Source organism: Halomonas sp. MMSF_3323, from assembly GCF_030733595.1.
GTDB classification, from domain to species: domain Bacteria; phylum Pseudomonadota; class Gammaproteobacteria; order Pseudomonadales; family Halomonadaceae; genus Halomonas; species Halomonas litopenaei.
This window is the reverse complement of sequence record NZ_JASHIT010000004.1, coordinates 55,342-163,639: the sequence shown is the minus strand read 5'-3', so window position 1 is coordinate 163,639 and position 108,298 is coordinate 55,342. Positions and strand designations below refer to the sequence as shown.

At 63.2% G+C, this 108,298-nt stretch carries 90 protein-coding genes, 3 tRNA genes and 1 pseudogene (1 of these 94 cut by a window edge); 48 read left to right on the top strand and 46 right to left on the bottom strand.

What is annotated here, in order from left to right:
* Positions 1-340 (bottom strand): hypothetical protein (locus tag RBB39_RS03290; protein WP_306168785.1); only part of this gene is annotated, 340 nt, incomplete at its 3' end.
* Here RBB39_RS03290 and RBB39_RS03285 point away from each other — a divergent pair.
* Entirely contained in the window at positions 329-922 is a 594-nt protein-coding gene (locus tag RBB39_RS03285) for a hypothetical protein (protein WP_052704527.1), read from the top strand. The genes RBB39_RS03290 and RBB39_RS03285 overlap by 12 nt on opposite strands.
* 168 nt (positions 923-1,090) lie before the next feature.
* Here the strand turns inward: RBB39_RS03285 and RBB39_RS03280 are convergent, their stop codons facing one another.
* The 5 genes from RBB39_RS03280 to RBB39_RS03260 form a co-directional block, all read right to left on the bottom strand.
* Positions 1,091-2,482 carry a BCCT family transporter gene (locus RBB39_RS03280; RefSeq protein ID WP_045994800.1) on the bottom strand — a complete coding sequence of 464 codons (1,392 nt, stop codon included), beginning with the start codon at positions 2,480-2,482 and terminating at the stop codon, positions 1,091-1,093.
* Between the two features lie 130 nt (positions 2,483-2,612).
* Positions 2,613-3,431 carry an alpha/beta hydrolase fold domain-containing protein gene (locus tag RBB39_RS03275; protein WP_045994799.1) on the bottom strand — a complete coding sequence of 273 codons (819 nt, stop codon included), beginning with the start codon at positions 3,429-3,431 and terminating at the stop codon, positions 2,613-2,615.
* Positions 3,432-3,471: 40 nt separating this feature from the next.
* Positions 3,472-3,924, bottom strand: a complete 453-nt coding sequence (locus RBB39_RS03270; protein WP_045994798.1) for a thioesterase family protein — start codon at positions 3,922-3,924, stop codon at positions 3,472-3,474.
* A complete protein-coding gene (locus RBB39_RS03265; protein ID WP_045994797.1) occupies positions 3,924-4,877 on the bottom strand; it encodes an L-carnitine dehydrogenase in 954 nt (317 codons plus the stop codon). Before RBB39_RS03265 ends, RBB39_RS03270 begins: the two co-directional genes overlap by 1 nt.
* On the bottom strand, positions 4,874-5,794 hold the full coding sequence (locus RBB39_RS03260; RefSeq protein WP_108133355.1) for a 3-keto-5-aminohexanoate cleavage protein: 921 nt from the start codon (positions 5,792-5,794) through the stop codon (positions 4,874-4,876). Before RBB39_RS03260 ends, RBB39_RS03265 begins: the two co-directional genes overlap by 4 nt.
* A gap of 234 nt (positions 5,795-6,028) precedes the next feature.
* Between RBB39_RS03260 and RBB39_RS03255 the strand changes: the two genes are divergently transcribed.
* A complete protein-coding gene (locus tag RBB39_RS03255) occupies positions 6,029-6,604 on the top strand; it encodes a carboxymuconolactone decarboxylase family protein (RefSeq protein ID WP_045994795.1) in 576 nt (191 codons plus the stop codon).
* A gap of 313 nt (positions 6,605-6,917) precedes the next feature.
* On the opposite strand, the gene RBB39_RS03250 is transcribed toward RBB39_RS03255, so the two are convergent.
* Positions 6,918-7,220 (bottom strand): hypothetical protein, encoded by a 303-nt coding sequence (locus tag RBB39_RS03250; RefSeq protein WP_045994794.1) that lies wholly within the window; start codon positions 7,218-7,220, stop codon positions 6,918-6,920.
* A gap of 84 nt (positions 7,221-7,304) precedes the next feature.
* Positions 7,305-8,225, bottom strand: coding sequence for an ornithine carbamoyltransferase (argF, locus tag RBB39_RS03245; protein WP_045994793.1), 921 nt, complete (start codon positions 8,223-8,225; stop codon positions 7,305-7,307).
* Positions 8,226-8,462: 237 nt separating this feature from the next.
* On the opposite strand from argF, the gene grxD reads away from it, so the two are divergent.
* Positions 8,463-8,813, top strand: a complete 351-nt coding sequence (grxD, locus tag RBB39_RS03240; RefSeq protein WP_045994792.1) for a Grx4 family monothiol glutaredoxin — start codon at positions 8,463-8,465, stop codon at positions 8,811-8,813.
* 172 nt (positions 8,814-8,985) lie between these two features.
* On the opposite strand, the gene rnt is transcribed toward grxD, so the two are convergent.
* A complete protein-coding gene (gene rnt, locus RBB39_RS03235; protein ID WP_045994791.1) occupies positions 8,986-9,651 on the bottom strand; it encodes a ribonuclease T in 666 nt (221 codons plus the stop codon).
* Between the two features lie 207 nt (positions 9,652-9,858).
* On the opposite strand from rnt, the gene RBB39_RS03230 reads away from it, so the two are divergent.
* The 6 genes from RBB39_RS03230 (at position 9,859) to RBB39_RS03205 (ending at position 15,242) form a co-directional block, all read left to right on the top strand.
* Entirely contained in the window at positions 9,859-11,076 is a 1,218-nt protein-coding gene (locus tag RBB39_RS03230) for an argininosuccinate synthase (protein ID WP_045994790.1), read from the top strand.
* Positions 11,077-11,111: 35 nt separating this feature from the next.
* Positions 11,112-11,414: an HlyU family transcriptional regulator gene (locus tag RBB39_RS03225; RefSeq protein WP_045994789.1), complete on the top strand. Its 303-nt coding sequence runs from the start codon at positions 11,112-11,114 to the stop codon at positions 11,412-11,414.
* 194 nt (positions 11,415-11,608) lie between these two features.
* The gene (locus tag RBB39_RS03220; protein ID WP_045994788.1) at positions 11,609-12,283 is read left to right on the top strand and encodes a glutathione S-transferase family protein; all 675 of its coding nucleotides are present in this window, start codon (positions 11,609-11,611) and stop codon (positions 12,281-12,283) included.
* Positions 12,284-12,624: 341 nt separating this feature from the next.
* Positions 12,625-13,590, top strand: a complete 966-nt coding sequence (locus RBB39_RS03215; RefSeq protein ID WP_306168784.1) for a sulfurtransferase — start codon at positions 12,625-12,627, stop codon at positions 13,588-13,590.
* Between the two features lie 210 nt (positions 13,591-13,800).
* Positions 13,801-15,009: a YeeE/YedE family protein gene (locus RBB39_RS03210; RefSeq protein ID WP_045994786.1), complete on the top strand. Its 1,209-nt coding sequence runs from the start codon at positions 13,801-13,803 to the stop codon at positions 15,007-15,009.
* Between the two features lie 38 nt (positions 15,010-15,047).
* Positions 15,048-15,242 carry a hypothetical protein gene (locus tag RBB39_RS03205; protein WP_045994785.1) on the top strand — a complete coding sequence of 65 codons (195 nt, stop codon included), beginning with the start codon at positions 15,048-15,050 and terminating at the stop codon, positions 15,240-15,242.
* 177 nt (positions 15,243-15,419) lie between these two features.
* On the opposite strand, the gene RBB39_RS03200 is transcribed toward RBB39_RS03205, so the two are convergent.
* The 11 genes from RBB39_RS03200 to RBB39_RS03150 form a co-directional block, all read right to left on the bottom strand.
* Positions 15,420-15,713, bottom strand: a complete 294-nt coding sequence (locus tag RBB39_RS03200; protein WP_306168783.1) for a hypothetical protein — start codon at positions 15,711-15,713, stop codon at positions 15,420-15,422.
* Between the two features lie 231 nt (positions 15,714-15,944).
* The gene (gene nth, locus RBB39_RS03195; protein WP_306168782.1) at positions 15,945-16,580 is read right to left on the bottom strand and encodes an endonuclease III; all 636 of its coding nucleotides are present in this window, start codon (positions 16,578-16,580) and stop codon (positions 15,945-15,947) included.
* A gap of 62 nt (positions 16,581-16,642) precedes the next feature.
* Complete coding sequence (locus tag RBB39_RS03190) at positions 16,643-17,350, bottom strand: electron transport complex subunit E (protein WP_306168781.1); 708 nt, start codon at positions 17,348-17,350, stop codon at positions 16,643-16,645.
* Entirely contained in the window at positions 17,347-17,889 is a 543-nt protein-coding gene (locus RBB39_RS03185) for an RnfABCDGE type electron transport complex subunit G (RefSeq protein ID WP_306168780.1), read from the bottom strand. Before RBB39_RS03185 ends, RBB39_RS03190 begins: the two co-directional genes overlap by 4 nt.
* A 118-nt stretch (positions 17,890-18,007) precedes the next feature.
* Positions 18,008-19,030, bottom strand: a complete 1,023-nt coding sequence (locus tag RBB39_RS03180; RefSeq protein ID WP_124804798.1) for an RnfABCDGE type electron transport complex subunit D — start codon at positions 19,028-19,030, stop codon at positions 18,008-18,010.
* Positions 19,027-20,781 carry an electron transport complex subunit RsxC gene (gene rsxC / locus RBB39_RS03175; protein WP_306168779.1) on the bottom strand — a complete coding sequence of 585 codons (1,755 nt, stop codon included), beginning with the start codon at positions 20,779-20,781 and terminating at the stop codon, positions 19,027-19,029. Before rsxC ends, RBB39_RS03180 begins: the two co-directional genes overlap by 4 nt.
* A complete protein-coding gene (gene rsxB / locus RBB39_RS03170) occupies positions 20,768-21,334 on the bottom strand; it encodes an electron transport complex subunit RsxB (protein ID WP_045994779.1) in 567 nt (188 codons plus the stop codon). The genes rsxC and rsxB overlap by 14 nt, the downstream gene beginning before the upstream one ends.
* Entirely contained in the window at positions 21,331-21,921 is a 591-nt protein-coding gene (gene rsxA / locus RBB39_RS03165; protein WP_045994778.1) for an electron transport complex subunit RsxA, read from the bottom strand. Before rsxA ends, rsxB begins: the two co-directional genes overlap by 4 nt.
* Before the next feature lie 63 nt (positions 21,922-21,984).
* Positions 21,985-24,027, bottom strand: a complete 2,043-nt coding sequence (gene metG, locus RBB39_RS03160) for a methionine--tRNA ligase (RefSeq protein WP_045994777.1) — start codon at positions 24,025-24,027, stop codon at positions 21,985-21,987.
* Positions 24,028-24,147: 120 nt separating this feature from the next.
* The gene (gene thiI, locus RBB39_RS03155) at positions 24,148-25,635 is read right to left on the bottom strand and encodes a tRNA uracil 4-sulfurtransferase ThiI (protein ID WP_045994776.1); all 1,488 of its coding nucleotides are present in this window, start codon (positions 25,633-25,635) and stop codon (positions 24,148-24,150) included.
* A 132-nt stretch (positions 25,636-25,767) separates the two neighbouring features.
* On the bottom strand, positions 25,768-26,049 hold the full coding sequence (locus tag RBB39_RS03150; protein WP_045994775.1) for a hypothetical protein: 282 nt from the start codon (positions 26,047-26,049) through the stop codon (positions 25,768-25,770).
* Positions 26,050-26,447: 398 nt separating this feature from the next.
* Here RBB39_RS03150 and RBB39_RS03145 point away from each other — a divergent pair, with 398 nt between their 5' ends.
* The 6 genes from RBB39_RS03145 (at position 26,448) to RBB39_RS03120 (ending at position 40,512) form a co-directional block, all read left to right on the top strand.
* Entirely contained in the window at positions 26,448-28,391 is a 1,944-nt protein-coding gene (locus RBB39_RS03145) for a TolC family outer membrane protein (protein ID WP_239452624.1), read from the top strand.
* A 271-nt stretch (positions 28,392-28,662) separates the two neighbouring features.
* Entirely contained in the window at positions 28,663-30,768 is a 2,106-nt protein-coding gene (locus tag RBB39_RS03140) for a type I secretion system permease/ATPase (RefSeq protein WP_108133366.1), read from the top strand.
* Positions 30,768-32,186 (top strand): HlyD family type I secretion periplasmic adaptor subunit, encoded by a 1,419-nt coding sequence (locus RBB39_RS03135; protein WP_045993760.1) that lies wholly within the window; start codon positions 30,768-30,770, stop codon positions 32,184-32,186. Before RBB39_RS03140 ends, RBB39_RS03135 begins: the two co-directional genes overlap by 1 nt.
* Entirely contained in the window at positions 32,186-32,785 is a 600-nt protein-coding gene (locus tag RBB39_RS03130) for a response regulator transcription factor (RefSeq protein ID WP_045993759.1), read from the top strand. The genes RBB39_RS03135 and RBB39_RS03130 overlap by 1 nt, the downstream gene beginning before the upstream one ends.
* A 349-nt stretch (positions 32,786-33,134) precedes the next feature.
* On the top strand, positions 33,135-39,203 hold the full coding sequence (locus tag RBB39_RS03125) for a retention module-containing protein (RefSeq protein ID WP_306168778.1): 6,069 nt from the start codon (positions 33,135-33,137) through the stop codon (positions 39,201-39,203).
* Between the two features lie 301 nt (positions 39,204-39,504).
* Entirely contained in the window at positions 39,505-40,512 is a 1,008-nt protein-coding gene (locus RBB39_RS03120) for a DUF5801 repeats-in-toxin domain-containing protein (RefSeq protein WP_124804794.1), read from the top strand.
* 76 nt (positions 40,513-40,588) lie between these two features.
* On the opposite strand, the gene mtnN is transcribed toward RBB39_RS03120, so the two are convergent.
* The 3 genes from mtnN to folD all read right to left on the bottom strand — a co-directional run bounded on the left by mtnN (position 40,589) and on the right by folD (position 42,784).
* Complete coding sequence (gene mtnN / locus RBB39_RS03115) at positions 40,589-41,326, bottom strand: 5'-methylthioadenosine/S-adenosylhomocysteine nucleosidase (RefSeq protein ID WP_045993756.1); 738 nt, start codon at positions 41,324-41,326, stop codon at positions 40,589-40,591.
* Positions 41,327-41,354: 28 nt separating this feature from the next.
* Entirely contained in the window at positions 41,355-41,822 is a 468-nt protein-coding gene (locus tag RBB39_RS03110; RefSeq protein WP_045993755.1) for an S-ribosylhomocysteine lyase, read from the bottom strand.
* A gap of 83 nt (positions 41,823-41,905) precedes the next feature.
* Positions 41,906-42,784, bottom strand: a complete 879-nt coding sequence (folD, locus tag RBB39_RS03105) for a bifunctional methylenetetrahydrofolate dehydrogenase/methenyltetrahydrofolate cyclohydrolase FolD (RefSeq protein ID WP_045993754.1) — start codon at positions 42,782-42,784, stop codon at positions 41,906-41,908.
* Positions 42,785-42,987: 203 nt separating this feature from the next.
* Here folD and RBB39_RS03100 point away from each other — a divergent pair.
* The 10 genes from RBB39_RS03100 to RBB39_RS03055 all read left to right on the top strand — a co-directional run bounded on the left by RBB39_RS03100 (position 42,988) and on the right by RBB39_RS03055 (position 53,462).
* Positions 42,988-43,064 (top strand) — tRNA-Pro (locus RBB39_RS03100).
* Positions 43,065-43,133: 69 nt separating this feature from the next.
* A tRNA-Arg gene (locus RBB39_RS03095) sits at positions 43,134-43,210 on the top strand.
* A 67-nt stretch (positions 43,211-43,277) separates the two neighbouring features.
* Positions 43,278-43,352: transfer RNA gene (locus tag RBB39_RS03090), tRNA-His, on the top strand.
* 286 nt (positions 43,353-43,638) lie between these two features.
* The gene (tig, locus tag RBB39_RS03085; protein WP_045993753.1) at positions 43,639-44,979 is read left to right on the top strand and encodes a trigger factor; all 1,341 of its coding nucleotides are present in this window, start codon (positions 43,639-43,641) and stop codon (positions 44,977-44,979) included.
* 73 nt (positions 44,980-45,052) lie between these two features.
* On the top strand, positions 45,053-45,673 hold the full coding sequence (gene clpP / locus RBB39_RS03080) for an ATP-dependent Clp endopeptidase proteolytic subunit ClpP (protein ID WP_045993752.1): 621 nt from the start codon (positions 45,053-45,055) through the stop codon (positions 45,671-45,673).
* 75 nt (positions 45,674-45,748) lie between these two features.
* Positions 45,749-47,038 carry an ATP-dependent Clp protease ATP-binding subunit ClpX gene (gene clpX / locus RBB39_RS03075; protein ID WP_045993751.1) on the top strand — a complete coding sequence of 430 codons (1,290 nt, stop codon included), beginning with the start codon at positions 45,749-45,751 and terminating at the stop codon, positions 47,036-47,038.
* Positions 47,039-47,201: 163 nt separating this feature from the next.
* Positions 47,202-49,610, top strand: coding sequence for an endopeptidase La (gene lon / locus RBB39_RS03070; RefSeq protein WP_045993750.1), 2,409 nt, complete (start codon positions 47,202-47,204; stop codon positions 49,608-49,610).
* A 177-nt stretch (positions 49,611-49,787) separates the two neighbouring features.
* Positions 49,788-50,060, top strand: coding sequence for a nucleoid-associated protein HU-beta (gene hupB / locus RBB39_RS03065; RefSeq protein WP_045993749.1), 273 nt, complete (start codon positions 49,788-49,790; stop codon positions 50,058-50,060).
* Positions 50,061-50,253: 193 nt separating this feature from the next.
* Complete coding sequence (locus RBB39_RS03060; RefSeq protein ID WP_045993748.1) at positions 50,254-52,074, top strand: SurA N-terminal domain-containing protein; 1,821 nt, start codon at positions 50,254-50,256, stop codon at positions 52,072-52,074.
* Positions 52,075-52,400: 326 nt separating this feature from the next.
* Positions 52,401-53,462 carry a GTP-binding protein gene (locus RBB39_RS03055; protein ID WP_306168777.1) on the top strand — a complete coding sequence of 354 codons (1,062 nt, stop codon included), beginning with the start codon at positions 52,401-52,403 and terminating at the stop codon, positions 53,460-53,462.
* Positions 53,463-53,524: 62 nt separating this feature from the next.
* Here the strand turns inward: RBB39_RS03055 and RBB39_RS03050 are convergent, their stop codons facing one another.
* Together RBB39_RS03050 and RBB39_RS03045 are read right to left on the bottom strand one after the other, a co-directional pair.
* Positions 53,525-54,307, bottom strand: coding sequence for a UDP-2,3-diacylglucosamine diphosphatase (locus tag RBB39_RS03050; RefSeq protein ID WP_371931854.1), 783 nt, complete (start codon positions 54,305-54,307; stop codon positions 53,525-53,527).
* Positions 54,308-54,365: 58 nt separating this feature from the next.
* Positions 54,366-54,866, bottom strand: coding sequence for a peptidylprolyl isomerase (locus RBB39_RS03045; protein ID WP_045993746.1), 501 nt, complete (start codon positions 54,864-54,866; stop codon positions 54,366-54,368).
* 172 nt (positions 54,867-55,038) lie between these two features.
* Here RBB39_RS03045 and RBB39_RS03040 point away from each other — a divergent pair, with 172 nt between their 5' ends.
* Entirely contained in the window at positions 55,039-56,718 is a 1,680-nt protein-coding gene (locus RBB39_RS03040; protein WP_108449400.1) for a glutamine--tRNA ligase/YqeY domain fusion protein, read from the top strand.
* Between the two features lies 1 nt (position 56,719).
* The gene (cysS, locus tag RBB39_RS03035; RefSeq protein WP_306168776.1) at positions 56,720-58,105 is read left to right on the top strand and encodes a cysteine--tRNA ligase; all 1,386 of its coding nucleotides are present in this window, start codon (positions 56,720-56,722) and stop codon (positions 58,103-58,105) included.
* Positions 58,106-58,107: 2 nt separating this feature from the next.
* Here the strand turns inward: cysS and RBB39_RS03030 are convergent, their stop codons facing one another.
* Positions 58,108-59,247 carry a DUF1853 family protein gene (locus tag RBB39_RS03030; RefSeq protein ID WP_306168775.1) on the bottom strand — a complete coding sequence of 380 codons (1,140 nt, stop codon included), beginning with the start codon at positions 59,245-59,247 and terminating at the stop codon, positions 58,108-58,110.
* A gap of 87 nt (positions 59,248-59,334) precedes the next feature.
* On the opposite strand from RBB39_RS03030, the gene RBB39_RS03025 reads away from it, so the two are divergent.
* From RBB39_RS03025 to RBB39_RS02990, 9 genes and pseudogenes are all read left to right on the top strand, one after another.
* Positions 59,335-60,237, top strand: coding sequence for an ABC transporter substrate-binding protein (locus RBB39_RS03025; RefSeq protein WP_045993742.1), 903 nt, complete (start codon positions 59,335-59,337; stop codon positions 60,235-60,237).
* Between the two features lie 21 nt (positions 60,238-60,258).
* Positions 60,259-61,413 carry an ABC transporter permease gene (locus tag RBB39_RS03020; RefSeq protein WP_342586445.1) on the top strand — a complete coding sequence of 385 codons (1,155 nt, stop codon included), beginning with the start codon at positions 60,259-60,261 and terminating at the stop codon, positions 61,411-61,413.
* Complete coding sequence (locus tag RBB39_RS03015) at positions 61,410-62,354, top strand: ABC transporter ATP-binding protein (protein WP_253551499.1); 945 nt, start codon at positions 61,410-61,412, stop codon at positions 62,352-62,354. Before RBB39_RS03020 ends, RBB39_RS03015 begins: the two co-directional genes overlap by 4 nt.
* A complete protein-coding gene (locus tag RBB39_RS03010) occupies positions 62,347-63,081 on the top strand; it encodes an ABC transporter permease (RefSeq protein ID WP_306168774.1) in 735 nt (244 codons plus the stop codon). The genes RBB39_RS03015 and RBB39_RS03010 overlap by 8 nt, the downstream gene beginning before the upstream one ends.
* A gap of 343 nt (positions 63,082-63,424) precedes the next feature.
* Complete coding sequence (locus RBB39_RS03005) at positions 63,425-64,633, top strand: thiamine pyrophosphate-dependent dehydrogenase E1 component subunit alpha (protein ID WP_045993738.1); 1,209 nt, start codon at positions 63,425-63,427, stop codon at positions 64,631-64,633.
* A gap of 1 nt (position 64,634) precedes the next feature.
* Entirely contained in the window at positions 64,635-65,612 is a 978-nt protein-coding gene (locus RBB39_RS03000) for an alpha-ketoacid dehydrogenase subunit beta (protein ID WP_045993737.1), read from the top strand.
* A gap of 21 nt (positions 65,613-65,633) precedes the next feature.
* A pseudogene (locus tag RBB39_RS22725) lies at positions 65,634-65,840 on the top strand (biotin/lipoyl-containing protein); the annotation flags it as partial.
* A 195-nt stretch (positions 65,841-66,035) separates the two neighbouring features.
* On the top strand, positions 66,036-67,316 hold the full coding sequence (locus tag RBB39_RS02995) for a 2-oxo acid dehydrogenase subunit E2 (RefSeq protein WP_371931856.1): 1,281 nt from the start codon (positions 66,036-66,038) through the stop codon (positions 67,314-67,316).
* Between the two features lie 64 nt (positions 67,317-67,380).
* On the top strand, positions 67,381-69,285 hold the full coding sequence (locus RBB39_RS02990) for a protein kinase (RefSeq protein ID WP_108449395.1): 1,905 nt from the start codon (positions 67,381-67,383) through the stop codon (positions 69,283-69,285).
* 83 nt (positions 69,286-69,368) lie between these two features.
* On the opposite strand, the gene RBB39_RS02985 is transcribed toward RBB39_RS02990, so the two are convergent.
* From RBB39_RS02985 to RBB39_RS02970, 4 genes are all read right to left on the bottom strand, one after another.
* Complete coding sequence (locus RBB39_RS02985; RefSeq protein WP_108449394.1) at positions 69,369-69,581, bottom strand: ribbon-helix-helix protein, CopG family; 213 nt, start codon at positions 69,579-69,581, stop codon at positions 69,369-69,371.
* A 287-nt stretch (positions 69,582-69,868) separates the two neighbouring features.
* Positions 69,869-70,555: a DNA-binding transcriptional regulator CsiR gene (csiR, locus tag RBB39_RS02980; RefSeq protein WP_108449393.1), complete on the bottom strand. Its 687-nt coding sequence runs from the start codon at positions 70,553-70,555 to the stop codon at positions 69,869-69,871.
* 242 nt (positions 70,556-70,797) lie between these two features.
* The gene (locus RBB39_RS02975; RefSeq protein WP_306168772.1) at positions 70,798-72,510 is read right to left on the bottom strand and encodes a SulP family inorganic anion transporter; all 1,713 of its coding nucleotides are present in this window, start codon (positions 72,508-72,510) and stop codon (positions 70,798-70,800) included.
* A 100-nt stretch (positions 72,511-72,610) separates the two neighbouring features.
* Entirely contained in the window at positions 72,611-73,768 is a 1,158-nt protein-coding gene (locus RBB39_RS02970; RefSeq protein ID WP_306168771.1) for an NAD(P)/FAD-dependent oxidoreductase, read from the bottom strand.
* Positions 73,769-74,080: 312 nt separating this feature from the next.
* Between RBB39_RS02970 and RBB39_RS02965 the strand changes: the two genes are divergently transcribed.
* Complete coding sequence (locus RBB39_RS02965) at positions 74,081-76,483, top strand: EAL domain-containing protein (protein WP_306168770.1); 2,403 nt, start codon at positions 74,081-74,083, stop codon at positions 76,481-76,483.
* On the opposite strand, the gene rarD is transcribed toward RBB39_RS02965, so the two are convergent.
* Positions 76,459-77,358: an EamA family transporter RarD gene (rarD, locus tag RBB39_RS02960; RefSeq protein ID WP_045993729.1), complete on the bottom strand. Its 900-nt coding sequence runs from the start codon at positions 77,356-77,358 to the stop codon at positions 76,459-76,461. The two genes, RBB39_RS02965 and rarD, sit on opposite strands and share 25 nt — an antisense overlap.
* 209 nt (positions 77,359-77,567) lie before the next feature.
* Here rarD and RBB39_RS02955 point away from each other — a divergent pair, with 209 nt between their 5' ends.
* Complete coding sequence (locus RBB39_RS02955) at positions 77,568-78,383, top strand: amidohydrolase (RefSeq protein ID WP_045993728.1); 816 nt, start codon at positions 77,568-77,570, stop codon at positions 78,381-78,383.
* The gene (locus RBB39_RS02950; protein WP_045993727.1) at positions 78,383-79,078 is read left to right on the top strand and encodes a pseudouridine synthase; all 696 of its coding nucleotides are present in this window, start codon (positions 78,383-78,385) and stop codon (positions 79,076-79,078) included. Before RBB39_RS02955 ends, RBB39_RS02950 begins: the two co-directional genes overlap by 1 nt.
* A gap of 65 nt (positions 79,079-79,143) precedes the next feature.
* On the opposite strand, the gene RBB39_RS02945 is transcribed toward RBB39_RS02950, so the two are convergent.
* The 7 genes from RBB39_RS02945 to gloB form a co-directional block, all read right to left on the bottom strand.
* The gene (locus RBB39_RS02945) at positions 79,144-81,438 is read right to left on the bottom strand and encodes a diguanylate cyclase (RefSeq protein ID WP_306168769.1); all 2,295 of its coding nucleotides are present in this window, start codon (positions 81,436-81,438) and stop codon (positions 79,144-79,146) included.
* Positions 81,439-81,653: 215 nt separating this feature from the next.
* Entirely contained in the window at positions 81,654-83,243 is a 1,590-nt protein-coding gene (locus RBB39_RS02940; RefSeq protein WP_306168768.1) for an ABC transporter ATP-binding protein, read from the bottom strand.
* Positions 83,233-84,306, bottom strand: a complete 1,074-nt coding sequence (locus RBB39_RS02935; RefSeq protein WP_231498690.1) for an ABC transporter permease — start codon at positions 84,304-84,306, stop codon at positions 83,233-83,235. Before RBB39_RS02935 ends, RBB39_RS02940 begins: the two co-directional genes overlap by 11 nt.
* Before the next feature lie 2 nt (positions 84,307-84,308).
* Entirely contained in the window at positions 84,309-85,382 is a 1,074-nt protein-coding gene (locus RBB39_RS02930; protein ID WP_306168767.1) for a microcin C ABC transporter permease YejB, read from the bottom strand.
* Between the two features lie 190 nt (positions 85,383-85,572).
* Positions 85,573-87,399 carry an extracellular solute-binding protein gene (locus RBB39_RS02925; RefSeq protein WP_045993724.1) on the bottom strand — a complete coding sequence of 609 codons (1,827 nt, stop codon included), beginning with the start codon at positions 87,397-87,399 and terminating at the stop codon, positions 85,573-85,575.
* 45 nt (positions 87,400-87,444) lie between these two features.
* The gene (locus RBB39_RS02920; RefSeq protein ID WP_045993723.1) at positions 87,445-88,638 is read right to left on the bottom strand and encodes a transglycosylase SLT domain-containing protein; all 1,194 of its coding nucleotides are present in this window, start codon (positions 88,636-88,638) and stop codon (positions 87,445-87,447) included.
* Positions 88,639-88,712: 74 nt separating this feature from the next.
* A complete protein-coding gene (gloB, locus tag RBB39_RS02915; RefSeq protein WP_045993722.1) occupies positions 88,713-89,480 on the bottom strand; it encodes a hydroxyacylglutathione hydrolase in 768 nt (255 codons plus the stop codon).
* Between the two features lie 208 nt (positions 89,481-89,688).
* Between gloB and RBB39_RS02910 the strand changes: the two genes are divergently transcribed.
* Genes RBB39_RS02910 through nudC form a run of 4 tightly spaced genes read left to right on the top strand, consistent with a single transcriptional unit; the run spans position 89,689 to position 92,448 of the window.
* On the top strand, positions 89,689-90,390 hold the full coding sequence (locus tag RBB39_RS02910; RefSeq protein WP_231498691.1) for a class I SAM-dependent methyltransferase: 702 nt from the start codon (positions 89,689-89,691) through the stop codon (positions 90,388-90,390).
* Positions 90,387-90,848 (top strand): ribonuclease HI, encoded by a 462-nt coding sequence (gene rnhA, locus RBB39_RS02905; RefSeq protein WP_045993720.1) that lies wholly within the window; start codon positions 90,387-90,389, stop codon positions 90,846-90,848. The genes RBB39_RS02910 and rnhA overlap by 4 nt, the downstream gene beginning before the upstream one ends.
* Before the next feature lie 47 nt (positions 90,849-90,895).
* Complete coding sequence (gene dnaQ, locus RBB39_RS02900; protein WP_306168766.1) at positions 90,896-91,672, top strand: DNA polymerase III subunit epsilon; 777 nt, start codon at positions 90,896-90,898, stop codon at positions 91,670-91,672.
* Positions 91,672-92,448 carry an NAD(+) diphosphatase gene (nudC, locus tag RBB39_RS02895; protein WP_222516780.1) on the top strand — a complete coding sequence of 259 codons (777 nt, stop codon included), beginning with the start codon at positions 91,672-91,674 and terminating at the stop codon, positions 92,446-92,448. Before dnaQ ends, nudC begins: the two co-directional genes overlap by 1 nt.
* Before the next feature lie 41 nt (positions 92,449-92,489).
* Here nudC and RBB39_RS02890 read toward each other — a convergent pair whose 3' ends face one another.
* Positions 92,490-92,798: an SCP2 sterol-binding domain-containing protein gene (locus tag RBB39_RS02890; RefSeq protein WP_306168765.1), complete on the bottom strand. Its 309-nt coding sequence runs from the start codon at positions 92,796-92,798 to the stop codon at positions 92,490-92,492.
* A 143-nt stretch (positions 92,799-92,941) separates the two neighbouring features.
* Here RBB39_RS02890 and sohB point away from each other — a divergent pair, with 143 nt between their 5' ends.
* Positions 92,942-93,973 carry a protease SohB gene (sohB, locus tag RBB39_RS02885; protein ID WP_306168764.1) on the top strand — a complete coding sequence of 344 codons (1,032 nt, stop codon included), beginning with the start codon at positions 92,942-92,944 and terminating at the stop codon, positions 93,971-93,973.
* A gap of 175 nt (positions 93,974-94,148) precedes the next feature.
* Here the strand turns inward: sohB and RBB39_RS02880 are convergent, their stop codons facing one another.
* On the bottom strand, positions 94,149-94,478 hold the full coding sequence (locus RBB39_RS02880) for a metalloregulator ArsR/SmtB family transcription factor (protein WP_045993715.1): 330 nt from the start codon (positions 94,476-94,478) through the stop codon (positions 94,149-94,151).
* 851 nt (positions 94,479-95,329) lie between these two features.
* Between RBB39_RS02880 and RBB39_RS02875 the strand changes: the two genes are divergently transcribed.
* Positions 95,330-96,019, top strand: coding sequence for a 7-cyano-7-deazaguanine/7-aminomethyl-7-deazaguanine transporter (locus RBB39_RS02875; RefSeq protein ID WP_108133390.1), 690 nt, complete (start codon positions 95,330-95,332; stop codon positions 96,017-96,019).
* Between the two features lie 214 nt (positions 96,020-96,233).
* The gene (locus RBB39_RS02870) at positions 96,234-97,013 is read left to right on the top strand and encodes an alpha/beta fold hydrolase (RefSeq protein WP_306168763.1); all 780 of its coding nucleotides are present in this window, start codon (positions 96,234-96,236) and stop codon (positions 97,011-97,013) included.
* A 213-nt stretch (positions 97,014-97,226) separates the two neighbouring features.
* On the opposite strand, the gene RBB39_RS02865 is transcribed toward RBB39_RS02870, so the two are convergent.
* Complete coding sequence (locus RBB39_RS02865) at positions 97,227-98,447, bottom strand: ABC transporter substrate-binding protein (RefSeq protein ID WP_306168762.1); 1,221 nt, start codon at positions 98,445-98,447, stop codon at positions 97,227-97,229.
* A 188-nt stretch (positions 98,448-98,635) separates the two neighbouring features.
* On the opposite strand from RBB39_RS02865, the gene RBB39_RS02860 reads away from it, so the two are divergent.
* On the top strand, positions 98,636-100,342 hold the full coding sequence (locus tag RBB39_RS02860) for a potassium/proton antiporter (RefSeq protein WP_306168761.1): 1,707 nt from the start codon (positions 98,636-98,638) through the stop codon (positions 100,340-100,342).
* Positions 100,343-100,464: 122 nt separating this feature from the next.
* Here RBB39_RS02860 and RBB39_RS02855 read toward each other — a convergent pair whose 3' ends face one another.
* Both RBB39_RS02855 and gdhA read right to left on the bottom strand, forming a co-directional pair.
* Positions 100,465-101,301 carry a hypothetical protein gene (locus tag RBB39_RS02855; RefSeq protein WP_108133393.1) on the bottom strand — a complete coding sequence of 279 codons (837 nt, stop codon included), beginning with the start codon at positions 101,299-101,301 and terminating at the stop codon, positions 100,465-100,467.
* Positions 101,302-101,472: 171 nt separating this feature from the next.
* Entirely contained in the window at positions 101,473-102,825 is a 1,353-nt protein-coding gene (gene gdhA, locus RBB39_RS02850; protein ID WP_306168760.1) for an NADP-specific glutamate dehydrogenase, read from the bottom strand.
* Between the two features lie 215 nt (positions 102,826-103,040).
* Between gdhA and RBB39_RS02845 the strand changes: the two genes are divergently transcribed.
* A complete protein-coding gene (locus RBB39_RS02845) occupies positions 103,041-103,838 on the top strand; it encodes a M48 family metallopeptidase (RefSeq protein WP_306168759.1) in 798 nt (265 codons plus the stop codon).
* 205 nt (positions 103,839-104,043) lie between these two features.
* Here RBB39_RS02845 and RBB39_RS02840 read toward each other — a convergent pair whose 3' ends face one another.
* The 3 genes from RBB39_RS02840 to RBB39_RS02830 all read right to left on the bottom strand — a co-directional run.
* Positions 104,044-104,241, bottom strand: a complete 198-nt coding sequence (locus RBB39_RS02840) for a hypothetical protein (RefSeq protein ID WP_124804775.1) — start codon at positions 104,239-104,241, stop codon at positions 104,044-104,046.
* Positions 104,242-104,311: 70 nt separating this feature from the next.
* Positions 104,312-106,696 (bottom strand): arylsulfatase, encoded by a 2,385-nt coding sequence (locus RBB39_RS02835; protein ID WP_306168758.1) that lies wholly within the window; start codon positions 106,694-106,696, stop codon positions 104,312-104,314.
* 295 nt (positions 106,697-106,991) lie between these two features.
* Positions 106,992-108,298, bottom strand: partial view of an MFS transporter gene (locus RBB39_RS02830; RefSeq protein ID WP_306168757.1) — the 3' portion only. Its footprint extends 19 nt past the window's final position; only the last 1,307 of its 1,326 coding nucleotides appear in the window; the start codon falls outside the window, past its right edge — the gene reads right to left on this strand; it ends in the stop codon at positions 106,992-106,994.

Sequence of the window (108,298 nt, the reverse complement as noted above, 5' to 3'; positions counted from 1 at the left end):
GAAGGGCCACGGCGGCGAAGGCGGTGAAGGTGGCGAGCACGGCCACGGCGGCGAAGGCGGCGAAGGCGGTGAAAGTGCCTCCCTCGCCAGCGATCCCTATGCGGTCTTTGCCTATCTGACGGCGTCTTCCGGTGGTGAAGGTGGCGAAGGCGGTGAAGGCGGTGAAGGCGGCGAAGGTGGTGAAGGCGGCGAAGGCGGTGAAGGCGGTGAAGGCGGTGAAGGCGGTGAAGGCGGTGAAGGTGGCGAAGGCGGCGAAGGTGGCGAAGGCGGCGAAGGTGGCCACGTCGACGCGGCCAACCCTGGCGTCTACACCACTGAGCTCGCGCTGATGCTCGGCCACCTTGAGGTCGCCAAGGAGCTCTACACCGAGGGGGCCAAGACCGCGTCCTACCCCCACTTTGGTCATCCCTACCACGAGGTGTACCCCGGCATCGCGCCTGCGCTGGAAAGCCGTGGCATTGACGCTTTCGATACTGAGCTGGAAGCCTTCTCCGGTAAGGTGCAGCAGGGCGGTGACTGGAGCGAGGTCGAACAGGATTACGCATCGCTTCGCGAGACCATCCTCTCGGCCATGGCCGACGTCGACGATGGCCTCGAGCAGGATGCGGGCTTTCAGGCCAAGGTCCAGCTGGCGCTGTTGAAGACCGCGCTGCACGAGTACGAAGAAGCCGTGGATGACGGCGAGTTCAAGAACGTGGTCGAGTATCAGGACGGTCGTGGCTTTGTGCTGACCGCCCGGGAGTCGCTGGAGCGCCACGCCGACATGTTCCGTCAGGCGGGTGCCTACGATGCCCTGGTCGAGGGCTACGACGGGCTGCTCGAGGCCTGGCCGACGGCCAAGGCGCCGGAGTCTCCGGTGATGACGGTAGGCGAGCTGTCGGCGGCGATGTTCCCGCTGGAGGCCGAATTGGGCAAGTTCTGATGGAACTGCCCTTGAGCTAGCATCCCAGAGCTAGCGTGAAGGGGCCGGCGTCTGCCGACGCTGGCCCCTGGACGTAAGTCCGCCAACCACACCTGGTCATGACGCAGACAGGGCCTGTTTACAGGCCCTGTCTGCGTTGGTCGTTGGGGTGGCACTCGACAATGCGGCTCAGGAGTCCTGGCCCTGCCTGTCGCTCAGATCATCGTGTCTGCCTCGGATGCGCACCAGGAAGGCGGCGACCAGGGCGAAGATTCCGAAGGCGACAGGCACGGCGGCGACCGAGATCAGGGTCAGAATGACCTTGAAGATGTCGCCTTCCAGCCAGTTGATCACCACCGCCAGGGCGGCCATGGCAACGATCCAGAAGGCTCGTGAGCGGCGCACCGTCAGCATCTCGCAGACCAGTCCCGCCGAGTCGGCGCTGGTGACGAAGAACAGCAGGATGTTGAGCGCCAGGACGGCCGACAGCACGCCATGGCTGTCGAGGGTCGCCATCAGGGCGAAGACGTCCTCGGAGCCGGTCTCGAGTCCGCCGAGGCCGAAGGTGGTAAACCACAGGCAGGAGAACAGACTCGGCACCAGCATCACCCCCAGTACCAGCTGGCGCAGGGTGCGGCCCTTCGAGATACGCGCGATGAATACGCCGGTGAACACAAACCAGCCGTACCAGGCGGCTTCGAAGGCGTACAGCCAGTCCGCCAGCCAGGCCTTGTGCTCGGGATCGCCGAGGCCGATATCGGTCGCCATCGCCGGGTACTTCACCAGGTATTCCGGCAACAGTCGGGTGAAGGTGCCGAGGATGTCCAGCGGTGAGGTCAGCACGAAGACGCTGACCATCAGAAACAGGGCGAACAGCGTGTTGTAGTTGCTCAGCCACTTGATGCCACGCTGGAGCCCCGAGGCGCTGGAGGCGATCGCGAACAGCGACAGCACCAGTATGATCAGGGTGGGGCTGGCGTCGATGCCGAAGAACTGCTCGAGGCTCTGTTTGAGCGGATCGGTGGCGTAGGAGAAGGTCAGCGACAGGCCGATGACGGTAGACACCACCAGGCTGACCAGGTTGAGCTTGCTGAGAAAGCCGCCACCAAGCAGCGTCTCGGCGGGCTTGTCGATGTTCAGGTTGTACATGGCGTGAGCGAAGATCACGCCGATCGCCAGATAGCCGGCCCAGGCCAGCAGGCCCCAGTGGTTGAAGGCGTACAGCAGGGCCTGGTCGGTGCTGTGGCCGGCATCGACGTGGTAGCGCGGTTCCAGCACGCCCCAGGTCACCAGGCCGATGCCCATGCCGGTGGCGAACAGCATGCCGAGCCAGGCCAGGGTGGAGAATTCGGGATCTCCCTGGCCGAACCGGAGCCGCCCCAGGGGGGTGAACATCAGCACGGTAAAGACGATGGAGGCGGCGAAGGCCGGGTAGGTGAAGATGAAACCGAAGTTGCCGATGACGTTGACCTTGATGGCGTCAAGCAGCGTCTGGAAGGGGCCTGGGGCGAGGGCGGCAAAGGAGATCAGGGCGATGACGGTGGCCACGGTGGCGACCGAAGTGGTGATGTTCTGGTTCATTGGCGTCTCGTTGTCGTTTTGGAGGGGCGGGCGGTCGGCGGTGTCCTCGGTTGGGCAGGGTAAAGACGACGAAAATGTGCCGGTTAGTCGATTCAAGCACTTGAAAAACAAGGCGTTTAGAGAAAAGACTCTAGTCAAGATGTGCGGCAAGCGCACGGCAGAATGCTCGCCAGGCAGCCTCCATGGCAGGCAGTGACGAGCGCGCGTGCAGGGCGCCGTGCAACATGCCCTCGGCCATATGCACACCGATCTGGTGGTGGCAGCGGCGCCATTCATCCAGTGTTGCCAGCAAGGGGGGCGTCAGCGGGTCATGCTCCACGGCCAGGCACTCGATGGCCCGGCTGGCGGGCAGGTCGTCGCCGATCCGGCGAGCCTGTTCGGCGATCATTGACCAGGCTGCCAACACGTCCTGACGGCTGAGCAGCGGCGCGTCCGGTCCGAGGCTTGTGTCGCTTGGCGTGCCGAGCAGCGGGTAGACCAGGCCCAGGGGGCTGTCGTCGGCAGCACGCCTGGCGGCGTCCAGCACCAGCCGGGCACCGGCGCTGTCGCCGACCAGGGCAACCGGCGCAAGCCGCCGACGGACCACCTCGACGTCGTTGAGCAGCGCGAGATAGCACGCCTCGGGCATCAGCCGGTAGTTCAGGCTGACGACCTCTCGCCCGAGGGCCTGGGCAAGACCGGCGGCGACACCCTGGTGGCTCTCTATCGAACCGATGGTGAAGCCGCCACCGTGGGCGTAGAGCACCACGCCTTCGGCGCCGAGGTGCGGCCGATAGCGGCGCACGCCGACGCCGTCGATGACCTCGTCGGTGACGGCGATCGTGGCCGGTACGGGGCCGGCGAAGCTGGCGCAGAGCTCGTCGTAGTGGCGCCTCGCCTGGTTCATCGGCATCGTCGCCATGGCGTCGAGCCCGGCCTGGAAACGTTCGGCGAAGTCATCGATGGTCATGGTCTGGTGTTCCCTGGCCGAATCTGCGCTGATGGCGCCGTCAGCGTCGGACGATGCCGATACGCCGCCCGAGTCCCTCGGGAGCGGGCGATGAGATGACCGGCAGCGCAGCGATGGCGGTGTCCACCGCCTCGGGGAAAGGTCCCGGTCGACCGCTGTCGAGGTCGATGCCCATCAACATCTGTTCGCTGGTGGCCAGCAGCTGTTCGCCGCTGTGCAGCTCGAACCACAGATGCAGGCGCTTGGCGTCACGATCGACCAGCGTGACCTCGACCTGAAGGGGCTGCCCCTGGTGGGCCTCGCGCAGGTAGCGCAGGTGGGTCTCCAGGGTGTAGAGGGTGTAGCCGTGCCGGTGGCGCCCGGCCTCGTCGAGGCCGATGCGCTCCATCAGGGTGTCGACCGCCAGGGAAAACACCCTGGCGTACTCGGCGTCGTTCATATGGCCGTTGTAGTCGACCCAGTCAGGCTTGACGTCGGTGTCGAGCAGCGCCATCAGATGCGCCCCTCGAGGCCTTCCGCCTCCGGCCAGTACTTCTGGACCAGCCCGAGCAGCTCGACCAGAAAGTCGTCACGACGGCGATCCAGCTCGGACACGCTGCGACCCGCGGCCTGGTGCTCGCAGCCCTCGACCACCCGATCGATCAGCTCGTCGGTCAGCTCCGGGGCCTCGAGCTTGGTCCAGGGCAGCTTCAGGGCGGGGCCGAACTGTTCCAGCATGTGGCGCATGCCCTGATCGCCGCCGGCCAGATGGAAGGTCAGGAAGGTGCCCATCAGTGACCAGCGCAGGCCGCAGCCGTAGACCACGGCGGCGTCGATCTCTTCGGTGGTGGCGACACCGTCGTTGACCAGGTGCAGGGCCTCCCGCCACAGCGCCTCCATCAGGCGATCGGCGATATGCCCTTCGATCTCGCGATGCACCACCAGCGGGCGCATGTCGAGTGCCTGGTACAGCGCCTGGGCCCGCTCGGTGTGCTCGGCCTGGGTGGCCTCGCCGCCGACCAGCTCGACCAGCGGCAGCAGATACACCGGATTGAAGGGATGGGCGACGATGACCCGGCCGGGCGCGTGCTGACAGCCCTGTTGCAGGTCGCTGGGCTTGAAGCCCGAGGTCGAGGAGCCGATCAGCACCTCAGGCGGCGCCGCGGCGTCGATCTGGGCCAGGATGCTGCGCTTGAGCTCGAGGCGCTCGGGCACGTTTTCCTGGATCAGGTCGGCGCCGTCCACCGCGGCTTCCAGCGACGTCGCAAAGCGCAGGTTGTCGGGGCTTGCGCCCTCGGCCAGGCCGCGTTTTTCCAGTGACGGCCAGGCATTGTCGACGAAGGCACGGGTGCGTGCCTCGGCCTTGGGGTCGGGGTCAAAGGCGGCAACACGCCAGCCGTTGGCCAGGGCTCGAGCGATCCAGCCGTTGCCGATGACGCCGGTACCGATGACGGATAGCTGTTTCATGCATCACCTCCAGCGCTGTCGCCGGCGATCTGACCGGTGGACGGGTCGCGCAGCTTGAGGAACTTGCGGGTTTCGGCCGGGGTCATCACGTTGGCGCCAAGGTGGTTGATCATCCGACCGGCTTTCTCGACCAGCTGGGCGTTGGAGGCCAGTACTCCCTTTTCCAGGTAGAGGTTGTCCTCGAGGCCGACGCGGGCGTGGCCGCCGAGCAGTACCGCCTGGGCGGCCATGGGCATCTGGTGGCGACCGATGCCGAAGGCCGCCCAGTTGGCGTTGGTCGGCAGCTTGTTGCGCATGGCCAGCATGGTCTCGGTGTCGGCCTCGGCGCCCCAGGGGATGCCCAGGCACAGCTGGTAGAGCGGGTCACCGTCGATCAGGCCTTCGGCCTGGAGCTGGCGGGCGAACCATACATGGCCCAGGTCGAAGCACTCGAGCTCAGGCTTGACCCCGGCGGCCTGCACCAGGCGGGCGTGTTCACGCAGCCAGTCGGCGGAGTTGACGTAGATCATGTCGCCAAAGTTGAGGCTGCCGCAGTCCAGGGTGCACAGCTCAGGCAGCAGCTCGCCCACCGGCTCATGGCGCTGGGCCGGGGTCTGGATGTCGGTGCCGGGGCCGCCACGGGTCGGATCCTGGCTGTCCGGAATCCAGTCCCCTCCACCGCCGGCGGTGATGTTCATGACGATGTCGGTGTCGGCCTCGCGCACCCGCTCCATCACCTCGCGGAAGTGATCCAGCGAGTGGCTGACGCCACCGGTCTCGGGGTCGCGCACGTGGATGTGGGCGATGCTGGCGCCGGCCTTGGCGGCCTCGATGCAGTCGTTGGCGATCTGCTCGGGGGTGACCGGAACCTTGTCGCTCTTGGCGGTGGTGTCGCCGGCGCCGGTCACGGCGCAGGTCAGAATGACGTTGCGGTTCATGATGCTCTCCTCGTCGTGAATGGGCGCAGTGTGGCGAAGATGACGGCCTGTCACTTGGCACCAACCGTCGTTTTGTTGACGTCATGCGACATCCTTGGTGTCGCTGCCAATCTGTGCCAGAACAGGCGTGATGAGGAGGGTAGGGAGAGTGCGAGGAAAGGATTCGGCAACGAGCGCCACCAAGTAGCACGTTCATCGACGTATCCCTTCACCTCTGTATTGGAATAGAGACCCATGACCGACTTTACTCAGCACGATCTGTCCAGCGCCCCCGAAAAAAGCCGCCCCCTGCTCGAGAAGGCGCAGAAGGAGATGGGCATGATCCCGGCCCTGTATAGCGTGATGGCCGAAGCGCCGGGCGTGCTGGAGGCCTACCAGCGACTGCATGAGCTGTTTCTCGCCTCGAGTTTCGATGCCGCCGAGAAGACGGTGGTTTGGCAGGCGATCAACGTCGAGCATGATTGCGAGTACTGTGTGGCCGTGCACACGGCGGTGGCCGGCATGATGAAGGTGGACCCCGCCATCACCCAGGCGCTGCGCGACCAGCAGCCGCTGGAAGATGATCGTCTGGAACTGCTGCGCCAGACCACGCTGGCCATCGTGCGTGATCGCGGACGTCCGGATCCGGCCGTGGTGGAGCACTTCCTCGAGGCGGGCTTCAGCCGGCAGCAGCTGCTGGATATCGTGCTGGGGGTGAGCCAGAAGATTCTGTCGAACTACGTGAATCACCTGGCGGACACGCCCATCGACGACGCCTTCAAGCGCCACGCCTGGACGAAGGGGGCTGCAGATACCGACGCGGCGGCCTGATCGAGGGGGCCTTCACCGGCGACGCAGTGGCGGGCTGCCAAGTTGCAGACTGCCGTTTGCATAGGCCGTAGGTAACAACGACCGCCGCTGGAAAAGGCCAGGGGTCACAACGGATATTGGCAAGAGCCGCTAATGGTAAAAACGAAGAGTGGCAACAATCGATAGCAGAAGCACCAAGGGCGCCCGCTGGGCGCCCTTGGCATATCTGGCTGGTGTCAGGAGACCGCCGGGCTATTTACCGCCTGGCTGTTGATGGCTGGCGACACCCAGACAGCAGCGTCGGTCGCTCGCTCGCTTTAGACCTCAGGAGACCTCAGGCGCTGGCGTGAAGGTCGGCGGCGCCGACACCATATAGATCAAAGGCCAGTTCACGTCCGGTGGTGGTGAGCACCAGCCGCCCCTGGCTATTGTGGGCCACCAGCGCCTGGCGCAATAGGCGGCGCAGACGCGAGGCCTGGGACCGTGAGCGGGTCAGAGAATCGAGCCGCTCGGCGCTGAGCCCGCGACTGGGCTGGGTGATCGCCTCCAGCACCTCGCCATCGCGGTAGAGATCCTCGATGAAGGCGGTGAGGTCGATGCGCTGGGCGGTGTCGTTGTGATCAGCGGTGAGGGCCATGGTCCCATCCCGAAAAAGAAGATGGGACCAGTATACGACAATCGTCGAATTAGACCAAAGTCTATAAGTGCGTCGACCAGGATCTCAGCCGTTGACCTGACCCAGCATCAAGAACTCCAGCAGCGCCTTCTGGGCGTGCAGGCGGTTGCCGGCTTCCTGCCAGACGACCGCGCGGGGATCGTCGAGCAGGGTCTCGCTGATTTCCTCCCCACGGTGGGCCGGCAGGCAATGCAGGAACAGCACGTCCTTGGCGGCGGCGTCGAGCATCGCTTCGGTGACCTGGAAACCGGCAAAGTCCGCCTCGCGACGAGCCTGCTCTTCCTCCTGGCCCATGGAGGCCCAGACGTCGGTGGTGACGAGGTCGGCGCCGGCCACGGCGGTCATCGGGTCGCGCTCGATCACCACCCGATCACCGGCGGCGGCCAGGATATCCTCGCGGGGGTCGTAGCCCTCGGGGCAGCAGATACGCAGCTTGAAGTCGAACTGGCGTGCGGCGTTGATCCAGGAGTGGCACATGTTGTTGCCGTCGCCGATCCACACCGCGGTGCGGCCCTTGACGCTGCCGCGAAGCTCGGTCCAGGTCATGACATCGGCCAGCAGCTGGCACGGATGGTAGTCGTCGGTCAGGGCGTTGATCACCGGCACGTCACTGGCGGCGGCGAATTCCTCGAGACCCTGGTGGGAAAAGGTCCGGATCATCACCGCATCGACCATCTCCGAGAGCACCCGTGCGGTGTCACCGATGGGCTCGCCGCGCCCCAGCTGGGTGTCGCGCGGTGACAGAAACAGCGCGTGCCCGCCAAACTGGGCCATGGCGGTCTCGAAGGACACCCGGGTACGGGTCGAGGATTTCTCGAAGATCATCGCCAGGGTGCGGTTGGTGAACGGCGTGTAGGTCGGGCCGTGGGCCTTGAGGCCGTTCTTGATGGTGATGGCGCGCTGGATGAGGTAGCGCAGTTCATCCTGGCTCAGGTCCAGTAGGGTCAGGAAGTGGCGGGTGGCCATGGCATCTCTCCAACGAGGTAAAAAACGACCATCCTAGCCAGCCCCGAGGGGATGCGCAACGCGCCGCCGGGCCGTACAATGCGGCCATGCAAAGGCCGAGTGTGGCCATCGGGTATTGCCTCCTGCGAGGTAGTCCGCCGGGGCCGCATTGAAAATGGGGCGGAATGCCCCCATTGTCCCGGTCTGCGTCACTTAGCAAGGGCGAGCAAGCCAAGCCCGTTTCAACGAGGAGCCGTGATGAGTACCACCGTCGAGAATATTCAGCGCCAGATCAGCGAAAATCCCATCCTGATCTACATGAAGGGGTCTCCGCAGCTGCCGCAGTGCGGCTTCTCCGCCCAGACCGTGCAGGCGCTGATGGCCTGTGGCGAGCGCTTTGCCTTCGTCAACGTGCTGGACAACCCCGACATCCGCGCGGAGCTGCCCAAGGTGGCCAACTGGCCGACCTTCCCGCAGCTGTGGGTGGAAGGCGAGCTGGTCGGCGGCTGCGACATCGTCGTCGAGATGCACAACAACGGCGAACTCGAGCCGCTGGTCAAGCAGGCCGCCGAGCGTGCCCGCCAGAACGAGGAAGGCGCTGCCGACTAAAGAGCGCTGTTGGTGGCCCTGCGCCCGCCAGGCCAACGCCTCTCCATAAATCGTTGTCCGGCGGGACCGCGTCGACCGGCTGCCGCGAAAGCTTCGCAACTACGATAAAGGCCCCGATGGTCATCGACCATCGGGGCCTTTATCGTCTTGAGACTTTAGCGACCGAAGGGGATCAATCCTCTTCCATGCCCTGTTCCTGCTGGGCCAGCCGCCATCCTCCCAGGTCCTTGTAGCGATTGACCATGGCGCAGAACAGCTCGGCGGTGCGCTCGGTGTCGTAGCGGGCCGAGTGCGCGGCGTTGTTGTCGAACTCGATGCCGGCGGCGCGACAGGCTCGGGCGAGCACGGTCTGGCCGTAGACCAGGCCGGCAAGCGAGGCGGTGTCGAAGCTCGAGAAGGGGTGGAAGGGGTTGCGCTTGATCTCGCAGCGATTGACCGCGGCGTTGAGAAAGCCGTGGTCGAAGGCGGCGTTATGACCCACCAGGATGGCTCTGGTACAGCCGTGGGCCTTGATCGCCTTGCGCACCGGTCGAAATATCTCGCCAAGCGCCTCGGACTCGCTGACCGCCACCTGCTTGCGCAGCGGGTCATCGAGGCGGATGCCGGTGAAATCCAGCGCTGCCTGCTCCACATTGGCACCGGCAAAGGGTTCGATGTGGTAGGCGAAGGTGGCGTCGGGCAACAGGTTGCCCTCCGGGTCCATGGTCAGGGTGACGGCGGCGATCTCCAGCAGGGCGTCGGATTCCGGGTTGAAGCCGCCGGTCTCGATATCCACCACCACCGGCAGAAAACTGCGAAAACGTTGCGCCATGAGTTCGCGGGCGATCAGCTCGCTCATGCACCTCTCCTTAGTCGGGCCGTGTGGGGTCAGGGGGCCTGCTGTTGGCAGGCCGAAACGGCGAAAGTCTAGCAGTTTGGGGCAGCGGCGTCCCGTGGCCGGTATTCGGCACCCCAGATGCACGCTATAATCGGCGCTCTTCGGGCGTTATTCGCGCCGCGAATGCGTTGGTCACACCATGGTTGGTTACAAGAAGGAGCCCCTAGCATGTCCGATGTAAAGAAGGTCGTGCTCGCCTATTCCGGCGGACTGGACACATCCGTCATCGTCAAGTGGTTGCAGGAAACGTACGACTGCGAGGTGGTGACCTTCACCGCTGACATCGGTCAGGGCGAGGAAGTCGAGCCTGCCCGTGCCAAGGCCGAGGCCCTCGGCGTCAAGGAAATCTACATCGAGGACCTGCGCGAAGAATTCGTGCGCGACTACGTGTATCCGATGTTCCGCGCCAACACCATCTACGAGGGCGAGTACCTGCTGGGCACCTCCATCGCCCGTCCGCTGATCGCCCGCCGCCTGATCGAGATCGCCAACCAGACCGGTGCCGACGCGATTTCTCACGGCGCCACCGGCAAGGGCAACGATCAGGTGCGTTTCGAGCTTGGCGGCTATGCGCTCAAGCCCGGCGTCAAGGTGATCGCCCCGTGGCGCGAGTGGGATCTCAACTCCCGCGAGAAGCTGATGGCCTACTGCCAGCAGCACGATATTCCGGTGGACTTCAGCAAGAAGAAGAAGTCGCCGTACTCCATGGACGCCAACCTGCTGCATATCTCCTACGAGGGCGGCATCCTCGAGGATCCCTGGGCCGAGGCCGAGGAAGACATGTGGCGCTGGAGCGTGTCGCCGGAGGCCGCTCCCGATACCCCGACCTACGTCGAGCTGACCTTCGACAAGGGTGACATCGTGGCCATCGACGGCGAGCCGATGAAGCCCCACGAAGTACTCGAGAAGCTCAACAAGCTGGGTGGCGACAATGGTATCGGCCGTCTCGACATCGTCGAGAACCGCTACGTCGGCATGAAGTCCCGCGGCTGCTACGAGACACCCGGGGGCACCATCATGCTGCGTGCTCACCGCGCCATCGAGTCGCTGACCCTCGACCGCGAAGAGGCCCACCTGAAAGACGAGCTGATGCCGAAGTACGCCGAGGTGATCTACAACGGCTACTGGTGGAGCCCCGAGCGCCGCATGCTGCAGGCGGCCATCGACGAGACCCAGAAGAACGTCTCCGGTGTGGTGCGCATGAAGCTCTACAAGGGCAACGCCATCGTCGCCGGTCGCCGCTCCGACGAGTCGCTGTTCGACGAGTCCATCGCCACCTTCGAGGATGACCAGGGCGCCTACGACCAGAAGGACGCCGAAGGCTTCATCAAGCTCAACGCCCTGCGTCTGCGCATCGCTGCCGGCAAGGGGCGTCGTCAGGACTGAGTGGTAACGTCGCGCGACAGGCCAAAGGAGTTCCCATGCTGAAGCAACTGTTCGGAGCGCTGTTCAAGGGGGACGGCAAGTCGTCGTCCCGGGCCGCGCCCGAGGCCGAAGCGGTCGAGTACCGTGGTTACCTGATCATCTCGCAACCCGAGGAGCAGGGCGGTCAGTTCCGCGTCAGCGGTGTCATCCGCAAGCCCATCGAGGGCGGCGAGACCCTGGAGCATCGGTTCGAGCGTTCTGACCTGGTGCCGGGACGCGAAGCCTGTGACGCCCTGATGCGGCAGAAGGCCGAACGCTACATCGATGAAGTCGGCGACGAGATGTTCGAACCGCGCTGATTGCTCACCGCGACAACGGCGCCCTCCGGGGCGCCGTTTGTGTCTGTGGGGCGGTTGTTTCATGCAGGTCGTCGCCGCGCCCGTCAGCCCATCCAACACGCCCCGGCCCATGTCGGGGAGAGCCACACTTCAGGCCATTGCCTGTCTCAGGGAAAGACCCGCCTCAAGGCATGACTCGTTCCAAGGAGAGCCCCATGATCGTCGTGCACCATCTGGAAAATTCGCGTTCGCTGCGTATCGTCTGGCTGCTGGAAGAGCTGGGCGTGGACTACGAGATCCGCCAGTACGCCAGAGATCAGAAGACCATGCTGGCACCCGCCGCACTCAAGCAGGTGCACCCGCTGGGCAAGTCCCCGGTGATCACCGATGAAGACGCAGGTAGCCGCGTGGTGGCGGAGAGCGGCGCCATCATCGACTACCTGCTCAGGCGCTTCGATACCGAGCATCGACTGTGGCCCGAGCCGTCAAGGGCCGACACCACCGACTTCGTGTTCTGGATGCACCACGCCGAGGCCTCGGCCATGCCGCCACTGGTCATGAATCTGGTGTTCAGCCGACTCGGCAAACCGCCGGTGCCGGCGCTGATGCGGCCGCTGGGCCGGCTCTTTGCCGAGGGCGTGCGCAAGCAGTATCTGGGGCCGGAGATCCGCCGTCTGATGGACTTCTGGGAGCACAGCCTGGAAGGGCGAGAATGGTTCGCGGGCGAGCGCTTCAGTGCCGCCGACATACAGATGAGCTTCCCGCTGCTGGCGCTGGAAGGTCGTGGCCAGCTGGGCGACCACCCGCAGCTTGGCGCCTTTGTCGAGCGCTGTCGCCAACGGCCCGGCTATGTCCGCGCCGTCGAACGGGGAGGCGAACTGTCGCTGTAACCTGGTGGGGAAGGCCGCTCGCGTATCGCCTGGCAGAAAGGATCCTGTGGGTATGGCCGAAGGACCGTCTGGGAAGGACCTTGTGGGAAAGACCGTCTGGGAAGGACCTTGCATGAGGAGCGTGACAGTAGGGGCGTGCACGAGGCGCGTGCACGAGGGGTGTGCTACCAAGCGCCTTGCATGACAAGGCATTGCGCCTGCTGCGTTGCTCGGCATTCGCTGGAGCGAATATTCATGTCGGCTAGTTATGAGCATGAAAATTATTATTCATTGCAAGCATATTGAGTTTGCTGCTCCGAGCGGGATAATGGGCGTCAACACCCACCTAGGAGGTCAAGATCATGCTGAGGTCCCTGACATTTGCCGGTGCCTTGCTGGTGGCAGGCTCCGCCCAGGCGCTTGAGGTCGATCCGCTGGTCAGCCCCGCCTGGCTGAGCGAGCATCTGGACAACGATAATCTGGTGGTGCTGGACATTCGCTCCAGCATCGACAATGGCGGCGATCGCTCGAGCTTCGAAGACGCCCATATCCCGGGCAGCCTGTACTCGAGCTATACCGAAGACGGCTGGCGCGAGAGCCGTGACGGCGTCACCGGGGTGATGCCGCCGGTGTCGAGTCTACAGCGGCTGATCGGTGGGCTCGGTATCGACAACGACGATACCGTGGTGCTGGTGCCGGCGGGCACGGGTGCCACCGACTTCGGCAGCGCGGCACGGGTCTACTGGACCTTCAAGGTACTCAGCCATGACCAGGTGGCGATCCTCGACGGTGGCTTTGCGGGCTGGAAGGAACAGGGGCTGGAGGTCGTCAGTGGCCCCGTCGAATATCCCGACCCGGTGCGCTTCGAGGGCGCCCTGGACGAGTCACTGCTGGCCACCACTGAAGAGGTCGAGGCCGCACGGGAGTCCCAGGGGCAGCTGGTCGACGCTCGCCCCGAGGATTACTTCAAGGGGGACAATCAGTCGCCGGCGGCGGCGGCCCCCGGCACCATCCCGGGTGCCTTGAACCTGCCTCACCAGAGCCTGCTGGCCAACGATGGCGGCGCCTGGCGTCTGGACACCGCCCAGGTGACCTCGCGGATACAGGCGGCCGAGCTGGACGCCAGCGCCAAGACCGTGGCCTTATGCAACACCGGCCACTGGGCCGCCACCGACTGGTTCGTGCTCAGCGAAATCGCCGGCTTCGACAATGTGGCACTGTATGACGGCTCCATGGCCGAGTGGACCCAGGACGAGTCACGCCCGTTGGCGGTGGCCAAGCAGGGACTGGGCAAGGTGCTCGACGCCCTGGGCCTTGGTGACGACTGATCGCTCTGAGGCTCCGGCTGCCCTGAGGCTCCGGTTGGCGCCTTGTTAAAGCGTCGATTTCGCGCAATTGCTGCGCCTTTGCTACGTTATCGTTGCCTCGCTTCTGCGTCCGTGCCGGACCTGTTGCTGGATGGCAGGGTTTGACGCTATCGCCACGCCGCCGACCCCGGGTCGCCGGCGTGGCCCTCTCATCACGAGTAGATCACTACCATGACACAGACTTCCGCTGCGGCCCCCGTCCAGGGCCGCCTTCCTGTCGATCGTTTCGTCGTCGGCGTGGCCCTGGCCGGGATGCTGATCCTGGGCGGGCTGGTGTGGCTCGAGACCGCTCCTTTCCTGGTGGCGCTGTTCGGCGTCGGTATCGCGCTGGGGATGGCGCTCTACCATGGGGCCTTTGGCTTTACCGCCGGCTGGCGCAACCTGGTCACCAAGCGTCGCGGCGCCGGCATGCGTGCCCAGTTGATCCTGTTTGCACTGACCTCTGCGCTGATGATTCCGCTGCTCGGCAGCGGAGAGCCCGGCATGGTGGGGGCGGTGGCGCCCATCGGCACCTCGCTGGTGGTGGGCTCCTTCGTGTTCGGCCTGGGCATGCAGCTCGGTGGAGGCTGTGGCTCAGGCACGCTGTTTACCGTCGGCGCCGGCAACCTGCGCATGCTGGTGACACTTGCGTTCTTCATCATCGGTGCGGTGGTCGGTTCGATCCACCTGCCGTGGTGGCTCGACCTGCCGAGCCTGGATCCTGTCAGCCTGATCGACAGTGTCGGGGTCATCGGCGCCATCGCGGTACAGTGGGCGGGACTGGCGCTGGTGATGCTGTGGGTCAATCGCGTGGAACGCCGCGCCCATGGTTCGCTGGAGCGCTCCGAGCTGCGCCTGGCACCTGCCGAAGGCGGGGTGCTGCGCACCCTGGTGCAGGGACGCTGGCCCTTCGTCTGGGCGATCCTGGTGCTGGCGATCGGCAACACCCTGACCCTGGCCATCGGCGGGGCGCCCTGGGGCATCACCTTCGCCTTCAACCTTTGGGGCGCCAAGGCGTTGCAGGCCATCGGCGTGGACATGAGTCAGTTCGAGTTCTGGACCTGGGACTACCCGGCCATGGCGCTGGCCGATTCGGTGCTGGTGAACATCACCTCGGTGATGAACTTCGGTCTGCTGCTGGGTGCCATGCTGGCGGCGGGTCTGGCCAATCGCTTCAATGAAGCCAGTCGCAAGCCCATCGAGGGACGTCAGTTCCTGGCGGCGATCATCGGCGGCCTGCTGCTGGGCTACGGTGCCCGGCTGGGCTTCGGCTGCAATATCGGCGCGCTGTTTTCGGGACTGGCCTCGGGCAGCCTGCACGCCTGGGTGTGGTTCGCCTGCGCCTTCGTCGGTTCGCTGGTGGGGATTCGCCTGCGCCCCTGGTTCCGGCTGCCCAACTGATCGACCGACCCACTGATCCATTGTTCAAGGTGATTCCCATGAAAGCCGCCTATCATCGAAGCCGCGTCATCGGTCTGTTGCTGGCGATTCTGGTATTGATCATGGCCGACCACCTGGCCAGTCCCACCTTCGCCTTCAACATGGGCGACGGCCACGCTCGCACCTCGCTGAACCAGCGTGACGCCAGCGCCTGTGCGCCCTGTGGGGCGCCGTGCCCGTCCACTCGCCAATAGGGCTTGCATGAAGAGTGCCTGCGCTCGCCGACTTTTCGTAGAAAGCCTGGAATTATGCCTGCGCTCGGTGACGTTCTAACGTTCAGGCACTGTTCGTCGGACAGTATTGGCCAACAAAGAGGCGCCCCTGCTATGGCAGGGGCGCCTCTTGTGGTCGCCAGTCTGACGGGGAGACGATCATTCTCGTGGGTCCTGTTCCCGGCGGGGGATCTTCGGACCCAGCGGCCCGAGCCACAGCCAGACCTGGAGCACCACCAGGATCGGTAACAGCCAGGTCGGCGCGCCCACCGTCCACACCAGCACCTGGTGGACCATGAAGGCGGTCAGGCCGCCGAGCAGGCCAAGCACCGGGAACATCAGTGGCCGCTCGGAGCCCGGGCGGCCACTTAGCCGGAACAGCGAGCCGGTGAAGGCGCCAAAGCTCACGGCCATGGCCAGCGGAATCCAGAGTTGCTGTAGCACTTCCTGCATCGTTAACCGCTCATGTTGAGACTTGGGCCCTCAGGCTAACGCGTCTGGCCGCCGGCTGCGCTTGAACTTTGGCGTAATTCGCCTGGCTTTCGGCTTTCGGCTTTCGGCTTTCGGCTTCCGGCGCTGCATCCTTGGTGATGGCGCTGTCGCCGGCGAGCGCTTTCGTCTGTGGTGCTGGGGGCCAGGACGGGCGAAAACCGTCGCTGGGTGCAGTCGCGGCCCATGCAAGGTCTAGATGTCGGTCTTGTCCTTGAACTCGCACAGATCCTCGATGACACAGCTGCCGCAGCGAGGCTTGCGTGCCACGCAGGTATAGCGACCATGGAGGATCAACCAGTGGTGGGCGTCCTGGCGAAATTCGCGGGGGACGTGGCGCACCAGCCGTTCCTCGACCTCCACCACGTTCTTGCCCTTGGCGATGCCGGTGCGGTTGGAGACCCGGAAGATGTGGGTGTCCACGGCGATGGTGGGCTGGCCGAAGGCGGTGTTGAGTATCACGTTGGCGGTCTTGCGTCCGACCCCGGGCAGGGCCTCCAGCGCCGGACGGGTGGCCGGCACCTCGCCGCCATGGCGCTCGATCAACAGATGGCAGGTCTTCATCAGGTTTTCGGCCTTGGTGTTGAAAAGGCCGATGGTCTTGATGTGGTCCTTGAGCGCGTCGATCCCGATATCGATGATCGCCTGGGGTGTGTTGGCCACCGGGAACAGGCGAGCGGTGGCCTTGTTGACGCCGACGTCGGTGGCCTGCGCCGACAGCAGTACCGCGGCCAGCAGTTCAAAAGGTGTGCTCCAGTTGAGCTCGGTGGTCGGCTCGGGATTGTGGGCCCGCAGGCGGGTAAAGATCTCGTGGCGTTTGGCAGCGTTCATGCTCGTCTCTTTGGTTGGCAAGCCAGGGGCTGAATAGACAGCGGGCCAGGTCGGGCGGATCTTCAGCGCACGACCCCGGTAACCCGCACCCGGCGTTCGTCCCTGGGCGTCCGGGTCGGCGCAGGGCGGCGGCGCTTCACGGCGTCGTCGATGGCGTTCTTCGCGGCGATCAGCAGCCCTGTGACCAGAAAGGCGCCTGGTGGCAGCACCAGAAACAGCATGCCGCCATCACCCGGCAGGTGCAGTGTCCAATCACCGGCTGCGTCGCCCAGCAGCAGGTCCATGCCGGCGAACAGGGTGCCTTGCCCCAGAAGTTCGCGGATACCCCCGATCAACACCAGCACCAGAGAGAAGCCGAGGCCGTTCATCAGGGCGTCGAACAGGGCCGGCTTGAGCGGTTGGCGGGAGGCAAAGGCCTCGACCCGAGCCAGGATGGCGCAATTGGTGACGATCAGCGGCAGGAAGATGCCGAGCACCTGGTAGAGCTCGTAGGCCAGCGCCGCCATGGCCAGTTCGACGCAGGTCACGAAGGCAGCAATGATCAACACGAAGGCCGGCAGGCGTACCTCTGGGCGTACCTGGTGGCGCAGCGCCGAGGCCGAGGCGCTGGCGCCGAGCATCACCCCCAGGGTGGCGATCCCGAGCCCCAGGCCATTGACCACACTGCCGGTGACGGCCAGTAGCGGACACAGGCCGAGCAACTGGACCAGGGCGGGATTGTTGCTCCACAGCCCCTTGATGGCGATGTCGCGAGCGTCGCTGCGGGTCATGGGCTGGGCTCCTGGTTACTGGCGTCTGGCGTATCACGCGGCGACCCGGCAGTCAGCACCGCTTCGTTCACCGCCCGGATGACGGCGCGAGAGGTGATGGTGGCACCGGTCAGGGCTTCGATGGCGCCCTGCGGGGCCAGGTCCAGCTGGCGGCGCGCGAGGCCTTCGAACTGATCGATCCAGGGGCCCTTGCGGCGCTCGATGGCGTCGCCAAGCCCCGGTGTCTCGCGGTGATCGACGACGCGCACTGCCGTGACACGCCGCTGCGGTGTCAGTGCTACCAGCACCTCGACGGGGCCTGCGTAGCCGAGCGCTGAAGAGGGTTGCAGGGTGGCGAGCAGCGTGCCGCTTTCGTCCAGCGCCTGCCAGCCTTGGTCAGCGGCCGGCGCCGGCACCAGCCTGGCGGTGCCCTGAGGCGCCAGGCTTTGCAGCAGGGCGTCCTGGTGGGCCTGGCGATTGGCCTCGATGCGCCCCTCGCTGAGCGCCTGGGTCAGGCTGACCGCACCCAGGGTCACCAGGGCGAACAGGGCAAGTTTCACGGCCAGTGTTCGCGGAGCCGACGTGTTGCTATCAGGGCTATTCATCAGCGCAGTCTATCAGTGCTTTCCAAGTGAGGCGGTCGTCCATCAGCGTTCTTGACCAGGGCGGTGTCGCTGGCTAGCCGTCATCGTTGTGCCTCCGGGTGGCTCGAGCATTCGATGACCGGTCGGGCACCAGCTGGTCGAGCAGGGGGGCGGCCAGGTTCATCAGCAGCACGGCGAAGGCCACGGCGTCAGGGTAGCCGCCGTAGGCACGGATGATCATCGTCAGGGCGCCGATGCCGGCACCATAGGCCAGGCGTGCACGACGACCGCTGGCGGCACTGACCGGGTCGGTGACGATAAAGAAGGCGCCGAACATGGCCGCGCCCCCGAGCAGGTGGAAGCCGACTCCGCCGCTGGCCGACAGTTGATCGAACAGCCAGGCGAGCAAGGCCATGGAGGCGAGCATGGACAGCGGCAGGCGCCAGTCGATCAGCCGGCGGTAGAGCAGGTAAAGACCTCCGGCCAGCCAGGCCAGGGCGACGTTGCGCCAGGCCTCCAGCGCCGCTGGTGCCACTAGCTCGGCTGCGGCGCGATGGCGGTAGGCGTCCAGCGGTGTGGCACCGCTCAGCGCATCCAGTGCGGCTGGCGGGTGCTGTCCCAGCCAGCGTGCCAGCCAGGTCGAGGGCTCGACGGCGTCGGGGCCGAATAGCCCCGAGGGTGCGGGCCACAGGCTCATCTGGGTGGGGAAGGACACCAGCAGCAGGGCGTAGCCCACCATGGCGGGGTTGAACAGGTTTTGGCCGAGCCCGCCGTAAAGGTGCTTGGCCACCGCCACGGCGGCAAGCGAGCCGATCAGGATCAGCCACAGGCTGGTGCCCGCCGGCAGCGCCGCACCCAGCAGTACCCCGGTCAACAGGGCGCTGCCATCAGCGATGGTCGGCGAGACGGGCCGCCGACGCGCCACCAGCATCATCGCCTCGATCAGCACACAGCAGGCCGCTGCGGTGATGACGTTGGTGACGACGCCAAGGCCGAAGAACCAGCTCTGGGTGATGAGTCCGGGCAGGCAGGCCAGCGTCACCCGACGCATCAAGGTAGCGCTGTCGTGTCCACGGCGAGCGCTGTCTGCGCTGGTGTGGCGGTGAAGGTGGCTCATGGCCGGGTTTCCTCCTGACGGGCGGCCTTGAGTCGTGCATCGGCGGCGGCGAGGTGCTGTCTGGCGGTATCCAGCTGAGTCTCGAGGTCGGCGAGGACATCCGCCGATTGCTGCTGCTGGGCGGCGCGCTCCAGCGCCTTCTCAGCCTTGCGTGCCGCGGCCTTGGCGGCTGCCTGGGCGATGCGCAGGCCACGCACGTCCGGGGCGCTGGCAGCGCCTTTTGCACCGGCTGAGCTATCCTCGGCGCTGCTTGCGTCACGCTCCTGGCCGCGCCGGGTGGCGGCCTGACGACGGGCCTGGCGACGTGCTTCACGCTCGGCCGCCTCGCGCTGCTCGCGGGCCTGGCGTGCCTCGAAGCGGTGGCGGGCCTGGTCGGCCCGGGCGCTCTCGGTGCGCGCGGTGCGCAGGCGCTGCTTGGCCTCGCCGAAGCCGTTGGCCAGCGGCAGATGGCTGGGGCAGACGTAGTCGCAGGCGCCGCACTCGATGCAGTCGAACAGGCCGTTTGCCTCGGCCTTGTGGTCTTCGCCTGCCTGGGCGTGCCACCACAGCTGCTGAGGGGCAAGGCCCGCCGGGCAGGCCGGCTGGCAGTCGCCGCAACGGATGCAGGGGCGTGCGGGGGGCGGCGTCGGCAGTTCTGCCGCGTCAGCGGCGATCAGGCCGTTGGTGGTCTGGGTGATGGGTTGGTCAAGCGATTCGATCGCCTGGCCCATCATCGGCCCGCCTTCGATCACCCGAGACAATCTGGCGCGATCGAGGCCGGCGTCCTGCAGCAGGTAGTCGATGGCGGTGCCCAGGCGCGCGGTGACATTGCCGGGGCGTGCCAGTGCTCGGCCCGCCAGGGTCAGGGTGCGCTCGATCATCGGCTTGCCGAGCGCCACCGCGTCGTGGATGGCCGCCAGGGTCCCGGGATTGTGACACAGCACGCCGGCGTCAACCGGCAGCTGGTCAGAGGCGAGACGGCGGCCCAGCAGGCGCTCGATCAGCTGGCGCTCGCCGCCGCTGGGGTAGCGGGTGGGGATCACCTCGAGTCGTGCCGGACAGGGCAACTCGTTTAGCCGGGCCCGCACGGCGCTGGCCGCCTCGGGCTTGTCGTCTTCGATGCCGATGACAATAGAGGCGGCCCCGGTGGCATGGGCCACCATTGCTGCACCGAGCAGCACCCGGTCGGTGTGCTGGCGCAGTGTCTGGTCATCGGCGCTCAGGTAGGGTTCGCACTCGGCGGCGTTGACCACCAGGGTATCGATGCCCGCCTGGCGTGCCGCGCGGACCTTGAGATGGGCCGGAAATCCGCCGCCGCCCATGCCGGCGATGCCGGCGTCGGCAATCCGTTGGATGATCTCGTCGGGGGCCGCGCCTTGCCAGTCGAGCGGCGGCAGCCAGTGGTGCTGTGAAGCGCCGTCGGCCTCGATCACCACGGCGGGCGGGTGTTGTCCGCCGGCGTCCGCCTCGTCGTGCATGAACAGCGCGCTGACGTGGCCCGAGATGCTGGCGTGCACCGGCAGCGCCAGGTGGCCGACGGCGCGTGCCACTGGCTCGCCGGCACGCACGTACTGGCCTGGCTTGACGATGGGCTGGACCTCTCGCCAGGGCTGGTCGCGGCCATCTTCCAGCAACAATGTCACCCTGGCCGGTAGCGGCGGCGTGCGTATGCCCAGGTCACGGGTCTGCGACTTGCGGGTAGGAGGCAGCACGCCGCCAGCGGGCCGGGTACCCGTCGCCAGTGATCGCCAGAGCCGCTCAAGTACTGCCATGAAGCGTCTCCGTGGTACGGTCGCTGGCGATGATGCCGGCGGTCCAGCGGGGTTGTGGCTCTCTTGGCAGCATGTCGATGCAGTCCACCGGACAGGGAGCGATACACAGATCACAGCCGGTGCATTCGTGTGCGATGACCGTGTGCATCATCTTCGAGGCACCGAGGATGGCGTCCACCGGGCAGGCCTGGATGCACTTGGTGCAGCCGATGCATTCATCTTCCCGAATAAAGGCCACCCGGGGGGTATCGTCGGCGTCGCCGTCGAGCGGCAGAGGTTCCCGACCAAGCAGTTCGGCCAACTCAAGAATGGTTGCCTCGCCGCCCGGTGGACAGCGGTTGATGGCCTCTCCCTGCTCGACGGCTTCGGCGTAGGGCCGACAGCCGGGATAGCCACACTGGCCACATTGGGTCTGGGGCAAAAGGGCGTCGATCTGCTCCACCAGGCCATCCTCGCCGTCCTTGAAGCGACGGTTCAGCCAGCCCAGCAGTCCGCCGCAGACGCCGATCAGCGCGACCATCAGGACCACGCCGACAAGACTCGTCAGGCTCATGGGGAGCCCCCGGTGGCAAGTCCGGTGAAGCCCATGAAGGCCAGCGACATCAGGCTGGCGGTGATCATGGCGATGGCTGCACCGCGAAACGGGCGGGGTACATCGGCGCCCGCCAGGCGTTCGCGCATGGCCGCCAGCAGGATCAACACCAGCGAGAAGCCCAGAGCGGCGCTGAATCCGTACAGCAGCGCATCGAAGAAGCCGCCGTCGCGACCCAGGCTCAGCAGCGCCACGCCCAGCACCGCGCAGTTGGTGGTAATCAGCGGCAGGAAGATGCCGAGCACCCGATGCAGCAGGGGGCTCAGGTGGCGGACCATGACCTCGGTGGCCTGGACTACCACGGCGATCACCACGATAAAGGCGATGGTGCGCAGGTACTCAAGATCCAGCGGCACCAGCAGATAACGGTGCAGCAGGTGACTGGCCGCCGATGACAGGGTCAGTACGAAGGTGGTGGCAAGGGACATGCCCAGCGCCGATTCCAGCTTCGAGGACACCCCCAGGAAAGGGCATAACCCGAGAAACTGCACCAGCACGAAGTTGTTGACCAGGGCGGTACTGACGAGGACGAGAAGAACGTCGGTCATGGAATGCACGAGGTAACGGCCGGCGGGCAGGGTCCCGCCGGCGCATGGGCTTGATGGAACCCCTTAGCTGACCCGCTGGCCGGGTTCTGCGCCACTGTGGGGTTCGAGCAGATAGATGCCGTCGTCGTTGCCAGCCGCCAGCACCATGCCTTCGGAAACACCAAAGCGCATCTTGCGCGGTGCCAGGTTGGCCACCATGACGGTCAGCTTGCCTTCGAGAGCCTCCGGCGAATAGGCGCGACGGATGCCGGCGAAGACCTGGCGGCTTTCGCCGCCGAGATCCAGCGACAGCTTGAGCAGCTTGTCGGCCCCTTCGACGTATTCCGCCTTGGCGATTCGGGCGATACGCAGGTCCACCTTGGCGAAGTCGTCGAAGCTGATCTCGTCGGCGATCGGCGTCTCGGCCAGCGGTCCCTTGGGCGTTTCCTTGAGCTTCTGTTCTTCCACCAGATCCTCCTTCGATGCTTCGATCATGGCATCGATACGATCGTTCTCGACCCGGGTCATCAGCGGCTTGAACTTGTTGACGGGGTGATCGCCCAGCCAGGTCTCGCGGCTGTTCCAGTCGAGGGTGTCGAGATTCATGAACAGTCTGGCCTGTTCGGCCATGGCCGGTACGACCGGGGCCAGGTAGACCATCAGCTGACGGAACAGGTTGATTCCCATGGAGCAGATGTCGAGCACTTCCTGCTCGCGGCCTGCCTCCTTGGCCAGCACCCAGGGGGCCTGGTCGGCGATGTAGCTGTTGGCCTCGTCGGCCAGTTCCATCACCTTGCGCATGGCGCGGCCGAACTCCCGCTGTTCATAGTAGTCGGCGATCTCGTCACCGGCGGCGATGAAGCGTGCCAGCATGTCCGGCTCGGCGCAGTGAGTCGACAGCTGCCCACCTCCGAGCTTCTTGACGAAACCAGCGCAGCGGCTGGCGATGTTGACCACCTTGCCCACCAGGTCGGCATTGACCCTGAGCGCGAAGTCCTCGAGGTTCAGGTCGAGGTCATCGACACGGGAGGTGAGCTTGGCGGCGAAGTAGTAGCGCAGGTACTCGGGATTGAGATGCTCGGCGTAGGTCGCGGCCTTGATGAAGGTGCCGCGTGACTTGGACATCTTGGCGCCGTTGACCGTGACGAAGCCGTGGCAGTTGACTGCGGTGGGGGTGCGCATCTCGGCCCCGTGCAGCATCGCCGGCCAGAACAGGGCGTGGAAGTAGACGATGTCCTTGCCGATGAAATGGTAGACCTCGGCCTTTGAGTCGCGCTCCCAGTAGCTGTCGAAGTCCAGCCCCTCACGCTCGCACAGGTTCTTGAAGCTCGCCAGGTAGCCGATCGGAGCGTCCAGCCAGACATAGAAGTACTTGCCCGGCGCGTCAGGAATCTCGAAGCCGAAGTAGGGCGCGTCGCGGCTGATGTCCCACTCGTTGAATCCGGACTCGAACCATTCCATCAGCTTGTTGCGGATCTGCGGCTGGACATGGTCGTCCTTGATCCAGGCACTGAGGAAGTCGGCGAAGTCAGGCAGCTTGAAGAAGTAGTGGGTGGAGCTGCGGACTTCCGGGGTGGCGCCGGAAATAGCCGATACCGGATCGATCAACTCGGCAGGGGTATAGGTGGCGCCGCAGGCCTCGCAGTTGTCGCCGTACTGATCCGCGGTGTGGCACTTGGGACAGGTGCCCTTGATGAAACGATCGGCCAGGAACAGACCCTTGACCGGATCGTACATCTGCTCGATGTCACGGGTGGCGATGTGCCCCTTGTCGCGCAGGCGCTTATAGATAAGCTCGCTGAAGTGGCGGTTTTCCTCGGAGTGGGTCGAGTGGTAGTTGTCGAAGGCCACGCCGAAACGGGCGAAGTCCTGCTGGTGTTCGCGGGATACGCGGTCGATCAGCGCCTCGGAGGTGATGCCCTCCTGCTCGGCACGCAGCATGATCGCGGTGCCGTGGGCGTCATCGGCGCAGACGTAGTGGCACTGGTGGCCGCGACTCTTCTGGAACCGCACCCAGATATCCGTCTGGATGTACTCCAGCAGGTGGCCCAGGTGAATGGCGCCGTTGGCGTAGGGCAAGGCGCTGGTGACCAGAATCTGGCGCTTGTCGGGTGCGGTGATGGACATGGTGTGACGTGATATCCCGTTGAAAATCAGGCGACGATTGTAGCTAGGATCGAGGTCGTGTGCATCCGCTATCGTGCTTGGGCGCAGCCATGAAAAAGCCGTTGCGCAGACGGTGCATTGTCAGGAGGACGCCACCAGCAGGCCGACATGCTCAAGGCCTCGGTCCTTGAGGTGCAGCGCCTGGAGGCGGCTCATGACACCCTGGTCACAGTAGAGGAGATAGCGGGTGTCGGGATCAAGCGCATCGCTGCGGGTCGCCAGTTCATAGAAGGGAATATGATCGACGGGGCAGGCGAGTGGCCCAAGCGGACGGCGCTCGACGTCGTCCGGGGGCCGCACATCGATGACCCGGGTCGCCGTTCGGGCGAAGTCGTGGAGGCCTCCAAAGGAGACTTTTGCCAGAGGCTCCTGGGAGGGTGCGCTGACGCCTTTGGATACTGGCGCATCGACAGGCTGGCGAGTGGCGCTGGCCAGGGCGCGATCCAGCAGGTCGGCCGGTAGCCTGGCCTCTGCCGCCTGAAGTTCCTTCAGCGACGCCTTGACCCTGGGGCGGCTGGACATCCCGCCGCAGTACTCGGGCATTCGGCTCGACGCCTCAGCGGTAGCGATCCGGTGGGCCTCATCGATGATGGTCTGCTTGTCATCGGTCAGCAGCGGTCGCAACACCGGCAGGTGGCTGGCGCGGTCGATCAGGCCGAGATTGGTCAGTGTCTGGCTCGATACCTGGGCGATCGCCTCTCCTGTCACCAGGGCGGGGATGCGCGCGCGTTGCGCGACTCTTGCGGCGGCCTCGATCATCAAGCGCTTGAGCACCAGCGACACCAGGCCATCAGGTACCTCGCGACGCAGTGTCTCGACCACTTCCTCGAAGGGAACGGTGATGAAGTTGGCCTTGTGGGAGGCGCTGTATCGTTGCCACAGGTCTCGGGTCAGCGCCTTGACCGCGCTTTCCTGTTCCTGTCCGCCAAAACGAAAGAGGACAAAGTGACACTTGATGCCGCGCCTGAGCATCCGATAGGCCGCCACCGGGGAGTCATAACCCCCTGACATCAGTACCAGTGCCTCTCCCTGGGTGCCTAGTGGAAAGCCACCGAGGCCCGGCCCAAGGTCGACTTCCTCGATCAAGGTGTCGCCATCGATCCGCAGTGGCATCACTACCTCCGGGGTGCTCAGGTCGACCCTGGCATCAGCAGCATGGGCGAGCAGCGCTGCGCCCAGCGCACGCTCTACCTCCACCGAACCGAAGTCGTGATGTCCCTTGCGCTTGACCTTGACCTTGAAGCGCTTGCCTTCGAGCTCCGATGCTCGTTCGCGTGCCAGTTGTTCGATGGTGTTCCGCCAGTCCCCAAGCGGCCTGTTACGTGTCCTGGCCACGCGCTGAACGCCCGGTATCCGGGTCATGCTTGCTTCCAGTGCCAGACGATCCCCGCGAGAAAGCTCCCGCGGAAGTCTTACGACAAGATGGTCCCATTGGGCAACGACCTTGGTCTTGGGCTCCTGGCGCCTGAGTGCATTGCGCAGATTGGTGGCCAGGCAGCGACCCATGTGGCGTCTCACCGAGGCGGACTTGGTGGCGATGTCGGCAGAAAGGGAAAGACGATATTCCATGGTGTGAACGCCGAAACTACGATGTAAGAATAGTAACCTTGATCCAGATCAAGTTTGATGGAGATCTTCGAGATTCCGCCGACGGCAGGGGGGCGATCGGCGGGGGGCAGGAAAAAAAGAGGAAAAAATGCGTCAGTACAGCGCTTTTTCTTCCTGTACGACCTCTTTGAGAAGCTCCAGGAAGAGCCGGTCGGCTTCGGAGTGCTCCTCGGCGCTGTCAGGGATATGAATGCTGGTGGTGTCCGAGATTTCGTTGGCAATGTCGGCCATGACGCCACTATCGCTGCCACTCTCCAGGTGCCGGCGGGCGATCTCTAGAGAGGTCTCCAGGACCTTGGGGTCCTGCAGCAACTTTTTGATAAAGCCGGTCAATTCATTGATGACACGGGTTTTTTGAATTTCGGATGAGGCCATCGGTGACTCCTTGGCTAGGCGCTTGATCCAAGGGATTACGATAGCATGTTTGTGGACTGCTACGGGACAGGTTTGCTGTAGGGCGATGTTGTGGATTCTGTCAAGTGGTGCCTTGCCTGACCATGATGACATTGAATGACGAGATGTTACCGAATGTGTTCGAATGTGAGAGGATTGTAGTTGTAACAGTAGTTGTGGCTGGATGGGATGTTAGCAGCGTTGGGGAAGCGCTCGACAATCGGCGCTACAGGGAAACTGCTCGCCCATCCCGGGGATGATGAGAATGGTAGCGCCGAAGCAGCACGGCTGGTCCTGCAGAATCCGGGGTTGTTGGGCTAGTTCGTTGGTACTAGATTCAACTGTACTGGCTGCGGCCATTGATAATTAAGGGAACACGAATGAAAACGATCCGCCGAGAACTTCGCTCTTCCATGGTGCGGCCGCTGGTCAGTGCCATCGCATTGGCCTCTACGTCAATGCTGATGGGGTCAGGAGTCATGGCCCAGGACGCGCAGACATTGCCGCCTGGCACGACATCGCCCGGTGCGGCGACCCTGCGTGACGTCGTGGAGCAGACCATCAATACCAATCCTGAGGTGCTGGCCGCCTGGAATGGTTTCCAGGCGGCGGGCCACGATGAGCGGGTGGCCTTTGGGGGCTATCTGCCTCAGATTGACGTCAACGCAGGCGTCGGCCTCGAGGATCGTCAGAACGATCAACAGGGCAGCTACGACACCGACTATGTCGAGGTGACGCTGAACCAGATGATCTATGACGGCTTCGCCACCGCCAGCGAGGTCGAGCGTCTGAGCCGGGCAGAACTGGTACGCTACTACGAGCTGCTGGGGGCGAGTCAGGACGCGGCGTTGGACGCAACTAATGCCTATCTTGATGTTCAGCGTTACCGCCGCCTGGTGGGCCTGGCCCAGGACAACTATCAGAAGCACCTGGAGGTCTACCAGCAGATCGAGGCCCGTGCGCTGTCCGGCGCCGGTCGTCGCGTCGACCTCGAGCAGATCAGCGGTCGTCTGGCACTGGCCGAATCGAATCTGATCACCGAAGCCTCCAACCTGCACGATGTGTCTGCGCGATTCCAGCGTCTGGTGGGCGAATTGCCGCCGGAAGCGTTGGCGCCGGCGCCGACCTTTGCCGAGCAGCTACCCGCTGACGTCGCCCAGGCGTTGCAGCTAGCCTACGAGGGTAACCCGGACTTCCATGCCGCCATCGAGAACATCGAGGCCGCCCGCGCCGAGCGTGAAGGCACCAAGTCGCCCTTCCATCCCAGGCTTGACCTGGTGGGCCGCAGTGGTACCTACAAGGGCAGTGACACCGACGGCGACTTCATTTCCGACAATGATCATGAAGACCGTCACAGCATCGAACTGGTGGGTAGCCTCAATCTGTATCGCGGCGGCAGCGACCTGGCGTCGTTCCGCGCCGCCAGTGATCGCGTCGAGCAGGCGGTCAATCTGCGTGACAAGGCATGCGTCGACATTCGTCAGACCACCACCATCGCCTACAACGACACCCGTCGTCTGCGCGACCAGTTGGAATACCTGAACGAGCACCGTCAGACGACCGATCGCGTACGCGGAGCCTACAAGCAGCAGTTCGATATCGGTCAGCGTTCGCTGCTCGACCTGCTGGACATCGAGAATGAGTACTTCGAGGCGAGTCGTGCCTATGTGAACGCGCAGTATGACGTTGCTCTGGCAGATGCGCGCACCCTGCGTGCCACCGGTAGCCTGCTGGAGGTGCTGGAGGTACGCAAGGATGGACTGCCGAGCCTCGCCGAGCTGGACAGCAACGGTGTGTCGATCACGCCGGATATCGTCTGTCCGGCGGTAGGTCCGCGGTCCTACAGCATCGAGGAGCTCACCGGCTCCACACGGGCTCCGGACGTCGTCATGCCTGCGGACGCTCTGTTCGAGATCAACAGCTACGTGCTGAGCGCGAGCGCCAAGCAGGAACTGAGTGCGTTGGCCGACCGTATCCGTGGCCGTAACGACCTGGTCCGGGTATTCATCGCTGGCCATGCGGACATCTCGGGTACCGATGCCATCAATGATCCACTGTCGCGTAATCGAGCGGCAGCGGTGGGCCAGTACCTGGTCAGCCAGGGCGTCAGTGCTTCGCTGATTGAAACCCGGGGCTATGGCTCGCATCGGCCTGTTCAGTCCAACGACACCGTCGAAGGTCGTCGCCAGAACCGTCGAGTGGAGATCACACTTGAACGCAGTGGCGAGAATCTGGACATGGGGGCATTGCCTGGTTCCGCCGGTGATGACAGTGTGTCCCTTGCCTGGGCGCGAGGGGAACACGGTCGCGGCCTGGAGGGCTAGAAGCTCAGTGGATGATCGCGTCCTCGCTTATCGGGGACGCCATTTCCCGGAATATGGATGCAACTGCCACGTTCTGGTCCTTGCATTGCCGCAAAGGAAGCCGTGACGACAGCAGGGATGATAGGCCGGGTCGCACGGAAAGGGCGTTCTGGTACAGCCATCGGCCGACAGAGAGGTTTACGTGGACGATTCACGAGTTGCGGATGAAGCAGAATTTACAACACCTGAAGCGCAGGAGCAGGACGAAGACAGAGGCCCAGTCAAGGATGAGTTGCTGGAAGTGCTGCTGTCGATTGCTCACTATCACGAGCATGATGTCAGTGCGGATTCCCTGACAGCCGGGCTGCCGTTGGAAGATGGTGCACTGACGCCAGGGATATTTCCCCGGGCGTCGGAACGTGCCGGGCTGACGGCGCGACTCGTCAAGAGTCGCCTCGTTCAGTTGAATCCTGCGCTATTCCCTGTCGTGCTGTTGCTGGAGCCGGGGCGCGCCTGCGCATTGCTCGATATCGATGTCAAGGCGCGTACCGCTCAGGTGATTTACCCCGAATTGGGGCAGGCGTCGGTAGAAATCTCGCTGGACGAGCTTCACGAACGTTACAGCGGGACGGCGATCTATACGCGGCCGCGGTTCCGTTTCGACGCCCGGTCGAAGGATGTCAACGAGAAACGTTCTGGGCATTGGTTCTGGAGCGTGATCAAGGAAAACAGACGCCTTTACCGTGACGTGATACTGGGCTCCGTCGCCATCAACATCTTCGCGCTGGCGATGCCCCTGTTCGTTCTCAATGTCTATGACCGCGTGGTGCCCAATCACGCCACCGAGACACTGTGGGTGTTGTCCATCGGTGCATTGATCGTACTGGCATTCGACTTGACGCTCAGGTTGATGCGTTCGAGCTTTGTCGATCTTGCGGCCAGTCGAGCTGACGTCAAGCTCTCGTCGCGTATCATGTCTCGCGTCATGGGGATGCGGATGGAGGCCAAGCCTGCCTCGACCGGTTCCTTTGTCTCGATGCTGCAATCCTTCGAGTCGGTTCGGAGCTTTATCGGCTCCGCCACCGTGATCGCCATGGTGGACCTGCCGTTCGTTCTGATGTTCATCGCCATCATTGGCCTGATAGGACCTGCACTGGTCATTCCTATCGTGGTTGGCGTGCTGTTTATCTTGCTCTACGCCCTCGGTGCCCAGGGAAAGCTGCACGACTTGTCGGAAACGACCTTGAAGGTAGGGGCGCAACGTAACGCCACTCTGGTGGAATCGGTCTCCCAGCTCGAGACGGTCAAGACGCTGCGGGGCGAGAGCCGAGTTCAGGGGCAATGGGAGCAGGCCAGTGCCTTCCTTTCGCGTACCGGCGCTCAGCTGAAGTTTCTCGGAACCTCGGTCACCAGTATCGCCCAGTGGACCCAGAATACCGTCGGTATCTGCGTCATCCTTATCGGCGTCTATCTGATCATCGACGGCAATCTCTCCCAGGGCGGGCTGATCGCTGCCTATATGCTGTCGTCTCGTGCGCTGGCACCGGTCAGTCAGGCCGCCGCACTGCTGGCTCAGTATCATCAATCGGCCACGGCCCTGGAGTCGTTGGATAGAGTGATGGAAATGCCGGTGGAACGTGAGGAAAAGAGCTACATCGATCGTCCCGCCGTCAAGGGGCTGGTGAAGTTCGACAAGGTTACCTTCCGCTACCCCCAGGCCGAGAATGACAGCCTTCGCGACGTCTCTCTGTCGATAGCACCAGGCCAGAAGGTGGCGCTGCTGGGGCGAGTTGGCTGTGGCAAGACCACGTTGCAGAAGTTGTTGCTCGGTCTGTACCAGCCGACGTCGGGAGCGGTGCTGATCGACGATGTGGACATTCGTCAGTTCGACCCTCTGCAGTTGAGGCGACATATCGGCTATGTGCCTCAGGACGTTCGCCTGTTTTACGGCTCACTGAAGGACAACATCATCGCCGGTGCCGGCAGCGAAGGGGTGGATGACGATCTGCTGCTCAAGGCCATCCGTATCAGTGGGCTCGATGGACTCGTCAGCACACACCCTCAGGGCGTCGAGCTGCAGGTAGGCGAAGGCGGACAGATGCTTTCGGGTGGTCAGAAGCAGGCGGTAGCGATCGCGCGAGCCATCGTGCACGACCCGGCGATCTTGTTGCTGGATGAGCCGACCAGCGCCATGGACCACGCCAGCGAGGAGGCCTTCAAGCGCAACCTCAAGGATTACGCTGGGGGCAAGACGATGGTGGTGGTGACGCACCGCACGTCACTGCTGTCGCTGGTGGATCGTATCGTGGTCATCGACTCTGGCAAGGTGGTCGCAGATGGTGAGCGTGACAGCGTCATGGATGCGCTGCGCAAAGGCCAGATCGGGAGGGCCAGCTGATGTCCAGCAAGAGTGCCGAACAGAAGGGATTCGAAGGCGTCGGTCGCGTATCACGCAAAGGTGGCAAAGTCTTTCGCCCCTTTATCGACCGGTTGTTTGCGCGTCGCGTCAGCGCATCCCATCTCAACAGAGATTGGGCGAGCGACGCAGACTGGGCGCGAATGCAGCAGGATCCTCTGCGCGCCAGGCTGATGCTGTACATGGTTGTCGTAGCGATCATCTGCGTGATCGTCTGGGCCTGCTTTGCGCCGATCGATGAGGTGACACGCGGTAGCGGCAGGGTCATACCCTCCAGCCAGCTTCAGCGGGTGCAAAGCTTCGATGGAGGCGTGGTTCAGGAGATTCGCGTCAGCGAAGGTGATTTTGTTTCCACCGGCGATCTGCTGATGCGCATCGACCCGACGCGTTTTCTCTCGAACTTCAACGAGAACCGGGCGAAGGCGGAAACCCTGCAAGCCAAGGCCGAGCGACTGAGGGCGCTGGCTACCGGGTCGGACTTCTCTCCGTCGGAGGCATTGATCGAGCAGGCGCCCAATATCGTCTCCCGTGAGCGCGAGCTATACCACAGTAGTCTGGAAACGCTGGATGAGCAGAAGCAGATACTGCAGGAGCGACTGGCACAGCGCCGGGCGGAGCTCAACGAGGCGACTGCGCGTCGCAACGCAGCCAGTCGCGAGCTGAATCTTGCCAGTCAGGAACTCAACATGACGCGCCCTCTGCTGTCCAGCGGGGCGGTCTCAGAGGTTGAAGTGCTGCGCTTGCAGCGTGAGGTCTCCAGGGCGAGTGGTGAGCGCAATCAAGCGACGGCTCAGGTGTCGCGGCTGGAGTCGGCGATTCAGGAGGCGCTGGGTGAGCTTCGTGAGGTCGATGCGAAGGCGCGCAATGAGTGGCGTCAGGAGCTGTCGGCGACCCTGGGTGAACTGTCGGCCCTGGACGAGTCCAGCGAGGGGCTTCAGGACAGGGTGCGTCTCTCCGAGATACGCTCGCCGGTCGATGGTGTCGTTCAGCGTCTGGCGATCAATACGATCGGCGGGGTGGCTCAGCCCGGTCAGGAGGTGGTGGATATCGTCCCGACAGACGACGCCCTGGTGGTCGAGGCCAAGATCGCGCCGCAGGACATCGCGTTTCTACGCCCGGGCCTGCCTGCGACCATCAAGTTGACGGCCTATGACTTCTCCATCTATGGCGGGTTGGATGCCCAGCTGGAGCACATCAGCGCCGACACTACTACCGATGAAGAGGGAAACACCTACTATCGGGTTCGAGTGCGAACCGAAGACAGCGCTGAAGCCGAAGCGGTGGATGTCATCCCGGGCATGACCGCTCAGGTGGATATCCTGACCGGCAAGCGAACGGTGATGCAGTTCCTGCTGAAGCCGGTACTGCGCGCCTGGGGTAACGCGATGGGAGAGCGGTGATGACTCGATACCTGGTCTACCAAGGAAGTAGCGAGGTACCGCGCTGGAATGATGCCTTCAGTGAACTGGAAGTGGTCGCTCCTCACAGTGTCATCGACCATGCCGTCAAGGGCGATCTCGCCTGGGTAGTGGTTGAAGGCGGCGACTGGACGGGACTGTGCACGCGTTTGGCCAGCAAGGGAGTGCTGGTGTCGGTGCTGTCCTTCAACCCGCATTCCGCAGAAGCGTATGAAGCCTTCACCGCTGGCGCCAGGGGCTATGTCCACGCGCTTTCTACCCCCGAAGTGCTGCGTCAGGTCGATGTCGTGGTGAGGCACCGGGGCATCTGGCTTTGGCCCGAGTTGATGGACAGCCTGGTGGGCGGTGTCTTCAAGGCCATGGGTGGGGCGCCTGCCGTGCACCACGACTTGCTGGAAGGTTTGACCGAGCGCGAGAAGGATGTTGCGCTGGCTGTGGCGGAGGGCCAAAGCAACAAGCTGGTGGCGCGAGAGCTCGGTATTACCGAGCGAACCGTCAAGGCCCACCTCGGGGCAGTCTTCCGCAAGTTGGGGGTCAAGGATCGGATGCAGTTGATCCTGCGCCTCTCCAGGGATCGTTGACGGCGAAAGAAGTGGTCATTACCGCGCGACAGTTTAAAGGGGGCTTTTTGCCCCCTTTTTCTGTGGTAGAACGGTTGATCTGATGTCGTCAAGTGCTGGCGTCTCGGCCTCTGCACCTTACTCCGGAAATAGAGCCCTGGAATAGTGCCGTTACTTTTCGGTCTGGGAAAGTCGTTGGTTGAAGTAAGAGATTATCTTTATATTTTGCAATAAACACTTCTTAACTGTGCATTTGTGGGTTGTTCCGATGGAGAACTCTCCCACTTGACCTACTAGACAGTATCGCCCGCACGGGGCCGCCCCTATTTTCTGTGGAAACCCAATAAGCAGAAAGCACGGGGCTAAACCCATGAATATCATTGCTACCGCAGGAAGTGTGTGGATTGTCGACCAGGCAGGCGAACAGCGGGTGGCCAGGCCCGGCGATGTGCTGCAGCCAGGCCAGCGACTTGTCGCCGGAGATGACGGGCGAGTGGTTGTTTCGTCAAGTTCAGGACAGCTACCGCTGGTGCTTGAATCAGGCGAGACAATGGAAATGCCGCTGGGCCAGGGCGACGCCCAATCGTTTCCCTCAGATGATTTGCTTCTTGCGCAGACTGTCCCGTCCGAGTTGATTCAGGCTTCGCTGCTGCAGGACGAGCAGTTGGAAGAGGTGTTCGAGGTGCTGGAATCGGGCCGGGACCTCTTCGATGTCTTCGACGAGCCTGACGCGGGTCCGGGTGCTGGCCCCGGCAACGACAATGGGCATTCTTTCGTCCGTCTTTTGCGTATTCTCGAGCAGGTTTCTCCACTCGCCTTCGAGTACGGCCTGGACTCGTCCGATGGACAGGAACCCCGACTATTCCTGGGAGATATCGTCGATGGCGACAACCCTGGCGAGGACGGTGGCGAAGAGGAAGAAGACAACGATGTCAGCCTAGGCGGCTTGGAAGGTGGTCCAGACGGCTCTGGTATAGACCCAGACGCTGGTGATCTTCCGGGGGGGCTGGAAGGTGCCGAGCTCGTGGTACGAGAGTCTGCGCTAGCCCAGGGTAGTCGTCCATCGGCGGACGCCTTGGCGCAGTCCAGCAGTTTCAACTTCGACACTCCCGATGGTCTCGGCGCGCTGACGTTGGGAGGGACGCTCTCCTTGACGCTGGCGGACCTTCAGGCCCTGGAGGGGACTCCCAGGTCCCTCGATACGCCCCATGGCATCCTCTGGCTTGATGGTTTTCAGGGTGACGCCACTGGCGGGACCGTGCTTTACCACTTTGAGCTGACCAGTACCGTCGACAATGACGAGACGCAGGGGGCCACCGATGGCGGCTTCCTGGAGCAGATCGAAGTGACGGTGACGGATGTCGATGGTGACGGCCGCACTGCCAGCCTGGATGTGCTGATTCTCGATGATGTTCCCGGCATCGAGCTGGGCGGTCCCGCCGAGGTGGGGGAAGGCAGTACCATCGAGGGGAGCTGGAGCGCCGTTGATGGTGCCGATGGTGTGGCCAGTCTCGTTGTGTCGGTCGCTGGCATCGATGAGTCCTTTGCGCTGGGACAGGAGATCGTGCTCGAGGAAGGACGGTTGATCGTGGAGGCTGATGGAAGTTGGTCATTCACCGCTGCCGTCGGACTCGATCAGGGAGCATCACCGTCGGTGGAGTTCAGTCTGGTACAGACCGACGGAGACGGTGATCAAGCCGATGCTCACCAGCGTATCGAGATCTTCGACGCAACAGTCCCGACCACACCCACGGATGGCGGTGATCCGGATGCGGCGCCTGCCGAGGTAGTGCTCGATGAGGACGGCCTGGATGGCGGTATCCCCGGCGGTGATGGCGATGTCGCGGGCGAGGCCACGGTCATCACCGGTGCGCTCGGCTACGACTTCGGCGATGACGGGCCGGCAGTCAGCGGCGCCTTTGCCTGGTCGCAGGTGGGTCTGCCGGCGTTGAGCTCCCGCGGTGAGGTGCTGAATTTCGCCGTGTCGGATGATGGCCTGAGCCTGGTGGCGGCCACGGCAGCGGGCGAAGAGGCGCTGCGCATCACCCTGACAGACCTCGCCAGCGGTGCCTTCGAGGTGAGCCTGCTGCGTCCGCTCGACCATCCGGAAAATTCCACCGAGGACGATCTGGCCATGTCGGTCGGCTATACCGTCGCCGATATTGACGGTAGCGAGGCATCCGGCCAGCTTGACATTCGCATCGACGATGATACCCCGGTGGCGTCGGTGACCACGGGGAACACCCTGATCGACGCCAACGCCAGCTCAGGCGTTATCCAGGTGGCCGAGGGCGCCACCGTCGAAGGCAACTGGTCTCTGAGCCCCGGCGCGGATGGATTCTCCGTCATCGACGTACTGATCAATGGGGCGCCCCTGAGCTTTTCCAGTCTGCCTGGCAGTGACGAGCAGACCACGTTGACCCTGGCACAGGGCGACCTGACCCTGAGGGGTGACGGTAGCTGGTCCTTTACGGCAGCCAGCGGACTCGACAACAGTACGCCGCAGAACATCGATGTCGTGCTTCGCGTGACCGATGGTGACGGTGACGTCGTCGAACTGGATATCAGTGGCGAGATCCTGGATGCATCGGGGCCCACCACCCCAACGGATGGCGGTGATCCGGATGCGGCGCCTGCCGAGGTAGTGCTCGATGAGGACGGTCTGGATGGCGGTATCCCCGGCGGTGATGGCGATGTCGCGGGCGAAGCCACGGTCATCACCGGTGTGCTCGGTTACGACTTCGGCGACGACGGCCCGGCAGGCAGCGGCGCCTTTGCCTGGTCGCAGGTGGGTCTGCCGGCGTTGAGCTCGCGCGGTGAGGTGCTGAATTTCGCCGTGTCGGATAATGGCCTGAGCCTGGTGGCGGCCACGGCAGCGGGCGAAGAGGCGCTGCGCATCACCCTGACAGACCTCGCCAGCGGTGCCTTCGAGGTGAGCCTGCTGCGTCCGCTCGACCATCCGGAAAATTCCACCGAGGACGATCTGGCCATGTCGGTCGGCTATACCGTCGCCGATATTGACGGTAGCGAGGCTTCCGGCCAGCTCGACATTCGCATCGATGATGATACCCCGGTGGCGTCGGTGACCACGGGGAACACCCTGATCGACGCCAACGCCAGCTCAGGCGTTATCCAGGTGGCCGAGGGCGCCACCGTCGAAGGCAACTGGTCTCTGAGCCCCGGCGCGGATGGACTCTCCGTCATCGACGTACTGATCAATGGGGCGCCCCTGAGCTTTTCCAGTCTGCCTGGCAGTGACGAGCAGACCACGTTGACCCTGGCGCAGGGCGACCTGACCCTGAGAGGTGACGGTAGCTGGTCCTTTACGGCAGCCAGCGGACTCGACAACAGTACGCCGCAGAACGTCGATGTCGTGCTTCGCGTGACCGATGGTGACGGTGACATCGTCGAACTGGATATCAGTGGCGAGATCCTGGACGCATCGGGGCCTACCACCCCAACGGATGGCGGTGATCCGGATGCGGCACCGGACGAGGTGGTGCTCGATGAGGATGGCCTGGATGGCGGTATCCCTGGCGGTGATGGCGATGTCGCGGGCGAGGCCACGGTCATCACCGGTGCGCTCGGCTACGACTTCGGCGACGACGGCCCGGCAGGCACCGGCGCCTTCGCCTGGTCGCAGGTGGGTCTGCCGGCGTTGAGCTCCCGCGGTGAGGTGCTGAATTTTGCCGTGTCGGATGATGGCCTGAGCCTGGTGGCGGCCACGGCAGCGGGCGAAGAGGCGCTGCGCATCACCCTGACAGACCTCGCCAGCGGTGCCTTCGAGGTGAGCCTGCTGCGTCCGCTCGACCATCCGGAAAATTCCACCGAGGACGATCTGGCCATGTCGGTCGGTTACACCGTCGCCGATGTTGACGGTAGCGAGGCATCCGGCCAGCTCGACATTCGCATCGATGATGATGCGCCGGAGGGCATCGTCTCGGAAGCTTTACTGCTTGAAAATGGCAGCACTGGAGAACTGGCAATTCCGGGCGGGTATGGTGCGGATGGGCAAGGGGCCCCGATCCGCTTCGACGGTGCGCTGGATGAGGCGCCGGTGGAAGACGTCAATGGCAACACCATCATGTTGGATGGCGGACCACTGTCCTGGAGGCTGGCCGACAATGGGGTCGAGCTGGAGGCGGTGACAGCCACCGGACAGGTAGGCTTCAGCGTGGTGCTGGATGAATCAAGCAATCAGGCCCGTCTCGTTGTCGGGGAAGGTGAGCTGTCTGTTTTCATTCGGCTTGATGGTGACATCGTGGCGACCGCCATTTCGCAGAGCGCGACCCAGGGTGTGCTGGATGTCTCCGAGGGCGGTCTTGATTCGCAGCTGGTGTTCTCCGCGGTGGCCGGCGTTGCGATTGCCGACGGATCACTCATCGTCGGGGCGGGACAGATTGATGAAGGAGACCAGCTGCGTGTCGATATGGTCGCGGGGGCCGAGGAAACCGGCGGTGTGGTGTCCTGGGACTCACATGTGCGCGTCGGCGAGTTTCGCCAGAGTATCTCGATGGCTGGCGCTGACAACGCGCGAGCCACCCTGCTGCTCAGTGCCCGGGCCTACTCGTCACAGCAGGGGGAAGATGAGCCTCTGCCGCTGTCGGCCGGGGACCTGCGCATTCTCGATCAACGGGGCGTGGATGTGACGTCGGAGGTTCAGATCGATGTCATCGATGGGGATCTCAAGGTTGAAGGCTTGCAGGATGGCTGGTCGTTTGTCATCAACAGCGCCGAGGGCATCCAGGCCATCATCATCGAAGGCGGGAACGGTGAACCCTTTGGGCTTGGCAGCGTGGACATCGTCCGTGGGGCTGCGCCAGGAGACGCATCGGTGCCGCTGCCCCTCGAGGCTGCCGATGGCGACGGTGACAAGGCGTCCGGTGAGCTTTCCTTGATCCTGTCAGGCCCGGGCGAGCTCGTGGTGAGCAACAATGCCAACAATACTATCACCACGGGTGGGGGCGACGATGTCGTCATCGCGGACAAGGGTGGGGCAACGATCATCATCGACCCAGCAGGCAACTATAACCTCTCCTTTATTCTCGACTCGTCGGTCAGCATGAATGCAGAAGTCGATACGCCCAGGCCGGATGGATCGGGCAACTATACCCGCCTCGAGCTGCTGAAGGCAGCAATGCTGCGACAGCTCGAGACCCTGGCAGACTTCGAAGGTACCTTGAATCTTCAACTGATCGATTTCGACGGCGTAGCACGAAATCCTGTCGTGTTCGAAGACTTCAGTAGTGCTGACCTGGCTGCGGCCAGGGCCTATATCCTCGGTATGGAAGCCAAGGGATCCACCAATTTCGATGCAGGCTTCGTTGCCAGTACGGACTTCTTCACCCGCATGTCGGATATCAACAGCTTCGAGTCAACGGCGGTCTTTGTCACCGACGGGCTACCGACAATCTGGCTGGACGAGGATGGCAAGCTGGTGATACCCGAACCGCTGGAGCCCGGTTCTCTTGTGGCGGTGGAGGAATCGGTGGCGTCCTTCGAAGCACTGCTCGAAGTGGCTGATTCGGTCCACGGGATCGGCATAGGGGAAGATAGTCTGGTTGATTACATCCGCCATTTTGACAATACCGACATCCTGGCGGGTGACGTCGAGACTGCGTTGGAAGACGGCAATACCTATACCGGCTCCGCCGGTGAGATCAACGTGGTCAACACCGAGGAAGATCTAAATCTTGCTCTTGATACGGGGTCAAGTACCTCGGATCTAGAACCCTTGGGGAGTGACCAGGTGTTTGCCGGGGCGGGGGATGATCTTGTATTCGGTGACACGGTCAACTCCGATGATCTCGAATGGGTTAACGGCGATTCCGGGGAGGAGTTTTCATCGGGTGAGCACAATGGTCTAGGTTATGAAGGCCTCTATGAGTTTCTGAAGTGGTCTCCCGATTTTGGCAATGGCACCGCGCCAACGACTGATGAGGTCAAGGCGTATGTTCTGGCCAACGTAGATTCACTGATGAACCTTGAGCGCCAGGACGGTGGTATCGATGAGCTATATGGTGAAGAGGGCGATGATGTCCTGATAGGCGGGGCAGGGCAGGATGTTCTGGTGGGCGGTAAAGGAGACGATGTTCTGTGGGGAGGCCTGGATAGTGATCAATTTGTATGGGATGCCGCAGACGCCGAGGTCCCTTCTGTTGATCGTATCGAGGACTTCACTCTCGGAACCACCGATCAAGCTGACAAGCTCGATCTGAGCGGTCTGTTGATCGATGGCGCTGCGTCGGACCTGTCCAGCTATCTGGTGGCTGTCGACGAAGGCGAGGATATTCTCCTGAAAATCAAGACCGATGGCGGGATTGACGCGTCCGGGAACAACGCTGATCTGACCATCGAACTGGGCGGCCTCGGTGTGGCCGGAAGTGGTGAAAAGGTGCTGCAGCAGATGCTTGATGATGGACAATTGATCGTCGAGTGACGATGCGTTTTGCAAAAGGGCCTGGCGATGCCAGGCCCTTTTTGTATGCGTCAGTTCACATTCGAGTATCAACAGCAGGACTTTCCTTCAGAAGCAGCCAGAGATGGCTGTGGTGGTCCGAGCGAAGCCGGGAAAGGAGGCATGATCCAGCTGCTGACGCTTTGTCATGTTTTGCTTTGCAGCTTCGCTATTTCTTCCTTCGTTTGTGCGAGGATTGTTCTTTAGTACGGTGCGTGTGCTCCCTTGCCTGTCATTTTTAGTGTTGTATGGATGAAATCGCATTAGGGACAGGTAAAGTGTCATGGAAGATGCCGTAATCGTCGCCGCTTCAGGAGGCGTCTGGATAAAAGACGCCGAAGGAAATCTGAAGGTGGCCTTGGCGGGAGATCGCCTTGAAGAGGGGAGTGTTCTGGTAACAGTGCCGACGCGAGTGGCTCGAGTAGATAGGGGAAAGGGCCTGCTCGACGAGCACAGCCTGCCCAAAGGTATCGCCGGCGGTCCCGGCGACGCCCCGGGAACCGAGGTGGTGAACACCGGCTGCAACGACAGCGCGAGCGCCAACCTCGGGTTCGACGCTGGGGCTGATGGTGCTGCCGTGCAGGGTGCTTTCCGCTGGGATCTCGACGGGCTGCCTGAGTTGACCAGCCGAGACTCTCCAGTCGAGTTTGTGGTGAGTTCAGACGGCTACACCGTGATGGGCAATGATGCTGATGGCGAGCGGGTCCTGACCATTAGTCTGGTGGATGCCGAGGCCGGTGATGTGGTGGTCTACCTGAGCAAGGATGTCGACCACCCGAAGGGCGGCCAGGAAAGCGATCTGTCGCTCGAGTTGGGCTACGCCACTACCGACAAGGATGGCTCGACAGTGAGCGGGACGCTTGAGGTGGTGATCAATGACGATACGCCAACCATCACCGGCATCGATCCGGAGGGCTTCGGGGCCGCGATGGCAGGGTCAAGCCGAGCAGCCGCGCTACCGCTGTTGGCGGAAGAGGATGAGCTGGCCTGGAGTCTGGGAGAGCCTGCGTCCAGCGCTGACAGCTCCTACGCCACTGCGGTCGATGTCTTGGGCAATATGCTGGATCTAAGAGAGTTGCTCGAAGACATTGGTGATCTGGAAGGTGGTGAAAAGGTCCTGGCCATCGCAGATGGCGAAGACACCGTGGTCCACGTGAAGCTCGATGGAGGGCTCTTGCAGGACGGCAGCAATGCGGATGTTCAGGTGACGCTAACGGGGGTGTCCATGGACGGAAGCAGTGACGACTTTCTGGTCAGGCTGCTGGAGAGTTCACAGCCGGATATCGGTTGAGCGAGTGGCAGCACGCCCGGCTGTAGCCGGGCGTGCTGTCAGGATGACGGCAGTGCTTTCTGGCGAGACAGAGTTGTCAGGCCGGCTGCTGTCGGTCAACGGCAGGTTGCGGTGACGCCAGCCGTTGCACCATTGCCGTCACCATACGGCTGGAGTGATCAGCCGCCTGCTCGAGGAATTCCTCGAAGGACAGGTGGTTGTCACCTTGCCCGGCGATATCGGACAAGGCGCGAATCACCACGAAGGGGCAACCGTAGAGGTGGCAGGTCTGGGCAATCGCGGCCGCCTCCATTTCTGCCGCCAGCATGGTGGGAAAGCGGTTGCGGGTGCGCGAGACAAGATCGGGGCACGCCATGAAGACGTCGCCGGTCGCGATCAGGCCCTCGACCACCTTGACCTCAGCCATGCCTTCGACGCAGTCCCGTGCCACCCGAACCAGGCGTTCATCCGGGAGATAGGCCGCCGGCATATTGGGCACCTGGCCATGTTCGTAGCCGAATACCACCGCGTCGACATCGTGGTGGCGCACCTCGCTGGACACCACCACGTCGCCGATCGACAGTCCTTCGCCGAACCCGCCTGCGGAACCCGTGTTGATGATCGCCTCGGGCTGGTAGTTGTCCAGCAGCAGCGTCGCCCCGATGGCGGCGTTGACCTTGCCGATCCCGGATTGCAGCAGTACGACCTCGACCCCATGCAGGCGGCCGATGTAGAAGGTGGAGCCGACGTGGGTGCGGGTCCTGACGTCTTCCAGCTGGGCCGCCAGTTGGGCGACTTCCTGCGCCATGGCTCCGATGATGCCAATGCGTTTCATGCGATTCCTCTTGAGGTGGAGCCTCGGCTCAGGCGAAGACCTGGTGCCACTCGTCACGCTTGGCCAGCAGGCCTTTTGCCAGCTCCTGGGCGCCTTCCAGGCTGTGGGATGCGGCCCAGCCACACTGCATTTCGTTGCAGGCAGGAACTTCGGTCGCCGACAGCACGTCGTTGAGCGTACCCTCGATCAGTGCCAGCACGTCGTCGTAGTCGTCGTGGTTGATCATGGCGATATAAAAGCCGGTCTGGCAGCCCATGGGGCTGATATCGACAACCTTGTCCGAGTGGTTGCGCGACAGCTCGGCCAACAGGTGCTCCAGGGAGTGCAGGGCAGGCATCTCCATGTGCTCCTTGTTGGGCTGGCAAATCCGCAAGTCATACTTGTGGATGCGATCGCCGTTGGCGCCGGTCTTGATATCTGCCAGACGCACATAGGGGGCGCGAACCTTGGTGTGGTCGAGGTTGAAGCTCTCGACATTCATCTTCTTGTCGCTCATGGAGTGTCTCCGTGATCCTGTGTTGGATGGGCGCGATGCTACGTCAATTGAGTCCATCACGCATGGATGTCGCAAGTGCAGGTTCAGCCGTCGGGAGTTTCGCGATGCTGGCCGTCATGAATGTCTGCGGCCATCAAGGTGTTTTCCAGCAGGCTGGCTACCGTCATCGGGCCAACGCCACCCGGGACCGGTGTGATGTGACCTGCACGTCGGGCGGCCTCGTCGAAGTCGACGTCGCCCACCAGGCGCCCATCTTCCTGTCGATTGATGCCCACATCGATGACGATCGCGCCGTCACGTACCCATTCGCCTTTCACCAGTCCTGGTTTTCCGACCGCAACCACCAGCAGTTCCGCCTTGCGTACCTGAGCCTCGAGGTCACGGGTAAAGCGGTGACAGACGGTGGTCGTGCAGCCCGCCAGCATCAATTCCAGTGCCATCGGCCGTCCCACGATATTGGAGGCACCGACCACCGTGGCGTCGAGGCCTCGCACCGCCAGACCCGAGTGATGCAGCAGCGTCATCACGCCCTTGGGGGTGCAGGGGCGCAGCAGCGGCAGACGTTGGGCCAGCCGTCCCAGGTTGTAGGGATGGAAGCCGTCCACGTCCTTGCTTGGCAGGATGCGCTCGAGGATAGGGCGAGCGTCCAGGTGGTCGGGCAGCGGAAGTTGAACCAGAATGCCATCGATGGATGCGTCGGCGTTGAGCTGGTCGACCAGGGCTTCGAGCTCTGCCTGTGATGTGGAAGCGGGCAGGGCGTGTTGAACAGATGAAATACCCGCCTGCTCGCAGGCGCGATGCTTGTTGCGTACATAGACGTGGGAGGCGGGGTCTTCACCGACCAGCACCACAGCAAGCCCCGGGATGCGTTCTCCGGCATCGATCCGCGCCTGTACCTGACGGGCGACCTGCTGGCGTACTGTGGCGGCAATGGACTTGCCATCGATGAGCTGGGCGGTCATGGGGTTCCCTCGGTCAGAAGTGGGTGTGCTGGATGAAATTGGCGGCCACGGATTTTCGCACGCTCCGCCATCCAGGCAAAGCTTGAGCCCGAATGACAACAGGAATGTCTCGGTAGCCTGTTGACTTGGCGGGAAAGTTCCGTAGAATACGCAGCGCTTGCAGAGACTGCTTCGGCGGTTTGCATGGCCGAGCGGCTGGCCGGCGGGGTGTAGCGCAGTCTGGTAGCGCGCCTGCTTTGGGAGCAGGATGTCGGGGGTTCGAATCCCTCCACCCCGACCACAACAGCTTGTTGGAGAAGAAGTTTTTCTCGAAAAGCGGGTTGTGGTGAAGAGTTCGGTTCTGTAGAATGCGCCTATAGCTCAACCGGATAGAGCAACGGCCTTCTAAGCCGTAGGTTGCAGGTTCGAGTCCTGCTGGGCGCGCCAGTGAAGTTTGCTGGTAGCTGCTTTTGACAGGCTCGGGCAAAGGTTGTAGCGGTATTGTCCTGATATGGTGGATGTAGCTCAGTGGTAGAGCCCCGGATTGTGGCTCCGGTGGTCGTGGGTTCGATCCCCATCATCCACCCCATCAACCTGATTCCTTCCCCGAGTTTCTTTCTTGAACAAGTCGTTGTTGAATCTGAAGCTGGCAGGCCAAGTTGCTTGTCCGGCGTTTTGTCGTGCCTGTGTTTCGCCCTCGTCGGCGGTCGTGTCGTCATTCGGTGGCCACGAATTTTCCGATAGCCCCTTGTAAAAGACATGCCAGGCCCCATGTTGTGGGCGTTGGCGCTTGCCAGTGCCCGGCGGGATTCTTAGAATCTCCCCTTTGACGTTTTCAATTTTTCAGTACGCCCCCAGTCGGTAGAGGATTATTCATGCAAGTTTCCGTCGATACGACCTCCCAGATCGAACGCCGCATCAACGTCCAGGTGCCGGCCGCCGAGATCGACGAGGCCGTCGCCGCCCGTCTCAAGGATGCCGCCAAGAACGTTCGTCTCGACGGTTTCCGCAAGGGCAAGGTGCCGATGTCGGTCATCCGCCAGCGCTATGGTGCTGATGTGCGCAACGAGGTGGTGGGCGAGGTCATGCGTGAGCGCTATGTTCGCGCCATTACCGATGAGAAGCTCAATCCGGCCGGCTACCCGCAGATCGAAGCCACCGTCAACGAGACCGGCAAGGACCTGGAGTTCACGGCCACCCTCGAGGTCTATCCTGAGTTCGAGCTGGCGACCATTGAAGGCGCCGAGGTCGAGCGTCCGGTGGTTGAAGTGACCGATGCCGACGTCGACGAGATGATCGAGACGCTGCGCAAGCAGAACGCTGCCTGGGAAGAGGTTGAGCGTGCTGCAGAGCAGGGCGATCAGGTCAATATCGACTTCCAGGGCTTCCTGGGTGACGAGCCGTTCGAAGGCGGCAGTGCCGAGAGCCACGATCTGGTGCTGGGTTCCGGCAGCTTCATCCCGGGCTTCGAGGATCAGCTCGAAGGTGCCAAGGCGGGTGAGGACAAGGTCATCAGCGTGACCTTCCCCGAGGACTACCAGGCAGAGCAGCTGGCCGGCCAGGAAGCGACCTTCAAGGTCAAGGTCAATGCGGTCAAGGGTCAGGCGCTGCCGGAAGTCGATGCGGAATTCATCGAGAAATTCGGTGTCGAAGGTGGTGACGTCGAGGCGTTCCGCGCCGAGGTCAAGAAGAACATGAGCCGTGAGGCTGACCAGGCGGTCGAGAATCGCGTCAAGCAGCAGGTGCTCGAGGCCCTCAAGCAGGCCAACGAGATCCCCGTTCCCGAGTCGCTGGTCCAGCAGGAGGTCGATGGCCTCAAGCGTCAGGCGGCGCAGCAGTTTGGTCTGGGCGAGGACTTCGACGTCAGCCAGTTGCCCAACGAGCTGTTTACCGAACAGGCCAAGAGCCGCGTGCAGGTCGGTCTGCTGCTGGCTGAGGTGATCAAGGTCAACGAGCTGGATGCTTCCGACGACGAGATCAAGGCAAAGGTCGAGGAGCTTGCACAGCAGTATCAGGAGCCCGAGCAGGTCGTCGAGTACTATATGGGCAACGAGCAGATGAAGACCCAGGTCAAGTCTGCACTGCTGGAAGAAAAGGCCGTCGACGCTTTGCTCGATCAGGCCAATGTGAAGGACGTGGAAATGTCCTACCAGCAGGCCCTGGCTGCCGCGCAGCAGCAGCCGGGCGACGAGGCGGAGGAAGGCGAGGACGCTTGAGGCGCCTCTCCTGGCCGGCCCCGTCGGGCCGGCTTCGTCGTTTTGTCACGCAAGGAAACAAGGACATCTCCTCATGAACACCGAGTTCGATATCAACGCTGCCGGCGGCCTTGTGCCCATGGTGGTCGAGCAGAGCGCCCGCGGCGAGCGTGCCTACGACATCTACTCCCGGCTGTTGAAGGAGCGGGTGATCTTCCTGGTGGGGCCGGTCGAAGACTATATGGCCAACCTGCTGGTCGCCCAGCTGTTGTTCCTGGAGTCCGAGAACCCGGACAAGGACATCCACCTTTACATCAATTCGCCCGGCGGTTCGGTGACGGCGGGGATGTCCATCTACGACACCATGCAGTTCATCAAGCCTGACGTCTCGACCGTCTGTATCGGTCAGGCGGCGAGCATGGGAGCCCTGCTGCTGGCCGGTGGTGCCGCTGGCAAGCGCTATTGCCTGCCCAACTCGCGGATGATGATCCACCAGCCGCTGGGTGGCTATCAGGGGCAGGCCTCGGACATCGAGATTCACACCCGTGAAATTTTGGGCATCCGCGAGCGACTGAACCAGATCCTGGCGCACCACACCGGCCAGGATATCGAGACCATCGCCAAGGATACCGATCGCGACAACTTCATGAACGGCGCCCAGGCCGCGGAGTATGGCCTGATCGACGCAGTGCTGGATAAGCGCCCGGCATCCTGATAGCGTGATAGCTCGCGCGATGACTACGTGATTACCGGTGGCCCCTGGGGCCACCGCTGCCAGAGAGGTACGCGAATGGCCGACGGCAAAGGCAAGGACGACAACGGCAAGCTTCTGTATTGTTCGTTCTGTGGCAAGAACCAGAACGAAGTACGCAAGCTGATCGCCGGTCCGTCCGTTTATATCTGCGATGAGTGTGTCGATCTCTGCAACGACATCATTCGCGAAGAAGTTCTCGATGCCGATGCCGAGAGCGACGAGGAGCGTCTGCCCGTTCCGCGCGAAATTCGACACACTCTCGACGACTACGTGATCGGTCAGGACCGCGCCAAGACGGTGCTGTCGGTGGCCGTGTACAACCACTACAAGCGTCTGCGTCACAGTGGCAAGGATGAGGTCGAGCTCGGCAAGTCGAACATCCTGCTGATCGGGCCCACCGGTAGCGGCAAGACTCTGCTGGCGGAGACCCTGGCGCGGTTGCTCAATGTTCCCTTCACCATCGCCGATGCCACCACGCTGACCGAAGCGGGCTACGTCGGCGAGGATGTCGAGAACATCATCCAGAAGCTGCTGCAGAAGTGCGACTACGACGTGGACAAGGCCGAGCGTGGCATTGTCTACATCGACGAGATCGACAAGATCTCGCGCAAGTCGGACAATCCGTCGATCACCCGGGACGTTTCCGGCGAGGGCGTGCAGCAGGCGCTGTTGAAGCTGATCGAGGGCACCACGGCCTCGGTGCCTCCGCAAGGTGGTCGCAAGCATCCGCAGCAGGAATTTCTGCAGGTCGATACCGGCAATATCCTGTTTATCGTCGGCGGTGCCTTCGCCGGCCTCGACAAGGTTATCCGGGATCGTGCCGAGACCGGTGGCATTGGCTTCAATGCCGAGGTCAAGAGCAAGGATGAGACCAAGGGTGTCGGCGATCTGCTGCTGGACGTGGAACCCGAGGATCTGGTCAAGTTCGGCCTGATTCCCGAGTTCGTCGGACGTCTGCCGGTCATCGCAACCTTGACCGAGCTGACCGAAGACGCGCTGATTCAGATTCTGACCGAGCCGAAGAACTCGCTGGTCAAGCAGTACGCTCGCTTGTTCGACATGGAAGGCGTCGAGCTGGACTTCCGCGAGGATGCCCTGCGCGCGGTGGCCCACAAGGCAATGGCGCGCAAGACCGGCGCCCGTGGCCTGCGTTCGATTCTCGAGTCGGTACTGCTCGACACCATGTACGAGATTCCCTCTCTCGAGGGCGTCAGCAAGGTGGTTATCGACGCCTCTGTCATCGGTGGGGAGAGTGACCCCCTGCTGATCTACAGCCAGGCCAGCGACGCTGAGGAAGACACTCGCGTGGACGGCACCGACGGCTAGTCCGTCAGCGCTTCCCGCGACGCCGTCAAAAGGGGCCGCAGACGCGGCCCCTTTGTCTGCCGGAGCCTTCGATGGCGATTCGGCTAGGCGTTTCCCCTTGCAATGCCTCGGGGCTGCCCCCATCCCCTTAGGTTTCACCCGCTAAGTTTGAGGAACGTCTGCGATGCAGCAGAACGCCGAACAGACTATGAGTCTGCCCCTTTTGCCACTGCGTGACGTGGTGGTATACCCGCAGATGGTCATCCCCTTGTTTGTCGGCAGAGAGAAGTCGATCCAAGCGCTGGAAGCCGCCATGGCGGATGACAAGCGGGTCTTGCTGGTCGCCCAGCGTGAGGCGAGCAAGGATGATCCCGATGACGAAGATCTGTTCGCCATCGGCACGGTAGCCGAGATCATGCAGCTGCTGAAGCTCCCGGACGGTACCGTCAAGGTACTGATCGAGGGGGAGTCGCGCGCCGATATCGGTGAGATCTCGGTAGCCGAAGAGGGTTACTCCACGGCCCAGGTGATACTGCGTTCCAGCGAGCCCCTGAGCGAGCGTGAGCAGGAGTCGTTGGTGCGGGTGCTGCTCAACCAGTTCGAGCAGTACGTCAAGATGTCGAAGAAGGTGCCTAACGAGGTACTGAATTCGCTGTCCGGGATCGAGGATCCCAGCCGTCTGGTGGATACGATCTGCGCCCATCTGTCGCTGAAGATCGGCGACAAGCAGGAATTGCTCGAGATGGATCGGGTCCGCGATCGTATCGAGCACCTGATGGCGCTGATCGAAGCCGAGATCGACCTGCTGCAGGTAGAGAAGCGCATTCGCTCCAGGGTCAAGGACCAGATGGAGAAGTCCCAGCGCGAGTACTACCTCAACGAGCAGATGAAGGCCATCCAGAAGGAGATGGGCGAGCTCGAGAACGCGCCAAACGAGGCCGACAAGTACGAGCAGGCCATCAAGGACTCCGGGATGCCCAAGGAGGCCGCCGACAAGGCCAACCAGGAGCTCGGCAAGTTGCGCATGATGTCACCTTCCTCGGCGGAGGCGACGGTGGTGCGCTCTTACCTCGACTGGCTGGTGTCGGTGCCGTGGAAGAAACGTACCCGGGTCAAGCACGATCTGATCAATGCCCAGAAGGTGCTCGACGAGGACCACTATGGACTGGATGAGGTCAAGGAGCGCATCCTCGAGTACCTGGCCGTGCACAAGCGGGTCAAGAAGCTCAAGGGGCCGGTGCTGTGTCTGGTGGGGCCTCCCGGCGTCGGCAAGACCTCGCTGGGCAAGTCCATCGCCCGGGCGACCAATCGCAAGTATGTGCGTCTGGCCCTCGGCGGCGTGCGTGATGAATCGGAAATCCGTGGGCATCGTCGGACCTATATCGGCTCTCTGCCCGGAAAGCCGATCCAGCGCATGGCCAAGGCGGGGGTGAAGAACCCGTTGTTCCTGCTTGACGAGGTCGACAAGGTCGGCATGGATCATCGTGGAGATCCTGCGTCTGCGCTGCTTGAGGTGCTGGACCCCGAACAGAACAACACCTTCAGTGACCACTACCTGGAGCTGGACTACGATCTGTCGGAAACCCTGTTCATCTGTACCGCCAACTCGATGAATATTCCGGGGCCGCTGCTGGACCGCATGGAGGTGATACGCCTTCCGGGGTACACCGAGGATGAGAAGCTGGCCATCGCCACGCGCTATCTGGTGCCCAAGCAGCTGGCCGCCAACGGCTTCAAGGAAGATGAGCTGAGCTTTGGTGAGGATGCGCTGCTGGAGCTGATTCGCTACTACACCCGCGAAGCCGGCGTTCGCGAGCTCGAGCGGCAGATTGCCAAGGTCAGTCGCAAGGTGTTGCGTGAGCGGCTCGAGAAGGAGGGCAAGGAAGGCGCCCTGGGCTCACAGACGCTGGCGGCCGAGGATATCGAAGCCTACGCTGGCGTGCGGCGTTACAGCTACGGTCTGGCCGACCAGCAGGACCAGGTCGGTCGTGTGACCGGACTCGCCTGGACCTCGGTGGGAGGTGAGTTGCTCAATATCGAGTCGGTGGTGACGCCTGGCAAGGGGCGTCTCAACAAGACCGGTTCACTGGGTGACGTCATGAAGGAGTCGGTGAGTGCCGCCCAGACGGTGGTACGGGCCCGCGCCGAGGCCCTGGGGATCGATCCCGAGCGGTTCGAGAAGGAAGACCTGCATATCCACGTGCCGGAGGGAGCCACCCCCAAGGACGGCCCCAGCGCGGGTATCGCCATGGTGACCGCCATGGTCTCGGCATTCTGCAACCGTCCTGTGCGTTGCGACGTCGCGATGACCGGTGAAGTCAACCTGAGAGGCGAAGTCATGCCGATCGGTGGGCTCAAGGAGAAATTGCTGGCGGCCAGGCGCGGTGGTATAAAGACGGTGCTAATACCCGAGGAGAACCGTCGCGATCTCAAGGAGGTCCCTGAAAATATCAAGGATGCTCTGACGATCCATCCGGTTCGCTGGATTGATGAAGTGCTCGAGCTCGCTCTGTCACAAAAGGTGGATCAAAAAACCGACGATTCACTGTCGACAGAGTCGTCTGCGACACACTCAATGGTCAGCACACACTAGTGACGTTTTTTCCATGATCTTGGGTGTAGAATGCCGAGTTCATGCGGATTGGCAAGGAAGGTTGCTTGACAGGTCTTTTGCAGCATTGCTATAAATTATCGCCATGCTGCGATCGAGCCTGTCGGCAAGAAGTATCGCCGTTTCGAATTTTTTTCTGTAATAGTCAAGGGGTGAAGTGTGAACAAGTCCGAGCTGATTGATGCCATTGCCGCGTCTGCCGATATTCCGAAGGCCGCCGCTTCTCGCGCGCTGGATGCTATGGTGGAATCCGTGACCGAGAGCCTGAAGCAGGGCGACAGCGTTTCACTGGTTGGCTTTGGTACCTTCTCCGTCAAGGAGCGCGCTGCACGTACCGGCCGCAACCCGCAGACCGGTCAGCCGATCGAAATCAGTGCCGCCAAGGTGCCGAGCTTCAAGGCCGGCAAGGCTCTGAAGGATTCCGTCAACTAAGACGCGTGGTCTCGGCGGCACGTCGAGCATCGTCACGTTGACACGAGTCTGGCGGCCACCGCCTACGCCGGACTCGCCAAGGGCGCATCGCTATCGCGGTGCGCCTTTTTCATGAGTTTGGGGGAGGTCGCGCCAGGCCCTCGGGTGCGTATACTGGTGCGCGACGAATCCCCATCCTTTCGCAGAGGCATGCATGCTGCAGAGTATTCGCGACCGATCCCAGAGCTGGATCGCAAAGATCATCATTGGTGCCGTGATCGTCACCATGGCACTGTTTGGCGTGGAGTCGTTGATTGGTCTATTCGGACAATCCGGCGATGAGGTCGCCACGGTCAATGGTGAGCCCATCAATCGCCAGCAGGTCGAACTGAATGTCCAGCGCGCCATGCGCTCCAACCAGGTGCCAGCCGACCAGGAGCGCGCGCTTCGCGGCGAAGTGCTTGAAGGCTTGATCAGTGACCGCTTGATGATCGATTACGCCAAGAACGGCGGACTAGCGGTTTCGGACAATCAACTCGACCAGTTGATCGTCAGTCGCCCGGAGTTTCAGAATGCCGATGGCCAGTTTGACCAGGAGCTCTTCCGCAGCCGTCTATCAAGTGTCGGCTATACTCCATTGTCCTTCCGAGAGCAGCTTAGTCGTGACGTCATGCGCGGCCACATCCAGCAAGGCCTGATCGCCAGCGACTTCACCTTGCCAGGTGAACGCGAGCGGCTTGCCGAGTTGCAGCGCCAGACGCGTAGTTTCCGCTACCACCGACTGACCGAGGCGGACCTCGAGGCGCCTGTCGAGGTGTCTCAGGCGGAAATGACAGCCTACTACAACGAGCATCAGCAGGAATTCCTGCGGCCGGAGCAGGTCAAGCTCGGTTACATCGTGCTCGATCAGGAGGCCATGGCCGCCGATATCGAGGTGAGCGAGGAGGACCTGCGCGAAGCCTGGGAAGCCCAGGCAGAGAACGCCGATCGTCAGATATCACACATCATGGTGACCTTCGGCGACGAGCGCAGCAGAGACGAGGCCGAGGCCCGTATCGAAGCCATCAAGGCGCGACTGGCCGATGGCGACGCGTTCGACGATCTGGCGGCCGAGTTCTCCGATGACACATCCACCAGCGACGACGGTGGCGATCTTGGGGTGATCACCCGGGGTATCTTCGGCGAGGCCTTTGAAGAGGCCGCCTTTGCCCTCGACGAGGGCCAGGTCTCCGAGGCGGTCGAGACCGACAACGGACTGCACCTGATCAAGGTGACCGAGATCGATCGTGCGGACTTTGCCTCCGAGCGTGACCGTCTGCGTGATCAACTTGCTCAGGCACAGGTGCGCGACGCCTTCAATGACAAGGCCCAGCAGTTGATCGACGAGAGCTTCGCTGCAGACGATCTTCAGAGTGTGGCTGACGACCTTGGACTCGAGCGTCAGACCAGTGATTGGGTCGGTCGTGAAGGCGCTGAAGGCGTACTGGCCGAACCTGGCGTGATGGACCAGGCCTTCAGCGATGAGGTGCTTGGAGAGGGGTTCAACAGCGAGGTCATCGAGCTGGATGGCTCGCGGCGTCTGGTGCTGCGGGTGCTCGATCACCGCGACGCGGCGACGCTCCCGCTGGAGCAGGTGAAGGACCAGGTCGAAGCGGCGGTGCGTCAAGCCAAGACCCGCGACGCCTTGATCGAGCTTGCTGAAGAGCGAGTGTCGCAGCTGCAGGGGGGCCAGTCTCTGGACATCGATTGGCAGCGTGCTGACAACATCAGCCGTCAGGACGCGCCCAGCGTACCCGATGCAGTGCTGACCACCGCGTTCAAGCTGCCGCATCCTGAAGAGGGCCAGGTGGTTTACGGCCGGGCGGTCGATGGCGCCGATGTCAGTCTTATTGCCCTAGAGAGCATTGGCCAGGGTGAGGGTAACCAGCAGATGGAGCAGTTTGTCGCCAGCATGGCCGAGCGGCTGCGCGCCCAGGCGGTGCTGGATGGCCTCTTGACCCATCTACGCGATACCGGCGAGATCGAGCGTTACTAGCCAACTCGTCTAGCCAGCGCGCAGAGAGGGGCCGCACGCGCGTCGCGGTCCCCCCCTGCTGTCGAAAAGGAGCGCCATCTGGCGCTCCTTTTCGTTGGCGCCGGCCTGTGAAGTCCTGGTGGAACGATTGTTGGAGCGATGTTTCGGGTGTTGCGCGCCTGTTCGATAGTTCTTTTTATACCGTTATCTTGCGTTCTGAGAGAACGCATACGGCGTTCAGGGTATAGCGTCGTACAAGGCCTCCGTATAGGCTTTTTGTATTTATACCGTTATCTTGCTTGGTCGTCATCTGCTGCCAATCTTCTAGCCCGGAGCCAAGAACCGTCATGCAACCACTGGCCAGCATCCCAACCCATGTCATCACCGGCTTTCTCGGCAGCGGCAAGAGCAAGTTGATCCGCCATTGGATCGATCGCAAACCCGTTGGTGAGCGGTGGGCAATCCTGATCAATGAGTTTGGTCAGGTGGGCATCGACCAAGCGATAGTCGGGGAGCGTGACGACGTCACCGTGCAGGGGGTGCCAGGAGGGTGTCTCTGCTGTCAGGTGGCGACGGTCTTCCGCTCGGTGCTGGTACAGTTGCTGCGCCGCGAACGGCCAGATCGATTGCTGATCGAGCCCTCCGGGCTCGGTCACCCGGCCGGCCTGCTGGAGGTGCTGGGGGGCGGCGATCTTGCCCAGGTGCTGGATCTCCGCCAGGTCATCACTGTGCTCGATGCACGCCGTCTCGAAGATCCCAGAGTCACGAACCACTCCACCTTTGTCGATCAGTTGGCAGTGGCCGATGGATGGGTGCTGTCCATGCGGGACCTGCTCGAGGACGAGCATCGCCAAGGGGTCGAGCGATGGCGCCAGGAGAGTGGCTTGGCACCATCCTGGATGGTGGAAAGCGGCGCGAAAGGGTTGCCGATCAGCCATCTGCTCGACTCCCCGGCGCGAGGCCGTCAGAACGCCCGTAGCGATGCTCAGAGTCTGCTGCTGCGTCGGCCTTCGCTGCATGCCGAGGCGATCGACTCGTCGCCAGGCACGCCTGAGGCCCCGGCGCCCATCGCCGGTCGCGCAGCAAGACAGAACGGACACGGTCTGGGTTATCGCTCCGCCAGCTGGCATTGGCACCGCGAGGAGTGTTTCGATCTCGCAGCGCTGGAGCAGTGGTGGAAGCAACTGCCATCTGGCGTGCGGGTGAAAGGGGTCATGCGAACCGGCCGGGGCTGGCGTACCTTCCCGCTTCCGTCCGTTCCCGGCAACGAGGCTCAGGCGACCTGGCGCAAGGATTCGCGGCTCGAGATGATCTGGCCTGAGGATATGGAACTCGACATCGATGGCCTGGAGCGGGCGCTCGAGCAGTGTCGACGTCGGCCGTCAGGTGAGGCGGGGCCGGACGCCTGAGCGTCCGGCGTGTCATCGATGCCCGATGGCCCGGGGCGGGCAGGGCGTCGATAAAGGCTGCGTCAGAAGGAAAAGCGATTGAGTGATGGGGCCTCGCCGTCTTCGATGCGCACCTCCCAGCCCTGATCGCGGGCCCAGTCGCCGACCACGATACGTTGCGCCGACACGGGCTCGCCCTGAGGGCCGGCAAGGCTCAGGTCATGCACGGCGGGACGATGGGTATGACCGTGAATCAGCCTGCGAACCCCGTGGGCCTGCATCACGTCGACGACTTCCTCGGGGGTGACGTCCATGATGTCAGCGGCCTTGGTGCTGTTGGCCTCGCCGGACTGCTGACGCAGCTGGCTGGCCAAGGCCAGACGTTCCGGGATCGGCATGGCAAGGACTCCTGCCTGCCACTGCGGGTCACGGGCCTTGGCGCGAAACGCCATGTAGGCTTCGTCGCTGGTGCACAGGCTGTCTCCGTGCATCACCAGGGTAGGCTCACCGCCAAGGTCAAGTCGTTGTGGTTCGTCGAGCAGGGTGGCGCCGGCCCGCTGGGCGAAGCTTTCGCCCAGCAGGAAGTCCCGGTTGCCGTGCATCAGGAAAAGTCGCATGCCGGCGTCGCTGGCAGCCTTGAGGCGTTCGGCCACCTGGCAGGCCAGTGCCGCGTGGCCAGACGGATCCGCGGCGCCGAGGTCCATCAGGTCATCGCCGATCCAGGCGTCGAAGATGTCACCGATCAGGTAAAGATCGGTGCCTTCGGCGGTGTTGCGCTCGAGGTAGTCGAAGAATCCCTGGGTGATCTGCGGCGCCTCGGGATGCAGGTGCAGGTCAGCGATCAACAGAGTGGTCATGGTGTTCATGGTCTCCTGAACGCAGCACGCCCGCAGTGCGGGCGTGCTCGGTGGAAAGGCAGGAGGATCAGGCGTCGTCCTTGACGTAGGCGCGCTGGATGATCACGTCCTCGGCAGGCACGTCGGCGTGCATGCCGCGTCGGGTGGTGGCCACGTCCTTGATCCGGTTGACCACGTCCATGCCGTCGACCACACGACCGAAGACACAGTAGCCCCAGCCCTGCATGTTCTTGCCGGTATGATTGAGGAAGTCGTTGTCGGCCACATTGATGAAGAACTGGGCGGTGGCGGAGTGAGGGTCCTGGGTCCGCGCCATGGCCAGGGTGCCGGTGGCGTTCTTGAGGCCGTTGTCCGCTTCGTTCTCGATGGGGTCACGCGTGGGCTTCTGCTCGAAGTTGCTGTCGAAGCCGCCGCCCTGGACCATGAAGCCGTCGATCACGCGATGGAAAAGGGTGCCATCGTAGAAGCCATCGCGGACGTACTGCTCGAAGTTGGCCGCGGTCTTTGGCGCCTCTTCATGGTTGAGTTCGATCGAGATGTCGCCAAAATTGGTCTGCAGAATGATCATGGAGTGGTCCTGTAGCGTTTACAGCGCCTCTTGGCGCCTTTCTCGTTCTCGGCCCGGCTTGGCGCCGGGCCCTGGCGTGACGCTATAATAGCCGTTTTGCTTCGCAGCGCGAAGCCGGGGGCGGATCTGTGCCCTTCAAAGCCCTTACTTCACCAGAGGTTGATTCATCAACATGACCACCGAGACCAGCAACGCGCCGAATTTCATTCGCAATCAGATTCGCGAGGAAATCGAGGCCGGACGGTCACAGAAGATCGTGACGCGATTCCCCCCCGAGCCGAATGGCTTCTTGCACATCGGGCACGCCAAGTCGATCTGTCTCAACTTCGGACTCGCGGAGCAGTTCGGTGGTGACTGCCATCTTCGCTTCGATGACACCAACCCCGCCAAGGAAGAGCAGGCCTACATCGACGCCATCAAGGAAGACGTGCACTGGCTGGGCTTCCAGTGGGCGGGCGACATTCGTTTCGCCTCCGACTACTTCGACCAGCTCTACGCCTGGGCGCAGCATCTGGTGAAGGAAGGCAAGGCCTATGTCGATGATCTGTCTCCGGACGAGATTCGAGAATACCGCGGTACCCTGACCGAAGCCGGTCGCCCCAGTCCCTACCGCGACCGCAGCGCAGAGGAGAACCTCGATCTGCTCGAGCGCATGCGCCAGGGGGAATTTGCCGAAGGCGAAAAGGTGCTGCGCGCGAAGATCGACATGGCTTCGCCCAACATCAACCTGCGCGATCCGATCCTGTATCGCATTCGGCATGCCAGCCACCACCAGACCGGCGACAAGTGGAAGATCTATCCGTCCTACGACTTCACCCATGGGCAGTCTGACGCCATCGAAGGGATTACCCACTCGGTCTGCACCCTGGAGTTCGAGGACCACAGGCCGCTCTACGAATGGTTTCTGGAGCAGCTGCCGGTGCCGGCCAAGCCCCGGCAGATCGAGTTTGCGCGCCTGAATCTGAACTATACCCTGACCTCCAAGCGCAAGCTCAAGCTGCTGGTCGACAACGGCATCGTCGATGGCTGGGATGATCCGCGCATGCCTACCATCTCCGGGATGCGTCGGCGCGGTTATACACCGGCGTCGATTCGCAAGTTCTGCGAGATGATCGGTGTGACCCGGGCCGACGGCGGTCTGGTGGACATCGCCATGCTGACCCATGCCATCCGCTCCGACCTCGAGGACAATGCACCTCGTGCCATGTGCGTGCTGAAGCCGCTCAAGGTGGTATTGACCAATGTCGACGCCGACCACGAAGAGGTCTACGAGGTGGCGGGACACCCGGCCCGTGACGACATGCCGGTGCGCCGTATCCCCTTTACCCGAGAGCTGTGGATCGACCGCGACGATTTCATGGAAGAGCCGCCGAAGAAGTTCTTCCGTCTGGCCCCGGGCAAGGAAGTTCGCCTGCGCAACAGCTACGTGATCCGTTGCGACGAGGTGATCAAGGACGAGGCGGGCGAGATCCAGGAGCTGCGCTGCAGTGTGGACTTCGACACCCTGGGCAAGAACCCGGAAGGGCGCAAGGTGAAAGGGGTCATCCACTGGGTCAGTGCCAGCCACGGGGTGCCGATCGAGGTGCGGCTCTACGACAATCTGTTCCTGGTCGAGCAGCCGGACAAGGACAAGGACGCCGATTTCCTCGAGCACCTGAACCCCGAGTCGCTGGTGACCGTCCAGGGTGTCGGCGAGCCGAGCCTGGCCGATGCCGGTAGCGAGGATCGCTACCAGTTTGAGCGTGTCGGCTACTTCTGTGCCGACCGCTACGCCAGCCGCCCCGATCACCTGGTGTTCAATCGCACGGTCGGTCTCAAGGACACCTGGGCCAAGATGCAGAAGAAGGGCTGACATGCAGATCTACAACACGCTGAGCCGCACCAAGGAAGAGTTCACGCCCATCGAGCCGGGCAAGGTACGCATGTACGTCTGTGGCATGACGGTGTATGACTTCTGCCACCTGGGACATGCCCGGGTCATGGTCGCCTTCGATGTCATCAGCCGCTATCTGCGCCATCGTGGCTATGACGTCACCTACGTGCGCAACATCACCGATATCGACGACAAGATCCTGCGTCGCGCCGAAGAGAACGGCGAGAGCATCGGTGAACTGACCGAGCGCATGATCGACGCCATGCACGAGGATGAAGGTCGGCTGTTTGTCCAGCGTCCGGACCAGGAGCCCAGGGCCACCGGTCACGTCGCCGAGATCATCGCCATGATCGAGGTGCTGATCGACAAGGGCTTTGCCTACGCGCCGGGTAACGGCGATGTCTACTATCGCGTGCGCAAGTTCGAAGGCTACGGCAAGCTCAATAATCGTAACCTCGACGATATGCGCTCCGGCGCCCGCGTCGAGGTCGACGAGCACAAGGAAGATCCGCTGGACTTCGTGCTGTGGAAGGGCGCCAAGCCGGGGGAGGCCAGCTGGGCCTCTCCCTGGGGCGAGGGGCGTCCGGGTTGGCATATCGAATGTTCGGCAATGTCCACCTGCTGCCTGGGCAACACCTTCGACATCCACGGTGGAGGTCCGGACCTGACCTTCCCGCACCACGAGAACGAGATCGCCCAGAGCGAGGCGGCCACAGGCGAGCGGTACGTCAATACCTGGATGCACGCCGGAGCGGTGCGGGTCGACAGCGAAAAGATGTCGAAGTCCCTGGGCAACTTCTTCACCATTCGCGAGGTGCTGGAGCACCACGATCCAGAGGTGGTGCGGTATCTGCTGGTGGCAAGCCACTATCGCAGTGCCATCAACTACGCCCCGGAGGCGCTTGGCGAGGCACGCAAGTCACTCGAGCGCTTCTACACCGCGCTTGATGGCGTCGCGCTGCCGGCGGAAATCGAAGTAGGGCCGGGCGACTACGCCGCCCGCTTCAGCGCCGCCATGGACGACGACTTCAACACGCCGGAGGCCCTGTCGGTGCTGTTCGAACTGGTACGCGAGCTCAATCGTGCGCGCAAGGAAGGCAGCGATGACGTTCCTGCCCTGGCGCTCGAGCTCAAGCGTCTGGGCGGTATCCTGGGCTTGTTGACCCAGGAGCCGGCCGCCTTTCTCAAGGGTGGTTCGGTAGCGCTGTCCGAAGACGAGATCGATGCGCGTATCGCGGCGCGGGCGGAGGCCAAGAAGGCCAGGCAGTTCGCCGAAGCGGACCGCATCCGCGACGAGCTCGCCGCCCTGGGGATCGTGCTCAAGGACTCCCGCGAAGGTACCACCTGGGTGGTCGACAAGGGCTGAGCTCAGCCCGTAGTCGCCTGTCGCTTGTGCACCGCACGGGGCGGCAGGGGGACCTGTCGGGGCCAGTCGTCGCCGACCACGAAGATGCGCCGTCCGCATGCCGCGGGCGGCGCATTTTTCATGTCCGGGGTGGCAGGCTCATCGGCATCCTGGCCAAGGACCCATGAGCCATCCAGCGGCGGGTCCAGTGCCTCTCGCTCGAAGCGCAGGGGGGCCTCGGTCAGCATCACCTGTACCGGTGTCGCATAGGTGGCGAAATGTGCCGCCAGCGCCCGTGTCAGGTCGTCACGGCTGCTCCAGTGTCGCGGTTGTGGCGGGGCCAGCCAATGGGGTTTCGCCAGGCAGGTACCGAAGCGCATGTTCTCGAATTGTCGGCACAGGGCCGACCAGTCGCGCCAGTGACACCAGAGCCCCTGTAGCGCCGAATCCGGCACGCCGCGGGGTAGCGCCATGGGACAGTGCCAGGGTTGAAACAACACCCCGGGCATCGCCAGGTGGGCCTCGATTCCGTGTTGCAGTGACGCCAGGGGAGCCCCTTTGATCGTGTTGGCGGGGCCGTCATTCAGGCCCAGACGCAAAAGCTCTCGGGCGCGCTGGCTCTGCAGCAGGGGCAGTTGATGATGCAACAGATGGCTGACCTTCAGCGCCAGGCTGTCCAGCCCCCCGGGGCCTATCCAGCGACAGGTATCGCTCGAGTCCCCCGGACCGCAGGGGAGGCCGAGAAAGAACTTGATCGCCACTTCCAGGTGTTGAAGGCGCCCATCGGCGTTGCGGTAGAGCAGGTCCAGTTCGCCCAGGGTCCGCTTTTCTTCTCGAATAGGCACATTGTGAGCCAGCAACTCGGTAGCCGGTGCCGTAGAGAGCAAAAATTGCCAAAGAAACTCGTGATATTGTCCAAGCCGGGTGGTGGCGGTGCGTCCCACCATCGCCTCCAGTGCGCTCGGGTCGGCGTCGATGGCCGCCAGATAGGCGTGTCGGTGCTCCGGCTCGCTCAGCCCGAGCTGGGTCAGACTCGGACGCCCGGGCCAGTCGGTGTCGATCAGGTCGGGAGCCGTCATCAGCCATGCCAGATCACGCACCATGGGATGGTTGGGTACTGCGCCGAGCTGGACGGCGGTGGTTGCGCCTTGGCATGAGGTCATGATGGACTCACGTTGGTGAAACGTTCAGCAGGCTTGGCCTTGCCTCCTTATACTCAGCATACACACACAAGGAATTGGGTGAGATATATGAAACGTCCCCTGGTGTTAGCCGTGATGGTCGCCTCTGCCCTGGCGGGGCAGGTTCAAGCACAGGACCCGCTGGTGGTGTCCTCCAAGATCGATACCGAGGGCTCCGTGCTGGGTCAGATGATCCTGCAGCGCCTGGAAGCGGCAGGGCTCGAGGTCGAGGATCGGCTTCAGCTTGGCGGCACCAGCATCGTGCGCGAGGCCTTGATCAACGGCGAGATCGATATCTATCCGGAATACACGGGCAACGGTGCCTTCTTCCACGACATGACCGACAGCCCGGTGTGGCATGACGCGGACAAGGCCTATGAAACGGTGAAGAGCAAGGACGCCGAGCAGGGGCTGGTATGGCTCGAGCCGGCCTCGGCCAATAATACCTACGCCATCAGCGTGCGCGGAGACGTCGCCCGTGACAACGGGCTCGAGACCCTCGAGGACATGGCTGACTTCATCAACCAGGGGGGCGAATACAAGCTCGCGGCCAGTACCGATTTCGTCGAGTCCGCCTTTGCCTTGCCGGCGTTCGAGGAGGCTTACGGCTTTTCTCTGGACGATGATGACCTGCTGGTACTCTCCGGAGGCAACACCGCCGCGACCATGCGCGCCGCGGCCCAGCAGACCAGCGGCGTGAATTCTGCGATGACCTACGGCACCGATGGTGGCCTGCAGGCGCTGGACCTTACCGTGATGACCGACACCAAGGGTGTTCAGCCGGTCTATCAGCCGGCTCCCGTCGTGCGCAAGGAGGTGCTCGAGGCTCACCCCGAGATCGAAGAGGCTCTGGCGCCGGTGTTCCAGTCGCTGGATCTGGAGACCCTGCAGCGTCTCAACGGTGACGTGGCGGTGAACGGTCTGGACCCGGCGAAGGTGGCCGCCGACTACCTGTCGACTCTCGAGGACTGAGCCATCGGTCTCTTGAGTGCAGTGAACGGTGAGCGCGGCAATACGGTATTGCTGACTCTGATGCTGGTGGGGCTCGGTGCCTGGTGGGCCTTGCCTGTGGTCAGCGTCGCACCGAATCGTATTGTGCCCGGCGAGGCTCTCTACGCCTGGGAGGTGGCCGGGCCCGCCATGGCGCTGCTGGCCAGCCTGCCCATGGGCCTTGCGGCATTGTCGGCGCGTAGCGCTGACCCCGGCTGGCGCTCGCTTGGGCTGGTGCTGCTGGCGCTGGCAGGCCTGCCGCTGTGGCTGGTGTTGGCGGTGCACCAGCTCATCGATCCTGAGCTGCCCCAGGCGCGGCTCGGGATCGGTTCAGGCATCTGGTGTGCGCTGTTTGTGCTGATGTTGGCGCTTTTGGACCTGCGGACTCGACAGCGGCTGTCGACCGGGGTGTCCTGGCTCTTGATGCTGACTCCGCTGGCGCTGCTCGCCGTCTGCCTGCCGCTGGGGCTGAATCGTCTGGCGTTGTGGCAGGAGTACCAGGGCCGTGCCGATGACTTCTGGCTGGCCATCGGCGAGCACCTGCTGCTGGTCACTACCACCGTCGGCGTCAGTCTGGTCCTCGGCGCCGGCATCGCGCTGCTGATGCGGCGCTATCCCGAAGTGCAACGGGGCGCCTTCGCGGTACTCAATTTCCTGCAGACGATCCCCAGTCTGGCCTTGTTCGGCTTGTTGCTCGGACCGCTGGCGTGGCTTGCCAATCGCTACCCCTGGGTCGATTCGCTCGGCATCAGCGGCATCGGTTGGGCGCCGGCGCTACTGGCCCTGGTGGCCTACAGCCTGTTGCCGATGGTCAGAAACACCTTTGTTGCCCTGGAGGGCGTTTCCCCCGGTGTGATCGAGGCGGCGCGCGGCATGGGCATGAGTCGGTTGCAGATCTTCTTTCAGGTGCGCCTGCCACTGGCGGTGCCGGTACTGCTGGAAGGGGTGCGCATCACCACGGTGCAGGCCATTGGCCTGACCGCGGTGGCGGCCCTGATCGGCGCCGGTGGGCTCGGGCGTTTCATCTTTCAAGGGCTGGGTCAGGCCGCCATGGATCTGGTGCTGTTGGGGGCCTTGCCCATTCTGGTGATGGCAATACTCGCCGATGCGGTACTCGGCAACCTGTCGAGGCGACTGGGGAGAGGAGAGGCCGCATGATCGAATTGATCAATATCAGCAAGCGTTTCGGGTCGACCACTGCGGTGGACAGCATTTCGCTGAAGGTGGAGAGCGGGGAGTTCTGCTGCCTGGTGGGGACCTCCGGCTGCGGCAAGTCCACTACCCTGAGGATGATCAACCGGCTGATCGAACACAGCGATGGCGAGATCCATATCGACCAGCAGCCCATTCGCAGCTTCAGGGAAGAGACCCTGAGGCGCCGGATCGGTTACGCCATCCAGAGCACCGGTCTGTTCCCCCACTGGACCGTGGCGCGCAACATCGGCCTGGTGCCGCGACTGCTCAAGTGGCCAAAGGCCAGGATCGACGCACGGGTCGAGGAGCTGATGGCCTTGCTGGGGCTGTCGATGGACGAATTTGCCAGCAAGTACCCCGACCAGTTGTCCGGGGGGCAGGCGCAGCGGGTCGGGGTCGCCCGCGCCCTGGCGGCGGACCCGGATATCCTCCTGATGGACGAGCCGTTTGGCGCCCTGGACCCGATCACCCGCGAGAGCCTGCAACTGGAGCTGCGTGATCTTCAGGCGCGGCTGGGCAAGACCATCGTATTCGTGACCCACGACATGGACGAGGCCCTGACCCTGGCTGACCGGCTGGTGGTGATGCACGAAGGGCAGATCATGCAGCAGGGGCATCCATTGAGCGTGCTGAGAGACCCCGCCAACGATTTCGTCGCCTCGTTGCTGGGGGGCGAGGATCGCGGCCTCAAGGAGGCAGCGCTACTGCCGGTCAGCGAGCGGATGATGCCTCTGGGCACCGGTGGCGTGGCGCGCGAGCGGATCGACCAGGGCGCCTCGCTCAGGGAGGCGCTGTCGGTGATGCTATGGCGCCGGGTCGAGCGCCTGGCGGTGGTCGATGACGATGATATTCCGATCGGCGAACTGAGCTTTCGTCGGCTGGTGGGAGCCCGGGGCCATGACTGAGCACTGGGCCAGCCGCTGGCGGGTTCCTGTCATCTGGGGGCTGTTGCTGCTGGCGGGTTGTCTGTTGATGGGGCAGCTGGAAGCGCTGTTTCGCTGGGTCGAGCCCGATAGCCGTGACGTGATCTTCTCGCGGGTGGACTTTCTGGTGTTGTTGGGACGCCATCTGCTGGTGGTCAGCGTTGCCGCCGTGCTGGCTACCTTGATCGGGGTGGGCGGCGCCATCGCCGTCACCCGTCCGGGAGGACGCGATTTTCTGCCGCTGGTCGCCCAGGTGGCATCGCTGGGACAGACGTTTCCTCCGGTGGCGGTACTGGCGCTGGCGGTGCCGGTGCTGGGTTTCGGCACCCTGCCCATCGTGGTGGCATTGCTGCTCTATGGTCTGCTGCCCATCGTGCGTAACACTCTCGCCGGGATCGAGGGTATCGATCCCTCGGTGCGGGAGGCCGCCCGTGGCATGGGCATGACCAGTGGCCAGATCCTGAGCCAGGTGGAATTGCCGCTGGCGGCACCGGTGATCCTGGCCGGTATTCGCACCTCGGTGACGATCAACATCGCCACCGCCGCCCTGGGTGCTACCGTTGGTTCAAGCAACCTTGGGGACCCGATCATCTCCGGTATCGTCAATGGCAACACCGCCTACATCGTCCAGGGCGCAGTGCTGATTGCACTGCTGGCGCTGACGGTGGACAGCGTGTTCGCGCGCCTGGCTCCTGCTCGCCGGGCCTGATGGCGTCGTCCGGGTCCGAACACCGAGACCTGGTCCGCTTTCCCTTTCCTGATCTCCGTATCCGCGAAGCCCCCGTGCAGAGAGGGGGGCTTCGTGGTGGCCTGCGTCTCTCACCAGCCAGCCTCCCCGTCACGGTGGCCCGGTTCGGGCGTCCCATGGTGCTCGCCGCAAAGCGGTCCATCGAGGCAATTCGAGACGAATTTTCGACCAAAGTCGCGGCTAGGCAGGCGTCTCAGTTTACGTTAACGTCAAGCCAGTGCGTTGGTCCCGCCACGGGCAATCCCCTGGCAAGGGGCGGGAATAAAGACAACACTGCCCTCAAAAGGGGCAAAGGAACAGCACGATGACGACGACCGCACAGACCCACCGCCCGGACTTTCTGTCCGGCGACGAATACAGCATTCCCACCTATGCGGTGCTATCCCAGGACGGCACCCTCCATGACGGCGCCGAAGGGCCGGATCTCGAGCGCGACAAGGCGCTGAGAATCTACCACGCCATGGTGGCCACCCGGGTGCTGGACGAGCGCATGATGGCGGCGCAGCGTCAGGGACGCCTGAGCTTCTACATGCAGTGCACCGGCGAGGAAGCGGCGGTCATCGGCAGCGCCGCCGCCCTGGACGACGCCGACATGATCATGGCTCAGTACCGAGAGCAGGGCGCCTTGGCCTATCGCGGCTTCAGCTTCGACGAGTTCATGAACCAGTTGTTCGGCAATGAACTGGACTACGGCAAGGGCCGGCAGATGCCGATCCACTATGGGTCGCGCAAGCTGCACTACATGACCATTTCATCACCGCTGGCGACTCAGATTCCCCAGGCCACGGGCTATGCCTATGGCCAGAAGCTGGCGGGAGAGGGCCTCTGCACCATCGTCTATTTTGGTGAGGGCGCTGCCTCCGAGGGCGATTTCCACGCGGCGCTCAATATGGCGGCGGTACACGAAGCGCCGGTGATCTTCTTCTGTCGCAACAATGGCTACGCCATTTCCACGCCGTCGGTGGAGCAGTTCGCCGCGGATGGCGTGGCGCCCAGGGCGCTGGGATATCGCATGCACGTGATCCGCGTCGACGGCAACGACGTGCTGGCGGTCTACCGGGCCACCGAAAAGGCACGACGTCTGGCGGTGGAGGAGAACAAGCCCGTACTGATCGAGGCCATGACCTACCGTCTGGCGGCCCACAGCTCTTCCGATGACCCCTCGGGCTATCGTTCGCGCAAGGAAGAGGACGCCTGGCGGGCCAAGGACCCGATCCGGCGCATGCAGCTGTGGCTCGAGGCCCAGGGCTGGTGGAGCGAAGACGAGGAAAAGGCGTTGCAGGACGAACTGCGTCGCGAGGTGCTGGAAACCATGAAACGGGCCGAAAAGCGCCCACCTCCGGCGATCGATACCATGGTCACCGACGTCTATGCCGACGTGACGCCTGCGCTGCAGCATCAGCTCGATGCTCTCAAGCAGCATGTTCGTCGCTACCCGGAGGCCTATCCGCGTGGGGCCAGGTCGCTGGACCCGGCGTTGAGCCATCGCGATGCCGACCAGGGAGGGGACTGAGATGCCGACCATCAATATGCTGCAGGCCATCAACCAGGCGCTGGACATCGCCATGGCCGAAGACGACAAGGTGCTGTGCTTCGGTGAGGACGTCGGGGGCTTCGGTGGCGTCTTCCGTGCGACCAGTCACCTTCAGGAAAAGTACGGCAAGGCGCGCTGCTTCAACACGCCATTGGTGGAGCAGGGCATCATCGGCTTCGCCAATGGGCTGGCGGCCCAGGGATCGGTGCCGGTGGCGGAGATCCAGTTCGCCGACTACATCTTTCCGGCCTTCGACCAGATCGTCAACGAGACCGCCAAGTTTCGCTACCGCTCCGGCGATCTGTTCAACGTCGGCGGGTTGACCATCCGCGCGCCCTACGGCGGTGGTATCTCCGGTGGCCTCTATCACTCCCAGTCGCCCGAGGCCTATTTCGCCCACACCCCGGGTCTCAAGATCGTGGTGCCGCGCAATCCCTACGAGGCCAAGGGCCTGTTGCTGGCCGCCATTCGTGACCCAGATCCCGTGCTGTTCTTCGAGCCGAAGCGCCTCTATCGCGCCTCCACCGGCGAGGTCCCGGAAGAGGATTACCAGCTGCCGCTGGGAGAAGCCGAGGTGACCAAGGAAGGAGCCGATATCACGCTGCTGGGCTGGGGGGCTCAGATGGAGGTGATCGATCGGGCGGTGGAGATGGCAGAAAAGGACGGGGTGTCCTGCGAAGTGATCGATCTGCGCAGCATCCTGCCCTGGGACGAGGATACCGTCGCCGAGTCGGTACTGAAGACAGGCCGCCTGGTCATCACCCACGAGGCGCCCCGCACAGGGGGCTTCGCCGGAGAGATCGCCGCTGCCATTCAGGAGCGCTGCTTTCTATACCTGGAGTCGCCGATCCAACGGGTGACCGGCATCGATACACCTTTTCCGCTGACGCTGGAGAAGGAGTATCTGCCCGACCATCTGAAGATCTACGAGGCCATCAAGACCTCACTCCACTACTGAGACGGCGCCGGGAGCCAAGACATGACAGAGTTCAAGCTGCCTGACATCGGCGAGGGCATCGTCGAGTGTGAGGTGATGGAATGGAAGATTGCCGAGGGTGATACCATCGCCGAAGACCAGCCTGTGGTCGAGGTGATGACGGACAAGGCGCTGGTGGAAATCACCGCCCCGGAAGCCGGCGTCGTTACCAGGCTGCACGTGGCCAAGGGTGAAATGGCGCGAGTCCATGCGCCCTTGTTTGCCTATCGTGGCGAGCATCAGGGCGGCGATGGGCAGGGCGGAGAGGCCCAGGCAGAAAGCGAAGACAACACGCCGGTGCAGGCGGAGAGCGCCGCAGAGGCGCCTGTCCAGGAGCCGGCAGAGCCAGTAGAACCGCCGTCGAGCTCCAGCGAAAAGGGCGGTGCGGGGCGACGGGTAGACTTTATTCTGCCTGATATCGGTGAGGGCATCGTCGAGTGCGAGATCGTCGAATGGCACGTGGCCCAGGGTGACGAGATCAGCGAAGACCAGCGACTGGTCGATGTCATGACCGACAAGGCCATGGTCGAGATCACTGCGCCGGAGGACGGGGTCGTCGCCGAGCTGTATGTGGCCAAGGGCGAGATGGCCAAGGTCCATGCGCCGCTGTTTGCCTATCAGGTGGCGGGTGCCGCCGCTGGTGAAGCGCCGGCGGTCGAGGAGGCGTCGCCCCCGACCCCGACCCCAAAGAGTGACTCTCCCGTGCACAAGGCTGCGTCCGAGGGGGGCAAGGGCCCCTACGGCCGCATCCCGGCGAGCCCGGCGGTACGTCGACTGATCCGAGAACACCAACTGCGACTCGAGGACATTCCCGGCAGCGGTCGCCAGGGCCGCGTGTTGAAGGAAGACGTGCTGAACTTTCTCGATGGCGCTCGACACAGCGGTGCCGCTTCCGCGGCCGATTCCGGGTCCGATTCCGGGGCCGAGTCAGCAGGGGCGGGCTCTCCCGCCGGCACCGATGCAACAGCCCGCGACGAAGGAGAGGTGCGAGTGGAACCGCTGCGCGGGGTCCGGGCGGCCATGGCGCGCCAGATGGTGGCGGCAGCCAGCAGCGTGCCGCACTTCCAGTACGGTGAAGAGATCGACGTCACCGACCTGCTGGCCTTGCGCGGCCGGCTCAAGCCCCAGGCCGAAGCCAGGGACGTCAAGCTCACCCTGATGCCGTTTTTCATCAAGGCGCTGGCGCTGGCGATCGATGAACATCCCCTGGTCAATGCGCGTCTCAATGACGAGGCCACCGAAATCCACTATCCGCCCCACTGCAACGTGGGCATGGCGGTGGACGGCAAGGCCGGCTTGATGGTGCCCAATATCAAGGGCTGTGAGCGCCTGAGCCTGCTTGAGATCGCCGCCGAGGTGCAGCGCCTGACCGAGGCCGCGCGCGAAGGGCGGGTGGCTGCCAGCGACCTCAAGGGAGGCACGATCAGTATTTCCAACATCGGTGCCCTCGGCGGGACCTATGCCGCCCCCATCATCAATATCCCCGAGTCGGCGATCGTGGCCATCGGCAAGACCCAGTGGCTGCCACGCTTCGACGAGGCAGGGCAGGTCGTGCGTCGGGGCATCATGACGGTGACCTGGGCCGGTGATCATCGCTTGCTGGATGGCGGCACCATCGCGCGTTTCTGCAATGCCTGGAAAGGCTACCTCGAGGACCCTGAAAGCATGCTGCTTCACCTGTCCTGAACGATTGTGACGGCGTGCGCCCGAGGCGCCGCCGTGGCATCGTGTATCGGTGGAGGATACCGCCATGCCCCAGGCCCCGTTGCAGCAGTTCTACATCCCGGAAGATCAGTCGATCTACCTGCTCAGCCAGGACGACGCGCGCAAGCTCAAGGAGTGGGTCGCGCTGTGTCGTACCCAGCTCGAGCAGCTGGGCTATCGGCGCATCGAGCTGGTCGGCAAGGGCGCCTACGGTTTCGTGTTTGCCGGGGTCAGTCCCGACCAGCGCCATCACGTCTTCAAGTTCAGCCGGGTCACGTTGCCGCAGCACCTGCAGGATCGCCTCGAGGAAGAGGCCTTCATGCTCGAGCAGGTGGTGCATCCCCGTGTGCCGGCGCTGGTCGCCTATCAACGCGTGCGCCACCAGGCGATTCTGGTGATGGAGCGGGCCCCGGGGCTCAATCTGGAAGAGGTATCGCTGCGTCAGGGTCGGCTGTCACCACGGCTGGTGGTGCGTATCGCCACCCAACTGGCCGATATCCTGCGTGAGCTGAGGCGTGAAACCACCCCCGCCGGCGCCCCGAGAAAGCCGGTGGTCCATGGCGACATCAAACCGTCGAATCTGGTGTTTGACGCCCGCGACGAAACGGTGGCGCTGATCGACTGGGGGTCGTCGGTATTTGCACAGCTCGACGCACGGCTGCAGTTCGTCACCGCCAACGTGATGGAGCTGATGTCCGACAATCTGCAGCAGACCAATGCCAGGCTCGGGGACGTCTATTTCATCGGCGAGGACCAGCTTGGGGGCGCGCTGTCATCACCGCGCTTCGACGAGCAGGGTGTCGCCGGGACCCTCTACGCGCTGGCCTCGGCGCAGTCCTGCCGTTTTGGACATCGCGCCATCCCCGCCACCTCGCTGGGTCTGCCGATGGAGTTTGCCAGGACCCTGGACGGGATGCTCGATCCCGACCCCGAGGTGCGGTTGAGGGCCGGCGACCACTTCATTACCGAAATGCCGCGCCTGGGACGGTTGGTGATGCTCGATCTGCCGCGGCCCCAGGAAGTGGCACAGGTGCCGGTGTGGAGCCGCGCGCTGAGTCGCGAGATCGATACCGTGGTGTACAGCTCGCGCAAGGCATTTCTGAGGGAAGAGGGCGTGGAGGAGACGCTCAATGACGTCAACGATGTTCAGCTGGATCGCTACTATCGCAACTTCATGCAGGGCATGGGGGAGACCGAAAAGGCCTTTCTGGCCGCCGTCAGCCGGCTGGGCAAGTACCCGGTGGTCGGGGGGCTGGCGGTGCGCTGGGAGGCCGATGGCGTCTATATCGACTCGTCATTGAATCTGCACGATGCAGGGCTCAAGCGAGCCTTCGTGGCGGCGGTCAACAACATGGTGACCCTGGCGCGGGCGATCCATCGGCGGGGCATCTTCAAGAGCTGCCTGTTCAATGCCCGCGATACCCTGCACCTGGAGCGTACCAGTCCGGATCACCCCTTCGTGGTCGATCCGTCGCTGAAACTGTCCTATGAGGTCAGCGCGGTGCCGGAACTGGAGGATCGCTCCCGTCTGCACAGCTATTTTGAGGACGGTCCCGACCCTGAGGAATTGCTGGTCCTGCCGGAGGCGATCATCACCTCGTTGCAGGCGCTCAATGATATCCACCACACCGGCATGATCATCTTCGAGGTGCTGCCGTCGCATCTCAAGATTCACCACCACTATCGGCTGCTCGACCCTTCAAGGGAGCAGGAATTCCATGACTGTCTCGAGGACATCGTCGATGCGGTGAAGCTGATCGAGGGACTAGGTATCTCAGGCTTCATGAAGATGCCTTACAAGGACACGCGGTTCTTTCCCCACGTGGCACGCCAGCCGGAACGCTACTATCCTCGCGATCCCAGAGCGGCGCTGGCAAGAGCGATGTCCGAGCAGCCGGTCGGGGGGGAGTCAGAAGCGCTGCGAGAAGGTCTGCACCAGGCGCAGCGCTAGACAGCCGTTCGACGCGCTCTCGCTGTTGACCCTCCCCGCGCGCTGTTCCCCTTTCGATGATGGCGGGAGGGGGCGGCGAGTCGTCAGGCGCCGAGCCCGCTTTCGCGCAGCAGTTGATCGATGGAGCGCTCCGCACGCTGGCTGCCGGCGCCCTCGTGGGCCAGCTCGGCTTCGAGGATTTCGGCGCCTTCGCTGACCAGACGTTCGATCAGTGCAGCCTTCGACAGTCCGGTCTTTTCGGCCAGGAAATCCAGGCGTGCCTCCAGGTCCCGCGAGAATCTGAGTAGATGGGGCATGGTATTCCTCCGGTGGCAACGCGTACGGCTATCAGATTTATGAAAAGTCTAGGTGTTACGGGTGACAGTCCGGTGACAATCCCGGGCCCTGTCTAGACGGTGCCCGCGCCCATCGAGGTTCAGGACCAGGCACGGTGCACTTTCAAGTGTGCAGCTATCCGTCTGGCGCTGTCGCTCTCCCTTGGGGAGTAGCTCACTGCGCGCCGAGGCGGGAGTGTGGCCCTTCTTTGAGCGCAGGTGAGCGCAGGCCAACTGCCTTGCTCAAGCGTAAGCGCCGTCATGGTGACTCAATCCAGGCCGCGCCGGGCCATCACTTCGGTGATGATCGGTACCGGCGTCATCAGATGGTCACGCATCATGCGCCGGGCCTTGCCGGCGTCCCGACTCAATACCGCCTCGGTCAGTGCCGCATGTTCGTCACGCTTGACCGCCAGGGCCTCGCTGGAAAACACCGTCTCGCGAAGCCACAGGTGACGGTAGCGCTCGACCTGGTCGAACAGGGTGTCGCGCACCTGCATCAGATGAGGCGAGTTGCAACCGGCCACGATGGCACTGTGGTAGGCCTTGTGGCGACTGTCCCAGATATCGAGCAGCTCCTCGGAGGAGCTGACGCTTTCGACCTTGGCCAGGGTGTGCGCGGTAGCGATGATATCGGCTTCCCAGCGATCGTCACCGCGTTGGATGGCCAACTCCAGCATCAGCCCCTCGAGCTGGGCGCGGGCATCGTACAGATCCTCGAGCTCCGCCAGCGACATGGGGGCCACCCGATAACCGCGTTGACTGATGGCTACCACCAGGCGGTCGGCAACCAGCTGGGACAGGGCTTCGCGCAGCGGCCCCACGCCCAGGTCGTAGCGTTCTTTCAGCCTTGCCATCAACAGCTTTTCGCCCGGGGCGAAGACACCACGAATGATGTCCTGCTTGAGCCAGCGGTAAGCGCTGATGGCGAGGTTCTGCTTGGGTGAGTCTTCCATCTCGTGGCCCGTCCATGTATCACCGGGCCATCTTACCGCAATGCCGACAATGTCGATATTCTCCTAAGGCATCGGTCGGCACCCAGTTGTGTCGATGGCAGCAGGTGCGGCTTTCCTATCTACGGCACCGATGGCTCGAGGCGGGCCCTTTGACCCGCAAGAGCGACGCGGCTCCAGCCTCGCCTGGTGGTTGTCGGGCAGCTACCGGGCCGGGCATCGTCCGGCGAGGCGAGTCTGGTGGATCAGTCCCGGGTACGTCGAAGCTCCGTCCAGGCGGCATAGGTACTCAGGAACACGCGGCCGGTCAATTCATCGAGAAAGTCGGAATGCTTCAGCCGGTCCATCACCGGCCCCTTGACCTCGGCCAGGTGAAGGGTGACGCGAGAGTCCTTCAGACGGGCGTTGATCGCGTCCAGGCTTTCCAGCGCCGAGGCGTCGATCAGATTCACCGCAGAGCAGATAAGTACCACGTCGCTCAGCTCGGGGCGCTGGGCCACCAGGGTATAGAGGGTGTCCTCGAGGTAGCGGGCGTTGGCAAAATAGAGGCTTTCGTCGACCCGGAACAGGGCGAGATGGCTGACGGTCTCGACCTGATGCCGGGTGATCGAGCGGAAGTGCTCGCTGCCAGGGATGCGACCGACGATGGCGCTGTGGGGGCGACTGGTACGGTACAGGAAAAGCGCAATCGAGAGACCTACCCCGGCGATGATGCCGGCTTCGACGCCCTCCACCAGCGTCAGCAGCATGGTCACCGCCAGGGCCGAGAAGTCGCTGCGGGAGTAGCGCCAGGTCTGGCGAATCAGCGGGATATCCACCAGCGTCAGTATGGCCACGGTGATGGTGGCGGCGAGGGTGGCGATCGGAAGATGTTCCAGCAGGGGAGTGAGCGCCAGTGTCACCACGCCGATACCGATGGCGGCAAACAGACCGGCCATGGGGGTGCGTGCACCAGACTGCTGATTGATCACGGTGCGTGACAGTCCACCGGTGACCGGCATGCCGGCGGTGACAGCAGCGGCCAGGTTGGCGCCGCCGAGTCCGATCAACTCCTGATTGGGGGAGACGCGCTCGCGGCGCTTTGCTGCCAGCATCTGGGCCATCGAGATGGACTCGACAAAGCCCACCACACTGATCAACAGCGCCGGCACCAGCAGCGCGTGCCACAGGCCCAGCTCGAATGCCGGCAGACCGAAGGCTGGCAGGCCGGCGGGGATCTGCCCCACGGTCGCAACCCCCCTGGAGGCAAGATCCCATCGCCAGCTGATCAGCGTGGTGACGACCACCGCCGCCACGGGACCTGCGCGTACCAGCATGCTGGCAGGCCCTCTGGGCAGGCCCAGTGCCGTCAGAGCGTGTTGACCATAGCGGCGGGTCGCCCACAGGAAAAGCAGGGTCGAGGCGCTCATCGCCAGGGTCATCAGGTTGGTCTGGTCGAGGTGGGATAGCTGGCTGTAGATCAGTGCCAGGGCGGTATAGCCACCGGCCTCGATGCCCAGCAGGTGAGATAGCTGACTGATGGCGATCAGCAGTCCCGAGGCTGAGAGAAAGCCACCGATGACCGGGTGGCTGAGAAAGTTGGCGAAAAAGCCCAGGCGCAGCATGCCCATGGCGGTCAGCATCAGTCCCGACAGCAGTGCCAGCACCAGCGCCGCCTCGACGTACGCGGCGCTACCGGGAGTGGCCACCTTGGTCAGAGCGGCGCCAGTCATCAGAGCGATGATCGCCACCGGGCCCACCGCCAGCGACCGGCTGGTGCCCAGCATGGCGTAGACCACCGCCGGTAGCAGACTGGCATAGAGTCCGACCACGGCAGGCAGACCCGCCAGAATGGCGTAGGCCAGCGATTGGGGGATCACCATGACGGTGACGATGATACCCGCCAGCAGATCGCCCCCCAGCAGGCGCGGCGTATAGTGTGGCAACCAGGCAAGAATCGGGAGGTAACGCTTGATCATGGAAATACCGACGTCCTAGTCAGGGTATTGGGGGGCCTGGCGCAGGCGCTTGCCGAGAAACCTCTAGCCTAGCCGAAAGCGCTGAGCGAGTAGAGTCTTGTCAGCGCAGGCTCCTGGTACGCTGCATGAAACTCAGGTCCAGATGACGTTTCAGACGGCTGGCCAGGCGTCCGCCCCACCAGGCGTTCCCGTAGAGCGCCAGGGCTTCGCCGTGGCCGAGATTGACGATGGACAAGGCCCGCGCAGGCGGGCGGTAAGAGGTCAGTGACGCCTGCGGGTCCAGCGATGCGATCAGGTTCTGGGCCAGTACGGGGCCCTGACGAACCCCGTGGACGCCCAGCCGTGGCAAGGGATGGTCGATCAGTGCAGCACAGTCCCCGCTGGCAAAGACGCCGTCGGTCCCCTGGACCTTCAGCGACGGGTCGATGGCTATGCCGCGACCATCGATCGTCGGCAGGCCGAACTTCTCGAGTCCTCGCGGAGGACCCAGCCCAGTGGCGTCGACGATGTCGGACGCCGGCAGATGTCGGTCATGGTGGCTGTCGACGACAAGGATTCCGCGACGCTCCAGGGCTGCCAACAGGTAGCGTCGGGCTCGCGCGGGCGCTTCTGGCAAGGGGCCCGAGCCGCGATGTCGCAGGCGAATGGTCAGAGCACCAGCGGCGAGCTGGTGGCGGCGGCCGAGCGCTTCGATGGCGCAGGCGATCTCGACCCCGCTGGCGCCGGCACCGAGAATCTCGACGCTCACCGACTGTCGGCACTGAAACCGACGCTCGAGGCTGCGCCGCAGCCGCACCAGGTGGGGGATGGGCTTGATCTGCCAGTGTGTCTGCTTGTCGCCTGGTAGCGAGGCTGCGCTATCGCTGCTGGCTTCATCATCGCTCGACCGCAACACAGGAGCAGAGCCCAGATTCAGCCCCAGTCGATCAAACGCCAGAGCGGTCCCGTTGGACAGCAGCGCCTGGCGCGCGTCGGTGTTCAGCCCACAAAGACGCGCCCTGACCAGTGCAACCCCTCGCCCATGACAGAGCGTCGCAGGATCGATCCTGTCGGTCGCAGGTGAATGGTCGCCGGCCAGCACGCCGCTGGCCAGGCCCGAATACCAGAAGGCGCCGGGGTCGACCAGGGTGACATCGAAGCGCGACAGCAAGGAGCTCTGGTGCAGCAGATGCAGATGGGCGTGGCCTGCCCCGATCAGCAGCAGCCGTGGCTTGCTGCCGATAGCGGTAGGGCGGGATCGCGCGGTGGTCGAGGACATGGGCGGCTGTGATCCTGAAAGCGAGTAGCGATCATCCCGGCTGACATGCGCGAGGTCAAAGACGGTGCGCGCTGGACCTATCCCTATCTTCAGTCCATCGCTACCTCCAAAGGGAGCGCGAGGGGAACATCGGTGACTTCTAGGCTTCATCTACGGGGCGAGACAGCACTTGATCGAACGTCGCCAGCAGACGCTCCCGTGGGAGCCTTACTCATGCACATCCTGCTCGGGCCGTGCCCTCTCCCGTGGTTGAGGTCACTGCTACTGGTGAGACTCAGGAGACTTGTACCGACCACCCTTGGCCTGGTGGCCATGGTTGCTTCTGCGATGCTATCGGGTGATGAACTGGACGAGTCGCAGGGTGCTTCACTGACACTGTTGACCTCTTACCACCAGGGGTACCGCTGGAATGACGATGTGGTCAGCAGTGTCGAGGCGCGTTTTCGTCACGAAGCCAGCGCAGACCGACAACTGCTGGTGGAGTATGTCGATGCGCTGCGCCTGGCGCGGCCGCTGGCCCATGAGGCCCTGCTCCAGCGATTGACCGCCAGCACCTTGAATGAAAGCGGCAGTCTGATCATTGCCGATGACCCCGCCATGGCCTTCTATCTGGAGTATCGTGACGAGCTCCCCTGGCCGCGCAAGGTGGTGGCACTCGGACTCAATGATGACCGCTTCAGGGAGCAGGCCCAGGCGCTTGGAGTGAAACTGCTCAAGTCCTACCCGGTCATGGCGCAGTCGCTCAATATGCTGGTGGAAACCTTTGGCTCACCGGTGCCTTTGATGCTGCTGGCCGAAGACTCCGAACACGCCTTCAATGTCGTCGATGACATGGTGGAGGTGATCGGCAGTGTCGCCGATGTGACCCTGGTCGATGTGGTCACTGGCTGGACCCCGGAAGAGGTGATCGAGCGATTGTCGCGAAGCCCGCCGGGTACTCGACTGTACATGCAAGGGGGGCAGGACTCCGGTTGGTCCGAAGGGGCGGGAAGTACCGCCCATCGACTGGAAGCGCTGGCCGCCCAGGGCTATCCGGTGTTCTGCCATTTCGAATTCCAGATGGCGATAGGCTGTGCCGGCGGGGCGATTCTCGATGTCGACTTCCTTGCCCACGCCGCCGTGGAACTGGCGCTGACGCCAGCCTTTGACCTGGTACCGGCCAGTTCCTCGGTGATGGCCCAGCGTCACCTGATCGATGCTCGCTGGTACCGTCTGTTCGAGGGCCATGACAACCTCCCGTTCCAGTGGATCGGCGTTCGCGGGCGGCTGGAGCAGGTCGCGCGGGAGTATCGTCAGGCGTTGTACGGAGTGTCGGTGGTGGCGGTTGGCTCGCTTCTGGGCGTGGGGGCCTTGCTGGTGGCGCGCAACAGGTCGCGACGTCTTCGTCGCAAGTTGATGGTCGATCAGCGCTTTGGTCTGCCTACCAGGCTGGCGTTGGTAAGCGACTATCGAGGCAGTCGATGCGAGGAGGTGGAGTGGCTGTTTGTGCTGGTCTCACCCGAACTCAGGAGCTATCGCAGGCGCTTCGGCAGCGGCAGTCTCGAGGGTCTTCTACGGATCAGTATCGACGTCTTCAAGGCGCATCTCCCCAAGGGCTGGCGGCTGTATCTGGGGGGCGAAGAGCAGCTGATCGGCATGGTCCCTGCCCAGGCCCACGGACCCGACGTGGAATCCCAGCTCGATAGCTACCTGGCCCTGGTGGGGCAGTTTCAGCAGCGCGACAGCGCACGGGTCCTGCGCTGGCATGCCAGTGTGGTGGTGGTGCCCGGACATTCCACGGACCTGAGCAACTGTCTGGCTTCGCTGGAAGAGGGGGTGCAGCGGCTGGAAAGCGAAGGTTGGGTACGTCCGGTGCTCAGGGTGACCGCGGCGGGTCCCTATCACGAGACTCAGCTGCGTTGGCTGTGTCGGCAGGTCAGTCTGCTGATCGAGAATCCCGGCAATCAATGGCGTCTGGTGGCCCAACCCAAGATGGCGCCCTCGAGCAGAACCCTGGTCGGCGCCGAGGTGTTGATCCGCTGGTGTCATCCCGACGCGGGCAATATTCCGCCACCGGAGTTTCTTCCGGTCATTCTGATGCTCGGCCTGGCGGAGCGTTTCGATCGTTGGGTGATCGGCCGCACCCTCGACTGGCTGATGGAACTGCGAGGCGCGGCCTGGCTCGGTACCGTCTCGGTCAATGTCCACCTTTCGACGCTCGTGGCCGATGACTTCCCCGATTTCATGGTGACCGAACTGGCGCGACGTCGGCTGCCTCCACGCTGCCTGGCACTCGAACTGGTGGAGCACGAGCATGTCGATGACGTCGAGCGGGTTCAGCGACAGATGAGGCGGCTCCACGAACGCGGTATTGGCGTCGCCCTGGACGACTTCGGTAGCGGCTACACGGCCTTCAACCTGCTTCAGCGCCTGCCCTTGGCGGCGATCAAGCTGGATTATTCATTACTTCACGCCGCGCGGCGTTTCGATCAGGCGCGTCAGGCTTATGCGGCGCTGGTGGGACTCTGCCATCGCATGGAACTGACGGTGGTGGCGGAAGGCGTCGAGACCGTCGAGGACGCAAGTTGGCTGATCACCCTGGGGGTCCAGGAAGGGCAGGGCTACTTCTTTGCGCCACCGATGGAGCTGGAGGATCTGGTCGCGGTCTATGGCGAGAAGCCAGCGGGCCCGATGCCGACGACGGTACTGCGTCAGGTGGGCACTCGGCGCTGCTGACGCAGGCTCGACCAGGAGTAGAGCGCCAGCGCGATCCAGATCAGCACGAAGGTAGTAAGCTGCTCGACCGCCAGGGGCTCATTGAACACCCACAACGCAATCAGAAACTGCAGTGTCGGATTGATGTACATCAGAAATCCCAGAGTACCGAGGGTCAGCCGGCGCGCAGCGCCGGCAAAGGCCAGCAGCGGCAGGGCCGTCAGCACCCCGGACGCCATCAGCAGCGCGGCGCTGTAGGGGGCGGTGAAGAATAGCGCCCCGTCGAAGTGGCTGACCGGCAGCTGTTGTATCAGCAGCAGCGCCAGTGGAAGGAGCAGCAGCGTTTCGATGAACAGGCCCGACAGCCCGTCCAGCGCAAGCTGCTTGCGCAGCAGTCCGTAAGTGCCGAAAGACACCGCCAGGCACAGGCTCAGCCAGGGCAAGGTGCCCAACTGGAATAGCTGCAGCACGATGGCACCGAGGGCAAGGCCAATGGCCAGGCGCTGCGTCGGCGCGACGCGTTCCTTGAGCACCACCACGCCCAGCGCCACGTTGACCAGCGGTGTCATGAAATAGCCCAGGCTCGCCTGCAGCACCCGGTGAGTCTCTACCGAGTAGATATAAAGGCCCCAGTTGGCGCCGATGAGCAGAGCGCAGGCGAGCGCCGGCAGCAGTTGCCGAGGTGCCTGGCGAATATTGGCGATGACCGACCAGCGCTTGAGCAGACTGATGACCAGTGCCAGAAACAGGCACGACCAGATGACGCGATGGGCGAGTATCTCGAGTGCACCCACGCCGTCGAACAATGCGAAGAAAAGGGGAAATCCACCCCAGGTGCCATAAGCCAGCAGCGCAAAGGCGACGCCCTGGGCCGAGGGAGTGGAGAGTCCTTTCATGCCGCGAATTCCCGTTCAGAGTTGGTGCCGAAGTTGGTGTCGACGTTGGTATCGATGTTGATAGCGAAGGTTGAGCTGATCGCCGCGTCGCGTCAGGCCGGATGACGGTGGGGTTTTCCGGGGCCTGGGGCATTCGACCGTTGCCACCTGCTGCGACAAGGCGCTGTGTCGTTTAGGCTAGGGGGACGACGTCAATTGATGAGATTACCATGACACAGCTGCGTACGACGCTTGTCCAGTGCAACCTTCACTGGGAAGATCCCGAGTCCAACTGCCGGATGCTGGAGGACAGCCTGGCGGACCTGGGCGCCAACGATACCGACCTGATCGTGCTGCCGGAAATGTTCGCCACCGGGTTCACCATGAACTCACGCGAGATGGCCCAGCCCATGGCGGACAGCAGCGTGGTGGCATGGCTTGTGGATCAGGCTCGCCAACGAGGCTGCGTGGTTACCGGCAGCGTGGCCATCGAGGAGCAGGGCGAGTACTTCAACCGCCTGGTCTGGGCGCGACCGGACGGCGACATCAGCTGGTATGACAAGCGCCATCTCTTCCGCATGGCAGGCGAGCATGAACGCTACGACATGGGTCGTGAGCGCGTGATCGTCGAGCTCAATGGCTTCCGCATCCTGCTGAGCGTCTGCTACGACCTGCGCTTTCCGGTATGGCTGCGTCAACGCCAGAACCCATCGACCCACTTCGAATATGACGCCCTTCTATGTGTTGCCAACTGGCCGGCGCCGAGGCGCCATCCCTGGCGCACACTGCTGCAGGCGCGTGCCATCGAGAACCTGGCCCCGGTGATCGGTGTCAACCGCGTCGGTGAGGACGCCAAAGGCCTCGCCTACTCGGGTGACTCCATGTTGATCGATGCCAAGGGTGAGGCGCTGATCGACGAGGCGCGTGATGAGCCCTTTATCAAGACCGGAGTGCTCGACCGCGACGAATTGGCGGCGTTCCGGGAGAAGTTCCCGGCATGGCAGGATGCCGATGCCTTTCAACTCGCCGATGACGAGGCCAACTGATGCGCCTTGACCGCTTTCTCAGCGAGACCACCGACCTGACGCGCAGCCTGGCCAAGCGGGCCCTGGTGCGCGGGGAGGTAACGGTCAACGGCGAGCTTGAAAAGAAGGCTGCGCGACATGTGGCGAGTGATGACGAGGTGCGCTGGGAGGGACGACTTCTTGAGCTGGTTGGACTTCGTTACATCATGCTGCACAAGCCCGTCGGGGTGGAGTGCACGGCCAGACGGGGACTCTATCCGCGGGCGGTTGACCTGATCGATCTGCCCAAGGCCGAGCGTCTGCAGCCGGTAGGGCGGCTGGACGTCGACACCACTGGCTTGCTGTTGTTGAGCGACGATGGCCAGTGGTCCCACCGCATCACCTCGCCTCGTCATCGCAGCGCCAAGATATACCAGGCACTGCTGGCACGGGACCTGGACGACCCTGACGAGGCCGTCGCGCGTTTTGCCGAGGGCATCATGCTGGAGGGCGAGGAGACCCCGACGCGTCCCGCTACCCTGACCTGTCACGGGCCGAGGGAGGTCGAACTCGCCATCGTCGAAGGGCGTTATCATCAGGTCCGTCGCATGTTCGCCGCCATCGGCAACCATGTCGAAACGCTGCATCGCCACACGATCGGCCCCTTGACACTGGATGCGTCACTCGAACCCGGCCAATGGCGTGAATTGACAGCCGAGGAACGCGAGCTGTTTTAACAGCGCTGGTTTGACTGCGCGGGGCCGGGCGCTGTCGCTAATGTGCTTCAGGGCTCCCCAGCCGGCTAGCCGTTCTCGTGAGGCGTGGCGAGTGCGATGCGCGCCCGGCCTGCGTGCTTGGCCCGATACAGGGCGCTGTCTGCCATCGCCAGCAGGCAGCTCGGATCGTCGCTGGTAGCCGGGAAGCTGGCGATGCCGCAGGATACCGATACGGTACCCAGGCTCTGGCCCTCGTGGCGGAAGCTCGCGCTGGCCAGGGCGTGGCACATGCGCTGCATGCGATGATGAGCGTCGTCGGCCTCGGCGCCGGGCAGCAGCACGACGAACTCCTCTCCACCAAAGCGACAGACCACGTCGATGTCACGAAAGCTGTTGGCCAGCATTCTGCCGACCCCTTCAAGCACCGTGTCACCCGCCGCATGACCATAGCGGTCATTGAATTTCTTGAAGTGGTCGATGTCCAGGATGACCACCGCCAAGGGGCTCTTCTTGCGCAACGAAATAGCCGTCTCGTGGGCAAAAAGCTCATCGAAGTAGCGACGATTGTGCAGTCCGGTCAGATCATCGCGATAGGATAGCGCCGATAGTTCTTCCTGCAGGGCGATGCTCGACAATACCAGGGCCAGGCGGCTGACGCCGAGTTCGATGAAGCTGCGGGTGCGATCCCAGTACTGCGGGCGCTTGACCAGTGGCCCGTCGGGCACGACGCAGATCACGCCCAGTCGGCGGTGCTGGCGATCCGGGCCGGTCAAGTCCAACGGAAAGATCCAGTGAGGCAGGTTGTCGGCAGGGGAAGGTGCCGAAGGGTCCGAGGGCGGCCTCCTGGTGGAGATCGTGAGCAGGTCGTCCAGGGCGGGCAGGCTTTCTTCCGTGCGCGTTCGAAGCGGCGGAATCGCGGTGGTGTCCAGCCAAGCCGGGGGGCGATAGGTGGTGGGCCAGAACAGTTCCAGCGTCATGTTGTCCGGCTGATCCTGAGGCCGGTAGAAGGCGCCCTGCATCGGTTCCAGTATCTCCGGCATGGCCCGCTGGGTCAGGCATAGCGCTTCCTCGAGGCTGGTGCATGCCTGCAGCGTGTCGATCAGACTGGCCAGTCGCTGGGTCTTGTGGTGTTCGGTGGCCAGCACCAGGGCACGTTGTCTCTCCTGTTCTGCGAGGCTTTCCAGTTGCCGGGTACGCTCGGCCACCTCTTGCTCGAGGTGATCGTTGAGTCGCTGCAACTGGCGTTGGGAGCGAGCATAGTGGCGCGTGGAGATGACGATCATGGCGACGATGAAGGCCAGGGCACCAAGATGCACCGGTACACTGATCCAGCCCACCAGGCCGTGGGCCACCAGCATGTCGGTGATGGCGATGGCAGCAAAGATGGCGTAGCTCGCGACGATCAGGCGTTGGTCGCTGTCGAACTCTCGTCGATAGCGAAACAGCCAGCGTGCCATATAGGCCAGCGCCCCGAGCAGTATCAGGTCGAACAAGGGAAAGGTCGGAGGAAGCGATACCACGTCCAGCATCGCCAGCGCCGGGGCGATGATGGCGTAGGCCAGCAAGCCTAGCCACAGACGTCGCATGCCCTGTCGCGGGATCTGCGGAAACCAGTGCTCGAGGATCAGCGCCATGGCCACCGGCAACGAAAAATAGGCGATGGCGGCCACATAGTCCCATGCCAGGGGCGCGAACACGATCAGTTGGCTGGCGTCGCTCTCGGCCAGCACCATGAGTCCGACCGCCAGCGAGAAGAGCCCGAGGCTACCCAGCCGCCAGCGTTCGGGCTGGGTCAGGATCAACACGAGCGCCAGGGCTGCGACGATCAGGCAGGCAAGCGCGATCACTAGTTCGCCCTTGGTGGCCTCGAGAATCGAGGGCAGTATCCGTGACTGTTCCATGATCACGACCTTGCCCCAAAGCCCGATGTCCTTGTAGGACGACTTCAGGCGCAGGTAAAGGGTCTTGCCCTGGGTGGGCGAGGGCAGCTCGATGGCGTGCCAGGTCCAGCCGGCGAAGGCCCCGGCGTCCGGTCCTTCGAGCTGACCGTGGCGATAGACGTGTTGCCCATCGACGTAGGCTTCGGCCACCAGGTTGAGGCTTGAGACGAACAGCGCCGGCTGAAGCCAGTCACCGGCGGGTAGCTCCCGACGCAGCCAGAGGCTGTCGCGACCGTCACGACCAGGGGGATTGCCGATGCCCTCCAGGGACTTCCATTCCCCTTCAGCGGCGGTGAGCCACTCAAACTCTCCGTCAGGAGTGCGGGGCGAGTCCCCCCAACGATATTGCCAGTCATCATTCAACGCGAGCTCGCCAGCCAGTACCTGACTGCCGGGCAGCCAGAGCAGGGCGAGTACAAGAAGCGTGATGCAGCGGAACATGGCGAGACCTATGGACGGTAACCCGGCCAGTATAGAACGAGGTGGCAATAACAACATTCGACGGCATAGTCGAAAGAATAAACGTTTGGGGCCTGGACGGCCCCAGTACCGGCATGAACCGGCATGAACCGCCATGGAGCGCATTTGGCTGCAACCGCGCTCGGATGCCATGCCTTCTACCGCCCCCTGTCGGGACACCTCCTGTCAGCCTTGCTTCAACCCTGGGGCACAAGCCCCGCTGCCTTGACCAGAGCCCTGGTGTAGGGATCGGCCGGCCGGGAAAGTACGTCCATGCAGGGCCCCTGTTCGATCAGACGGCCTTCCTTCAGCACCATCACCCTATGGGCCATGGCGCGCACCACCGCCAGGTCGTGGCTGATGAACAGATAGCTCAGTCCGCGCCGCGCCTGGAGGTCCCTGAGCAGGGCGATCAGTTGTTTCTGCACTGTCCTGTCCAGTGCCGAGGTCGGTTCATCGAGTACGATCAGGCGCGGCTCGAGGATGATCGCTCGGGCCACCGCGATGCGTTGGCGCTGGCCGCCGGAGAACTCGTGGGGATAGCGTTGGGCGACGTGTTCCGGGAGTTCCACCTCACGCAAGGTCGCACGGACCCGAGCGCTGACTTCCTGCTCGGAAAGCTCAGGCTGATGATAGCGAAGTCCCTCGCTGATGATATCCGCCACCGGCATTCGCGGAGAGAGAGAGCCGTAGGGGTCCTGGAACACGATCTGCAGATTTCTGCGCTGCTGGCGCAGTGCCTTGCCCGATAGCTGATCCAGCCTGGCGCCGGCGAAGTCGATGACTCCCTTGGCCTGGTTCAGGCGCAGCAGAGCGGAGGCCAGGGTGGTCTTGCCGGATCCCGATTCGCCGACCACGCCCAGGGTCTCGCCGGCGGCGATGTGCAAGTCCAGCGGAGCCAGCGCCTCGAAGCCAGGCTGGCGACGCTGGAACAGGCGTCGGCGTCGTTCGAAGGTGACGCTTAGCTGGCGGGCCTCGATCAGGGTCGGGGCATCGCCACAGGGGGCCGGGACACCTTGCGGCTCGGCGTCCAGCAATTCCCGCGCGTGGGCGCTCTGGGGCGATTGGAAGACCCGCTCGACGGTCCCGGTTTCCTGGTGCTCGCCATGACGCATGACACACACACGGTCGGCGTGTCGACGCACCAGATTCAGGTCGTGGGTGATGAACAGCATGCCCATGCCGTGGTGATCACGCAGCTCGGCCAGCAGGGCGAGCACCTCCTGCTGTACGGTCACGTCCAGGGCGGTGGTGGGTTCATCGGCCACCAGCAGCTCAGGCTGGTTGGCGATGGCCATGGCGATCATTACCCGCTGACGCTGCCCGCCGGACAGCTGGTGGGGCCAGGCATCGAGCAGTTCCTCGGCTCGCGGCAGTTTTACCTGTTCCAGCAGCTCGCGGCAGCGGTGGCGAGCCCCGCGGCCTCGCAGGCCCTGGTGCAGGCGCAGGGTCTCCGCCAGCTGTCGTCCGATGGTGTGCAGCGGATTGAGCGAGGTCATCGGCTCCTGAAACACGAAACCGACGCGGTTGCCGAGCAGCCCCTGCCATTTGCGCGGCGTCAGCCGCGACAGGTCGGTGTCGCCGAGCCATCTACCGCCTTTGATTGTGGCGTTGGGCGGCAGCAGGTTGAGCGCGCCAAGCGCGGTGACCGACTTGCCGGACCCCGACTCACCCACCAGCGCCAGGGTCTCTCCGCGCCTGACGTCCAGCGACAGTTCCTTGACCACGGTGGTGTCGCCGAAGCCGATCGACAGCCGATCCAGCGACAGCAGGGTGTCATTGTTCATGCGCGGGGCTTCCTTGCGGTGTCGTGTTGCCGCTGGCGCTTTGGACGTGGCGCGGATCGAAGGCGTCGCGGATCCCCTCGCCGATAAATACCAGCAGCGACAGCATGACCGCCAGGGTCATGAAGGCGGTAATCCCAAGCCATGGCGCCTGGAGGTTGTTCTTGCCCTGGGCCACCAGCTCGCCAAGGGAAGGCGAACCTGGCGGCAGCCCGAACCCGAGAAAATCCAGCGCCGTGAGGGTGGTGATGGCGCCGGTGAAGAGGAAGGGTATGAAGGTCAGGGTCGCCACCATGGCGTTGGGCAGCACATGGCGCCACATGATCAGATGCGACGGCAGCCCCATGGCCTTGGCCGCCCGTACGTACTCCAGATTGCGCGCGCGCAGAAACTCGGCACGCACGATATCCACCAGTCCGAGCCAGGAAAACAGCAGCATGATCCCGAGCAGCCACCACAGATTGGGTTCCACCAGGCTGGCCAGGATGATCAGCAGGAACAGCACCGGCAACCCCGACCATATCTCGGTCAGGCGCTGGCCGATCAGGTCGACCTTGCCGCCGAAATAGCCCTGCACGCCACCGGCCAGCACCCCCAGCACCAGCGATCCGGCGGTCAGCACCAGAGCAAAGATCACCGACAGGCGAAAGCCGTAGATCACCCGCGCCAGCACGTCACGTCCCTGGTCATCGGTACCCAGCCAATGGCGGCCATCCGGGGGTGACGGCGCAGGGTGGTCGAGATACTCGTCCAGGGTGTCGTAAGAGAACGGAATCGGCGCCCACAGCATCCAGCCATCCGACTCGATGGCGTTGCGGGTAAAGTCATCGTGATAGTCCGCCGCGGTCGGCAGAAAGCCGTCGAAGACGGTATCCGGATAGTCGACCAGCATCGGGAAGTACCATTGCTGCTGATACTGCACCAGCAGTGGCTTGTCATTGGCGATGAGTTCGGCCCCCAGGCTGAGCACGAACAGAAGGCCGAAGGCCCACAGTGACCACCAGGCACGGCGCTGGTGGCGAAAGACGGCGAGGCGACGGCGGGTGATGGGAGAAAGGCTAGGCACGATCAGGATTCCCGTGTCTCGAAGTCGATGCGCGGATCCACCCAGACGTACGTCAGGTCGGATACCAGTTTGAGTATCAGGCCGATCAGGGTGTAGAGGTAGAGGGTGCCGAAGATCACCGGATAGTCACGCTGCATGACCGCCTCGAAGCCGAGCAGGCCCAGCCCGTTGAGCGAGAAGATCACCTCGATCAACAGCGAGCCGGTGAAGAAGATCCCTATCAGCGCCGACGGCATCCCTGCAATGATGATCAGCATGGCGTTGCGGAAGACGTGGCCATAGAGCACCCGCCTGTCGCTGGCACCCTTGGCCCGGGCGGTCAGCACGTACTGGCGGTGGATCTCGTCGAGAAAGCTGTTCTTGGTCAGCATGGTCAGGGTGGCGAAGCTGCCGATGGCCGAGGCGCTGACCGGCAGCACTATATGCCACAGGTAGTCCTTGACCTTGCCCCAGGCGCTGAGCTCGGAGAAATCCGGTGACGTCAGCCCTCGCAGCGGGAAGACGTCGAAGTAGCTGCCGCCGGCGAACAGCACGATCAGCAGGATAGCGAACAGGAAGCCGGGAATGGCGTAGCCGACGATGACCAGGCCGGAGGTCCAGACATCGAAGGCGGAGCCGTGTCTCAGGGCCTTGCGTACACCCAACGGGATCGACACCAGATACACCAGCAGGGTCGTCCACAGACCTAGCGAGATCGACACCGGAAGTCGCTCGAACATCAGGGTGGTGACCGCCTCGCCGCGAAAGAAGCTCACGCCGAAGTCGAAGGTGGCGTAGTCCACCATCATGTCGATAAAGCGTTCATGGGCCGGCTTGTCGAAGCCGAACTGCTGCTCAAGCTGGGTGATGAACTGCTCGGGGATCCCGCGGCTGCCGCGAGACTCGCCGCTATCGATGGTCTCGCCGCCACCGCCCTGCAGGCGGGTACTGGCCTCGCTGGAAAAGCCCTCGAAACGTGCCAGCAACTGGTCGATGGGCCCGCCCGGCGCGGCCTGGACGATGATGAAGTTGAGCAGCATGATCCCCAGCAGGGTGGGGATCATCAGCAGCAGACGGCGCAGTACGTAGGCACCCACGGCATTTCCTTGAGGATTGGGTTTGCCAAGGCGAAGCGTCGTTTCGCACGACGCTTCGCACCACCAGAAACATTTTCTGTATCAGGGCCGCCGGTGTGGTCGGGCCTGCCGTTCGGGCTGGACACGTGCGCCTGCCCTCTGAATCTTTGACCTTCTTACCACAGCACGGCGCCCTTGGGCCGCCGTTGAATCAACGGCTACGCTGACGATCCTCGATGACCGCCTCGCGTTCAGGGTCTACCCACCAGGCGCTCAGGTCCAGCGTGTACTCGGGGAAGGGCTCCTGCCAGGCAAACTTGTCCCACACCGCGATGCGGTGGGCGGCCAGATGGAACTGCGGGACCACGTAGAAGCCCCAGCGCAGCACTCTGTCCAGCGCCTGGGCGGCGGTGTCCAGTGCCTGGCGCGAGTCGGCGGCGATCAGGCGATCGACCAGAGCGTCGATGACGGGATCCTGAAGGCCGATCAGATTCCGGCTCTGGGGGCGTTCGGCATACTCGCTGCCCCAGAACTCACGCTGTTCATTGCCGGGACTCAAGGACTGCGGAAAGCTGCCCACCACCATGTCGAAGTCGAAGCTGCGCAGACGATTGAGGTACTGATTGACGTCGACGGTACGGATATTGCCCTGCACCCCCAGTCGGGCCAGCCTTCGCAGCAGCGGTTGGGCGATGCGCTCGAACTGGGTGCTGTAAAGCAGGATCTCGACGTGCAGTGGCTCGCCATTCTCGGGGTCGATCATTACCCCGTCACGGGCCTCGTAGCCGGCCTCACGCAGGAGTTCCAGGGCCTTCCTCAGGCGTGGACGCATCTCCTGGGGCTGCTGCATCGGCAGTGGCTCGCTGAAGACGCTCTCCGGCAGCTGGTCGCGGAAGGGCTTGAGCATTGCCAGCTCGTCTTCGGACGGCAAGCCGGTGGCTTCCATCTCGGAATTCTCGAAGTAGCTGTCGGTGCGCGCATAGGCGTCGTAGAACAGGTTTCTGTTCAGCCACGGGAAGTCGAAGGCAAGAGTGATCGCCTCGCGCACGCGGCGATCCTGAAACTTGGCCTTGCGCAGGTTCATGACGTAGGCCTGCATGCCGGCGGGCTGGCCGTCATGGACCTGAAGCTGCCTGACAAAGCCCTGCTCGCGCGCCGGGAATTCGTAGGCCGTGGCCCAGTTGCTCGCGGAATTCTCGAGGCGGAAGTCGAGATTGCCGGCCTTGAAGGCCTCCAGTGCCACCGTCTGGTCGCGATAGTAGTCGTAGATCAGCCGTCCGATATTGTGTCGGCCGACGTTGACCGGTACCTCGCTACCCCAGTAGTCGTCGACGCGCTCGTAGACGATGCGGCGGCCCGGATCGACCTCGGCGATCCGATAGGGGCCGGAGCCGAGCAGCGAATCGCGGGTCACCGCCTCGAAGTCGCGATCACGCCAGTAGTGCTCGGGCAGGATCGGCATCTGGCCCAGGATCAGCGGCAGTTCACGGCTTTCGCTGTCACCGAGGTCGAAGTGCACGGTGTCGCTGTCGATGGCGGTGACGCTGTCGACATCGCTGTAGTAGGCGCGGTAGAAGGGCTGCCCCTTGGTGGTCAGCGTCTCGAAGCTGAATACCACGTCCTGGGCGTCCATGGGTTCGCCGTCATGGAAGCGCGCTTCGGGGCGCAGGTCGAACTCGACCCAGCGCCGTTCGGGGTCCAGGCGGATACCCTCGGCCAGGAGCCCATACATGGTGAAGGGCTCTCCCGGGTTCGATTCGAGCAGGGTGTCGTAGATCTGTGTAAGGCCAGAGGCTGGCGTGCCACGAACAATAAACGGATTGGTCGAATCGAAGCTGCCCTGGGCGGCGCGAATCAAATCACCGCCTGACGGAGCATCAGGATTGGCATGGGGAAAGTGGCGAAAGTCAGCCGGCAGGGCCGGCTCACCATAGAGCGGAAGGGCGTGCACGGTGGGCACGCTGGAAACGTCTGCGGCCTCGCTGGCGGTCGCCAGCAGGGCGCCCAGCAGGCAGGCGCCAATTGCCACCTGTCGCATGGCGGTGGAGTCCTTGTCCTGAGGGGCGCCACCGTGGCGCCCGCTTTACCGACCGGAAAGTGTCAGTTGCTGACCGGGTTGAAGAGCCTGCGGGTTGTCGATGCCATTCCAGCGTGCCAGGTCCCGAGGCGAGATGGAATGAAGCATGGCGATGCGGTTCAAGGTGTCTCCGCTCTCGACGACATGGGTCTCGTCGGAGGCGCTGGCCACTTCGATCTGCCCCAGGTTGCTCAAGGCATTGCGCAGGGTGGCGGCGCTCTCTGCCGGCACCAGAATCTGACGGGTGTGACGCGGGTTGACGTTGCGCGACTTGAGTCCGGGGTTCAGTTCGCTCAGCTCGTGGGTGGTCACTCCGGCCAGAGCGGCTGCCTTGTTCAACGAGATCGGTGCGGTGACCGAGACCTTGGCAAAGGCCGCCGAGCCGCTGATCTCCGGAAGGTTGACGCCATAGCGCTCGGGATCATTGATGATCCGCGAGATGGCCATCAGCTTCGGCACGTACGCCATGGTCTCCGAGGGCAGGTTGAGATCCCAGTAGTCGCCTGCGAGTCCGCGAGCCTGTGCCGCACGGCGGGCATTGTTGACGGTGCCGGCGCCGGCGTTGTATGCCGCGAGTGACAACTGAAGGTCGCCCTCGTACCACTGATCCGCCTGCATCTCGATGTAGTCCAGGGCGGCGCGGGTGGAGGCCACGACATCATTGCGGCCATCCCAGGCACCATTGCGCTTGAGGCCGAGGGCGTCACCGGTACGCGGCATGATCTGCCACAGTCCGACGGCGCCAAAGTGGCTACGTGCCTTGGGATCGAAGGAGCTCTCGACGAAGGGGATCAGCGCGATCTCGCCCGGCAGACCACGTGATTCGACCTGCTGGGTGATCCAGGCGAGCCAGGGGCGGGCGCGCTCGGTGATCTCCGCCACGTTATGGGGACTGTCCTGGTAGTAGTCGATCCATTCCTGCACGCGGGCATTGACCGGCTGGTCCTGCCACTGGAAATCCGCCCGCAGACTTGTCCAGGCATCCTGCGGCTCGAGTTCCAGGGCATCCCAGAAGTGGCGAGTCAGGTGTTGATGCGAAGGCGCGGCGCTTGCGTCAGCGCTGGTTCCGCCATATGGCATGGCGCCACCGGGGGGGAGTGGCGAGGCCTGGGATGTATAGGCACCGGCCATCAACGAGCCAAGGAGGGCCAGACTGCTGGCCGCGCCAAGAAGTCGTCTACGGGTCGTGTGAAATGTCATGCGTACAGAAACTCCTGGCCCGCGATGCTTATCGCGGGCGTCCTGTGGGACGATGGTTCAGGACGCCGAGCCGTTCAGAAGGAATCCTTCCAGGCTCTTAGCGTGGCAAAGGTGGCGTCCGTGCTATCGGTCGACCCATGGGCTGAGGCAGCGCGCTTGACATCTTCATCATCGCAACGAAGGAAGGGATTGATGCGGCGCTCACGTTCCATCGTTGTAGGCAGCGTGGGTCGGTCCAGATCTCGTGCCTTCTGACATTCGTCGAAGGCGGTGGCAACGTCGGGGTTGCCGGGGTTGGCCGCCTTCGCAAAAGCGAGGTTAGCCAATGTATATTCGTGCGCGGAGAATACCAGTGTATCCGCCGGCAGGGAATTCAGTCGGTCGAGGGACCCCTTCATCTGCTCCGGGGTACCTTCGAACAGGCGTCCGCAGCCACCGCTGAACAGGGTGTCCCCACAGAACAGCAGCGGCGGGATGCCTGCGGTAAAGAAGGCCAGATGGTCCAGGGTGTGCCCAGGCACCGCCATCACCTCGAACAGGCGGCCCATGACGCGAAACTCGTCACCGTCACGCACGATCTCGTCGACGCCTGCGATCTCGGGGTTATCCGGCCCGATCACCCGGGGCGAATAGCGCTGGATCAGTTCGGCAACGCCGCCGGTGTGGTCATGGTGGTGATGGGTCAGCAGGATGCAGCCCAGGCTCAGCCCTTCACGTTCGAGAAAGCGCAGAACAGGCTCGGCGTCACCGGGATCCACGACGCAGACCTCTTGACTCGAATCCTGGCGCAGCAGCCAGATATAGTTGTCGCTAAAGGCTGGAATCGGTGTCACGCTTAACATGGTCGGCAGGGTCCTCGGAGCGAGCCTTGAGCGGGCAGCATCTAGCTGGGCGGCCGGCGCAGACTTCAGTAAACTTCGTTTTTTCGCCTTGCAAAATCAGACACTTTGGAGGCACAGGTCGACTATGTCAAATGCGTCGGAGCCGATGGAGCTCGCGTGCCTGGTGCGGCACGCTCGACGCTATTGGTCCAGCGACAGCGGATGCGCCGTGCGGCGTTCCGAGCGAGCCTGCCTGGGCCCGCTGGCCGAACGCTGGTGCGGCCAGCACGGTCTTGAAATGTCACTGGCCGAGCCATTGGCCGACATGAGCGCGGTGCGCCACTGGATACGGTGGTCTCCGACCAGGGAGCTGGCGGAAAGTTCCAGCACGCTGGTTTGCCGCCCTGAGCGCTTGGCACTGCCCGACGGAGCGATGGACGTGGTGGTGCTCAATCACTTGCTGGAGGTGGTGTCCCACCCCCACCAGCTTCTGCAGGAGGCCGCCCGGGTGGTCTCGCCGCAGGGGCGACTGGTGCTGCTCGGCTGGTCCCCGCTGTCATCGTCGGGCTTGATGAGGGTTCGGCCTCGCCGCCGGCGGCAGCTGCCGGGACAGGGTGTATGGCGAACGCCGCGGACGATGAAGGACTGGCTTCAGTTTGTCGACTTCGAGATCGAACGGGTAGACTACTGCCGATTTCGCCTGCCGGGGCTCGCCGGTGGCAATGGCATGCTGGAGACCCTTGGCCGGCGCCACAACCTGCCCCTGGGCGATTGTTATATCATCCAGGCTCGCTGCCGCTCGCAGCTGGCCTGTACCCAGGGAAAACGCCCACTGTTCGGCTTGCCGGTCGGTAACACCGCACTCGGCACCACCAGGCTCGAGCCCAGTGTGCGGCAGACCCCCAAGCAGAAGAAGGTAGCAATGCGTTGACCACTCCCGATTCACTCCCTGTCGTGACCATTTACACCGACGGGGGTTGCCGCGGCAATCCCGGACCCGGCGGCTGGGGAGCGCTGCTGGAAAGCGGGGATCACCGCAAGTCGCTCAAGGGCGCCGAGCGTGATACCACCAACAACCGAATGGAGCTGACCGCCGCGATAATGGCGCTGAAGACGCTCAAGCGCGAGTGTCACGTGGATCTCTGGACCGATTCCGAGTATCTGCGCAAGGGCATCACCGAATGGATCCATGGCTGGATCAAGCGTGGCTGGAAGACGGCTTCCAGGCAGCCGGTGAAGAACGCCGATCTGTGGCGCGAGCTGCATGAGCAGACACGCCGACACCAGGTCAGCTGGCATTGGGTCAAGGGGCACAGCGGCCACCCTGGAAACGAGGCCGCCGACGCCCTGGTCAACGAGGCCATCGACGAGTTGCTGGAAGGCGCCTGACGCCGTCGGCCCACACCCCACAGCCCATCCGACTTCAGGGACCCAGAATGCGACAGATTGTACTGGATACCGAGACCACCGGTATCGAGACTCGCGACGGCCACCGTCTCATCGAGATCGGCGCCGTGGAGATGATAAACCGGCGTCTGACCGGAAATTCCTACCACCAATACATCAACCCCGAGCGTGAGATCGATGCCGAGGCGATCGGTGTCCACGGCATCACCAACGAGCGGGTCGCCAATGAGCCGGTGTTCGCCGAGGTGGCGGCCGACTTCTGGGAGTTTATTCGCGGGGCCGAGCTGGTCATCCATAACGCGCCCTTCGATGTCGGCTTCATCGACCACGAATTCAAGCTGTTGAAGGCCACCCACCCCGAGCTATATGCAGGGCCCGTCAAGGATCACTGTCGTATCCTCGATACCCTGACCATGGCACGGGGACTGCACCCGGGGCAGCGCAACAGCCTCGACGCCCTTTGCAAGCGCTACGATATCGACAATGGTCACCGCGTGCTGCACGGGGCCTTGCTCGATGCCGAGATCCTGGCAGACGTCTATCTGGCGATGACCGGTGGGCAGACCGCCCTGACCCTGGATGCGGGCAACGACAGCGACCAGCAGGCGGCGGTGCCCGGCGAGCTTTCGGTGCGTCGGCTGTCATTGGAGCCGGGGCGGCTGAGCGTGGTACGCCCGACAGAGCAGGAGATGGCGGCCCATCTGGCCAAGCTCGACAAGGTGCGTGGCAAGGCAGGTGAGTGCCGCTGGGACGACCTGGACCCTGCCTACGCCGGCGCCGGCAGCGCCACGCAGGACGGTGTCTGATGCTGCATCGGGAGCTGCCAAGAGGTGTCGAGTCGGGGCGTATCATTCGCCTGTCGAAGGGCTGTATGGCGCCTGGCCTGGACAATACGCCGCTGGGGCCGGTCGAGCCCTGGGATGAGCGTGTTCAGCCGTTGTGCTGGTGGTCGGATGAGCCGGTGGGGCTGCGTCTTGAAGATAGCCCAGGCGCCGACTGGCCAGACGGCCGTAGCTGGCTGTCGAGGTTGCCCGAGTCATGGTACGGGCTGGTGTCAACGGCGCTGCAGGTGGGTGCCTGGATGGGCAATCACCGGTTTTGCGGACGTTGCGGCAGCCCTGCGAGGCGTCTGGAGCACGAGTTTGCGATGCACTGCGACAATTGCGGCCATCGCAATTATCCGCGCATCTCGCCCTGCATCATCACCCTGGTGACCCACGGGGAGTCGCTGTTGCTGGCTCGTAGCCCGCGTTTTCCACCCGGACGCTATTCCACCCTGGCAGGATTCATCGAACCGGGAGAGTCGGCGGAGCAGGCGGTGCATCGCGAGGTCCACGAGGAGGTCGGTCTGAAGCTGGGGCGGCTGCGTTATATTCGCAGTCAGGCCTGGCCTTTTCCCCACTCCCTGATGCTGGGCTATCTGGTCGAGGCGGCAAGCCGACGCATCGTGATCGACGGCCACGAGATCGAAGACGCCGCCTGGTTCTCGCCACGGCAGCTACCGCAGTTGCCGCCGCTTTATTCGATCTCGCGGGAATTGATCGAGTTGCACCTGTCCGAGGTGCGTGACGGTCGGTCCTGACGGGCAGTCGCCGGGAGGAGGAGCCACTGCCCATTTGAGCATCACTTCTCGGGAAACAGCTCGGTCAGGCGGGTCGCCAGCATGATATTGCCGGTCGCCTTGAGCTTGCCGGTCATGAAGGCTGTCATGCCGTTGATATCACCGGTCATGATGCCCTTGAGGGTGTCGCTGCTCATGCTCAGGCTGACAGAGGGATCCTCGTGCTCGCCCTGCTGGATGTCCAGTGCGCCATCGTCGATGACGACATAGTGATCCTCGGTATCGCTGAAATGGAACTGGAAGATCTCGTGCATGCCCTGGGCAGCGTCGGGATTGAAGCGAGAGCGTAGCGTATCGAGTGTCTGTGACATGAGAATTCCTTGCAGTTGTGTGAGTCGCTGTCAGGCAGCGTATTTCAAACGAATGTTTCAATCAAGGCCGGGCGCCGTTCAGGGCCTATGACCGTCAAGGTCCAGGTCTTTGCAGAATTGTGCCGGCTGACAGGGAGAGAGCGATGGAAGACTGGCTGGGTGAGATCCTGACCTTTTTTGTTCAGCTGCTGCTGGTGGCAGGGGTCGTGCTGTTGGCGCTGATCGTGCTTGCCCGGGCCAAGGGTGGCGGCAGTGTACCCAGGGAGCAACTCAGGATCGAGGACCTGGGTCAGCGTCAGCGTCAGTGGCGTGAGCGTTTGATACACGCCAGGACAGGCACAGAAAAGCGGTCTCGTCTGCGCTGGCCGTGGCGTCGGGATGCCAACCCCAGGCAGGACGAAGGCGTGGCATCGAGCGCCACCACCTGGGTGATCGATTTTCATGGAAACCTCAAGGCCAGCGGCGTGGACCGCCTGGCTCGCGAAGTGTCCTTGCTGCTTGGTGTGGCTAAGGAAGGGGACGAGGTGGTCATTCGGCTGGAGAGCCCCGGAGGCCTGGTCCACACCTATGGGCAGGGTGCGGCGGAACTGCACCGGCTCACCGAGGGGGGCCTCAAGACCACGGTCTGCGTGGACAAGGTGGCGGCCAGCGGCGGCTACCTGATGGCGTGCAACGCACACCGCATCCTGGTGGCCCCGTTTGCGGTAATCGGCTCCATCGGGGTGGTGGCCCAGATCCCGAATGTCCACCGCCTGCTCAAGCGCCATGACGTCGATGTGGAGCTGGTGACCGCCGGGCGCTACAAGCGCACGCTCACCGTGCTGGGCGAAAACACCGAGGAAGGCAGAGACAAGCTGCAGGCGGACCTCGACGCCATCCATGCCAAGTTCAAGGACTACGTCGACCAGCGCCGCTCCGGCGTGGATATCGACGCCGTGTCCACCGGCGAGGTCTGGTACGGAGAAGAGGCCGTGTCCAGAGGGTTGGCGGATGAGGTCACCACCAGCGAGGCTTATCTCAGCAAGGCGATGGAACGTGGCAAGGTGCTGAGCCTGAGGCTTGCGGCGGTGCCATCACTGGCCGAGCGTCTTGGTTTTTCCGCCTCTGGCATGGTCGAGCAGGCGCTCGACCGGGTGGAAGAGCGTGTCGATGCGTCCGGCTGGGAGCATCGGTAGGCGAAGCGTGCGTCGCGGTTCATAACATTGGATCGCAATATTGGATCGCAATACTGCCTGACCTGAGCCGCCCCAGCTCCGCCTGCCCGTGTCGTTCTGTCCATCGAGCGAGCCCGATGCCCTCCAGCGAGGGCTATCGGGTACGAAGCGCCTGACCAGAGTCTGTGGTCGCGCTTCAGTCGTCGTTGGCTGCGTTCATCTTGACGATGGCGGCGATCATGATGCTCGCGCTGTCGCCTTGCAGCGAGTAGTAGATGGTCTGGGAGGAGCGCCGAGTACTGACCAGCTCGGCTCGCCTGAGGATGGCAAGGTGCTGGGATAGGGCCGACTGGCTCAGGCTCAGGCGTTGATTGAGCTCTGTCACGGACAGCTCGTTGCCTTCAAGTAGACACAGGATTCTTAGGCGATTGTCGTTGGCGATGGCTTTCAGCAGGCCGCTCGCTCTGTCTACCACGGCATCTCCACCCTCAAGCAGGCGGCCGGCAACACGTTGTGAGCTGTTCATCAGCACTCTCCCTTGCAGCGGTGACTGACACGAATTTCACCCGTTGGACGTCGTGGCGCTAGGCGCCACCCGAGATGGACGGCAATAGGGATCGAGGTGTTGTGCATGGATGGCTTGTCATCCTCATCGAAGAGATCCGCTAGTCGGATTCGGCGTATCCGGCTCCTCGGAATAGTGTTGGTCCGGGGCGCAGGACTCCTTTCATTTGGTCGCGGATGAAAGCCGAAGCCTTTCTTTCCGTTAGTGATTAAGAAACTTCTCAATAATAGCGCATTGTTGAAGTAAACGCGTCTTAAACGCGTGTTTGTGACCGTTTCGGCAGAATTAGATAATAAGTTTTTCAAAGTGTGTCCATCGCGTTGTTTCTTGTATTTGTATTTAGCAGACTGACAATATTGTGCAATATCAGGTTTCTCTAGGTATCCTGTATGGCACATCTGGTGCCTGGATCTGCAGTTATCTGATTTTGCCCGTCTACCCGGGGTGGCATGTGGGTAAAGGGGAAGGGGGCGAGCAAGGGAGTGCTGGCAAGGCGCAGGCTTGTCTCGTATAATTTCTGCCGCCAAATTTGCACCCCACGCGGTGGCGTGAGACTTATCGCCATACGGCTCGAAATCTTGCGCCATCCGGCTTGGAATTCTGAGCCATCCGGCTCGGCCCGGTCGGTGCGATTCGCGTCAGTCGTCGTGTGCCACTGAGCAGACGATGGCGAGTCGACGGCGAAACAGCACCAGGTATTGCTTGAGCAGGCATGCCGCAGCGCCCTCCAGAGGTATCGCAGCCGGGCGTGCCTGTACCCGTATTGTGTTTGTTCCCAGGGTTCCCTCACCCCTTGCGAAAAAGGAATCATGATGTTCACTCTGTCCTTCGAACAGCGCCGTCGTCTGCTGGCGTTGATGGTCGTTTTCCATATCGTCGTTATCGCCGCCAGCAACTACCTGGTCCAGTTGCCGTTTACGGTGTTTGGCTTGCACACGACCTGGGGCGCTTTCAGCTTTCCCTTCATCTTCCTGGCCACCGATCTGACGGTACGCCTGTTCGGCAAGGGGCCGGCGCGCGCCATCGTGATGCGCGTGATGCTGCCCGCACTGGTGGTGTCGTACGTTGTCTCGGTGGTCTTCCCGCAGGGCGGCTTCGCTGGCCTTGCCGCCTTCGATGGTTTCGATCTGTTCGTCGCCCGGATCGCACTGGCCAGTTTCATGGCCTACCTGCTTGGACAATTGCTCGACGTGCAGGTCTTCGACCGGCTCCGGCGACTCAAGCACTGGTGGGTGGCGCCGGCGGCTTCGACCCTGGTCGGTAATCTGGTGGATACCGTGGCGTTCTTCTCCATCGCCTTCGAGGCTGGCCCTGACCCGTTCATGGCGCAGCATTGGCCAGAAATCGCAGCGGTCGACTACGCCATCAAGCTCGCGATCAGTCTGGTCTTTTTCCTGCCCCTGTACGGCGTGCTGCTGCGTTATCTGAGCCAGCGACTGGTGGCGGTGACCGGCAGTCAGGACGTCTGGCCGGAGCAGGTCGCTCGGGGAGAGGGACGCTGATAAGGGCCTCGATCCCCGGCGGTTGAGCCTGCTGGGCCGGTGTTACGATCTGGTTCTGCTCTGGTCCCGATCTAGCCCCGCCCTGGTTTGCTCTGGCTGTGCTTGCTGCCTGGCTCCGCGCCCCGCCTGGCACGTTCAGTACTATGCTGGTGTCGTGAAGCACGACGTTCTACCGGCTCTCTACCAACCTTCGATCGCTCAAAGGAGTGCAGCTATGACGGTTTCCCTGGAATATACGGACAGTGGTGGTCAGGGAGAGCCATTGGTCATCGTTCATGGCCTGCTGGGTAGCGCCGACAACTGGCGCTCCCATGTCAAACAGTGGTCGGGCGAGCGCCGTGTGATCGCCCTGGATCTTCGCAATCATGGCCGTTCTCCTCATGCCGAGGGTATGGACTATGCCCAGATGGCCGAGGACGTGGCAGCGGTGATGGACCGCTGCGGCGTCACCAGAGGGCACCTGCTTGGCCACTCCATGGGCGGCAAGGTGGTGATGACCCTGGCCAGGCTGCATCCTGAGCTGGTGGCGTCGCTGATCGTTGCCGATATCGCGCCGGTCGCCTATGAACACCGGCACGATAGCGTCTTCAGCGCACTGCGGCGTGTCGAGCAGGGTGAGCCCACCGACCGGCGAGAGGCCGATGCCTTGATGGCTGAGGTGATCGACGACAAGCCCACCCGCATGTTTCTGGCTACCAATCTGGTGCGCGGCGACGATCGCGTACTACGCCTAAGGGTCAATCTCGATGCGATCGAAGCCGGCTACGGCCAGATCATGGCACCGCCCGGTGGCGAAGGAAGCATCGATGTGCCGACGCTGGTGTTGCGCGGTAGTCGCTCCGACTACGTCGCCGATGACCTGCTTGAGTCGCTGCGCGCCGTCCTGCCCAGGGCCGAAGTCAAGACCCTGGACGCTGGTCACTGGCTTCACACCGAGCGGGCGCAGGAGTTTCAGGAGCAAGTGGCCGAGTTTCTGGCCTCTCTGGAAAACTAGCCACTGCAATCAAGGCGCCGGTGATTGGCCGGGGGCCTTGCCCAGGCGCCAGTGATGAGCCGGGGTCCTTGCCCAGGCGCCGGTGATTGGCCGGGGTCCATGCCCAGGCGCCAGTGATGAGCCGGGGTCCATGCCTAGGCGTCTGTGGTTTAGCCGGGGTCCTTGCCTAGGCGTCTGTGGTTTAGCCGGGGTCCATGCCCAGGCGTCTGTGGTTTAGCCGGGGTCCTTGCCCAGGCGCGAGATCGGGGTCAAGCGTTCGACGATCTTCTGGTCATGCAGATAGCGCTCCAGGCGACGATAGCGGCCGTGGTCCATGGCGCCGGGGCGCAGGCTGAGTCGGCGCCTGATGTCGGGCCAGGCCTCGGCATTGGCGGGGCTGTCCATGGTCGGCTCGAGTCGAGTCATGATCTCCCAGCTCGCGGCGGGATGGTCGATGATCCAGCGCGTGGCGTCTTCCAGTGCGTCGACGAAGGCGCGAATGGCGTCCTTCTGTGCCTGAAAGTGGTCCTGGTTGGCCACGACGACCAGGCCGTCGTGCACCGGGATACCCAGTGTCTCGGTCGGCATGGCGCGGGTAGCGATGCCGAGGTCGGCGAGCTCTCGCGGCAGGGACAGTGCCGCGCCGCCGATAAAGGCATCGATCCAGCCTTCGTTCATCGCGCGTATCACGCTGAAGTGCACGTCCTTGGCCTCGACATGGGATAGGTTCAACCCTTCGTGTTGAAGGATGGCCCTGAGCAAGACGTCTTGTCCCGAGCGCTGCGCGTAGCCGATCCGGTGATCGATCAGTCCCAGCACCGAGTCGATGTCCGCATCTTCGCGTACCAGCAGCGCCGACAGTGGCAATTCGCTCAAGGTGGCAACCCTGATGATGGGGCGCCCCTGGTCCACCAGTCGGTGCAAGGTCAGCTGGTCGGTCAGCGCCAGATCCGCCTGGGATGCCGCCACCAGCTTGGCAGGTACGTCGGGATCGGCGGGCGTCTGCAGCACGACGTTCAGTCCGCGCCGCGAGAACAGCCCCCTCTCTTGAGCCACCAGCAAGGCAGCGTGCTGGGGCCCGGGTGACCATTCCAGCACCACAGTCAGCTCGGTGACCGGCGGCGGCGCGATCGGATCGGCAGGAGCCGCTGTGGCCGACGGTGCCACCGGCATCGCGGGCGTGTCGATACCGGGTCCACCAGGCAATCCACGGTAGCGCTCGAGGATATCGCGCACCACCGTTGCTTCGGCGCTTGTGGGGGGCGTTCCGTCGACCGAAGAAGTCTCGACCTGTTGCTCCTGGGCGAGGGGAGGCGTTGCCTGTTGCTGCGCTGCGGCTTCAGCGGGCGCCTCCGGCTCGGCCAGGGCAGGGGACAACGCGCCGAGGCTTGCCAGCAGCAAGCTCAAGCCCGCAAGCCGGATTAGCCGGTGTTGCCTGGGCGACGACTTGGGCATCAACAATCTCCATGGGTCAGGCATTCGTACCAGCGCGCTAGTGTATCCAAGGGCGAGCTTCGTTCACCAGCGGCATCCATCAACATCCTGGTAATTCGAAGTGCGCTCGATGAATCACGTTACACTCGACAGATCGCGGCGTGGGGCCGGGCGTGAGACAATCACGATGAACGTTGCAAGGGATGCGCATGGATTCGATCAATAGTCTCTTTCTTCTGTGTGGAACGCTGATTGCGCTGAGTGTGCTGGCCAGTCGGCTGTCCGCTCTGGCCGGTGTGCCACTGCTGGTGCTGTTCCTGATACTCGGCATGCTGGCGGGTGAAGACGGCCTGCTGGGTATCGACTTCGACAACTACTCGCTGGCCTTTGTCATCGGCCATCTCGCCCTGGCGATGATCCTGCTGGATGGTGGCCTGAGGACACGGCTCAAGACCTTTCGTGTCGGTTTCAAACCGGCCCTGGGGCTCGCTACCGTCGGGGTCTTCATCACCAGCGGTCTGGTCGGTCTGCTGGCGATGTGGGTCTTCGATCTATCGTTGCTGCAGGGCCTGCTGGTCGGGGCCATCGTCGGTTCTACCGACGCTGCGGCGGTCTTCTCGATGCTCAGTGGCAGAGGGCTCAACCTCAATGAACGGGTCGGCGCCACCCTGGAAATCGAGTCCGGTACCAACGATCCCATGGCGATCTTTCTCACCCTGGTGCTGGTCGAGGCGCTGGTGGGGGACCTCGGTGGCCCCCTGGACATGCTGCTGTTCTTCGTTCAGCAGTTCGCCATGGCCATCGCCATCGGGCTTGGCGCGGGCTGGCTGATCGGTCGCTTGCTGCGCTATGTGGATCTTGCGCCGGGCCTATACTCACTGCTGGCCCTGGCGTTGGGGTTCTGCGTCTTTGGCTTGACCAGTGCCCTGGGGGGCAGTGGCTTCCTGGCGATTTATCTGGCCGGATTGATGATCGGCAATCAACCGGGGCGGCACCTCAACTTCATCTTGCCGGTGCATGACGGACTGGCCTGGCTAAGTCAGATCGGGCTATTTCTGGTGCTTGGCTTGCTGGTGACACCTTCGGCACTGCTGGAGGTGCTGTTGCCTGCATCGGTGGTGGCCCTGGCGCTGATCTTCGTGGCGCGTCCGTTGGCGGTGGTACTGACCCTCAAGCCGTTCTTCCATTTCCGCTGGCGCGAGGTGGGATTCATTTCCTGGGTGGGACTTCGTGGTGCGGTGCCCATCGTGCTGGCGATCTTTCCTGTCATCGGGGGCGTCGAGCAAGCCGGCCTCTACTTCAATGTGGCCTTCGCAGTGGTGTTGCTGTCGCTGTTGATCCAGGGCGGAAGCTTGCCCTGGATGGCACGCCGCATGAAGGTCATGGTGCCGGACAGTGCCACTCCCAATCATCGGGGGCCACTTGGCATCCTGCCTGAAAACGACTTCGAGATGTTCGTCTACAAGGTCGAAAATGCCGATCTCGAGGACATCCCGATTCGGCTGCTGCGCTTTCCCTCAGGTGCCTTGATCTCTGCCCTGTTCCGCCAGCACGTGATGCTGCACCCCAAGGGCAGTACACAGTTGCGCATCGACGACATCATCTGTGTCATCGGCAAGAGCGACGATCTGCCAGCATTGAACCGGCTGTTCAACGGCGATGCCAAGCATCGCCAGCAGCGCGCCTTCTTCGGCACCTTTACCCTGGATGCGGATGCCAGGATGGGCGATGTGGCCGATGCCTATGCGTTGACCCTGAGCCCCGGCGAGGCCTCGCTGACACTGGGTGAATTCATGGGACTACGCTTGGGCGGGCATCCGGTGGTAGGCGACGACGTCGACTGGCATGGCATCCACTGGGTGGTGAGCGAGATGGAAGGCAACCATATCACCCGTGTGGGTCTGCGCCTCTACTGAGGCGCAGCGTTCCAGTATCGGAAAGAATCGAGCGGAAAGCATCGAGCGGAAATAACCGGGCGGAAATTATCGAGCGGGGTCGGTCGAGAAAGCCCCTTGCAAAAATGTCCTGGAAGACCCCGTCAGGGCACCAGCAACTTGAACTGCAGCGAAAATTGGTCTTCGGGCACGGCGTAGTCGTCGGCGAAGTTGTGCTCATACAGACCACTGATCTGCAGCGGGGAGTCTCCCAGCTTTACCAGTTTGCTGAGTCGGCCACCCACGGGCAGGCTGCTCCAGTCGCTGTGCTCCCAGTCGTAGGTGATGTTCATCTCCGAAGTGCCCACTGACCAGCCCTGGCCGAGCCCGAGATTGATGATGGGCTGCAGGATGCTCAGGTTGACGTCCTCGCGATCGTCCTCACCGGCGACACTGAAGATGTTCTGGTTGAAGGCGCCATACAGGAAGGAGCCCCGCGAGGCCGCAAACCCGACCGCCGGACCCAGACCCCACTGTTCGGCGCCACGATGCTCACCGCCGGTCGGCAGAAGGGCGACCACACCGAAGCCAGAACGACCCCAGGAGTGTTCGAAGGTGGTGAGGTCGAACACCGTAGAATCGCTAAGGCCGGTGGAACCGCCGGGATCCTCGGTCAGTGAGGGCACCGTCAGGCGAAAGATGTGCTGGTGGCCCGCCAGCCGGTAGGGCAGCGCCGTTCTGAACTGGACGATGTTCTGTGAATCATTGGTGCCGTGGACTTCCGGGCTCCAGGAATTCTGTAGCTGGAAGTTCATCAGTGGCGCAGTGGGGTCGGAGGCGGCCTGTCCGAGTTCCTGCTCGGCCAGGACTCCGGGGCTGATCGCCAGTGTGCCGATCAGCAGCGCGGCACCAACGGATCTGCTGGCTAACGGAACGTTCACCCTCAGGCCATTCTGTTCGCAGAGCTCGCCGCCCCGAATCCTGACTCTTCCCTGATGCATCCCGACATTCCCCCAGCCGATGAGAGAGCCCCTGCAATGCGGGCTCGATTGCTATTTCGGCATAGTGTAGTCGGTCTTGCATGTAATATGCGTTTTTGTGCTTATCTGCCGGCGGTTAGATCGGCAGGGTCCTTGTTGCCAACCGTCCCCCGGACAAACCTGTCCCGGGATTTACCAGGCCCCCTGGTCGATCATGGCATTGGCGACGCGCCTGAATCCCGCAATGTTGGCGCCCAGCACCAGGTTGTGGGGCTCGCCGAATTCCTCTGCGGTGGACGCACAGCAGCGATGGATATTGGCCATGATCGCCTGGAGGTGGGCATCGACCTTCTCCAGCGGCCAGATCTGCATGCTGGCGTTCTGCGCCATTTCCAGTTGACTGGTGGAGACGCCGCCGGCGTTGGCCGCCTTGCCGGGGGCGTAGGCGATGCGGGCCTCCAGCAGACGGTCCACCGCCAACGGCAGGGTCGGCAGGTTGGCCCCCTCGCATAGACACTCGAGCCCATTGGCGAGCATCGCCTCGGCGTCGGCCAGGGTGACCTCGCCCTGGGTCGCGCAGGGAAAGGCGACCTGGCCAGGGATGCGCCAGACGGCGTGGCCGTCGGCGGGGTAGTCGTCCAGCGCAATGAAGCGGGCCCGGGGGTGATCCTTCAGGTAGCCCTCAAGCGAGACGCGCTCGACCTCCTTCAAGCGCTTGAGAGCCTCCAGATCGATGCCGTCCGGGTCGTGGAGGCAGCCACCGGAATCGCTGCAGGTGACCGGCAGGGCATCCAGCTGATGAAGCTTCTCGATGGTATAGATGGCGACATTGCCTGCGCCGGAGACCAGGCAGGTCTTGCCGCGCAGTTCTTCACCCCGGGCTGCCAGCATGTGCTGGGCAAAGTAGGCGGCGCCATAGCCGGTGGCCTCCTTGCGGCCCAGCGATCCGCCCCAGTCCAGCCCCTTGCCGGTAATCACCCCTTCGTGACGTCGCGTCAGTCGCTTGTACTGGCCATAGAGGTAGCCGATCTCTCTGGCGCCGACGCCGATATCGCCCGCAGGGACATCCACGGTGGGCCCAAGATGATCCACCAGTTGGGTCATGAACGCCTGGCAGAAGCGCATGATTTCCCCGTCGGAGCGTCCGCGCGGGTCGAAGTTGGCGCCGCCCTTGGCGCCACCGAGCGCGAGTCCGGTCAGAGCGTTCTTGAAGATCTGCTCGAACCCGAGAAACTTGATGATGCTGGCGTTGACGCTGGGGTGAAAGCGAAGGCCCCCCTTGTAGGGGCCGAGAGCCGAGTTGAACTGGACACGGTACCCCTTGTTGACCTGGATCTTGCCGTTGTCGTCGGTCCAGCAGACGCGAAACATCAGCTGGCGCTCGGGCTCCACCAGTCGCTCGATGATGGCGTGCTCGAGGTAGCAGGCGTCTGACTCCAGCAGGGGCCTCAGGGACGCCAGGATCTTCTCTGCAGCGGCATAGAACTCCGCCTGGGCGGGACTGGTGGCTTTCAGCCCTTCCAGAGTGTTGTGCAGGTAATCCACGGCCGCGTCTCCTTTCTTGAGGCTTCCTTCGGCGTTGTGCCGTCGCTGGCTCGTTCACTATAGGAGTGGGGCGGCTTGTCAGACAGCAGGATGCGCTTTATGGCGAATTCCAGATGCGTCTGACGTCGGCCGTAGTCAAACACCGTGACAAACGGCATCATTCAGACGATAGGGCGATGGTCGCCCAGCAGCTTTTCATGAAAAGGTCAGGCTCGATGAAACGATCCTATTTTCCCGTGGTACTGACGCTATTGCTGGCCGTCGCGCTGGGGGGCTGTGACGAGACACCCACCGGGCGTAGCCAGCTTGCCTTGGTGCCTGGCTTCGTGATGAGCGACATGGGGGGTGACGCCTTTGAGCAGATGCGAAGCCAGCTACCGCTTTCCACCGATGCCGCCATCAAGGCCGAGGTCCAATGTGTCAGCGACGCCTTGATCAAGTCGGCGCGGCTCGTCTATCCCAAGGTCGAGATGCCTGACGACTGGCAGGTGGTCGTGTTCGACAATCCCTCGCCAAATGCCTTTGCCTTGCCGGGAGGGCGCATTGGCGTGCACTCGGGGCTGTTGCAGGTCGCTCAGACGCCCGCCCAGCTGGCCGCGGTGGTCGGTCACGAGATCGCCCATGTGCTCGCCGACCACGGCAACGAGCGATTGACCCAGCAGTTGGGCATCAAGGCCGTGCTGCTGGTGGTAGGACTGATGAGCGAGGGCGACGTGGGGCAGGAACCCTTGCTCCAGGCGCTGGGCATCGGCAGCCAGCTCGGCATCGCCTTGCCGTTCAGCCGTGCCCATGAGTCCGAAGCCGACGTGATGGGGCTGGCCATCATGGCGCGCGCCGGATTCGATCCCGGCGAGAGCGTCGCCCTCTGGCGCAATATGGCATCGGTTGGCGGTGATCAACCGCCGGAGATCCTGTCCACCCATCCGGGGCATCAGTCACGTATCGAAGGGTTGCGTGCCGAGATGGTGCAGGCCAAGGAGGTTTACAGAGGCGTTTCGCCCAGCCGCTGCTAGGGCTTGTCTGAAAAGTGCCTGCGCTCGGTAATACGGCGTTAAAAATCGGATCAACATGCTCATTTACACCCCGTAAACTGCGCTTTCTCACCGATTTTTGCCTTGTCTAACCTTCGCTCGTCGACTTTTCGGACAGCGCCTAGGGCTTGTGCGAAAAGTGCCTGCGCTCGCTAATACGGCGTTAAAAATCAGATCAACAGGTGGGTCAGACGTTGGTGGGCGTTCGACCGAGCTTGTCTTCAAAGGCCAGGGCCGCGGCGGCGGCCCTGGCTTCGTCCTGTCCATCGTGGCGAGAGACCACCCGCCGTGAGGCGTTGGGAGAGGAATCCGAAAATGCCACCACCGCCCAGCGAGTGCGCTTCATCGTTCTTGTCTGATAACTCTCCACACGATAATGCTTCATGTCCATCCATCTCGGCATAGTTCACGGGTATGACCCTGATTGCCGACGTAAAGTTCGAAAGCCTCACCAATTAGAGCAGCTCGATCGTAAAGGCTTCTATCTTGCCGCCAAAGGCGAAAGGGCGTCGCTCTGCGTAGTGGCGTGAGACGGAGGAGCCCAGATCGCGGCCCACGTCGAAGGTCTCGCTGGCGCTGAAGGCCAGGGGAACCGTCGCGGGCACCTGACCTTCCGCCGCGGTTTGCCCATCCACCTCGATCGTCACCTGCGCCGCTTTCCCGGGCACCGGGATCCGGGTGGTGATGACGATGTCGTGGCTGCCCGGGGCCAGGGCGGCTGTGTGAATGCGGGTATTCTCCATCAGCAGCATATTGTACTCGTAGGTCAGCCTGCCCTGATCAAGATAGACGCTAAGCCCGCCGCCGGCACCTCCGATGGCATACAGCACGCCCTCGGCATCGCCCTGGCCGGTGTCGATACGCAGGCTGGCCCGGGTGCTCTGGCGACCAACGCCGGGGGCCGAAAATTCCGGCATGCGTTGAGTTGTCTGGGTAAAGGTCCAGTGATCGTAGCGCGTCTTGACCCGGTCCTCGGGGTGGACGCGAAGCCAGTTGCCCGCACCGGTGGGGAAGGCCTTGTTGTCCTCGGCGATATCCATGAAGCGTTGTTTCATCATGGCCAGTCGCTCAGGCTGAGCGTGGGCCAGATCTCTGGCCTGGGAAAAATCGCTTCGCAGGTCGTAGAGTTCCCACACATCTTCGGCGGAATCCCAGTCGGCGATCCGCTGTGCCGCGCTCGAGGTATCCCAGGGAACCAGCGGGCCAAAGGTACCGGCAAAGTAGCCATCCAGGTAGAGCCCTCGACTGCCGTTATTGTCGAAGAACTGGTGGTGCTTGCGTCCGGGGGCATCGGCGTCGTCGAAGGTGTAGGCCAGGCTGATACCGTCCATCGGCATCTGAGGGTAGCCGTTGACGACGTCCGGCAGCGGGATGTCCAGAATGTCGTAGAGGGTCGGGGCAATATCCACCACGTGGTGGAACTGGTGACGTACCTGCTCATCCGGTGCGATATGGCCGGGCCAGGAGATGACCATGGGGTTGCGGGTCCCGCCGAAATAGGCACCGAGCAGCTTGGTGCCCTTGAAGGGAGTGCTGCCCGCCCAGGCCCAGCCGGCGTGGTACATGTTTTCGGTCTGGGGGCTGCCGAGAACATCGAGGCCGCCCATGCGATCCAGTACCTCCAGCTGCTGGGCGACACTGCTGCCGATATTGTTCTGGGCCAGCAGTTCGCTGATCGAGCCGTGCTGGCCTTCGGCACTGGAGCCATTGTCCCCGACGATGTAGATGACCAGGGTATTGTCTCTGAGCCCCATTTCCGCCATGCCCTCGAGCAGTCGCTCGACCTGGCTGTCGGTGTGCTCCACGAAGCCGGCGTAGATTTCCATCAGGCGAGTCTGGAAGTCGCGCTGGCTCTCGGGAATCTCGTCCCACCCTTGCAGGCTGTCGTCGCGTGGCGTGAGTGCTGTGCCCGGCGGAATGATGCCCATCTCGAGCTGTCGTTGGTGGGTGCGCACGCGGTAGGCATCCCAGCCATCGTCGAACTGGCCGTCGTAGCGATCGGCCCATTGCGGTGCAACGTGATGGGGCCCGTGGGCCCCACCCGGCGCCCAGTACATGAAAAACGGCTTGTCCGGATCGAAGGCCCGGTAGTCGGCGAGCCACGCGAGCGCCTGGTCGGTCAGGTCCTCGGTCAGGTGGTAGTCGGGATCGTCTTCGGGGGGCTCGACATGCAGGGTGTCCACGGTCAGGCGTGGCTCCCACTGAGACGTCTCGCCCCCCAGAAAGCCGTAGAAGTGCTCGAAACCATAGCCGGTGGGCCAGCGATCCTTGGGGCCGATCGCTGTCGTCTCGACCGCCGGGGTGTTGTGCCACTTGCCGAAGGCGGCGGTGTGGTAGCCGTACTGCTTGAGCACCTCGGCCATGGTGGCGGCATTCTTCGGAATCACGCCGGTATAGCCGTCGAAGGCCACCGCCCGTTCGGCAATGGTACCGGAGCCCACCCGGGTATGATTGCGACCGGTCAGCAGGGACGCCCGCGTGGGAGAGCAGATGGACGTGGTATGAAAGCCGGTGTACTCGATGCCTTCATCGGCCAGGCGCGACAGCGCTGGCATCCTGATCTCGCCACCGAAGACCTCGGACACCCCGAAGCCCACATCGTCCAGCATGACGATCAGAACATTGGGGGCGTCTTGCGGCAGGTGGGACGGCTGGTCCGGCCACTGCATGGTGGCGTCCTGGAGGCGAGGTGGTACATCGCTCGGCATGGGGGCGGGGGCGAAGGGTAATAACGCTCCGTCCGTCTCGGGCCGACCGGTCTCGGGCTGGCTTGCCCCAACCGGGCCCGATACGGGAGAGAGCAGCACCAGGCCGGCGAGGACGCCGACCATGACTTGCATGGACCTTTGCATGGACCTCTGCATGACATACCTTCCTCGATAGCGGATTGCTGCGCATGGAAACGCTGGCTCGTCGGGCGTGTCCCTGGCGACAATCGTTGCTGTGTTTCGGTGGCGACTCGTTCCGAAATTATGGGTCACTCATCACAGCAGGCCGAGCTATCGGCGGCGATAACACTGAGGAGAGATGTCGCGGCGTTATCTGGGGTGATTGACCCCGGTCAGGATTGCCGCATGGTCCTGGCAGGGGCATGGCTTATGCCGGGCATAGCGCTATTTGGGGCTGCGTCTTGGGTCAGCCCCGTTCTGCTTTATGGCTGTGTTCAAGACCGGCGGTCGGCTCATCTCGTGGGTCTTCTCCAGCCAAGTATTCAGGGTCCTCCAGTGGCTCGCCTGCTTCGTTCTGCAGCTGCAGATCGTAGGCGGACTGGAGGCCCGGAGGATCCTCCACCTCTTCATCGCCCACCTGATGAATATGGCCTGGGTACAAGGGCGACAGCAGGGCAACCAGGATGCCGATTGACGCGAAGATGGCGAACCCCTCGGCATAGCTGAAGACATTGAGCAGAGCGCCGATGACCGGCGAGCCGGTGGCCTGGCCAAGCGACACGGCCATGAAAGGCAGCACCGGCCCCATCGCCAGGCGCCCGGGCAGCAGGCGAATGCCGGTCATCAGGTAAAGACCCGTCAAGCTCATGTAGGCGAGGCCAAAGACCAGAGCGGAGAATGCCGCCAGCACGGGTTGGGCGGGGCTGGCGGCAAGCAATGCCAGGCTTGCCGCCAGCATGGTCAGCATCAAGGCCTGGGTGATGGGCGGATTGTTGCGGTCGGCCAGATCCGCCACCACCGCACCGCCGAGACCGGCGATGCCGACGGCGAGCCACAGCCACCCCGTGGCGCTTGGCGACAGACCGCCAAGGGTCACCACCAGGTCCGGAGCAAAGATCCAGTAGGCTGCCGAGATGAAGCCCATCGCGTAGGAAAACAGGGTGAGCCTCACGAGCCGTGACCACGGCAGTTCACGCAATGCAGGTGGGTCGGCGGCGTTGGAAGGCGTGATGCGCGACACCGAGGGTAGGTACAGCCAGGTAGCGCACACGCCGATGACCGTCAGCAGGGCGAAGGACAGATAGGCCAGTCGCCAGGCGTCCGCCATGAACAGTACCGTTGGCACGGCGACGATCACGCCGATACTGGTTCCCGCATTCATGACCGAACTGACACGAGCATGCAGTGAGCGTCTCACCAGCGCCTGCATCCCGGCGGTGAGTGCGGGCATCATCAGGCCGGTACAGATGCCGCAGGCGAACACCCCGATGCTGAGCATGGTCGCATCGGCCGCACGGCTGATCAGTGCCAGGCCGACGATACCGAAAAGCCCGGACAGTACCGCTGCGTAGCGGGCACCAAGACGATCGGTGGCGTAAGGCGCCACCGCCGTGGACAGCAGGAAGCTGATCAGGGGAAGGGCGCCGATGATGCCGATGGCATCAGGCGTCAGCGACAGCTCATCGCGAATCTGGGGGACAAACAGGCCGAAGGCAAAACGGGCGAGTCCGTAGCTGATGGCGACCAGGGCCGCGCCGAAAACCGCAAAACCGG

What these genes read in the sequence shown, in the direction of transcription:
- sohB (WP_306168764.1), top strand. Translation starts at nt 92,942, where the DNA reads ATGGAAGACTGGCTGGGTGAGATCCTGACCTTTTTTGTTCAGCTGCTG.
- folD (WP_045993754.1), bottom strand. Translation starts at nt 42,784, where the DNA reads ATGACCGCCCAGCTCATCGATGGCAAGTCCATTGCCGCCACAGTACGC.
- RBB39_RS02925 (WP_045993724.1), bottom strand. Translation starts at nt 87,399, where the DNA reads ATGCGACAGGTGGCAATTGGCGCCTGCCTGCTGGGCGCCCTGCTGGCG.
- csiR (WP_108449393.1), bottom strand. Translation starts at nt 70,555, where the DNA reads ATGGAAGACTCACCCAAGCAGAACCTCGCCATCAGCGCTTACCGCTGG.
- RBB39_RS03005 (WP_045993738.1), top strand. Translation starts at nt 63,425, where the DNA reads ATGACGACGACCGCACAGACCCACCGCCCGGACTTTCTGTCCGGCGAC.
- RBB39_RS03280 (WP_045994800.1), bottom strand. Translation starts at nt 2,482, where the DNA reads ATGAACCAGAACATCACCACTTCGGTCGCCACCGTGGCCACCGTCATC.
- clpX (WP_045993751.1), top strand. Translation starts at nt 45,749, where the DNA reads ATGGCCGACGGCAAAGGCAAGGACGACAACGGCAAGCTTCTGTATTGT.
- RBB39_RS03050 (WP_371931854.1), bottom strand. Translation starts at nt 54,307, where the DNA reads ATGAACACCATGACCACTCTGTTGATCGCTGACCTGCACCTGCATCCC.
- clpP (WP_045993752.1), top strand. Translation starts at nt 45,053, where the DNA reads ATGAACACCGAGTTCGATATCAACGCTGCCGGCGGCCTTGTGCCCATG.
- RBB39_RS03025 (WP_045993742.1), top strand. Translation starts at nt 59,335, where the DNA reads ATGAAACGTCCCCTGGTGTTAGCCGTGATGGTCGCCTCTGCCCTGGCG.
- RBB39_RS03135 (WP_045993760.1), top strand. Translation starts at nt 30,768, where the DNA reads ATGTCCAGCAAGAGTGCCGAACAGAAGGGATTCGAAGGCGTCGGTCGC.
- rnt (WP_045994791.1), bottom strand. Translation starts at nt 9,651, where the DNA reads ATGAGCGAGCTGATCGCCCGCGAACTCATGGCGCAACGTTTTCGCAGT.
- RBB39_RS03030 (WP_306168775.1), bottom strand. Translation starts at nt 59,247, where the DNA reads ATGACCTCATGCCAAGGCGCAACCACCGCCGTCCAGCTCGGCGCAGTA.
- RBB39_RS03190 (WP_306168781.1), bottom strand. Translation starts at nt 17,350, where the DNA reads ATGACCCGCAGCGACGCTCGCGACATCGCCATCAAGGGGCTGTGGAGC.
- mtnN (WP_045993756.1), bottom strand. Translation starts at nt 41,326, where the DNA reads ATGAAACGCATTGGCATCATCGGAGCCATGGCGCAGGAAGTCGCCCAA.
- RBB39_RS03120 (WP_124804794.1), top strand. Translation starts at nt 39,505, where the DNA reads ATGGAAGATGCCGTAATCGTCGCCGCTTCAGGAGGCGTCTGGATAAAA.
- RBB39_RS02875 (WP_108133390.1), top strand. Translation starts at nt 95,330, where the DNA reads ATGTTCACTCTGTCCTTCGAACAGCGCCGTCGTCTGCTGGCGTTGATG.
- RBB39_RS03260 (WP_108133355.1), bottom strand. Translation starts at nt 5,794, where the DNA reads ATGAACCGCAACGTCATTCTGACCTGCGCCGTGACCGGCGCCGGCGAC.
- RBB39_RS02840 (WP_124804775.1), bottom strand. Translation starts at nt 104,241, where the DNA reads ATGAAGCATTATCGTGTGGAGAGTTATCAGACAAGAACGATGAAGCGC.
- RBB39_RS03285 (WP_052704527.1), top strand. Translation starts at nt 329, where the DNA reads ATGCTCGGCCACCTTGAGGTCGCCAAGGAGCTCTACACCGAGGGGGCC.
- RBB39_RS02975 (WP_306168772.1), bottom strand. Translation starts at nt 72,510, where the DNA reads ATGATCAAGCGTTACCTCCCGATTCTTGCCTGGTTGCCACACTATACG.
- RBB39_RS03045 (WP_045993746.1), bottom strand. Translation starts at nt 54,866, where the DNA reads ATGATCATTCTGCAGACCAATTTTGGCGACATCTCGATCGAACTCAAC.
- RBB39_RS03180 (WP_124804798.1), bottom strand. Translation starts at nt 19,030, where the DNA reads ATGAGCCACCTTCACCGCCACACCAGCGCAGACAGCGCTCGCCGTGGA.
- RBB39_RS02940 (WP_306168768.1), bottom strand. Translation starts at nt 83,243, where the DNA reads ATGAACAATGACACCCTGCTGTCGCTGGATCGGCTGTCGATCGGCTTC.
- RBB39_RS03265 (WP_045994797.1), bottom strand. Translation starts at nt 4,877, where the DNA reads ATGAAACAGCTATCCGTCATCGGTACCGGCGTCATCGGCAACGGCTGG.
- RBB39_RS02890 (WP_306168765.1), bottom strand. Translation starts at nt 92,798, where the DNA reads ATGTCACAGACACTCGATACGCTACGCTCTCGCTTCAATCCCGACGCT.
- rarD (WP_045993729.1), bottom strand. Translation starts at nt 77,358, where the DNA reads ATGAAAGGACTCTCCACTCCCTCGGCCCAGGGCGTCGCCTTTGCGCTG.
- thiI (WP_045994776.1), bottom strand. Translation starts at nt 25,635, where the DNA reads ATGGAATATCGTCTTTCCCTTTCTGCCGACATCGCCACCAAGTCCGCC.
- RBB39_RS03145 (WP_239452624.1), top strand. Translation starts at nt 26,448, where the DNA reads ATGAAAACGATCCGCCGAGAACTTCGCTCTTCCATGGTGCGGCCGCTG.
- grxD (WP_045994792.1), top strand. Translation starts at nt 8,463, where the DNA reads ATGAGTACCACCGTCGAGAATATTCAGCGCCAGATCAGCGAAAATCCC.
- RBB39_RS03270 (WP_045994798.1), bottom strand. Translation starts at nt 3,924, where the DNA reads ATGGCGCTGCTCGACACCGACGTCAAGCCTGACTGGGTCGACTACAAC.
- RBB39_RS03200 (WP_306168783.1), bottom strand. Translation starts at nt 15,713, where the DNA reads ATGCAGGAAGTGCTACAGCAACTCTGGATTCCGCTGGCCATGGCCGTG.
- RBB39_RS03055 (WP_306168777.1), top strand. Translation starts at nt 52,401, where the DNA reads ATGCAACCACTGGCCAGCATCCCAACCCATGTCATCACCGGCTTTCTC.
- cysS (WP_306168776.1), top strand. Translation starts at nt 56,720, where the DNA reads ATGCAGATCTACAACACGCTGAGCCGCACCAAGGAAGAGTTCACGCCC.
- RBB39_RS03150 (WP_045994775.1), bottom strand. Translation starts at nt 26,049, where the DNA reads ATGGCCTCATCCGAAATTCAAAAAACCCGTGTCATCAATGAATTGACC.
- RBB39_RS02950 (WP_045993727.1), top strand. Translation starts at nt 78,383, where the DNA reads ATGCGCCTTGACCGCTTTCTCAGCGAGACCACCGACCTGACGCGCAGC.
- rsxB (WP_045994779.1), bottom strand. Translation starts at nt 21,334, where the DNA reads ATGAGCCTGACGAGTCTTGTCGGCGTGGTCCTGATGGTCGCGCTGATC.
- RBB39_RS03225 (WP_045994789.1), top strand. Translation starts at nt 11,112, where the DNA reads ATGCTGAAGCAACTGTTCGGAGCGCTGTTCAAGGGGGACGGCAAGTCG.
- dnaQ (WP_306168766.1), top strand. Translation starts at nt 90,896, where the DNA reads ATGCGACAGATTGTACTGGATACCGAGACCACCGGTATCGAGACTCGC.
- RBB39_RS03255 (WP_045994795.1), top strand. Translation starts at nt 6,029, where the DNA reads ATGACCGACTTTACTCAGCACGATCTGTCCAGCGCCCCCGAAAAAAGC.
- RBB39_RS03215 (WP_306168784.1), top strand. Translation starts at nt 12,625, where the DNA reads ATGCTGAGGTCCCTGACATTTGCCGGTGCCTTGCTGGTGGCAGGCTCC.
- RBB39_RS02845 (WP_306168759.1), top strand. Translation starts at nt 103,041, where the DNA reads ATGAAACGATCCTATTTTCCCGTGGTACTGACGCTATTGCTGGCCGTC.
- rsxC (WP_306168779.1), bottom strand. Translation starts at nt 20,781, where the DNA reads ATGGCAGTACTTGAGCGGCTCTGGCGATCACTGGCGACGGGTACCCGG.
- nudC (WP_222516780.1), top strand. Translation starts at nt 91,672, where the DNA reads ATGCTGCATCGGGAGCTGCCAAGAGGTGTCGAGTCGGGGCGTATCATT.
- RBB39_RS02945 (WP_306168769.1), bottom strand. Translation starts at nt 81,438, where the DNA reads ATGTTCCGCTGCATCACGCTTCTTGTACTCGCCCTGCTCTGGCTGCCC.
- nth (WP_306168782.1), bottom strand. Translation starts at nt 16,580, where the DNA reads ATGAACGCTGCCAAACGCCACGAGATCTTTACCCGCCTGCGGGCCCAC.
- RBB39_RS03040 (WP_108449400.1), top strand. Translation starts at nt 55,039, where the DNA reads ATGACCACCGAGACCAGCAACGCGCCGAATTTCATTCGCAATCAGATT.
- RBB39_RS02955 (WP_045993728.1), top strand. Translation starts at nt 77,568, where the DNA reads ATGACACAGCTGCGTACGACGCTTGTCCAGTGCAACCTTCACTGGGAA.
- RBB39_RS03000 (WP_045993737.1), top strand. Translation starts at nt 64,635, where the DNA reads ATGCCGACCATCAATATGCTGCAGGCCATCAACCAGGCGCTGGACATC.
- RBB39_RS03125 (WP_306168778.1), top strand. Translation starts at nt 33,135, where the DNA reads ATGAATATCATTGCTACCGCAGGAAGTGTGTGGATTGTCGACCAGGCA.
- metG (WP_045994777.1), bottom strand. Translation starts at nt 24,027, where the DNA reads ATGTCCATCACCGCACCCGACAAGCGCCAGATTCTGGTCACCAGCGCC.
- RBB39_RS03130 (WP_045993759.1), top strand. Translation starts at nt 32,186, where the DNA reads ATGACTCGATACCTGGTCTACCAAGGAAGTAGCGAGGTACCGCGCTGG.
- RBB39_RS02870 (WP_306168763.1), top strand. Translation starts at nt 96,234, where the DNA reads ATGACGGTTTCCCTGGAATATACGGACAGTGGTGGTCAGGGAGAGCCA.
- RBB39_RS02965 (WP_306168770.1), top strand. Translation starts at nt 74,081, where the DNA reads ATGGTTGCTTCTGCGATGCTATCGGGTGATGAACTGGACGAGTCGCAG.
- lon (WP_045993750.1), top strand. Translation starts at nt 47,202, where the DNA reads ATGCAGCAGAACGCCGAACAGACTATGAGTCTGCCCCTTTTGCCACTG.
- RBB39_RS03250 (WP_045994794.1), bottom strand. Translation starts at nt 7,220, where the DNA reads ATGGCCCTCACCGCTGATCACAACGACACCGCCCAGCGCATCGACCTC.
- RBB39_RS02985 (WP_108449394.1), bottom strand. Translation starts at nt 69,581, where the DNA reads ATGCCCCATCTACTCAGATTCTCGCGGGACCTGGAGGCACGCCTGGAT.
- gloB (WP_045993722.1), bottom strand. Translation starts at nt 89,480, where the DNA reads ATGTTAAGCGTGACACCGATTCCAGCCTTTAGCGACAACTATATCTGG.
- RBB39_RS03015 (WP_253551499.1), top strand. Translation starts at nt 61,410, where the DNA reads ATGATCGAATTGATCAATATCAGCAAGCGTTTCGGGTCGACCACTGCG.
- argF (WP_045994793.1), bottom strand. Translation starts at nt 8,225, where the DNA reads ATGGCCACCCGCCACTTCCTGACCCTACTGGACCTGAGCCAGGATGAA.
- tig (WP_045993753.1), top strand. Translation starts at nt 43,639, where the DNA reads ATGCAAGTTTCCGTCGATACGACCTCCCAGATCGAACGCCGCATCAAC.
- RBB39_RS02880 (WP_045993715.1), bottom strand. Translation starts at nt 94,478, where the DNA reads ATGAACAGCTCACAACGTGTTGCCGGCCGCCTGCTTGAGGGTGGAGAT.
- RBB39_RS03205 (WP_045994785.1), top strand. Translation starts at nt 15,048, where the DNA reads ATGAAAGCCGCCTATCATCGAAGCCGCGTCATCGGTCTGTTGCTGGCG.
- RBB39_RS02865 (WP_306168762.1), bottom strand. Translation starts at nt 98,447, where the DNA reads ATGCCCAAGTCGTCGCCCAGGCAACACCGGCTAATCCGGCTTGCGGGC.
- RBB39_RS02835 (WP_306168758.1), bottom strand. Translation starts at nt 106,696, where the DNA reads ATGCAAGTCATGGTCGGCGTCCTCGCCGGCCTGGTGCTGCTCTCTCCC.
- RBB39_RS02970 (WP_306168771.1), bottom strand. Translation starts at nt 73,768, where the DNA reads ATGTCCTCGACCACCGCGCGATCCCGCCCTACCGCTATCGGCAGCAAG.
- RBB39_RS02990 (WP_108449395.1), top strand. Translation starts at nt 67,381, where the DNA reads ATGCCCCAGGCCCCGTTGCAGCAGTTCTACATCCCGGAAGATCAGTCG.
- RBB39_RS03210 (WP_045994786.1), top strand. Translation starts at nt 13,801, where the DNA reads ATGACACAGACTTCCGCTGCGGCCCCCGTCCAGGGCCGCCTTCCTGTC.
- RBB39_RS02860 (WP_306168761.1), top strand. Translation starts at nt 98,636, where the DNA reads ATGGATTCGATCAATAGTCTCTTTCTTCTGTGTGGAACGCTGATTGCG.
- RBB39_RS03220 (WP_045994788.1), top strand. Translation starts at nt 11,609, where the DNA reads ATGATCGTCGTGCACCATCTGGAAAATTCGCGTTCGCTGCGTATCGTC.
- RBB39_RS02920 (WP_045993723.1), bottom strand. Translation starts at nt 88,638, where the DNA reads ATGACATTTCACACGACCCGTAGACGACTTCTTGGCGCGGCCAGCAGT.
- RBB39_RS03230 (WP_045994790.1), top strand. Translation starts at nt 9,859, where the DNA reads ATGTCCGATGTAAAGAAGGTCGTGCTCGCCTATTCCGGCGGACTGGAC.
- RBB39_RS03110 (WP_045993755.1), bottom strand. Translation starts at nt 41,822, where the DNA reads ATGAGCGACAAGAAGATGAATGTCGAGAGCTTCAACCTCGACCACACC.
- RBB39_RS03010 (WP_306168774.1), top strand. Translation starts at nt 62,347, where the DNA reads ATGACTGAGCACTGGGCCAGCCGCTGGCGGGTTCCTGTCATCTGGGGG.
- RBB39_RS03275 (WP_045994799.1), bottom strand. Translation starts at nt 3,431, where the DNA reads ATGACCATCGATGACTTCGCCGAACGTTTCCAGGCCGGGCTCGACGCC.
- rsxA (WP_045994778.1), bottom strand. Translation starts at nt 21,921, where the DNA reads ATGACCGACGTTCTTCTCGTCCTCGTCAGTACCGCCCTGGTCAACAAC.
- RBB39_RS02855 (WP_108133393.1), bottom strand. Translation starts at nt 101,301, where the DNA reads ATGCATCAGGGAAGAGTCAGGATTCGGGGCGGCGAGCTCTGCGAACAG.
- RBB39_RS03060 (WP_045993748.1), top strand. Translation starts at nt 50,254, where the DNA reads ATGCTGCAGAGTATTCGCGACCGATCCCAGAGCTGGATCGCAAAGATC.